The following is a 115,343-nucleotide window of genomic DNA, read 5'->3' as shown; positions in this document are numbered from 1 at the left end:
GACAACGACATGACCCCCTTCATCAACATCTTCAATGAGTTCTATGCCAAAGACACCAGCCGCAAAATCCGTGCGGTATTCAAAGCCAAAGGACAATCCGGAAAAGCCTTAGCACCCATACCCCCTTACGGGTATTTGAAAGACCCCGAGGACAAAACCCGCTGGATCATTGACGAAGAGACCGCGCCCATCGTGCGTGAAGTATTCCGCCTATGTGTTGCTGGATACGGCACCAGTCATATTGCCAACCACCTAAAAGAGCAAAAGGTGCTCACACCCGCCGCCTATTACGCTGAGCAAGGCATCAAACACCCAAGAAAACCCAGCGAGGATCCATACTTTTGGACAGCTGCTACGATTTCTCAAATGCTCGAGCGCCAAGAATACGCAGGACACACCGTTAACTTCAAAACAACCAAGAAATCTTTCAAAAGCAAAAAGCAAACCAAGACCGATCCCAAAGACCGGCTCGTCTTCAAAAACACCCACGAAGCCATTGTGGACGAGGAGACCTTTGCCATCGTACAAAAGCTCAGAAGCGGCAAACGAAGACGCACCCTCAAAGGAGAAATGCCCGTCCTATCCGGCATGCTCTACTGTGCTGACTGCGGGGCAAAACTCTACCAAACTAGAGGCGCAAACATCAAAGAAGAAAACGAATACTTTGTCTGCGGGACGTACCGTAAAAACCGAGGAAAGTGCACCAACCACATCATCAAAAACAAAGAACTAGATGCCATCCTCCTCCAAGAACTTCGCGACATCACCGCCTACGCAAGAAAGCACGAACAAGACTTCGTGAGCCTGCTCGAGAAAAAACACGCTTCGGAGATGACGAAGAACTTACGCAAACACACCAAAGAACTCGAAGAAGCCGAAGAGAGAAACCGTAAGCTTGACCAGATCATGCAACACCTCTACGAAGACAACCTCGATGGCAAAGTCTCCGATGAACGCTACGTCAAACTACAAACCAACTACGACACCGAACAACGCGACCTTGAACAACGCATATCCGAACTGCGTGGCATCTTGCACGAAGCCAAAACCCAAATGGCAAACACCGACGCCTTCTTAACCCAAGTACGCAAGTACACCGACATTCAAGAACTCACGCCGGAAATCATCCGAACCTTCGTCGAAAGAATTGAAGTCGAGCAAGCCGAAAAAATACCCGGCACACGAAAGAAAAACCAGACCATCCACATCTACTGGAACTTCATCGGAAACAGCGAACCCGAGAAAAATTAAAGCAGAGCACGACACCCAATCCCAGTCACGCTCTGCTTTTTCTTTGCCCTAAAAAATAATCCCCAAGGAAGATTATCATTCTGTTTTTAAATGTCACAGCAGATGCCACCGTTGACGATTACAGCGGGAATGGATTGGAGGGCTTGGTTGAAGTCACCTGCCATTTCCACTCAATCCGATCTGAGCGGGCTTTCCTCCCTCTCAACCTAGGGTTGAGATGGCGAGCAAAATCAAAGGCGCACTTATATATAGACCCTTGAAACACATCGCTTTACCCAGAGCGCGCGCATACACAGTCTGACCGCGTATTTTCCTCGTTCAATTCCCCTCATCACCGATCGCGTACCCGATAGCGGACAGTCTGACGGTGTTTTTTCCTCGACCAATTTCCCAGAGCGAGGAGACTACACATGCGCGCACATATTAATCCGAACGACTAACGGCTCATGGCACATCAAGTGTGCATGTTTGACGCATACGGATACCGTAGCGAAAGCATTGATTGCGCTCGTCATACAATATTTTGGGTATGTATTCGGGGATTCACTGCTCAACATCAGAATTACTCCATAAGACCAGCCCCACTTAGAAAAAGCTCAACATCTTCGAGAAATACTCAGCTTGCCGCATTGCCCATAGAAAGATGGCAGCAACTCTTTAACTAGATCGACACTAATAAGTTAGAGCCAGCGCATGCGCAATCGCCTGACCATCATCGGGGGGGGGGAAAAAAAAGAGGGGCGGGCACCAATCGTTCATTTACGGCGTTATGCGGCGCGCGCACTGGTAACTCTGCCCATTTTTTGGCACAGTGAACATGTGAATACCCAAATTTTCTTTGTCGGAGACGAGCTGGTTGCCGGCTATGGCGATGCTCGCGCAATGGGATGGGTGGGCCGGACGATGGCTCGTTCCCTATCTGATCCGCCGCTCCTGGCTATTCCTTTGGCTTTTCCTGGCGAAACGACGGATTCCCTATCACTGCGCTGGGAGCGCGAAGTCCTACCTCGTCTCGATAGAGAATGTGATAACCGGCTGGTCATTGGTTTAGGGTCCCGAGATTTAGGCGCGACGTCCCTAGCACGCTCTCGTCTATACCTGGCAAATATGCTCGATAACGCCCAACGCGAAGGGTTGTCATGTTTCGTCGTTGGCCCACCACCACGCCTCAATATTCCGGCTCGCGCTCAAGAGGATCTCACCCGTGCATACGCAGACGTGTGCGAACGCCGCAAGGTCATCTACGTCGATACATATAACCCGCTTGTTCATCACGAACAATGGCTGACGGATATGGCGACCTCTCCAGATGGTTATTGCCCACGGCAAGCTGGGTACGGCCTCATTACCTGGCTGGTGTTCCACAAGGGCTGGTATCGCTGGCTAGGGATTAATCCACCAGTGACGCAATAACTCGCTAAGACACATGTTGTGGGGGTGGTTTCGCGTTTGCGAAACCGCCCCACAACTTTAAGAAGACTTATATAAACCTAGCTACTGCCGACCGTTCAATAGCGGTTTCAGCTATCCACCAATACGAACGTAAATCGGGTTGCCGTAAACCGGACCTTCTGCCACCCCTACCCCAGGCATACGAGCAGCGATGTGCTGACCGCCTCCAGTGTAGATTCCCACGTGCCCAGGCCAAACCACCAGATCCCCTGGCTGAGCCTCAGCGGCAGATACCTGAACGCCAGCATACGCCTGCGCCTGCGAGGTACGCGGAATTGGATGACCAGCTTGCGCATAAACAAACGAAGTGAATCCAGAGCAGTCGAAACCTGCCGGGGAAGCTCCGCCATAGACATACGGGTATCCGGCATACGCACGGGCAATACCAACAATGCTGCCATCTGCCGGTGCAACTGGTGTTGCTGGCGCGCTGGCAACGCCACCCTGCTGGGCCGGAGCATTAACAGCCGTCGCTGCAGTGGTGTTCGCGTGGGCTTGTGCCGGAGCCGAAGCCTCGTGAGTAACGTCAAGGGAAATCGTCGCCATCTGCCAGGAGGATCCCTCGGCCGCAACAACGTCAGCAGTAGACGGATCGACGTGGTAAACAGGAAGTTGCTTATCTGCTGAATCGGCTTTCTCGGGCGCCGCAAAAGCAGTTGGACCAACCATGCCAAATAGTGCCGAACTTGCAAATGCCGAAATAGTCAGCGCGGTACGAACCTTCGTATCATTCGTTGACGATGCGCAACGTACGTGGCGACCCATATTCCTCCTCATTCAAGCGGAAGCTCTGACATCACAAAATCATAACGGAAAGATAACGATTGTATTACAAAGACCGGCGGCTTGTTGGATAATTCATATCCGCATCCCGCATACCGCACCTTTTGACCACATTCCTAGCTTCTGCCTCGCCGCACACAACTTCTCCCAACATAGCTCCCTCTAAAGCTACAAGCTCCTACCAGCAACAAAACTCAACAGCTAAAACCAACGCCACATTAATTTCACCGCGCCGACGAGGTACAGACGCTCACGCCCCTCCCCTAGAAAATTCAGCAAGGATGGTAAAGACCAACATTTACACATGCTGGGCTATGTGATGACGAAAAGATCAACTCTAAGCAGCGCACTGGTTTGAGTTTTCCGAAAAAGTAGTCATTCTAAGGCGCTGAAAGACTCGCAAGCTCTCGCCTAAACCTACGGCGTTTTACTTCCCAGCACCTCCACCGCTGAGCACTTGCTGATGACTACCATGCCGTTCATCACTCACCCGCACAGTAGGTATTCCACAGCCCCACTCACACATACAACGAACCCCAACACCACACCAAACACAACGGCTTTCCCGTTATTACGCCGGAAAGCCGAAAATAGCAACGAATTTTGCCCGACTTCATAGTTGACCACTACCGACTAAAACCCGACTTTCTCACTCCACAAGAGCAAAACGCATATCGGAGCAATATATTCCGCCCTGCAACCCGAAAACTCGAAAATAACAACACACTTCACCCTATAGCTTCCCACGCATTCCCATTTTGTAGGGCAGTAACGCGTCTCTTTAGTGCCTGTTATACGTGGTTGTGTGATGGCGCCATTCTCTCCAGCTCTATTTTTTCATGCTCTATTCTTAAGCAGCTTCACCGCCGCAACTCCTGAGCACAATTACAGGCTAAAACCGCCACCGCATTACCACATCCACATATCTGCCCTATTGAACAAAAACAACCTCAGCAAAACCCCCTACCTCGAGCGTCCGGCAACAGGCAGAAAACATTTCTACCGAGGCCCTCTGCCCAGTCACACCGTCAGCTCATAAAAACACAAAGAAAAATGGCTGAAGCATTTGCTTCAGCCATTCATCACACGCATTTCTGTTACTTATGCGTTGGGACGCTTGCCGTGATTTGCGCCCTTCTTACGGCGTTCACGACGCTTTCTTCCACGCTTAGACATGTGTCAACTCCTCAATCTCGAAACGCTCCTAGTGTAACGGTCTACCCACCATGCTTTCAATTAGGGATGAGCTTTGTGCGCAGACCCACCACACCATACAGCGCCACTACCTACATATACGTTTCACCTTCACGCCACACTTGCGTCACGGTCAAATCCTCATCAAACACCACAGCATTACAGGGCGCCCCGATCTCCCACTCTAAGGTCAAACCAGGGGTATCTGCGTCAAAACCTAAGGTCATCGCCGGTGTTTGCACACAGGCCCGCACTGCCACATCCATCGGCACGTATCCGCCACTGACCATTCGCTCAATCTCTTGCGCGATTCGAGCAGTACCACCAGCAATAGCTCCGCCACGCGATAACCGAGCCACACCGTCAACAATATCGACGTCCAATCCGCCTAAGGTGTAGCGCCCATCAGGCATACCCGCGCCTTCCATCGCGTCGGTTACAAACACCACGCCCAGCGGATTATCCGTACCAACATATTCAAGAACGTCATGAACCAAATCAGGATGAAGATGAACTGCGTCCGCAACCAATTCGACCACGCAGATCCCCTTCTTTGCCGCAGCAATCAGCTCTCTAACCGGCCCTGGCGCACGATGCCCAATCGGCGGCATAGCATTAAACAAGTGCGTCGCCATCTGCGGTGGGCGCGTAAACCCAATCTCTTGCGCATACGCAGCCGTCGCTTCCAAAACCGCCCGAGTCTGCTCTCCACTCGCGCTGGTATGCCCCCACGAAGGTACAGCACCATAATCCAGCAACATTCGAGCAGCCTCCATTGCCCCTTCAACCTCAGGGGCAATAGTCATCGTCTTGATGTATCCCTCGCCAGCTTCCAGCCAGGAACGCAGCTCCGCCATATCAGGCATCCGCACTGCAGCCGGATTCTGCGCTCCGCACTTATGCGGAGAAATATACGGGCCTTCCAGATGAATACCAGCTAATTTCCCAGCTCGGCACGCACGAACCAAATCCTTAATAGCAGGAATTGGATCAACGAGTGACACCGTCGATGCCAGCATCACCGTCGTTCCCAAGGCGCGATGGGCACCAACTGCGGTATCCACCCCTTCTGGCGACGGATTATCCGGGAAAGACGAGCCGCCACCCCCATGACAGTGCACATCCACAAAACCTGGAGTTACCCATCCTGACACGTTCTCGTCAGGAGGAAAGATCTCGGCAATGCGGCCATCTTCTAGGCGCAGACCAGAACCGACGAGTTCCCCTGCCGCATCGAGGAGCCGACCACGCAATTCACTCATGACAGTACCTCCCAGCGGTTACGGTACAGATCTGCATACTGTAACTTGCTTGCCGCCGCTTCATCGACAAAGACCACAACAGACGGATGCATCTGCAAAATCGATGCCGGGCAGACGGCACTCACGCCACCTTCAACCATCGCAGCAACCGCGTCTGCTTTCGCCGCTCCCGTCGCAATCAACAAAAGATGCTTGGCCTCCATGATCGTCCCCAAGCCCTGAGTGACGCACATCGTCGGCACCTGGGAAATATCATTATCGAAGAAACGCGCATTATCCTTGCGAGTGCGCTCCGTCAGCGCATCAACATGGGTGCGTGATACCAGCGATCCACCTGGCTCATTAAAACCGATATGACCGTTCGCCCCGATACCAAGAATCTGCAGTACGATACCACCGGATTCCCGGATAGCACGGTCATAATCAGCAGCAGCTACCTGCGGATCTTCTGCACGGCCGTCAGGGGTATGTAAGCCTTCTTCGCTCAGTCCCGTCTTATCGTCACCAACCAGTTCGGCGCGCAAAACATTGCGATAGGCTTCCGGATGATCCTGCGGAATCCCAATATATTCATCCAAAGCAAAAGCGTGAGCGCCCGTCAATGAGAACGATCCAGCCGCATGTGCTTGCCGCAAACGCTCATATAACGGCAAAGGCGTTGACCCCGTTGCCACACCGACAACCTGACGATCTGCTGCTTTCATGACATTCATGAAATACTGTGCAGCCGCCGCTCCAACCGCCTGCTCGTCCGCGTAAATTCCGACTTTCATCCCTTAGCACCCTTTCCGTTCCACGATGAACACCATGAACACATCACCCTCGCACCATGATGGGGGACACTTCCCAGCATACATCCGCCCTACTTCCCCTCGCCTGCGCATAACGCATCCGCAAACCAGGAGGTGATAGAGGTCGGATGGGTAATAGCCGTTCCAACAACCACCGCATATGCCCCGGCAGCCATCACTTCCTGCGCCTGTTGCGGGGTATGAACGCGCCCCTCGCAAATCACCGGAATATCAGAAAATTCAGCCACCATCTGACGCAATAAATCCATATCCGGACCAGAGGTTTTCTCACGCTCGCCGGTATATCCAGCCAACGTTGTGGACAAAATATCCGTTCCCGCTTCAGCCGCCATCCGCGCGTCAGCCAAGGATCCGCAATCTGCCATCACAATAGCGCCCTCGCTATGCAAGGCAGCTACCGTCTGGGCATAACTCAACCCATCCGGACGAGGCCGACGAGTTGCGTCAATAGCAACAATATCTGCCCCAGCCATCACGCATGCCCGCGCATGACGCAACGTCGGAGTGATATACACACCCTCATCACCCTCTTTCCACAACCCGATTACCGGCACTTTCACCTGCCCCTTAATAGCTGAAATATCAGCCAACCCCTGGCAACGGATTGCTCGCGCACCACCTCGTTCAGCGGCCAAGGCCATCTGCGCCATCGTTTCCGGATGCCGCAACGGCTCACCAACATAGGCCTGGCACGAAACGATTAACGCCCCGCGCAAGGATTCAATAAGACGACGTGCTGTCGCTGCCTCAGACATCTTCTCTCCTCGTGTAGATCAAAACGTGTAATGCCACCATCGGCTCACTTGCACTATGCGCCACCCTGCTATCTATATGTTCAGATTCATCAAATTTTCCGACGCATATACCGGCGGCTAAAAGCAATCGCCGCACCCAACAATGGCGCGCGCGAGCCACATACCCCATGAACCAGCGCGACCTTCGCTACCGGATCCATCACGCACCCGCCATATCCATCTCGAAGCGCTCGCCACCAGGTATCCCCAGATTTCGTCATGGACCCTGACAACACCACAATCGCCGGATCAACACTATTAACCAAGGAACCAACAGCTTCCCCAAGGGCAAAAGCAGAGCGGGTGAAACAACGTTTTGCTGCCGGATCACCAGCATTCGCCCGATCATACAGCTCTTTCCCGTTCGCGACCACTTCGCCATCCGCGCAAAACTCGGCGTTAAACCAATTCGTTATTCCGTGACCAGAACAAATACCTTCAATATGCCCGTAACGCCCACATGAGCACCGCATGTGACGGGCCTCGTGGTGATGGATATGCCCGACGTGCCCAGCAAGAAAATGCTCACCTAATACGACATCCCCACCAACAACCAGCGCTCCACCAATGCCGGTGCCCACAGCGATCGCCAATACCGAGCGATACCCCCGCCCAGCACCGCACACGGCCTCCCCTAGACCATGCGCATGAACGTCATTAATCACTGCCACCGGCACTGCGGCAGCCTGTGCAACCAGATCCCCTAATGGCGTGCCCGACCAGCCCGGCATAGTGTTCGTTGCTGACAGCACGGCCCCAGTGTTGGGATCAATAACCCCGGCACTAGCGATTGCCACGCCCACAACATCGGGATGGGATTGCAGTTGCTGACGCACCATTTGGAGCACACGCTGCGCAACCGCCTCCCCTCCCTCCTCGGCGTTCGTCGGCATTTCGCTGTAGGTGCCAATATGCAGATCTGGAAGCTGGGTGATAGCAGAACCGATCTTCGTCCCCCCAATATCCATTGTGAGGATCTTGCCCATGCCAGATATAGCCTGCTCAGAGCCCGCCATACCTGACCGCATTCCGAGGGCATCCGCCGATTCTTCAACTCTTTCGCTCATCACCGCACCTTCTCTCAATGTGACAGCGCACCGCAAAAGCAAATACGCCGTTTGGCCCTATGCGATCTGGGATTATTCGGCGAGCAGGCCTACCGAACGCAAAACCTCAGCGACCGCCTCAACGTCATCGCCTGATAGCGCTTGCACCGGCTCCGGCATGGTATTGGTGTCAAAAATACCGAGGAGCATCAGAGCCGTCTTGAACGACCCTACGCCAGCCGCATAGCCCATCTCGCCACTTGCCGAGGTAATACGCATGAGTCGGGTGGCCTCATCTTGCAACTGACGAACCCGCTCCCAATCTCGATTCTCTGCCGCTCGCCATTGCTCGACATAAACACGCGGTTCAACATTAGCCAATCCCGGCACACACCCGTCTGCATGGGATAAATACGCCCCATCGACAACTACCTCATGCCCAGAGAGCAAACACAAATCAAGCTGCTGCTCATCACGCAATAACGCGAGGTTACGGAAAGAAACATCATCGCCCGAAGAATCTTTCACTCCAGCCAGCACCCCATCACGCGCCAGCTCGATAATCAATGCAGGGCTGAGTTTTTTGTGTACGCACACCGGAATATCGTAGGCAAACAACGGCACGTCAATTGCCTGCCGAATGAGCCGGAAATGACGTTTTACTTCCTTTTCCCCGAGAATCGCATAGAACGGAGCCGTTGCCACAATCGCATCCGCTCCTAGCTCGCATGCCACTTTCGCATGCGAAATGACCCTCGGCGTCGTCATATCAATCGCGCCCACCAATACCGGAACGCGCTTATTCACGATCCGCATTGTCGCTTCGATGATCTGGCGTCGGCGCTCGTCAGTGCAGAAAACAACTTCTCCTGACGAACCGAGGATAAACAGCCCATCAACTCCGGCCTCAATCATCCGGTTCAGTGAGCGTTCCAAAGAGGGAATATCCAGTTGTCCATCTGCCGTCAACGGGGTAACAACCGGAGGAATAACACCACGAAAATTCATTATCTTAACCTTGTCCTAAGTTGGGATGAAGTAGCGAAGGCGCAGCGCCTAACAGCGTGCGAGTATAGGGATCTTGCGGATTTTCTAGAATTTGCCGAGCTGGGCCTTCTTCAACCACTCGCCCACCATTCATTACCGCAATCGTGTCGGAGATATACCGGACCGTCTGAATATCGTGCGAAATGAAAACCATCGCCAGCCCCAAATCATTTTTGAGGTCCATGAGCAGATTCAAAATCTGGGCTCGCACCGATACATCCAAAGCAGACGTTGGCTCATCAGCAATGATGGCATCTGGGCTCAGCGAGAGGGCCCGCGCGATGGCCACCCGCTGCCGCTGCCCGCCAGAAAGCTGAGAGGGCAAAGCCCCCAGTGCTGACGAGGGCAGACCTACCATCTGGATAAGTTCAGCCACCCGCCGTTCTCGCTCTGTTTCTGTTCCGATTTTGTGTACTCGCAGGGGGTCCATCAACTGATCGCGTACCGCCATGCGCGCATTTAACGCTGTTGCCGGATCTTGGAACACCACAGAAACAACCCGCCCAATAGCTCGACGATCTGCCGCGGAACGTTTGGTTACTTCTTCCCCTTTGAAATACACATGCCCAGCGGTAGGAGCCTGCAAGCCACACATCACATTCGCTGTAGTGGATTTCCCGCATCCGGATTCTCCAACGATACCGAGAACTTCCCCCGGCTTCACCGTCATGGATACCCCATTGACGGCATGAACGAGATGCGGTTTGAACAGCGATCCGGTTCGCGATTTGAACGTTACATAAACATCGCGCAACTCAATGATCGCATTAGGCGAGGATTGGGTAGCCGAGGTGGCTGACTTTGTCGTCATTGTGCTCATAACTCCTCCTGCGGATCATGGGAAGCCTGCGCGGCAATCGGTAGCGCTTTACCTGGCTGGATTGGCGGTTCGTAGCCGGCCTGCTTCCACGCAGAATCCGGAACGGCGGCGTAATAGTGCTCCTTATCGGCAATGCCCATTCGAATTGGTGGAGTATCTAAACCGACGTCCGGATGCGAAGAACGCGGGGCAAATCTGTCACCAGCGGGGAAATCCTTCGGAGAGGGCACTGTTCCCGGCACCTGATGGAGGCGCCCTGCACCGGCCTCAATAGAGAGCACCGAACCCAGTAATCCGCGCGTATATTCATGGATAGGATTCGATAGCAGTTCGCTCGTCGGAGCTTGCTCGACAACTTGTCCGGCATACATCACGGTGATGCGATGCGCCACCTCAGCGACCAATGCCAAGTCATGAGACACAAATACCATCGCAAAGCCCAGCTTTTCCCGCAGCGAATTCAATAGATCAATGACCTGTTTTTGTACTGTGACGTCCAAAGCGGTCGTTGGCTCGTCGGCAATAATTAGCTTTGGATCACGAGTTAAAGCCATGGCAATGAGCACACGCTGGCGTTGCCCGCCGGAAAGCTCATGCGGATACGAACCGAGCGTTCGCACCGGATCAAGCCCGACTAATTCGAGTAGCTCTTCCGCCGTGCGAGTACCCCCGCGCTTAGTCAATTGCTTCATCTGGGATCGAATAAGCATCGCCGGATTGAGCGACGATAAGGCGTCTTGATACACCATTGCCAACTCATGGCCTAACAGCCCCTGCCGTTCTTTGGCTGTCATCGTCAGCAGATCGCGACCATTATAGAAAATCTGCCCACTGATCTGCGCCTGCGGGTCGATTAACCCCATGATTGTCAAGGCAGTGATGGATTTACCGCATCCCGACTCACCAACAAGCCCCATCGTCTGCCCACTATGCACAGTGAACGAGACGTTATCTACCACATTGACATCGCCGTGACGCGGGAAACGAATCGAGAGGTTGCGTACCTCTAATAGCGGCGTGCCGGTCGCCTGAGCAAGGAAGCGATCATGACGCTGGGATTCCACGCGAGCCAACTCACTGATCCGCTCTTGCAGCGCTTGTGCTTGTTGCGCATAGGCCAACCGCGGATCAAGCAGGAGTTTATCTTGCTCACGGTTTGCCGCCACAGCAGCTACAGGCTGTTCCCCACGGGAGGCAACCACCATCGCGTCCGTGACTCCTTCTGAGAGGATATTCAGGCATAGCACCGTCAGCATAATAAAGATTCCAGGGAAGAAGGCCGTCCACCATTGCCCGAGCAATACTGACATATTGCTTGAAGCGTCAGAGAGCACATTGCCCCAGGTCGGCACCATTGAAGATTGCAAGCCGGAACCGATAAAGGTCAAAGAGGCTTCCAAAATAATCGCGTCAGCGACCAAGACGGTGGCGAAAACTAAAACCGGCGCTGCCGTATTGCGCACCACATGCCGAATGAGAATCCACGGGGCGCGAGCGCCAGAAACGATAACTGCCCGCACATAATCTTCCCCGTACGCACTCATAACATTTGCCCGCACGATTCGCGCTAATTGCGGGATATAGACGAAGGCAATAGCAGCAATAATGACCGCTAAAATCCCGATGACGTTATCAGCAGCGAGCCGACGCGAAAAGACCAGCACCATGACGGCAGCCATCGCGATTCCCGGAACAGCCATAATAACGTCCAGCACACGCATAATGACTTCACCGATACTCTTGCGCGCTACAGCCGCAACCGAACCGATGATCGCCCCAAAAAACAATGCAATTACCGTGGCACATAGCCCAATCATCAGCGAGAATCGCCCGCCGTACAAGATACGAGCAAAAATATCGCGACCGACGTGGTCCGTCCCAAAGATATGTTTCGCACTTGGCGGCGCCCATTTGGTGTCAATCGCATCTGGAGAGATCGAGACAACCATAGGAGCGATAACGGAGATAGCAACCACTGCCACCAGGACAGCTAACGCAATACGCGCTCCTATCGTCATATTTCGCAGACGAGCAAAGCGCACGTTCGGCGCGGTAGCTTTCGTCAGTTTTTCTCTTTTTGACATCATCGCCATCACACCGACCTAATCCGTGGATTGATAAGCAAATACAGCATGTCAACGATGATGTTGACGACGATAAAGGACACCGCAACCACCAAAGCTCCGCCTTGTACCAGGTTCACCCAATTGTTTTGGATACCTTTGATGAGCACCTGCCCCATGCCTTGAATGGCGAAGATAATCTCGATAACGACGGCACCGCCCATAAGATAACCAACGCGAAGACCGAGTACCGTTACCGGAGTAATAAGGGCATTGCGCAGCACATTGCGCCCGATCACGACGCTACGTGGCACGCCTGCGCCAAGGGCCGTCCGAACGTAATCCCGATCGAGCTCTTCAACCATTGAAGTTCGCACCACCCGAGTCATCTGGCCGATAACTGGAATTGCCAGGGAAATAGCAGGTAGTAACATGCGGTTAAACCACCCGACAAAATCCTCAGTGAGGGGCGGTAATTCACCAGAAACTGGTATTCCCGATCCGATAAAGGCCAGCACTAGCAAGCTGGCGAGCCAAAACGATGGCGTGCCGATACAAATAACCGACAGCACGCGGATGAGCTGATCTACCCAGCGATCACGATAAATAGCGGCGATAATGCCGAGCGGGAACGCGATAAGAACTGCAATAAATAGACCAAAGAATGTCAACGATAGGGTCACCGGAAGGGCTTGGCTGACCATATCAGCGACCTTATTTGTTTCACCGACGCCGTAGATTCCAAGATCGCCATGCGTCATTCCACATAAATAGTGCCAATACTGGATAACAAGTGGATCAGTTAACCCGTGTTGTATCCGAAATTCTTGCAGGGCTTGCGGGGTGGCAAATTCCCCGAGGGCGGTATATGCCGGATCAATGGGAGACAATGCCATGACGAAGAACACCAGGATCGTCACCCCAACAATCATGATCGGCAAGGCAATTAATCGCCGTCCGAGCAGCCGCACTAGATTACTCACAGTTCTTCATTCCTCTTCTGCGATCTAGGACGTGTTGATGTTTTGCGGAGTCTCAGCAGGGAATCAGATATATTCCGATCACGTCGCTGGTAGGCGATAGTACGAAACGCCGATACTCTCCGCTTTATACCGAGGCAATAGTGGAGGGGAGGAACTGCTATGCCCCTCCCCTCCGTGCTTACTACTGCTTAGCTTTTGCGCCAAGGACTAAGAGACCAGTTGTTCCTACTCCCTTAACGTTTTCCACTTTGTTGGGGTTGTATCCCGTGATGATTGTGCGATGGAAGAGTGGATAGATCGGGGCTTCCTGAGCGATGAGATCTTGGGCCTGACCCCATAACTGCTTCGCTTCCTCACCTTGAGCCTTAGAGGCTTGCGTCGATAGCTCGCGCAACTGGGCGAATGCCTCAGGAGCACTCTTCTGCCAGGAATCACGCTGCTTAGTCCACACATTATCGCCGTACCACCAGTCGATAATGATGCCCGGATCGTTACCAAAGACGGAGGGATCGCCTGGGGCGAGTGCCACATCATAGGTCGGGTTAGCAATATCAGCGAAGTTGGAGTACAGATCGCCGGAGGCCATGGACTGCACATTCACTTTCAAACCGGCAGCTTCGAGATCTTGACGGATCAGCGGAGCGAGGTTCGCAATCCAGGGGTGATCGGTAGTAATCAGGGTAACCTCTTTCAATCCTGCCTTGCTGAACGCTTGCTTTGCCAGATCGGTATTGAAATCGAACTGGGTGGCCGCTTTCTTATACATTGGGTTGGATTCTGGGAGGAATGAGGTGGCTACCTTTGCATCTCCTTCCATTGCCTGATCGACGAGCTTCTGCCGGTCAATGGCATGGTGGAATGCTTGGCGCACTGCCGGATCATTAAATGGCGCCTTGGAGGTGTTGAACATCAGGAAGGCGTTGTTGTAGCCGCCAACTTCATCGAGTTTCCAGCCGCCTGCTTCCAATTGTTTCTTCGTCGCTGACGGGACTGCTTCCATAACGTCAATCGTTCCGCCTAGAGCTGCCGATAGACGCGCTGAATCGTCTTTGAGGACGTCCCAGTGAATCTTTGAGACGGTTGCCGGTTTGGAACCGTTATAAAACTCGTTCGGGGACGCTTCAATTGCAGTGCTGGTGATGGTGTCAAACTTGTACGGGCCAGTTCCGATCGGCTTGGCTTTCATCTCGTCTTGAGATTTTGCTGCTGGGATGATTTTTACGTCAACCAGCCGAGCTGACAAGTTAGCAAACGGGTACTTCAGTTTGACCGTGACAGTCTTATCGTCTTTGGCAGCCACGGAATCAACGAAAGTGAAGAACTGCTTATAGATCGACGTATCTGCGGTGGTGCGCTTGTAGGACTCTGCTACATCCGCAGAGGTAACTGGCGTACCGTCAGAGAATTTCGCCCCTTCACGTAGCGTAATCTCATACTCCGTATCGGATATTTTCTTTGGCTCACCGGCTGCTAATGCCGGATACACCTCATAGTTGGACATGTCGAATTCGTACAAGCCCTCCATGACCTGCCAGTTAGCTCCGAGTGCCAGAGCTGAGGAGGTTGTTGATGGATCATAGTTGGTTGTCTCGTAGGCAACACCTAGGTTCAGCACTCCGCTGGGAGCACCATTGCCCGACGCCGATCCGCCCGATGATCCGTTAGGCTCAGAACCACCGCCTCCACAGGCGGCGAGAGCAAGCATTGCAGCCGTTGCAACGGCGCTCACTGTTGCCCAACGCTTTGACGAACGCATATATTATTTCCTCTCCTTTGAGTGAAGTATGATGCATTATTGCTTCATACTCGTTAGAATGAATCGTAAGATGTCAGACAACTTCGCGCAAGCGTTTTTGCGCAACCAAATCCCAACGACGGGAGCCCTCCCCAACGGCGGAGCTGAGGTCCCCGTCGAGCCGATCTCTGCCGTAAATCGCTCATCAGCCACAATGAATGCCATCAAGGCATATATCTTGAACCGTGGATTAAAACCCGGCGATCCCCTCCCAACCGAAGCACGGCTCTGCGACGATCTCGGCGTGTCACGATCATCCGTCCGGGAAGCTCTGCGCAAACTCGAAGCCCTCGATATTATTCGCGTCTACCAGGGGCGTGGGTCATTCGTCGGGGAAATGTCACTCGTTCCAATGGTTGAAACCCTGGTCTTGCGCTACGGGCTCACCAGTGCAACCGGCCGAGATTCCCTGCGTAACGTCGTATCCATGCGCAGATATATTGATCTCGGCGCTGCCGATTCTCTCGTCACTGCTATGGCCGGCACCAGCAATCCCCACCTCGACGAACTCGTCGCCACCATGATTGCCAAAGCCGAAGCTGGGCACACCTATCTCGACGAAGATATTGCTTTCCATAATGGGATGAATGCCTACGTCAACAACGAACTCCTCACCCAGCTCACCGGCGCAGTATGGCTCGTTCACCAGGCTTTCATTCCGGAACTCAACAGCCAGCAAAACTCTGACAGCCTCCTGGATACTGCTCGAGCCCACGGCAATATGTTGCGTGCCGCTGAAGCTGGCGATACTGACGGATACCGCCAAGCCATATACGATCATTACCAGCCGCTAGTTGATCTCCTCCAATTGGAGCACTGATCTTTTTCTACCACGAGGTGAAAAATGCCCCTTCATCTTCCGTTAGCAAGTATCCACTCTGGTCGGGGGCCACTGGTCATTGCCTGCCACGGCGTTACCGATACCGCAAGCGCGCTAGGCGACCTCATCTATCGCCTGCACGACCGCTATCACGTCGTTGCGCTCGACACCCTTGGCCACGGTTTATCACGGGAGGCAACGCCGGAGGAATGTCGCGAACCCCTACCGGCCGCGCTGCGCGCCTTAAGCGAATCAGTTGAACTTTTGGTCGCAGAATACGGACCAGCCGTAGGTATTGGCCACTCTATGGGTGGCGGGCTCATCACACGGCTCGCCGCCGATCACCCTCAATGGTTTGTCGGAGTCGTCGGCGAAGATCCGGCGTGGCTCAGCGCTGAACGCGCCCAGCAATATCAAGAGAATCTGCCGGACTCTGTGGCATACCATCAGCAAGTTCGACAAAATCCAGCGCAGACTCTCGCTACCAACTACCAGGAATTTCCCTCCTGGCCCCAACGCGATCGATGTGGCTGGCTAGATGGGAAACTCGCCGTTGATCTAACCTATCTCGCCGCAGGAAATGTTGGTTATCCTGATTGGCAACTCTGGGCCACTAACCTACGTATTCCCACTCTCATTATCACTGGTGACGCACCTGGGGTCGTCATCGGAAGAGCCGGAGTTGAGCAGATTCACGCGCTGAATAATCCGCAGATCGAAACGGTTGTGATTCCTGAAGCGCCACATTGCGTGCGGCGACATAACCCCGAAGAGTTCCATCGAATTCTTGACGAATTCCTGGCCCGCGTTCACCCATAGCGCGCAGGCCGAGATCCACTCCGCCGATAAGGCAAAGGTGGATTACAATGCATAAGCAACCAACGAACGGAGTTCTCATGTTTACTCGACTTGCTCGCCCCCTGCTCGCCGCGCCTTTCGTCGCTTCTGGTGTCGATGCTCTTATCCACCCTGCGCGCCATCGCGAAGCTGCTGAGCGGGGTTTCGAGATGCTGGAACGCTTTGGAGTGCCCGCCCCATCTGCCGGAACCTTGGATCTTGCCACCCGAGCATCTGGCGCGGTTTTCACGATTGCTGGTTTATCCCTCGCCCGCGGGCGCACACCACGCTCTGCCGCATTCCTTCTCGGTTCATTACAGCTTCCCATTGCAATAGCTCGCTATCCTTTCTGGTCCCAGCGAGGCACGCAACGTAGCGAATCCCTGACCGGATTGCTCAGCAGTCTGGGGCTCGTCGGCGGCGCATTAATCGCTGCGCAAGATCGGGGCGGTAAACCCTCTATGACGTATCGCGTCGGCAAATGGGCTGAAAATGCGCGGCAGACCGCACAAGATCGGCTACCTACCCGGTGATTGCAGATGGAATTGGCAGATGACGCTTCCACGATGAGCGCTAGTATTTCTAGCGCTTACGGGCTTGCGCCTGACTTTTCCGAAACCTGGCCTGCTCCGACGTCCGGGCCCGTTAACGCCGACTTTGACGTGCCGGCCTCAAAATCTTTAACAAACCGCTATCTCATTATGGCCGCATTAGGCTCTCGGATCGTCACAATCGCACACCCCCTCGTCGCGCGCGATACTGAACTGATGGCGCACGCCCTCGAAGAACTAGGGGTAGAGATTGAGCGGAGCGATGAGGCGTGGACGATCATCCCCGCTCCCCTGCACGGAGGCACAATTGATTGTGGATTAGCGGGGACGGTTATGCGTTTTATTGCGCCAGTAGCTGCTCTTGCCGCTGGCGCAGTCCAACTTGATGGCGATCCGGCCGCCCGCCGCCGCCCAATGGACGCTATCGTTCGCGCCTTAACTGATCTCGGAGTCCATATCGAAGCCAGCACAGATATCGCTGGTCAAGCCGTACTTCCGTTGACCATACACGGCAGCGGCTCTATTGCTGGCGGGTACGTTGAAATTGATGCGTCCTCCTCCTCGCAATTCATTTCCGCTCTACTGATGACCGGCGCCCTGATGGATAGCGGATTGGAGATCCGACATCGCGGCGCGCGCCTGCCCTCTCAACCGCATATTGCCATGACGATTGACGTCCTGCGACAAGCCGGTATTGAGGTGCAGGAATATGCCGACGAATCCGGGCGCGTGGAGCGCTGGGTGGTCAGCCCGAACGTTCCCGCCTTACCGGACGTCACTGTTGAGGCTGATACCACGAATGCTGGCCCTTTCCTTGCCGCAGCTATGGTTACTGGTGGAACGACGCGAATTCACCACTGGCCCGAACACACCAGGCAGCCCGGGGCAAAATTCATTGACCTCTTTGAACGTATGGGGGCACACACACAGATCCACAACGGGATTCTTGAGATACACGGTCCACAGCAACTTGCTCCCATTGATGTGGATATGAGCGACTTTGGCGAACTCGTCCCGACGCTTGCTGCCGTGGCAGCTTTTGCCGAGGGGACCTCCCGACTGCGCAATATCGGGCAACTGCGCGGTCATGAAACAAACCGTCTCGCCGCCCTCGTTACCGAGCTAGATAAAATCGGTATCAGCGCCACGGAATGTGGCAACGACCTCGTTATTCATGGCGGATACCCAAGCCGAGCAGCAATCTTCGATACCTATGACGATCACCGTATGGCAATGTTTGGCGCTATTTGCGCCCTGCGTTTGCCAGGTTCGCGCGTGCGCAATATCGAAACGACTGCAAAAACCTTCCCCACCTTCGCCCAGATGTGGCGTGAAGGGTTCGGAGTAGATCATGGGTAGACGCGATACCGGAACCGATGATCCTCGTGTTCGGGTTCGCCCTGGCAAAGGCTCGCGCCCACGCACAAAAATCCGCCCAGACTATTCCACTGCCCGTCGCGGGCAAGTGTATCGAGTGGACCGCGGGCGCTATCACATCATCATGAGCGATGACGGAACGCACGTCAGCGCAGTCAAAGCTAAAGAACTTCCGCGCGGCGCTATCGTCGTCGGTGATATCGTCGCCGTTGTTGGCGATCTATCTGGCAAAAAAGATACTCTGGCTCGCATAGTCGATATTGACGAGCGGCGCACTGCCCTGCGACGCACCGCCGAAGAAGGAGAAAGTGCCGGTTCGGAACGGGTTATCGTCGCAAACGCCGACCAGCTCATCATCGTCACAGCACTTGCCCGCCCGCAGCCACGCCCCGGGATGATCGACCGCTGCCTGGTCGCCGCCTACGACGCGCACATGCGCCCTATCCTCATTTTCACTAAGGCAGACTTAGCGGATGCCGATGAATTGATACAGATCTATCAGCCACTCGATATTGATATGTACGTCTCCCGACTTGACGAGACTCAGCCCGCCCATGCAGAATCTGCCGAATCCTCAAGCGCTGCGCTCGCTGATCTGCACGAGATCAAAGCGGCTCTTCGTGGGCATAGTTCTGTGCTAGTTGGCCATTCTGGTGTAGGGAAATCTACTCTCATTAATGCCCTTATTCCTCAAGCCGAGCGGACAACTGGCGAGGTAAATACTGTGACCGGCCGAGGGCGGCACACCTCTACATCGGTTGTGGCTTTCCCGTTTGGTGCTGACGGTCTGGTTATTGACACCCCGGGGGTACGCAGTTTTGGCTTAGCCCACGTCGAACCTCTGGATCTTTTGCGGGCGTTCGAGGATCTTCACGAGCTAGCGGTTCAATGCCCACGCGGCTGTTTACATGAGGATGGTAGCGTTGGCTGTGCGTTCGATACAGCAGCAGATGCTCGCACACGCGCTCGGGTGGCGTCATATCGCCGTCTTGTTGCCTCACGGATAAAGAACGATCCGTCCTGGATCTGGTAAAAGCTGAGCAGAAACGCGATATAGCATTTTCGTTTGCCGCTATAGGATAGGCGCTGTTGAATACTGTTTTCGGCAGATATATGTACGGCGGTAGGTCAGTGGATACCGAGCAGACCGTCACCAGCTCGCCACCCTCGTCTTTGCGTATTTTCGTTTTTCTTCACATATCCGCATATGCGCCGGAGTACCGGCATTTCATGGTTCTCACCTAACATAAACTTCCAAACTACGTTTCACGCCGTGTTTCCCTACCCGCACAACGAAAATACGGACTCAGAACGGCATATTCCGCCTGCCCGCAAAGCTACTCCACGCGCTCCTTTCCTCTTCTTTATCTCTCTTTCTTTATCTCTCTTTCTTTATCTCTCTTTCTTTTTCTCTCCCTCTCTCTTTTTCTCTTTCTTTTCTCCCCCCCCCGGCTTTCCCGCACCGATACAAGGAAAAACCGTGGCCAGAGCAACACATTCTGCCCCTATATCCCCAATCATCATGCGTATCCGTTCTGTATAGAACTGGCATATCTTTATCCACACGTCTATTCGTGCGCTTCTTCAGCTTCCCTCTGCGACTTAAGTACCCCACGTACTAGCCGGTAGCGTATGGTGGGTTCATGGAAGCTATCACTGCACACAGCGCATACTATGACGACCTTGTTTTGGCTTTACAGATTGCCGACGAGGTAGACGCTTTTACCATGCGCCGCTTTATGGCAAGTGATCTTCACGTCGAAACAAAACCGGATCTCAGCCCAGTGACCGACGCTGACCGAGAGGCAGAGAACATCGCCCGCCGCATACTACATCAAGAGCGACCATACGACGCCATTGTAGGCGAAGAGCACGGGCGCACTGGGCACCGCGCACGTACCTGGATTATTGATCCCATTGACGGGACGAAGAACTTCGTTCGCGGCGTGCCCGTGTGGGCGACCCTCATTGCACTATCGGAAAATGAACGAATCGTGCTCGGAGTTGTTTCCGCACCTGCCTTATCACGCCGCTGGTTTGCCGCGGAAAATATGGGCGCCTACTGCGGGGAACGTATCGGGCAAGCCCGTGCCATATCCGTTTCTGGCGTGCAACACATCGCTGATGCCTCCCTGTCATATTCATCTTTGGATGGCTGGGAACCTCGCAACCAGCTACCAGCTTTTATCGAGTTGTGCCGTCAGTGCTGGCGAACTCGCGGATTTGGCGATTTTTGGTCATATATGCTCGTGGCCGAAGGGGTATGCGATATTGCTACAGAGCCAAAGCTCGAACTCCACGACATGGCTGCCCTCGTTCCCATCGTCACAGAAGCGGGCGGGCGTTTCACCTCATTATCCGGTATTGACGGGGCCGGTGGGCCAGGAGCGCTTGCTACCAACGGGATACTCCATGAAGCTGCGCGCGCCATCCTCAATACGCCCACGCAGTCCCCCGAGTGAAAGGCAATCAGCCCAATACTGCCACAGGTACAGTTATATCCTTTGCCAGTTAAGCTCTGGCTCGTTGCGCGCTATACCCGCGTGTACTCCCTCTTTTTCTGCCGGTTTCACTAGCCTCCCCCGTTTCCCCTTCGCCCCGTTTCCTTCACCCCGTTCCGTTCCGTTTTCCGTTCCGTTTTCCGTTCCGCTTCCACCACTCCCGTCCACCCATTTCCGCCTACTTTCTGCCTAGTTTCTGCCGCTCCCAGTTTTCCGCTCGCTTCTCCTCTTCCCTCCCCCCCCCCACCGACTGTCCTCGATTGCCTTCCTCAGGCACCCGCATCCACCTAATATCCCTTCCCTGTTTCTTGATCTTCCGTATTCCACACACCTAGCCAATAGAGTTACCCACACTTATCCCATAGAATTCCACCGCGTTCCCCGCCCAGAGATCATTACACTAGAGATATGCGTTTTCTTCATACGGCCGATTGGCATTTAGGCCGCTGCCTCCATGGCGCCAGCCTCACACCTGCTTTCGAACAGTGGTGTCAACACGTCATTGACGTATCGGCAAGTGAAGATATCGATGCGCTCTTCATCAGTGGTGACGTCTTTGACCAAGGCGTCCCTCCCGTCGTCATGGTCGATCTGCTTGCCGAGACGCTTGAGCAAATTGCCGAACATACGCGGGTCATCATCACCTCCGGCAACCACGATTCCGCCAAACGCCTCGGATTCGGGGCCGGGCTCATGCGCGAAGGGATCTATATTCGCACTGATTCGCGCAACGCGCACATCCCCATCGTGATACCTGGACGGCACGACGAATACGCCCTGATCTACCCCATCCCGTATCTCAATCCAGATATAGAAAACGTCAAACTCGTCAGTACCGACGAAGATCGCCCACCCCTGGAACGCAGCCACACTGCCGTCCTCACTGAGGTATCACACCGTATCACCGCAGACCTGCACCATCGCCGCGCCGCCGACGCCGAAGCCCGTATCATTCTCGCTCATGCTTTTATCTCTGGCGCAGAGCCCAGCGAATCAGAGCGATCCATCAGTATCGGCGGCGCAGAAGCAGTGGCCGCATCCGTCTTTCACTGTGAGGGGCTTATCGACTACGTTGCATTAGGGCATCTACACCGCCCCCAACGCGTCGGCGATCCACAACATGGGCCGCTCATGCGCTATAGCGGATCGCCCATCGCCTTCTCTTTCTCAGAGGAACAGCAGCAAAAGACGTCCATTATTTATGACACTACTGCGGCCGATCCGATTGAATATATCCCGGCTCCGGTCTACCGCCCCTTAGCGACCTTAACCGGCACCCTCGACGAACTATTATCGCCACGTTACTGCGATTACCAGGATCATTTTCTCCGAATCTACATCACCGATCCAGAACGCCCACAACATCTACACGAAAAACTCCTTGCACGTTTTCCACAGCTGCTCACCTATCAGCACTTATGCGAGCGCAGCGAATTAGCGGTCGCCGAAATGACACAAATTCGTAGTGATCCGTTGACCGTCCTCACCCAATTCTTTACGTCAACTGGCGGGCGAGAACTAGATACGGCAGAACAGGAAATCATTGATCGCACCTGGCGCGAAGTCATCAAGGAGGAACAATGCGATTTCGTTCGCTGACGCTCAGTGCCATCGGGCCATTCCCTGGCACTCATACGATTGACTTCGACGTCCTAACCGCCTCGCGAATTTTCCTCTTCGACGGACCTACCGGATCAGGCAAATCCTCAATTATTGACGCGCTAGTCTTTGCCCTATACGGCACAGTAGCTGGCAATGAATCAGATCCCTCACGCATCCGATCAATCTACGCCGATCTAGGAACCGAATCGTATGTCGATCTCATCTTCACCATCGCTTCTGGAACCTATCGAGTGCGTCGCAGCCCCAAATGGATCGCACAAAAGAAACGCGGCGAAGGCACAATCCAACGCAATGAGAAAGCTACCCTATGGCGTCTTGGCAATGCCAATACCCCTGCAGAAAAATGGGACGCCGATAATCCCATTGCCACCAGCGTCAAGAGCGTCAATATCGCAATCAGCGAGGAAATCGGATTAAATCGCCATCAGTTCGTTCAAACCGTCATTCTCCCGCAAGGGCAATTCGCCGAATTTTTACGGCTATCATCAACGGACCGCTCCAAACTCTTGGAAACCCTCTTCGACACCTCGGCATATTCTGCTTTCACTAAACGTCTCGAAGAACAGTCAAAACACGCCCGAGGCGAGATTGAGCGCGCCGCTCACGCAGTGCATAGCGCTATCCATGCCTGGTGTGGAATTGACGGAATGAGCGAGGATTTTCCTGAGATCGCCAGCATCGAGCTCATTGATTCCCAGGACCACCGAGCGAGCGAGGCTATCGAGGAGGCTCATCGTCACATCCAAGAACGCGCGAGCACTGCTCGCCAGGAAGCAAACCGGCAGCGTGCACTGTTAACTGCCGCAACTACCCGCTACCAATCCGCAGTTGAACGCGATGCCGCACTACGCGAGCGAGAACAGTTGCAGGCATCCCACGCTAACTTAACCGCTCACAAGGATCAGATTGCAGAATATGAAACTGCGCTGTCACGCCACGAGCACGCCGCCCTCGCTGATGAACGGTTGCGCGTCTTTAATAGCGCCCATAGCAACCTCACCGCAACATTCGATCAATTTCATAGTGCCTACGACGATCTGCGCCATAGCGCCACAGTTCTCGCAGATCTGCCCCTGCCCTCAGCACTAACACAGCTGGCAAGTGAGATAGCTGGGCAAGATATGGCGGATATTACCGTTACTTCCGCCCCACCAAAGCCCCTTAGAACGCAAACCAAAGAGCTACACGACTTAACCGAGGAATATTCCCAGACGGTTAATGCCCGCCTGGCACAGGTGCAGGAACTATGCCATCGCGAATCAGAAATCGCCAAACTGCACACAGATGTTGCACAACTAAACGAGAAATTATCCGAGTGCCAAAAACAGATTGAGTACGAAGAAGAACGCCTCTCCCAACTGCCAACGAAAATAGCAGATGTACAGAACCGGCTCGACCACGCCCGAGCAACTGCCGCGCAGCTCGACCAGCTCCTCTTACAGGAGAAAGCCGGAAAGGAGCGGCTAGAACTTTTTACCCAATGCGAGAATGCGCAACAAACTACCGCTGAAATGCGCGACGCTCTCGCCGCAGCCTTGGAACAACACAATGAGTATCACGAGCAGGTCACAGAACTAACCCGTAACTGGACTCGCAGCATTGCCTGCGAATTGGCACTTGAGTTACATGAGGGATCGCCCTGCCCGGTTTGCGGTTCAACTGACCACCCTCAGCCAGCCACACCGACTGATCAGAGCGTCACACGCGAGGAAGTACGTCAGGCCCAAGAACGTCTCGAAAACTATCAGCAGGCAGTGACGACAGCGCAGCTACAACATCAAAACGCTCACACCCGCTGGGAAAGCCTAAAAGAACAGCTGGGAGAGGTCAATCAAGATGAACTTCGCTCCCAGCAACAAGCGATTGCCGAACAAATTACCAGTGCCCAACAGGCTAAATCAGAAATAACCGAGCTGAATACCCAGCTCACCGAATATACCGAAGCGCTGGATAAGGCTCGCGAACAGGCACACGCGGCCCGCGAAGAACGATCCACGTGGGAAGCCCGCATTGCCTCCTTACAAGAAGCCATCGCTTCTGGCCAACAACAGATTGACGCAGCTCTCGGCGCCGCTCAATCCCTGGAAGAATATGCCAATCACCTCCAGGCGCTAACCCACGACACCCGCGAGTTACTGCGCTGTGTTTCCGCACTCAGCACTGGCTGCAAGCAGCTCATACCGGCTCAAACTGATGCGCAAATGGCCCTCGCTGACGCAGAGATCACGGTTGAGCAGGTGCGGCGCGCACGGCTCGCTTCAGAAACCGCTCGCGAGTACCAAAATGCCATCCGTCGCCATTATGAAGAACTTGCCGCCGTCACCGCACAACTCACTAGCGAAAGATTGCGCAACCTTGATGACGGCGAAGATCTCGATCTGGAACAGTGCGCCAAAGAGCGCGATACCGCTCAACAGCATGATGAATCTGCCCAGCGTAACGCCGTGCGTTACGAGCAACGCGCCGCGGATTCCCAACGACTCGCCCAAGACGTCACCAACGCAATAGCTCACTGGCAGCAGGCAGAACGCGATGCCGGCCCAATCGTCCGGCTTGCCTCCTTAGCCGCCGCCGAATTGCAAACAGGTAATCGAGTACGACTCAACGTATGGGTACTACTGCGCCGCTTCGAGCAAATCGTCGAACGAGCCAATGAGCACCTTTTGGCTTTCTCCTACGGAAAATACGAACTGCGCCGCAGCGATGAGGTCAGTGGGGAACGCAAGAGCGGTTTAGGGCTGACGATTATCCAACATAACAACAACGGTGAAGAGAGCTACGAACGTCCGGCCCGCTCACTGTCGGGTGGCGAGACGTTCTACACCTCACTCGCATTAGCGCTGGCACTTTCAGAGGTTGTCCAGGCGGAAAACGGCGGGATCCGCATTGAAACTTTACTCATCGACGAGGGATTTGGCACGTTGTCCGACGCATACCTCTCGGCTGTTATGGATACCTTAAGCACCCTGCGCGCGCATGGGCGCACCGTCGGGATCATCTCACACGTTGACGAGTTAAAACAGGCAATTATGGATCGAGTGAGCGTCGAGCCCTTGGCAAGCGGCGGCTCTACCCTGCGCGTCCCCCATATACCGAGCAGCTAACCGCGCACTACTCACGCTACTACCTGGTTTACTCGCGTTACTCAGTTCTCCAATTCTCCAGATACTCCGAGTTCGCGCATCAGGTCCGCACGTTCGCATACGTCATACCACAGTAATTCAATATCTCCACAGGCAAGGAATGCCGCTTCATCGCCGGCAATTGCCTGAGAAATCAGCGCGTGTTGCCCTGGCTCATCTACCAAAATTGACACGACCTGATCCCAGCTCACCGAGGCTGACATTTGAAGCGCCGTCGGCAATTGGGGATCATCACTACAGGGCACATCCGTTTCTGCGATAGCTACCAGCCGACGTCGGCACTGCTCGCGCGGGGCATTGCTCATGAGCCGAAGTGAATCGTCGGCAGCCGCCAACGTCGCAATCATTTCCCAGCCCTCGTCATCTTCATTCGGGATCGCCTGACGCAGCCTCGCAGTCACTCCATGAGCGATACGAGCACTCACGGGGGCAGCTAATTCACTGGCAATAAGCGGGATATATAAACGCATATTTGTAGTTTACTGCCTGAATGACATCACACGAATAATGCGGGGTATTCCCCCTCGCGCCACTTTATCTCATGCCGCATAATACTCTTACATCTGATATTCAGAGTTCATAGCTTTTAGCTTAAATATCTATATTAGATGCGCATGTTTCTTCGCTGAGAATCCTGGTTGCCATGGCGTGCAACCACTCCTCGTCAGCCACCACGCTTCGCCGCCAACAGGCATACCTGCCTTAGGTATCTGTTGGCAACACCGTTCCCGCCGTGACTGCCAGCTTTCTCGGCATATATGGCCATCCACAGATGCCTCACCGCTGTGTTTCAGGTGCCGCAACGCACGTTCATTCTTATTAATCTATTCAAGGAAATATCATGATTGTTCCTCCGTCTCTCGCGCCGAAACAATCCACAGCCGTTGAGCCCAACCCAGCTCTAGAATCACTCGAAGCTGGATCAACTGATGAACTCTCAGGCGATACCTCGTACCAGGCGCCGCGTTACACCGCAAACGATCCGTCGCAAAGCACGCAATCCCCTCCGCCATCTCCTGCCAGTTCCAGCGCGCCGCGTATCCTGCCCAAACGCAGAATTATGCCGCCATTGGAGTCGCTCCCCTATACCCCACGGATACCACCGACTCAGCTTGTGGCCCGACGGTATCCGCCCGATTCTGGCACACTGCGAAAACCAACCCTGCCACCATCCCATAGCCTAGTGACGGATCAAGCACCCTCCGTATCCCACGATGTGCCATCGGGGCGAGGCGCGATACCAACTCAGAAATCGCTGGCTGCCTACACCTTGGCTGCCCACGATTCACTAGCTATTCGCGATTCTCCGGTTACTCGTGATTCATCGGCTAGCAGCGATTCACCGGCTCCCCAAAAATCAACGGATCCCCAGAAATCAGCGGGCAGTAACGATTCGCTGGTCGCCACAAAATCCCTACCTAACCGGAGATCCCTACCTAACCGGAGATTAACAGCCGAGCGGAGATCGACACCCAGGCAGGAATTAGTAGCCAGCCAGGTAGCAGCAGACCAGAGATCGCTAGCCAGCCAAAGATTAATCGCTAAGCAACAATCACTCACGAGTGAGAACTCAGCAGCTAACCAGAGCTCCGCGCAAAACCAGCACAGCTTCGATCGAACGTCTTTCCATTCTCCACCACTAAACAGCCCGATATACGCACCAGATGACGCTGACGGAATCCACTTGCGAACCCGCTCCGCCCGTTATGCGGGCACTAAGCTCACCTCGCCAGCTCATTTCGCCGCGGCTCTCGTCACTCAGGCGATCGAAGTACTTCTTGGGCATCGGCCACCACGTCACCTGCAATCCTGGCTTCATCCAGAGGTCTATGACGCACTCGTGCGACGCGCTGGCCTCGCATTACGCATTGCTGGTCGAGCTGCCCCACGGCAATCACCGCGTATCCGGCGCATCGTCGTATGTGAGCCGCGCCCACGAGTAGCAGAAGTATCACTTGTCGTCTTTGACGGCCTGCGCATACGTGCTGCCGCCGTCCGGCTAGAAATCCGACGTGAACGCTGGCACGTCACCGCGTTGGAGATTATTTAATAATCTGCCGATATGTATCGGTGGGGAGCGCCAGGCATAATACCCGGTGCTCCCCACCGCTATGCGTTATTGAAAGTGGGCGGTAACCGAGCTATGGCAAGCCCGCCCACCTATCGCCCACTACATTGGCTTGATACTCAATCAGCGCTTCTTATTACGCTTCTGAGCGGCACGACGCTGCGCACGATTCATCCCCTGCGCCGGATTCGCCACCGCGGTATCGCTTGCCTCATCACCAGATTCGCTTCTCGCTGCGCTCACGCCAAAGGCAGCACCACCACCGCGGCTTGAGCTAACAGGGCGTTGATCCTGCTGAGTTTCTGCCGAAGAGTAGGCTAATTTGCGCTGGGCTTGCGGCTCTGGACGCTTAATGCCCAGCAATTGTTCTGTGCTCATCTTGCGTGCAGCCGCCACATTATTGGCCATCATCGCAGCTTGATCGTTCTGCGCCTGCTCCATCGCCTCCCGAGCAGCCCGCTCAGAGGGCAGCTCGAAATTCATCAAATGCCGCACCGTTTCTTCTCGGATCGCGTCATTCATCTGCTGGAAGAGCTGGAAACCTTCCTGCTTGTACTCCACTAGCGGATTGCGCTGCGCCATCGCACGCAGACCAATGCCTTCTTTCAGGTAGTCCATCTCATACAGATGTTCCCGCCACTTACGATCCAAAACGTTTAGGAGGATCTGCCGCTCAACGGCACGCATCTGTTCCGCACCAAGCTCTTCTTCCCGCTCCTCGTAAAGCGCTTGAACGTCCTCGCGCAGTTCGCGTTGGATAACATCAGCCGTCAGTGCCCGCTGCCCACCATGCTCATCGGCTAGTTCCTCAGGCGAAAAAGACGGCTTATAGATATTGCGGGCGTCCGTCCACATGGCGTCCAAATCCCAATCCCGCGAATCGCCTTCCGTGTGGCCAGCAACAACATCTTCAATGACGAAATCCATGAAGGATTCGATCTGCTCAGCGACGTCCTCACCATCCAAAATACGACGACGTTCACCGTAAACCACAGTGCGCTGCTCGTTCATAACATCGTCGTACTTCAGCACGTCCTTACGGATCTGCGCATTGCGGGATTCCTTTGCCCCTTGCGAACGTTCGATGTAGTTCGCCAATACCTTCAGATCCAAGGCTTCATCTTCCGGACCATTCTTGAACGGAGCAAGCATCCGGAAATTACCAAAATGAACCAACAGCTCATCATCTAAGGACAAGTAGAACCGCGATTCGCCCGGATCACCTTGACGCCCAGAACGACCGCGTAGCTGATTATCAATTCGGCGTGACTCGTGGCGTTCCGAACCTAATACGTACAGACCACCGAGCTCAACTACTTCGTCATGTTCTGCCTGCACCGCTGCCTTTGCTTCCGCTAAAACCTCAGGCCAGGCTGCCTCATACTCTTCCGGATTCTCTTGCGGATCAAGCCCCCGCTTTTCCATCATCTCCACAGCGATGTATTCCGCATTGCCGCCGAGCATAATATCGGTACCACGACCAGCCATATTGGTCGCCACCGTCACGGCATGTTTCCGCCCTGCCATTGCCACCACGGCTGCTTCGCGCTGATGCTGCTTCGCATTGAGCACAGCATGCGGAACATGAGCTTTCTTCAACAACGCCGATAGCTTCTCAGAGTTTTCCACCGACGCAGTACCTACCAGAACCGGCTGACCGACGCGGAAACGCTCCTGAATATCAGCCACAATAGCGTTCAGCTTTCCCCGCTCGGTGGGGTAAACAATATCCACATGATCTTCGCGGATCATCGGCAAATTCGTCGGAATCGGAACAACACCGATGTTGTACGTCGAGGCAAACTCTTCAGCTTCTGTTTCTGCAGTACCCGTCATACCGGAGAGCTTGTCGTACAAGCGGAAATAGTTTTGCAAAGTAACTGAAGCTAAGGTCTGATTCTCGGCCTTAATTTCCACACCCTCTTTGGCTTCAATCGCCTGGTGCATACCCTCGTTGTACCGACGCCCCGGCAAAACACGCCCGGTGTGCTCATCAACGATCAGCACTTCTCCCTCAGCGACAATATAATCCTTATCGCGATGGAATAATTCCTTGGCTTTGATCGCATTATTCAAGTAGCCGATAAGCGGAGTATTTACTGACTCGTACAGATTATCTATTCCAATAAGATCCTCGATCTTATCAATACCCGGCTCTAAGATACCTACATTGCGCTTCTTCTCATCAACCTCATAGTCAATATCCCGCTTAAGATCATTGACTGCCTGAGAGAACATGGCGTACCACTTATTTGCGTCGCCCTCAGCCGGACCAGAAATAATCAACGGAGTACGCGCCTCGTCAATCAAGATCGAATCAACCTCATCGACGATAGCGTAATAGTGATCGCGCTGTACTAGCCCCTCTGGGGACATCGCCATATTGTCACGCAAATAATCAAAACCAAACTGGTTGGCCGTCCCGTAAGTAATATCGCAGGCATAGGCACGCCGACGCTGCTCCGCACTCAACTCGGTGGTTACACAGCCCGTCGTCATCCCCAAGAAACGATACACGCGCCCCATCAGTTCTGATTGATATGAGGCGAGATAGTCGTTAACCGTTACAACGTGGACGCCTTTGCCTGGAATTGCATTGAGATAGGAAGCTAAGGTGGCTACTAAGGTCTTTCCTTCACCCGTCTTCATTTCCGCAATATTGCCCAGGTGCAGCGCAGCGCCACCCATAATCTGGACGTCGAAGTGGCGTTGCCCGAGGGTGCGCACTGAGGCCTCTCGCACCGTCGCGAAGGCTTCCGGCAATAAATCATCCAAAGACTCGCCCGCAGCATACCGCTCACGGAACTCCTGAGTCTGAGCTTTGAGCTCCTCGTCCGTCATGGCCTGCACGACGCTCTCGAACTCGTTTACCTGCTCGGTAATACCCTTGAGCTTCTTCAAAGTACGACCTTCGCCAGCACGAAGGATCTTGTTGAGTATTTTACGCACAATTACTCCTGTTCACGGCTGCCGCTATTCTACCGCGTCAGATACCTAACGAAGAATTCTCGCGCCACTTCTCTCCCAGAGCACAAGAAACGCCTCCATCGGTTAGCTTACTGCCAGCACCGACGAAGGCGTATCTGCTATTCACACCGCGCTATGCCATTCGATCAACCATTGCATGAGCAAACATCACCAAATAGTCATAGACATGATGCCCGTGAATTGGCGCTAAAAACTCCAGTGCCTCATCAACCCAGGACTGTGCGATCTCTTGCGTCTGGGCAAGAACCGGATGCTCGCGCAACATCTGGACAACCCGCTCCAAGCGGCCGTCTTCCTCCAGGTGCCCTTCGTTGAGCATAGCGAGGATCTGTGCGCCAGCGGCGTCAAGTTTGCCCTCCTGCCGGTATTTCTCCAACAGAAGCGTCGGCATCGTCGGTACGCCCTCTAAGAGATCCGTTCCGGGAGTCTTACCCGTCAGCGCCGGATCAGCCGATAAATCAATGACGTCATCAGCAACTTGGAAGGCAACCCCGATCCGTTCACCGAAACGTGCAAGAGCCTCACCGACCTCATCACTTCCTCCAGAGGCCAAGACGCCATGATGCGCTGCCGCAGCAATCAACGATCCCGTTTTATCGGCTAAAACTTGCAGATGATGCGCGATGTGGTCCTCATTTTCTAAGGGGCCAACCGTTTCATGCAACTGCCCCATGCACAGGCGTTCAAAGGAGGCAGCGTGCATATAGATCGCTTTTTCCCCTAATCCCGCTACGATCTTTGACGCGCGAGAGAACAGCACATCACCAGCCATAATCGCCGACGAATTACCGAAGATATATTGGGCCGACGGCACACCCCGCCGGCGCGGAGCCTGATCCATGACATCATCGTGGTACAGCGAGGCCAGATGAGTCAGCTCAATAACAACGGCGGCGTCTAGGACGGCCGGAGCGTCGGGGTTGGGGCCCAGCTCCGAGGTAAGCAAGGTGAGTAGGGGACGCAATCGCTTCCCGCCCGCATCGGCTAGATGCGCGGTGGTGCTATCGACAACAACGTCATCGACTCTCACCTGTGCGTGCAGGAGATCTTCGACATCGCCAAGACGACACGCAATGCGTTGAGCAAAGGCGTCGTCGCTGGCGAGGAACTCGGTCACGCTCACACGAACGACCCGAGGATAAAGTCGAATACCGGACCAGGGAATACGCCGAGGGCAATCGTGCCGATAACGGCAAGCACAATCGCAACCACTGACATTCCTTCAGACTCAACCACAGCAACCGATTGGGCTTGCGGAGCACGGAAGAACATGAGCTGAATCAACCGGAAGTAGAACACGCCCGTTACCACTGAGGCCAATACCGCCACGATCACTAGCGGTACCATATGCGCGTCCAAACCAGTGACGAACACTTGGAACTTACCAATGAATCCGCCAGTAAACGGGATTCCGGCAAAGGATAGTAAGAAAATCGTCATCGCAGCGGCCAACATCGGGCTGCGCTGGCCTAAGCCTGCCCAGCTAGCGAGTTTAGTGGCCTCACCGAGAATATTGCCGGCAGCGTCGCGCTCTTTCACTAGAGTCACTACCCCGAACGCCCCGACAGTTGCCACTCCATAAGCCAATAGATAGAACAGAACTGCCGCGAGAGCCTTGCCAGGATGCGCCGAGCCCGTCCAGCTAATCGCGTTAATAGCGATCAAGATAAATCCCGCATGGGCAATCGAAGAGTAGGCCAGCATCCGCTTGACATCGGTTTGCGCCAGACCGGCAAATGTTCCGATGACAATCGTGGCAATGATAACGATCCACATGAAAATGCTGATCGTGGAATAAGCATGCCCCACCAACAGCAGGAATACCCGACCCAAAACCACGAAAGCCGCCGTCTTTGTTCCCGCTGCCATGAATCCGGTGATCGGAGTAGGCGCACCTTGATAGACATCCGGCGTCCACGCATGGAATGGCGCTGCACCAACCTTGAAGAGCAGGCCAATTACCAGCATAATGACGCCCATTGTCAACAAGGCCGTTGATAAACCAGCGCGATATTCATAGGTGAAGATGACGGCGAAATCCAAGGAACCAGTCGAACCATAGATGAAGGCCGAGCCCATCAAGAAGATCGCCGACGAGAACGCTCCCAATACAAAGTACTTCAGAGCCGCTTCTTGCGAGAGCAACCGCTTACGACGGGCAGTCGCGCACAGAACATAGAGCGGCAGTGAAATCACTTCTAATGCGATGAATAGCGAGAGCAGATTGAAGCTTGATACAAAAGCCATCATTCCGCCGGTGGCGAATAGCGCTAAGGGGAAAATTTCCGTTTGCTGACGACCAGCTCGGGTCATCTCCCGCTCTGCGGATGACCCCGGGCGGGTTGCCGCGCTGGCGGCAAATGCACCTTCCCGAGTTTGCGTCCGATCGGCAATCACGAGGAATGCCAGTAACGCGCAACCAACAATAATTGATTGTGAGATAAGGGAGATGGCATCTTCAGCGAAAGGATAGACCATGCCTGTTTGAGACTCGTGGAATGCCAGCGGGGTCATCGTATTGCCCGTCTGCATTTCCGTCCAGCGCCACACAATCGCCACTAGCGCGACGGCAAGAGCCAGCAAGGATAGCGTCACCTGCACACCACGACGAACACGATAGGGCAAAAACGCCTCAACGAGCGTTCCCGCAACTGCCGCCCCTAGGACAACCAGTATCGGCAGAATTGCTAGCCATGAGATTTGGACGTTCACTTCGTGCTCCCTTCATCTGCGACCGGCACGAACGTTGCGCTCGTGACCTGGTGAGCAACTGGTGTAACTGCATCGATCACTGGAGCTGGATAGAAACCAAGGAAAAGCATTGCGGCAATCAACAATCCCATGACGGTCTTTTCCCGACCATTGAGATCAGCCACATGCACATCCGGCTTCGGCCCAGTAAAGACTCTCTGATATGGCAACAGGATGTATAGGGCAGCTAAAACGACGCCAATAACAGCGCAGATAGCGGCGGCCGGCAACATCCGATACGTCCCCATCAGAACCATGTATTCCGGAATAAAACCGGATAAACCCGGAAGGGCGATCGTAGCCAAACCAGCAACCAAGAATGTGCCAGCAATCCAGGGAGTAACTCGCTGCCAGCCCCCGAAGTCAGCGATCTTGTGTGAGCCAGATTGGCGGCGACCTAAGAACCCGACAACGAGGAAGAGCGCAGCAGTGCCCACGCCATGAGCCACCATATAGACGATGGCGCCCGTCATAGCAAGGCTAGATCCCGAGAAAATACCGAGAATCATAAAACCGAAATGCGATACCGAGGTATAGGCGATCAAACGCATGAGGTCCTTCGAAGCGATAGCAACGAGCGCGCCCCACAGAATCGAGATAATCGCCAAGGTAATAACAATAGGAGCTACTTCCTTGCAGGCTTGCGGGAATAACGGCAAACAAATAGCAATCATGCCGTAGGTGCCGAGCTTATCGAGTACGCCAACAAGCAATGTCGAGGTACCAGCCGGAGCGTCCTGTGCCGCGTCAGGCAACCAGGTGTGGACCGGCCACATCGGTGCTTTGATCGCAAAGGCAATGAAGAAAGTGGCAAAGACAGCCAACTGTGCCCCACCGGATAGCTGCAAGCCATTGGCCATATTGTCGATCACGAAACCGCGCGATCCGCCTGGACCGCTACGGTACACCGCGATGACGCCGATCAGCATAACCAGCCCACCCAAAAGGGAGTAAATCAGGAACTTCATCGCTGCATGCTGACGATTTTGCCCCGAACCGTAACGCCCAATCATGAAGAAGATTGGCAGAATCATCAGCTCGAACAAGATGTAGAAAACGAATACATCCCGTGCGGCGAAGAGCCCGATCATAATGGCTTCAAGGAATAGGACCCAGGCGAAGTAGCCAGTGCCACGCTGCCCACCCATATCGTCCCAGGAGGCCAGCACAACCACCGGCACAAGGAATACAGCGAGAGCGACCATAACCGCGCCCATGCCGTTAAGCCCCCAGGTGAGTGATACTCCGATCTGCGGGATCCATGTGTAGGACTCTGTGAGCTGAATGGTCGCCGCATCTTTAATGGAGAAATGCTGGACCATAGCGACCACGAACAATACGAGAATAATCCCCGAACATGCCAATGCAATCGGACGAGCAACTCGCGCTAGTGGCTTAACCAGCCATAGCACCAGTGCGCCGAGCAGCGCCAGGAGGATCATCGCTGACAACCACGGGAAGCCAGCCTCAGAAACAGTTTGCAAATGCATCTAGTGTCCTCCTCGTCCTATAGCGCCGTCGCAACGACGACGATGAGTGCGATAACCAGACCGATGGTGATATAGCTGGCGTAGTTGCGCACATATCCGGTTTGCAACTTTCCGATGAGACGCCCCACAGCGGGACCAAGTTTTCCGCAACCTTCTACCACGCCGTCAACCATGGCGCGATCGGCAATCTCCGTACCGGCAGCTAAGGTCATTCCTGGACGCATAAAGATCGTCTCATTAACAAGATCCTGGTACAGATCATTACGTGCTGCACGCGTCAACCCAGAACCAATCGGCGCTGCCTTCGGCATCGGATCTGCCACGTACATCTTCCACGCCACGCCGACCCCAACGGCAACTACGACCAAGGTAATGGCAGTGATAGCTATGACAGGCAATACCGGCTCACCGTGCTCGGCATGACCAATTGCCGGTTCAAGCCAGGTCAAGAATCCGGTGTAATTCAAGATCGCACCCAACGCCAAGGAGCCAACTGCCAAAATAGCCATCGGCACCCACATAAGCGGCGAGGGATCATGCGGATGTTTCGCATTCGAGCCGGATGAGGACCACCGCGGAGCGCCCAAGAAAATTCCAAAAACAAGGCGCGACATGTAAAAGGCCGTCAAGCCGGCGACCAATACCGTCACCACGCCAAAGACCCACGGGCGAGCACCCTGCCCGGTAAAGGCAACCTCAATGATCTTATCCTTGGAATAGAAACCGGATAGGAACGGGACGCCAATAATAGCCACATAGCCTGCGAGGAAAGTCCAGAAGGTGATCTTCATACGCTTGCCTAGCCCGCCGAAACCGCGGATATTGACCTCATCTCCCATCGCGTGCATGACAGCGCCGGCACCCAAGAACATATTGGCTTTGAAGAAACCGTGGGTGACCAGATGGAAGATCGCAAATCCAGCCCCGACCGGCCCTAATCCAGCAGCTAACATCATGTAGCCGATTTGCGACATCGTTGACGCAGCGAGGACTTTCTTCATGTCGTCTTTCGCCGCACCCACAATGGCACCGAACGTCAAAGTAATCAGACCGACGATCCCAACCACGAGCGCCGCATTCGGGGCGGCCAGGTAGATCGCGCCGGAACGAACCATCAAGTAGACACCGGCGGTAACCATCGTCGCCGCATGGATCAAGGCTGACACCGGCGTCGGACCAGCCATTGCGTCTCCCAACCAGGCCTGCAACGGGAACTGTGCAGACTTACCACAGGCAGCCACCAGCAGGAATAGCCCGATGAGGGTTGCCGTAGCAGTTGGCAAAGTGGCAGCCGCGGTAGAGACATCGCTGAAACGAACCGAGCCGACCGAAGCCACCATAGCCATCATGGCAATCAACATTCCTAGATCGCCGACACGGTTCATCACAAAGGCTTTCTTACCGGCAGTGGCATATTCGGGAACGTGATTCCAGAAGGAGATCAGCAGGTAGGAGGCCAGGCCCACACCTTCCCAACCGAAGAACAACACTGCATAAGAGTTGCCAAGAACAAGGAGCAACATGGCAGCGACGAACAGGTTGAGATACGCAAAGAATCGACGGCGAGCCGGATCGTGCTCCATGTACGACACAGAATAGATATGGATTAATGTGCCGACGAAAGTCACCAGCAAAACGAAGGTCATTGATAGTGGATCAGCTCGCGTTCCAAAGTCGACGCTAAATCCGTCAACGACGGGAATCCAGGTAAATAAGGTGGATTCCACAACACGCTGACCCGCGTCAAGCCCAATTAACTGCAACGTCGCCAATAATCCGATAACGAAAGACGCAGCCGAGGCCAGGATTGCCAGCCAGTGCCCCCATTTATCAGCCGTTTTACCGGAAACAAGCAGGAAAGCGCAGCTAAGCAGCGGGATCGCAACAGCAAGCCACACCAGCGACGCTGGACCCGTGCTACTCGCGACCGTATTCGCAGCACTTACTGAGAAAAATGCATCAGTCAAGGATCACACCTGCTTCCGTCAGTTCTTCATCAGATTCGCACCATCTAGCGATGCGGTTCTGCGGGTTCGGAAAATAGAGACGATGATGGCTAGCCCAACGACAACTTCTGCTGCCGCGACGACCATCACGAAAAACGCAAATACCTGACCGTCCAGGTTGCCCCACATGCGGGAGAAAGCCACCAAAACAAGGTTGCAGGAGTTCAGCATGATTTCCACACCAAGAACTGCTACTACGCCATTGCGTCGGGTTAAAACTGTTGCGCCACCGATAACGAAGAGGACGACGCCAAGGATGACATACCACCACAGGTTCATTTACCGTTCCTCCTCATCTGCTTTTGCCGTCAGCTCGGCAGTGACTTCGTGCTCGTCACGTACCTTTTTAGCGGAGGGCAATTCAGAGCCTGCTGGCTGGGATAGCGCTTCGCCGCTTCCAGCGGATCCAGATTCAAGTTCCTCCAACTTGCGCAGCGCGGCATCGTGATCGGGAGCAGCATCGCCGGGCATACCCATAAGTGTGGAGCGCCCAACCGTGCCGTATGTGCTCGGACCGGAGATTCCCGTACCACGCGCAATACGCTCTACCGTTGCCGGCGAGATCTCGCCAACGGTTCGTACCTGCCCACGCACCTGCAGCACGCGGTTGGTCGAACCTCGCACCGGCTCGCCAAAGGCTGTCAGCGCGGGATTCGCTGAAGAGTTCGATTCCGCGTAGACACCTGGATTCGGCTTGTGGCCGATGTGGCGCCCGCTGGTAACGAAATCACGTACTGCCTGATGTGCCCGATCTTCTTGGGTAATCGGATCACGCAAGCGGTCGCGGTGCGTCAAAGTCATCGCTCCAAGAGCCGCAACGATCAAGAGCGTGCCCGTCAATTCCAGAGTTAGCACATTGCTGGAGAAAATCACTTTCGCCACAGCGGCAGGATTCCCTCCCGTATTGGCGCTTTCCAAACCAACTGCCTCCGGATTGGCAACGTTGAGGATAACCGCGATCATAATGGCGGCAATCCCCAAACCACCCAATGCGGCGACCAATCGCTGCCCCTTCAGCGTCTCGTGCCGTGAATCAGCCGAATCAATACCGATCAGCATGAGCACGAACAAGAACATCATCAAAATTGCTCCGGTGTAAACCACCACCTGAGCAACCCCCAGGAACGGCGCCTCCAGCACTGTATAAATAACAGCCAAGCCCACCATGATGAAGATGACGCTCACTACGGTGTACACCGCACGACGGGCGATCAGCAGACCAAATATAGCCAAAGCGATCATCGCGAATGCGGTAACAGCAAAAACGATCGTCTCTCCTAGTGAGAGCGTAATCGGTTGATATGCCGAGTTCATTGCTTCGCCCCCTCAGTTGGTGCGTTCTGGCGAACCGAAGCCAAGGATGGATCATCCGGTCGGTTTTCCCGAACCCAGGCGATCTGCTCTGGCGTCGGGCCGGTCACCGAACCACGGTAATAATCAGAATCGGTCGTGCCCGCTACCATCGGGTGTGGCGGGTTGAGCATTCCTTGCGCCAACGGAACGAGCAAGTCCTGCTTTTCGTAGATCATGCTCTCTCGGGTTGGACCAACAATCTCGTACTCATTGCTCATCGTCAGGGCCCGCGTCGGGCAGGCTTGAATACAGTATGAGCAGAAGATGCACCGCAAATAATTAACTTGGTACACCCGCCCGTATCGCTCACCCGGAGAATACTGTGCTTGTGGCGTATTCGCAGCAGCCTCAACATAGATAGCATCTGCCGGACACGCCCACGCGCACAACTCACAACCAATGCATTTTTCCAACCCATCGGCATATCTATTTAGGCGATGAATCCCGTGATAGCGCGGGCGTGTTGGAACCTTTTTGAAGGGGTACTGCTCAGTTACCGTCGGACGGAAAATAGTGGAAAATGTGACGCCGAATCCAGCAACCGGCGAAAAGAAACGACCAATTGGGCCTTTCTTCGTCGGGCTATATAGGACCTCATCTGGTTGAGCGAATTGCCCAGCAGAGCTATTCGTCATTTCCTCAGACATTCTCAGCCTCCTCAACATTTGAGCTGACTGCTTCTTTACGCGCAGCACGCGGCGACGGTGGCAAATGCTGACCCGGCAACGGCGGCACCGGATAGCCATTTTCAAATCCGTCAAATTCGGTGGATTCGCGCTCTTCAATAATTTCTTGCTGAGTAGGCTTGATCGTGTCATCGCCAAATGCCCAGATCAACAGGATCAGCGAGTAGCCGATCGACAGGATAATCATGACGTTACGGGCGTTGATTGGCGTCACTGCGTTGACCCCGATGACGATCATCGTGATAGCCAACCAGCCTAATCCGGCAGGGATCAGCCCCTTCCAGCCTAAGTGCATGAACTGGTCATAGCGGAAGCGCAACAGCGTACCGCGCACCCACACGAAGATTCCCATGAAGAACCAGGTCTTAGCAACGAATACCAAGATCGGGAACCATCCCTGGTTCGGATCACCATGCCACAGGGAGAACAGTCGCGTGATGATCGGGCCTGAGCGCCATCCGCCAAGGAACAGCGTCGTCGCCAGCATCGACATATTCAGCATGTTGATGTACTCCGACAGGTAGTACCAGGCGAATTTCATCGACGAGTACTCCACGTGCGGGCCAGCCACAATTTCGCCTTCTGCTTCTGGCAAATCGAATGGCAGACGGTTCGTGCCACCAAACATACAGACGAAATAGATTAAGAATGCTGGCATGAGCAAGATAATGTTCCACACATCCGTCTGAGCCGAGACGATTCCTGACGTGGACATCGTCGCCGCTGCGAGGAACACCGTCACTAACGACAACCCTTGCGCGAGTTCATAAGAAATCATTTGCGTTGCAGCACGCACCGAGCCATAGAGCGGCAAGGTGGACTTTGCCGACCAGCCACCAAGAACCAAACCATATTCGCCGAGAGCTGCCGTCGCCAATACGAACAGCATCGCAACCGGCGAATCCGCGAGCTGGATGGGGGTGGAGATACCGAAGATCGAGACGTTCGGTGCCAGCGGAATCACCGCCATCACCACAAAGGCACACAGCGCCGAGATGATCGGAGCAATAAAGTAAATCACTTTATCCGCGCCAGCAAGCCAAAAATCTTCTTTCAGCATGAGCTTGATAGCGTCAGGGAAAGACTGGAGCAAACCGAAAGGACCAACCGTATTAGGACCCAATCGGTTTTGCATCCGAGCCAGCAACCTGCGTTCAAACCACAGCGCGAAGATCACCGAGAAGATCAGGAACATCACGATCGCAACCGCTTTGATTACCCAGATCCACCAGGTGTCCTGAGAGAAATCGACGGCAACACCGTCGAGAGCAAAGATCGCAGGGGTCACTTGGTCACCTCCGAAGGAGCAATGGTTACGACGTCGCCGGCTCGGCAGCCCAACGTGGAGATTGCGCAGCCAACCGCATTTTGCGGCACCCACACCACTGCGTCAGGCATATCGAGGACAACAGCGTCCAAGGTCAGCGAACCGGACGGGCCAGTAATCGTGACAGCATGCCCGATACCTGCATCTGCTGCAGTTCTTTCCGACATGACCGCCACCGGCTTGCGAGCCGTCTTAGCCAGGTTCGATTCACATGCGAGCAAAGTGCCCGCGTCAATCATCTGTTTCCAGGAAGCAAGTACCGCTTGCCCACGAGCCACCGTAGGAGCCGGCGAGGCAGGATCCTGCGGATCTGTTCCCCGCGTGCCATCCCAACGACGCAACTCCGCCATTTCGGTTACCGCCTCAGCAAGGGTGCGCAGCCCAAGATCAACGCCAAGTTCCTCAGCAAGATCATGCAGGACTCGACGATCAGGCAGATTCGTTGAGACAAGCGTTTGCCCGAAGGGGCGCAACCGGCCTTCCCAGTTGACAAAAGTACCGCCCTTTTCCGCCGTCGGTGCAACTGGCAGAAGAACATCGGCGTACTGCGTCGTCTCGGTATCACGGGCTTCAAGCTGAACGACGAACGCGCGCTCTAATGCCTGGGTCGCAATCGGCGGAAGATCTGCCAGTTCTACACCGGCAAGCAGCAGGGCATCAATGTGCCCGGCAGCCGCAGCCTGCAAAATATCCTCAGTGCGCAAGCCCGGCTCTTCCGGCAAGGAATCCACTCCCCACACTGCTGCGGTATCAATGCGTGCCTGGGTGTCAGCAACTAACCGAGCACCGGGAAGCAAATGCCCCACTGCGCCAGCGTCCACAGCACCGCGATCACCAGCTCGCCGTGGGATCCAGGCGATTCGTGCTCCGGTGCGCTGCGCCAAGCGGATAACAGCAGAGAGCGTGCCGGCGGAATCTGCTGCTCGTTCACCGACGAGGATGACGGCCCCGCTATTCGTCATATCAGCAAAGACGTCTGCGAACATTCCTCGTCCGTCAGCAACAATTGCGTCCAGGACTTCAGCTTCCGTACCAGGCGTCGCTGGCACAAAGCGCGCATTCATTTTAACTGTGCCTAAGGTCGGATACGCAGAGATGACAGATACTTTCGTCGTGCCTGCCAAGGCGGCTTTGCGCAGACGCAGGAACACCGAGCCAATTTCATCCTCGGCTTCCAAGCTCACTGTCAAGACATGACCAGCGTGCTCAATATCAGCGTAGGTCACGCCCAAGCCGCTTCCGGCCACGCGCGCAGCCAAGAAAGCATCCTCTTCATCGGTGCCTCGGCGCGTGCGGAAATCAATATCGTTTGTCTTGAGAACGGTACGCGCAAATTTGCCGTATGCGTAGGCATCTTCAATAGTTAGCCGACCGCCAACCAGCACGCCCACTCTCTTTGCAGACTTCAACCCTTTACCTGCTGCTTCAATGGCCTCAAACCATGAGGTCGGCCCCGGATTAGCAGCGATACGCGGATACGTCAGGCGATCAGCCCCCTGCTGCCAATGGAAAGCGAAACGATCCTTATCCGTGATCCAGGATTCGTTGACGTCCATATCCTCTTGAGCGAGTCGGCGCACGAGCGTACCACGGCGGTAATCCACGCGGATCGCTGAACCAGAGGCATCGTGCTCCGTAACGGACGGCACCGAAACGAGATCGAACGGCCGCGCCCGGAAACGGTAAGAGCTAGAGGTAAGCGCACCAACCGGGCAGATCTGAATAACGTTGCCGGAGAAGTAGGACGCAAAAGGCTTACCCGTCACATCCATTTCGGCTGGCTCAACTGGCCCAGCTGCGAAACCTTCCACCCGACCTGCGCATCCGTCAGGCCCAGAATAGTCGTTGTCGATGATCTCCACGTGGCTACCATCTGATTGCGCAAAATCAAGAACCGACGCATCGAAGTTTCCAATTTGCGATCCGTGCAGCCCGTGAACACCACGACCAGGCGTGCCTCCCCCTCGGCCTTGTAGCTGAATGAAAGGATCTCCAGCAATCTGTGTGGAAAAACGCGTACAGCGCTGGCACAGAATACAGCGGTCGCGATCCAACAAAATCTGCGGTGACACCGAGATTGGCTTTGGATAGGTGCGCTTGACATCAATAAAACGAGACTGTGTACGCCCGTCGGTCATCGCCTGGTTCTGTAGTGGGCACTCCCCGCCTTTGTCGCACACTGGGCAGTCCATCGGGTGATTAATCAGGAGGAACTCCATCACCCCATGCTGGGCCTTCTTCGCTACCTCGGAGGTACTCGCCGTATAAACTTCCATGCCTGGCGAAACCGTCACCGCACAAGCTGGCTGCGGCTTCGGCATTTTTTGAACGACGCCATCGCGATTCGGTGAGGCCACTTCCACGAGGCACTGACGGCACGCTGCCGCTGGCTTCAATAGCGGGTGGTCACAAAAGCGCGGGATATGAACGCCGACTTGCTCGGCAGCACGGATAATCAACGTTCCCTGCGGAACGGAGACTTCTTTGCCGTCTACCTTCAGCGTCACCATATTGACAGGTGCTGTTTCTTGCGTTGTCATTGAACACCTACTTCGCTGAAAAGAACCGACTTTTCAATCGGGAATAGCTCGGCGGCTGGCGTGGTATATCCGGCTTCGAACTCCGAGCGGAACAGCTCAATAGCTGAGCGAACTGGCGTAGCTGCCGCATCACCCAGGGCGCAGAAGGAGCGTCCAAGGATATTTCCGGCAATCTCGTATAGCAGTTCGATCTCGCCCTCACGCGCACAGCCTTGCTCGAATCGCTGCATTAATTGGCGCATCCAGAACGTGCCTTCTCGGCATGGCGTACATTTACCGCAGGATTCATGCTGGTAGAAATCCGTCCACCGAGATACCACCCGCACAACTGATACTGTCTCATCGAAGATCTGAATAGCGCGGGTCGCCAACATGGATTTGCCTTCGACGACTTCCTCGTAACCGAGCGGAATATCCAGGTGATCGGGCGTCCACAGCGGAGCAGATGAACCGCCGATAGCGAAGAACTTGAGCTGGTGACCTTCACGGATACCGCCCGCCATCTCTAGCAGTTCCCGCATAGTAATACCGAATGGGGCCTCATACTGCCCCGGGTACTTCACGTGCCCCGAGAGCGAGAAAATGCCGTGCCCACGCGAATTCTTCGTATTCGCACCCATTGCTTGGAACCACTCGACACCGTTGTTAACGATGCCGGGCACAGAGCAGATGGATTCAACATTGTTGACAACAGTCGGTCGCGCATAAAGACCCGCAACTGCCGGGAATGGCGGCTTCAAGCGCGGTTGACCGCGGTAGCCTTCCAAGGAATCGAGCAGTGCTGTTTCTTCACCACAGATGTAGGCGCCTGCTCCAGCGTGAACGGTGATGTCGAGATCGTAATCCCCATTCGGCCCGCGGCCAGTTCCCAGCAGACCTGCTTCCCGAGCTTCGCGAACTGCATTAAGGAGACGACGATATACATGCACAACCTCGCCACGCAGGTAGACGAAGCCGTGATGCCCGCCGATAGCGAGCATACAAATCATCATGCCTTCCAATAGCAGGTGCGGATTCGCCATGAGAACCGGAATATCCTTACAGGTTCCCGGTTCTGATTCATCAGCATTGACGACGAGGTAACGCGGGCCGCCGTCGGGGGCAGGCAAAAAGGACCATTTAAGACCCGTCGGGAAGCCAGCGCCACCGCGCCCACGCAGACCGGAGTCTTTGATGAGATTGGTTAGGGCTCCAGCGTCTTGAGCGAGTTCCCATGCGCGTTCAATAGCGGCATAACCGCCATTGGCACGGTAGGTATCAATCGTCCATGAGCGCTCTTTATCCCAGATGTCACTCAGTACTGGCGAAAGCGTGCCAGGTTCGGAATATGCGGTCACTTTGTTCCCTCCTCACCGACAGGTCGCGGGGATGTCCACCCATTTTGCCGAGCTAATCGCAGGCCACGCAGTGAAGCTTCACCAGCTCCGGGACCTTCATTCACATGCCCGTCTTCAAATCCGGCCAGCACACGAGAAATTTCCTTGAACGTGTGGACCTTTTCTGGACCTCGCGTAGGGTGAATATCTCGCCCGGCTCGAATATCGTCAACAATTGCTTTCGCTGACTGCGGCGTCTGGTTATCGAAGAATTCCCAGTTGACCATAATCACCGGAGCGTAATCACAACCGGCATTACATTCGAGCCGTTCCAGGGTAATCTTGCCATCTTCCGTCGTTTCATCATGACCAACACCGACGTACTGGCTCAGTTCCTCCCAGATAATATCGCCGCCCATCACGGCACATAGCGCGTTAGTGCATACCCCCACGTTGTATTCGCCATTGGGATGACGACGATATTGCGAATAGAACGTTGCTACCGCTGAGACTTGCGCCCGAGTCAAACCGAGAATATCTGCCACCAGGGTAATTCCCCGCGGTGAACAAAAACCATCTTCTGACTGGATCAGATGCAACATCGGCATGATGGCAGAGCGTGAGTTCGGGTAGCGCGCAATAATCTGCTCAGCGTCAGCACGCAAACGCTGTTCGACTTCTGGCGTGTAGTTCGGTGTCATTATCGGTCCACTCCTCCCATCACCGGATCAACAGCGGCAAGCGCAATGATGAGATCCGCCAAGAGGCCACCCTCACTCATCAGCGCCAGAGACTGCAAGTTATTAAAACCAGGATCTCGGAAGTGTGCCCGATATGGGCGCGTACCGCCGTCAGAGACGAGGTGAACGCCAAAGATCCCCTTGGGGTGCTCAACCATGTGGTACACCTGACCCGCCGGAACGCGGAACCCCTCCGTGACCAGCTTGAAGTGATGAATCAGGGATTCCATCGATTCGGTCATGATCTGGCGAACGTGCTCCGGGCTATTTCCCTGCCCATCGGTCGAGATGGATAGCTGCGCCGGCCATGCGATCTTCTTATCCTCGATCATCACTGGCTGCCCAGCCGTCCGATCCAGCTCATCAAGAACCTGGTAGATAATACGCAGAGACTGGTAGCACTCTTCGAACTTGATCTTAATGCGGTTGTACGCATCGCATTTATCCGCAACCGGCACGTCAAATTCGTACTTCTCATAGCCGGAATTCGGTTGAGTCTTACGCAAATCCCACGGCAGACCAGCAGCGCGGATAGACGGACCCGTCATCGACAAGGCCATGAGCGAGGATAATGGCGAAACCGCCACATCGACATGACGCTTCTTGAAGATGGGGTTATCCATCGTCAGGTCTTGCATTTCCGAAATCGTATTGCGTACTCCGGGCAGTAGCTCACGAATATAATCGGTGCCTCCCGCCGGAATATCATCAAGAACACCACCTGGGCGGATGAACTCGTGGTTCATTCGCAGACCTGTAATATCCTCAAGGATACGCAAAATATCTTCGCGCAGTCGGAAGGTTAAGGTCAGCATGGTGGTGGCGCCAAGTTCGTTACCGCCTGAGCCAATACCAACGATATGGGACGAGATACGGGTCAACTCCATGAGGAGCACGCGAATTGCCTGTGCTCGCTGCGGGATGCGATCCTCAATCCCTAACAGTTTCTCTATCGCCTGGCAATAGGCTACTTCCTGGAAAATCGGAGCGACGTAATCCATTCGAGTACAGAACGCAACGCCCTGGGTCCAGGTACGGAACTCCATGTTTTTCTCAATGCCGGTGTGTAAGAAGCCGGTTGCCGCCCGCACTTCATTTACCCGTTCACCGTCAAGTTCTACCTGAACACGCAGCACACCGTGGGTAGAGGGATGGACTGGACCAAGGTTGATAACGATATGCTCCTCGCCCAGTTCTTCGGCGTCCTTAGCAATATCGCCCCAATCGCCACCGACTGCCTCATATACCTTCGCTCCGGCGGTGGATTCATCTGTCGCGCTTGCGGTAGCGCGTGGAATAGTCGTCATTAGTTGTACTCCCTCCGTGCATCCGGCGGTGGCACGATGGCACCCTTGTACTCCACTGGAATACCGCCCAATGGGTAATCCTTGCGCTGGGGGTGCCCCACCCAATCATCAGGCATCGCCGAGCGGGTTAAGCCCGGGTGCCCGTCAAAAATGATGCCCATAAGATCAAATGCTTCACGCTCTGACCAGTCATCGCCTGGATAAACCGAGCACAGCGACGGCATGTGCGGATCATCTTCCGGGCACGTCACTTCCAAGGCGATCACGCGGTTATGGGTAATGGAGAAAAGCGGGAAATACGCATGTAGCTCGCGCCCGTTATCCATGGGATAGTGGACGGCTGACACGCCCAAGCACATCTCAAAACGCAAATCTTGATCGTCGCGCACATACCGAGCAACATCAAGCAGGCGCTCACGCGGCACAAAGATAACCAACTGACCGTTGTCAATTGATACTTTTTCGATAACCTCGTATTCGCGGTACCCATCTGCCTGTGCCAATTCGACGATAATATCGACAACTTCGTCGAACCATCCGCCAAACGGCCGGTGAGCCGGACGTGCCACCACAAAAGTCTCTTTATGGCCGGTGAATCCCGTGGTATCGCCGGTATCCGTCACGCCCCACATCCCCGAGCGTTGCGCGACAACGGAAGCACCGAACGCGCCGTCGGGCACTATCGTCCCGTCAGTTTTTTCACTCACGCCAGCAATCCCTTCTGTTCTTCAAGCGGAACCGCAGCCAATGCCGCCTGCTCGGCGCGGCGAGCGATTTCCTTTCGGTGCTCGCCGATCGGGCGACCTTCCATATGATTCTTACGCAGTTCAAAAATAGCGTTTATCAGCATTTCTGGACGCGGCGGGCAACCTGGCAAGTACACATCAACCGGCACGAGGTGATCGATGCCCTGCAAAATCGCGTAATTATTGAACATGCCGCCAGAAGATGCGCATGCGCCCATGGAGATAACCCATTTGGGCTCCATGAGCTGATCGTAGACATTGCGAACTACCGGGGCCATCTTTTGGCTAACTCGCCCTGAAATAATCATGAGATCGGCGTGACGAGGCGAAGCGCGGAACACTTCCATGCCGATACGAGCGGCGTCGAAACGCACCGCACCGAAGGCCATCATCTCGATAGCGCAACACGCCAAGCCCATCGTTACTGGCCATGGAGAGCGAGCCTGCGACCAGCCAGCCACCGCCTCAATTCCAGTGAGGAGCTTTCCTCCGGCTTTCTCTTCAATTCCCATTTATTTCACTCCCATTCCAATCCGCCACGACGCCACTCATACATGAATGGGACGGTGATAAGGAATACAAAGGTCGCAATCGCAACGACGCCAAACAACCCCAGGCGATTGGCATTAACCGCCCACGGGTACAGGAAAACCACTTCGATATCAAAGATAATGAAGGTCATTGCCGTCAAAAAATACTTCACTGGGAATCGCCCGTCGTGACCAGCACTCGGAGTTGCTTCTAGGCCACATTCATAGTTGGCAACCTTAATGCGGTTGTACCGCTTGGGGCCCAGGATGGCACTCATTAACAGACCAGCGACCGCGACCACGCCAGCGGCAATGATCATCACTAACAAGGGAACATACGAATACATTTAGTCCTCCACATGTCCGTTCTTCATCGAAGGCATTCTCGCGCCAATGCGCAGTTCACCTTCCACCCTACAGCCCGAAAGGCGCGGGCACGTATTCTCTAGCCAGTTCGTCATGCTCGCGGCACCACCTTCGTTAGCGTGGTAATGAACCTATCCATCCAATCACCACCATGACGATCATACGAATCAGAAAGCAATTTCATGACAAGTTTCATGAGCGCGGGACGCGGCAAACCGTATTTAACACATATATGCATAACAGCGGGATTTTCGATAAGTTTCGCAAAAATGCGCCCCAATGTGTAGTATCCGCCTAGTTCATCGCGCATCAGCATGGGATATTGCTCCATAGCCCGATCTTGTTCGCGCACCGACGGACGCGACATCGCCTGCACAATCGAATCAGCAAGCAACCGACCGCTAACAAGCGCGTAGGCAATCCCCTCGCCATTGAACGGGGAAACCATGCCGCCAGCATCACCGACCAGCGCTAACCCATTGGCGTAATGCGGGGTGCGATTAAAGGCCATCGGCAAAGCCGCCCCCTGAATCGGCCCACGCTGATTTTCCGCAGTAAGACCCCATTCTTCCGGCGTATGGGCCAGCCACTGTTGCAAAACGTTTTTATGGTTAATCCCGGAGGCTTTCGCCGTCGCCGACAGCGAACCCAAACCGACATTGACCAGACCATCGCCAACCGCAAACATCCAGGCATATCCCGGTAACTGTTCGGAACGCCCCGGCTCTCCTGCCCACAACTCTAGCTGGGACTCCATCATGTCCGTTTGGGCGAGCGGCGACTCAAAATACGTGCGTACTGCGACGCCCATCGGACGATTCATTTTCTTGGTGCGCCCACATGACGTCGCTAACCGAGCAGCTACACCGCCAGCGTCAACAACAAAACGAGCGCGATATTGGCTACGAGGAACATCCTGACGAGATCCCGCTACGGGCACCTCAGCTAAGGAATTGCGCTCCTGCGCTTCGACCCCAATGACCCGACCAGAACGCTCATCGTAGAGCGGAGCACAAACATGCACACCTTCTCGCAGGTGCGCTCCAGCCGCCACCGCATGCTGAGCAAGCATATGGTCCAGATCGATTCGTCGGCGTGCCGTTCCCCAGGAAGGCATTGAGCACAATTCTGGCCACGGAACTTCAATACAGTGCCCGCCGCCGTAGGCACGCACTCCGTAGTTACGCACCCAGCCATCTTCCTCGCGCAGGGAAATTCCCATGCGAATCAGCTCACCCACAGCGCGCGGAGTCAGACCGTCACCACAGGTTTTATCCCGCGGAAACGTCGCTTTTTCCAAAAGAATGACGTGCAACCCATGCAAGGCTAAATAGTAGGCGGTGGCACTTCCTGCGGGGCCTGCGCCGACGACGATAACGTCAGCATCTTGTGCCATACTCGCCGCCTTTCACGCAAAATTATTCCCCGCTATACCGTGAATAAGTCTACGCACTCCAGGAAACATTAGGAAAATTTTTGCCCGATATTAACAGCACAGTTCAGTTGCCAAAATAGTATCTCGGCAGAAGAAAATAGCTATAGCGCTCAGCCACGCTCCATGCGGTTCTATCCAAAAATCTCAAGCTAGCTCAGCGTTCCACTACCGTCAGGGGCATACTCGCGTCGGCTACCCAAAAGAATACCGCGCTGCCAAATCCGAGGATCACGCCGCTTTCTCAGCTAAGGGTTTACGGGCCCGATGAATAGCAACAATCCCATTTGTCAGGTTGCAATACTCCACATCCTGCCAGCCCACACTGGCAATCATCTGCCCTAGTTCCTGCTGCGCCGGCCAATCCATGATCGATTCAACAAGATAGTGGTACGCCGCCTGATCGGAGGAGACGACTGAAGCAATCCGCGGCATAATCGCCCCCAGATAGAATTCATACAATCCCCGAAAGACGGGGCACGTCGGACGGGAAAATTCAGTAATAACAACCCGCCCACCCGGTTTAGTTACCCGTAACATCTGCGCTAAGGCCACCAACGGATCATGAATATTGCGCAAGCCGTAGGAAATCGTGGTTACGTCAAAGCTATTATCCGCGAAAGGTAGATCCATCGCATCTGCCCGCACAAACTCCATATCGGGATAGCGCCGACGTCCTTCGCGCATCATGCCTTCCGAAAAATCACTCGCTACAACCTGTGCACCACAAGCAGCATACGAGGCTGCTGACGTTCCCGTTCCAGCCGCAATATCCAAAATTCGCATCCCCGGCTGTGGATTAATCGCATCCCGAGTAGCATGACGCCAAACGTAGACCATGCCGCCCGTCAGTGCCGCATTGGTGATGTCATATTTGCTCGATACCTCGTCGAACATCGACGAGACGTCATCCGGATTCTTTGCCAAGGTCGCACGTTTCATACCTGCATTTAACCAGATAGCCGCGTAACATCATTATTCGTGTTGACGATTCCACAACTGCGCGCGCAGACGACACCGCTGCCACATCGCCCGAACATTGCTACTTTCGTTTCGCTTCCTGGCGTGGTCAGCTTCTCAGGTGCGCCCGCACCGGCCCTAATATGCTGTGGGCATGCGGCAAGCATAAGCAGCGATGCTCCCCCTGGCAGCTCAAAGCAGTACCACGATTTCCGCTCCTGGTGGCAACAGCTCTACGACACTGCGGAAATTCGCAATACCTATACCCGTGCCGGCACCGGCCTGATTGCCCTGTGTGCCACTACTTTCCCTGAGCCAGACGAACCCGCAGTCTTTGCCGATCACTATAGCGAGCATATATTTACTGTTAATCGCGGTATCCACAGCGGATCACTCGTCATTCCACAGGTTGTTGTCGGCTACGACGATGACGCTGCGTGGCTGACGTTAATTGGCCCGATCGGGCAGGACGTATTCGATACCCTCGATCCACTCGCGCGTCAGGTGCTCGATCATGCCGTCCGCCCACCAGCGTAATCCGCAGCGATAAGGTAACGCCCTGTTTTTCGAGATTTTTGGGAGGTCGAATACCGCCTGCCCTAATACACATCCCAACAAACATCCCCGTCGTTTTATTGTGTTCATCTTTGCTAGTCATACCGCGCGCGTGTTAACTACCTTTAGCGCCGCAAACAGTACTTTTGGGGAAGATAGCGGTATTCTCCGTTATTAATTTGCCGGATTCTTTCTTCGCTTTTGCCGTCCACACACTGCTGACGGCGTAGAGGCGCACCGCTTACCCTTTGCATGTACCACGCTTCGACCGTGTTACATGCCGACTGGTCGTGTCATATACCGACTTCCCGCATTAGTGGCGATCCTGGATTCCTTGCCAATCCGCGCATGCCTTCACATAGCTTGCAGCTCCCAGCCTGGGCCAATCTTAGATCCCTTGCCATTCTTAGCCCGTACAGTATTCCGTTATTCCCTACCGTTTTCGTCTGCCCTTTTCATGAGCGTATAAAAGCAGAAGCTCCTCTCGCGTTACACGTCACCTGACGTGTTCCAGCTAGAGCTTATGAGCCGTTAACTCACTGATACTGACTTGATGGATTATCGTTTTACGACGTTTTCAGCACAATAATCTCCGCACAATATGACGTGTGTCGAGCCTACTCCTTATGGAATCGACCCGACACACGTCAGTCCGGTGAATTATGTGTTGCCCAAGGTCAGATATGAACGCCAACCTCCGGCGGATAACGGCACAGCTACCACTTCATCGCTGTTTCCTTTATTGGAAACATCCACGACGATGATTTAGGAATCTGCGCGCGTTGCGAGCGTGACATCGACGTTGAGGAGTTCGCCGTTACGCTCGACGAGCAAAGTGAGGATATCCCCGGCTGCAAACTGCCGAGCATAACCCGTCAGAGAAATCGCTGACGAAACATCGTGGCCATTTACCTTCAAAACCACATCACCTGCACGCAGGCCCGCTTTTTCTGCCGGCGTTCCCGCTTCCACCTTCTGGATCTCTGCCCCAGTCCAGGACGTTCCCTGTGCAGTGCCAATTCCGTCTTTAATTTGCACACCGATATAGGCGTGTTGTGCGACCCCGTGTTCAATAAGTTCTTTTGCAATTCGCTGCGCCAAATCAATAGGAATGGCAAAACCTAAACCGATTGATCCGCTTTGTGATTCCCGCGTTTCAGATAGTGACGCAATCGAGGAAGCAATCCCAATCACGCGCCCACTGGAATCAAATACCGGCCCGCCAGAATTACCCGGATTAACCGCAGCGTCAATCTGAATCGCATTCGTGACCACCCGCGTCGCATCCCGCAAATTCTGACCCGTCTTAAAAGTCTGGACTGGACGATCAAGCGCCGAGATAATGCCTGTCGTCATCGTCGTTGACAATCCCAACGGATTACCGATAGCGGCAACCGCTTGACCAACCTTAAGATCTGCAGAGGATCCTAACTGGGCGACGCTCAGATCTTTCGGAGGGGACTTGAGCGCCAGCACCGCTAAATCTGTTGATTCATCTGTGCCAACCACGCTTGCCTCATAGATCCGACCATCGGAAAGTTTGACCGCAATCTTCTGTGCCCCATCAACGACGTGATCGTTGGTGAGTACATGCCCATCGGCGTCAATAATAAAGCCAGATCCTGCTGCCGCTTCAGATCCTGTTTCGACATCAATGGAAACCACCGCACCGCTAACTGCTTCTGAGACGGCATGCCAATCTGGGGTAGAACCAACCGAGCTGACGAGTTGAGTCGTTCCGGTAGCTGTCGGCTGCGGCATGGAAGCTGGGCGGGCCTGCCCCCACCGCCACGACATCACTCCGACCCCAATCATTGCTCCGACTAATGAAGCAACCAGACCGACCGCAATCAGTGCCGCCCAACCAGGACGGCGCTTAGACCGCGAGGCTTTACCGGCCTGTTTTTCTTCCCAACCACTCCACGGCATTTGTTGCTCAGGGCGTTCATTCGAGTACTGGGGCAGCGGCATCGTTGCTGCTGGCGGATAGCTCATCTGCTCATCGTGAGGCGTGTGAATCGGATTCGGATCGGGCATAGTTGATGCGGATCCGGCGAACTGCCCAGGCTGATCGAATTCTCCTGACGCGACCGACGGTTGCGAGATGACCGGCTGTTGCGAAGCGAACGGCTGCTCGGGCGCTCCGTTCTTTTGCTCTGACGTGCTCGCCACCGAGGTATCACATACGGGGGCAGCAGACGCCGACCTCGCCGTATGAGAACCCAGGAACGGCACCTCCTGCGTCGGTAAAGAATCCCAGGAGGAAGATTCCGAGGAGGCAGTAAACGCAGCATTGTGTTGTACGCTCTCGCTACCCTGATTAATCGCCGACGTACCGCCCGCCACCTGCTCTGAGCCCCAGCTAGAAGAATGACCCACTGGGTATTCCGCCGTTACCTGACGAGATGCCGCACTCTGCCTATCCACATGCGATGACGGCGCAGATTCTCCATCAGAAAACAGCGGCGAATGTGAATGTGCTTGCGGCATCGCCGCCACGTCTGGAGCAACAGGCGGCGCAGAAAAATCAGGCTGAGCCACGGCGTCGCCATCTGAACATCCATTCTGCAGTTGGCTTTCATTGCCCTGATCCCAAGATGCCGGATCGGGCGTTACCGCTGCTTGCCCAGGGTGCGTCGGCATAAGCACAGAGGCAGTATCGCCACTGTGGGAGGAGGTGCCCGCCGAATCCGAAACATGTGCCGAAGGTATCTCTGCCGGTTCAGCGCCTTGATGGGCGCCGTGTTCTGCGTCCTGCGTCGGCCCAAACCCAAACTGAGTTTGCCCCATTTGAGCTTGCCCTGTTTGCGGATCTGCGCCTGGCTGATACTCCGCACCATTACCGGCCACTGGCTGCCACTCCTCGTCGTTCATTACCTGTGTCCTTTCTCAGGCCGCTGCGCGCACTCACAAACACTAAGATTTTCCTCCTAGCACAGTGGCGCGGTCATCTTCACCACATTTCGGGACGTATCCCGAGCGGTACTGGCTACAGAAATTAGCGTCACACCATTATCTTCCCATTTCGTGAGCTTCACCTGAATGTTGCCTGAAAATGTTCGTCCCACAGCAAAACCCGTGCCGTCCTGGCACAATGACGCTATGAACGATCATGTCCATCCCCTACCTGAACCAGTATCCGACATCTTCGACCCGCGCAAATGGCGGTCAATTCCTGGTTTTCCCGACGGGGATATTACCTACCACCGCGGAGTAGAACGGCTATATGACGGCGACCGCTGCGTCCACGAGCGCGACCTGCCGTTAGTGCGCATCGCGTTTAACCGCCCGGAAGTGCGCAATGCTTTCCGACCCGAAACAGTTGACGCGCTATATCGAGCTATCGATCATGCGCGATTAAGCGGAGAAATTGGTGCCGTCATCCTCACCGGAAATGGTCCCTCACCGCGCGACGGCGGATGGGCGTTTTGTTCCGGAGGAGATCAGCGAATCCGAGGAAAAGACGGATACTGCTACGACAACGCGAGCGCGCTATCGGCACAATCGGTACATACAGAGGCAGGCGTAGCCGCTCCCCATCCTGAGGCCGAAACATCACCTAATAGATCGTCTGATAGCACTACCCCTCTTGCTGCTTGCCTACCGGAGAATGTATCGGCAGCGCATGCCGCTTTGCGCGCTGGTGCCGGTGGCGCGGGCCGACTCCATATTCTCGAAGTTCAACGGCTCATGCGCACCAGCGGGATGATTTTCATTGCCGCCGTCTCCGGTTGGGCCACAGGTGGCGGTCATTCCCTGAATGTCGTCTGCGATTTGTCCGTCGCTTCGCGGGAGCATGCACGCTTTATGCAGGTTGACGCCAATGTTGGCTCCTTTGATGCGGGCTACGGTTCGGCTCTGCTCGCCCGACAAGTAGGCGATAAACGTGCGCGCGAGATCTTTTTCCTGGCTCGCGAATACTCTGCTGAGCAGGCAGAACGTTGGGGCGTCATCAATGAAGCCGTCGCACACGCCCAGCTCGAAGAGGCGGCCTGTGAATATGCCCGTATTCTGGCCATGAAATCACCACAAGCCCTGCGCATGTTGAAATTCGCCTTCAATCTCGCCGATGACGGGCTAGCTGGTCAGCAGGTATTTGCTGGTGAAGCAACCCGACTGGCCTACATGACCGCCGAAGCTCAAGAGGGGCGGGATGCATTCTTGGAAAAGCGCGCTCCTCATTGGGAGGATTTCCCCTACTATGCCTGAACTTGAGATCATCTCCGGCGGAAGCGGGATAGCTGCATGTACTCGGGTTGAGGCTGCCGTACGTCGGGCGTTAACCCAGTATCTGGCCGGTGCAGAACCGGCCCCGTTGTGCCTGATCGCCCCGAATAACACCCCGGATGCTGTTCGCGAGGAAGTGCGTGCCTTAGGCTATCCACCGCATACGGGAGTCCTTATGCGCACCTCTGGTTCGACCAGTGGAACCGGAAAAATTGTGGCACTGAGTTGGGATTCGTTAATCGCCTCCGCGCACGCCACACATCAGGCGCTAGATGGACCACAGGTATGGGCCTGCGAGCTGCCCTATCATCACATCGCCGGATTCCAAACCATTGTGCGCACCGTGCTTGTAGATCTGAGCGGCGAACTGCAAACCCTTGATAACTCATCCGGCAAAAGCCCGTTATATGCTCGCGCATTGTCTTTGGCTAACCCCGAGGCGGTAGCCAATCAGATAGCGGATTTAACGAAGTTCTATCTCTCCGTTGTTCCCACCCAGCTAGCTCGAATCCTCGCCGATCCGCAGCTATGTGCCATGCTAAGTTCTGCTTGTTTTCTTGTCGGTGGCGCATTTACCCAGGAAACTCTGCTGGAGGCTGCGAAACAGCGCGGGCTGCAGATTCACACCTCGTATGGCATGACGGAGACGTGCGGCGGTTGCGTATATGACGGTCTGCCGATTGGCGATACAGCAATCCATATCGACGAAGCAGACGGACGGGTTCACCTGGCCTCATCTAGCGTCGCATTGGGATATTGTGGTGGGCACGATCCGCATGTGCTGGCGGATAGGAGCCCGCGGGTACATATCACTAATGACGTCGGCGTATTTGACGGCGAGTACCTGCGCATTTTAGGGCGGGCTGACGATGCCATTACCACTGGGGGATTAACCGTCCATCCACAGCTCATCGAATCCGCTATCACCCGCACTGGATGGACGAGCATTGTGGTCGGGGTACCGGACGAAACATGGGGAGAAGCTGTTGTGGCGGTTATTGACGATACTGACCGCCCGGCCCAGTCCTGCGATATTACCGTCATTCGCTCCTGGGTTAAATCGGAGTTGGGTATCGGCTGGTCACCACGCTATGTGCTCACATTGCACAGTCTTGCCACGCATTGGCCGATGACGGATTCCGGTAAAATCAATCGGCGTCACGTGCAGCAGCTCGCACAGGAGTATCTCGCCGCTCATATCTAACAATCGAGAAAGCATTTTTAGCGCCCGCTAGAACGATAAATGCTTTGCGTCTCTCTGACGGGTGCGAGCACGGCTGCGTAGGCAAAGAAAGGAACACTATGGCAACCTTGACCGACTGGTGCGAAGGTGCCCGTATTCGGACACTGCCCGCTTCTGTTGCGCCGGTTATTTTAGGCACGGGCGCAGCCGGTAGCATCGGTGGTTTTCATGCAGGCAGAGCTATCCTCGCAGCCCTCGTCGCAATCTTCTTTCAAATCGGGGTCAACTTTGCCAATGATTATTCTGACGGGATTCGCGGGACAGATGAATTTCGCTCTGGCCCACCCCGTCTAACCGGCGGCGGGAAAGTACCGCCCCGCACCGTAAAGCTACTCGCTTTTGCCCATTTTGCTGCTGCCTGTATATGTGGCCTGCTCTTGGTGATGTGGTCCGGGCACTATTGGCTACTTGCCCTTGGGGCGGGAGCTGTTGCTGCTGCCTGGTTCTACACTGGAGGCACACATCCGTATGGCTATATTGGTTTAGGAGAACTCTTCGTGATGGTGTTCTTCGGCTATGTCGCCACCGTCGGAACAACCTACACGCAAAGCTCTCATGCGCCGTGGACTGCATGGGTCGGGGCAACCGGAGTGGGGTTAATTGCCTGTGCCCTGCTTATGATTAACAATATTCGCGATATTCCCACCGATATTCAGGCTGGAAAACGAACTTTAGCTGTTCGCCTCGGGGATCAGTGGGCGCGCTATAGCTGGTGCGGTCTCATGCTTGTGGCGCTGATCTGTGGCTGCGGTATTGCTGTGCGCTATCCAGTGGGATGGGTAGTCATAATCGTTATGGCGTGGAGCGGGGTACTTGCTCGGCGCTATGTATTAGCTGGCGCCCGTGGGCGTGATCTCATCGTCGTGCTGCGCGATACCGGGCTCATCGAATTAGGCTATGCCCTCACCCTGGCTGTTGCGCTCCTAGTGTAGCTGTATGAGACTTAACTTAAGAAAAACACAGTTGTCAATTAGGCTAGAGACGTGGGACGAATACTACCGATTATTTTTCTGATAGCGCTGGTTATCTATGCCGTTATGGATTGCGTGCGCACACCAGTAATGCCGGCCCGTATCTCTAAACTTGCCTGGCTTCTTCTGATTATTCTCGTCCCCGGGATAGGTGCGCTGATCTGGCTGTACTTTAAGTACCAAAATGTGTTCAACTCGGGTTATCGCTCTGTCGGATTTGGGCGGCCTGCTGCTCCGAGTGGTCCTGTCGCTCCAGATGACGATCCGGAGTTTCTTGCCCGTCTTGAAGCCCGCAATCGCCGTAAGGCATACGAGCAGCGGCTACGCGAGGAAGAATCGGAGAACACCGACGAGTCACCTGCTTCTCCCCCAGATTCCTCTGCGCCTAGACCGCCGCGGCGTACCGACGAGGATGACGATTCTCCAGGGTTATATCGCAGGTAGAGCTCATTGATCCGTACGAGGAATCCTTAGATACCCTCTAAAGTTGACTGCGACTCGGTGTGGCGGCGGGTCAGTATGTGCCGCTAGCGGGCAGCCGTAGCCAGCATTCCCGATATGCAACTACTGTCGAGTGGCACAAAAACCACTATTGTGCAGGTAGTTCTGTTGAACGGGAAACCAGTGTTGAATGGGTAGCAACTGCTAACCAGGTAACCGTCGTTGGCGGGAACGTATTGGGGTAGATTGCCGTATGGGCGCTAACCAGCCGCTATCTCCTTTCGCGGGCACGCAACTAGCACCGAGTTTTGATACGTCGTTCTACTATTTACGCTATTGCGTTCTGAGCAGCTATATGAGCCTGCTAGCCGTACTACTTGCCGGAGGGTATCGGCAGATACTCGGTGGCACTCACGGAGTAAATCACCTTATTTGGCTTGTAGCTCAGGTTTGCCTGACGTGCTCTCGCGACACCTATTAGCACTGCCGGTTACGAGGCAGATATGTGACAACCCTTTTATTTACTGGCCGCTAGCTCTTCATTTCAGGTTCCTTATTTTCGATCCTCGTTCGCCTTTCTTCGTATTTCTGCCCGCAAATCTTTAGATATCCAATCGTTTTCATCTCATATACACTTGACCAATACATTCATTTATGCTTATATATTTATATGAGCATGAATCGTTGGGAACAAGCCGCGGAGATTTTCTCCGTGCTCGGCAATGCACACCGCTTAGCCATCCTCGAAACACTCGCTCACTCCCCTGCGCGAGTCGGCGATCTGGTAGATCAACTAGCCTTGAGCCAGCCCGCCGTTTCGCAACACCTACGCGTCTTACGAGCTGCACAATTAGTTGATTTTGAGCGGCACGGGCGCGAAATAATCTACCGACTACGCGATCAACACGTCGCACATATCGTCGGCGATGCTCTCAAGCACGTTGCCGAAGAGCCGCACGCCCACTCAGCTAACACCGACGATTAACCGCACCCTCCACATAATCAATGTCTAACCACAAGGAGTAATCATGACCGATAAGCATACTGTCGCAGAAGATCACGGCGACCATCATCACGCTAAGGATTGCGGCCATCCCGCAATTGAACGCGCCGATCACGTCGATTATTTACACGATGGTCATCTACACCACGAACATGGCGACCACTACGACGAGCACACCACCTCAGAGCACCGCGAAAGCGAAGATCACGGCGGTCACACCCACGCACCACAGTGCGGGCATGAAGCCGTGGAACACGATGGGCACATTGACTACCTCCACGATGGTCATCTGCACCACGAACACGGCGACCACTACGACGAGCACTGAGAGTAAACCGCAGTAGGTATATACGCAGAAAACATACATGTGGCTGGGGTGGGATCGGATTGACCCGATCCCACCCCAGCCACATGACTATCGAAAGACTATCTCTCCAATGCGTCAGCTAGCCGAGGCAAGACCACTACACTTCTCCTGCTCTCAGATCACAAAACCTCTACGTAGCTCTTCCGAGTAGCCCTACACCAATACCAGCACGCCAACACCATCGCCCGCTTCAGGCGTGTGCCGCTGCCTGCGAGGTTCCCGGAACCATATCTGCCGCCTGCGTCAGCAGTTCCCCTACGGGCTCCCAATAATCCAAAGCCAACAGTTGCTTATCTGCGAAGGTCAACGACGTAACCGACGCCAAAGAGCACTCTCGTTTACGCGGGTCGTGAGCAAAAGGCTTACGCTCAATAAAACGTCGCATAGTCCAAATCGGTAACTGATGCGAGACTAACACCGCTTCACCACCGCGAGCCTGTTCAAGCGCTTCGGCAATCGCCGCAGACATCCGCGCCACAACCTCAACGTACGGTTCCCCCCATGATGGAGTCAGCGGATTGAGATACCACGACCAATATCGCGGATGAGCCAACACCCAGCGGTTTTTATTGACGGGAACTCCCTCGAATTTATTATCCGCCTCAATCAGGCGCACATCTTGCCCGACGGGGAGCCCAAACGCCTGGGCCGTTGGCGTTGCCGTTTCCACTGCGCGCTCTAGCGGCGAGGCGAGGACTAAACGAATATCATGCGAGGCAAAGGCCTGCCCTAAACCGTCAGCCATACGCCGCCCAAGCTCGGACAGATGGTAGCCAGGGCGCCGCCCATAAAGCACCGCCTCCGGGTTATGGACCTCTCCATGCCGGACGAGATGTATTGTCGTTATCTCCATGAACTACTTTTCTTCTTTTTCAATCAGCTTGCCGAAGATCTCTCCCAACGTTGCAAACTCCTCGCTAGTGAGATGATCGAGGAGATGCTGACGAACAGATTCCACATGCCCCGGAGCAGCGCGCACTAACGTACGGTACCCCTCCTGAGTGAGCTGACATACGATTCCCCGACGATCCTCGCTACACGGATGCCTGCGCACTAAGCCCCGATCTTCCATACGCTTGATCGCGTGCGTTAACCGCGAGCGCGAATGGACTAAATCTCGTGCCAAGCAGGACATCCGCAATTGAAAATCAGGAGATTCCGATAGACGCACAAGTACTTCGTATTCGTTGATCGACAAATCAGACTGATTTAGGAGATCCTGGTTCACGCCTTCAAGCACGAGAGCGTATCCGCGGAGAAACCGCCGCCACGATAGCTGCTCTTCGTCGCTGAGCCAATTAACCACTTTCTCTCATCCTTCCCCTCTGAGATACTCTCCAGTATAAGACGTCTGACAAAAAACGCGAGAGGCTGTGTTCCCCTGCGCTACGGTGTTTCCCGGTGTTACCGCGCTTTTCCGACAACTTTTGCGACACATATAGGGAGAAATGTCCCCAGTCAGGGGACGGCAGACGTGACACGCGCACCTCAAGCGATCGAGAATTTGAGAACGCAACAAGCCATAGCTACGCACGCCTTTGCGATAGCTTACTCGTCAGTCTCCATTCAAAGATTCTTCGTCAAATTATCCACACATCTCAGTAATCTCATCTCACCACTTATCGTAGATTCACCCACAGAATATGCAGCTCTCCACGTCGGTGGACATCTCACAACGAGACGCATACCGCCACAGCTCTACGCAGCCTCCATTACCGGCCTGAAGTCTGCCTCACTCTATGAACACACAAACCCATAGCCGCATTAACGCGCAGTAAAACAATGAACCGGCTTCCCAAAGGAAACCGGTTCTTACACGCCTACCGCAATTACTTCTTATTGCGGCGCTGGTGACGCGTCTTACGAAGCAGCTTACGATGCTTCTTCTTCGACATACGCTTGCGGCGCTTCTTGATTACCGAACCCATAAGGTGGCCTCCGATGCTTGTGATGTTCGTCGTGTTATCACGCGATTGAACGAGAAAGATCCTACCGCACCTAAGCAGTGAATCAACAAGCCAATTGGTGAAACGTTAGGAATACTACGCTTCTGCGATCCCCAACTGGATATCCATATCGGCCTGCGCGAGAAGCTGTTCTACAGCCGATCGTGGAACGCGATAGGAATTACTAATACGCACTGCTGGCAGCTCGCCCGAATGGACCATCCGGTAAACCGTCATGCGCGAAACGCGCGTTAATTCAGCAACCTCAGCGACAGTGAAAAATCGCGGTGCTGATGGGGGAAGCTGCGCCATGCTCGTCCTCGTTTCCCGTATGGGGTATCCATGCTGCTATGCAACACGGCGTGTGCGTGATATCGAATCACACCTTACCCGATTTCCTCACAAACAACATCAGAAACAAGAGAATTTTTGACGAATACCCCTCGTTGTTTCAGTCACTATCGCGCTAGCCACATACCCATTTGGCGATAAACAGCGCCGCATCGCAGCGTGCTAAGCCCGTACACACTGGGTATTACTTGTCGTTCAGCCCGCAAACAGGCATTACTCACTTCGGCTAAGAACGTCCAATATGCCACAACGCTAACTCTCTTCTTCGTTTTGGGCTACGCTTGTCAGTGCTTTGTCTCATCTATGAGTCACAGTACGACGTGAATATTTTACTGCCACGCCGCACGTCTGAGGCACCTGAGGAGGTGAATGATGACCAGTGAACTGCCCGTCGCCCCTACCGGATCGCGAATACGCGACAAGATCGACCACTTTGCTCGTAACTATCCGGCCCGATTGGCGCTGATCGTCTTTGCCCTCATCATTTTGATCATCAGCTCACTACTCTGCCTACCCATCGCCACCACCGACGCTCCCCCAGCACATATCGTTGAGGCACTATTCACGGCAACATCCGCCGTATGCGTGACGGGGCACAGCATCGTTGACACCGCAACATACTGGTCACCATTCGGGCAGACAGCCATTGCCGTCGGTATCCAAATCGGCGGGCTCGGCGTGATGACCCTGGCCTCCCTGATCGGACTCGCCATATCTCGCCATATCGGGCTGACACAACGCATCTTGGCAGCGAATGAAACCGGATCACGCCTCGGAGAAGTCGGCGGTCTGCTCAAAGTCGTCATTATTACCTCTATGAGCGCAGAAACCCTGATCGCGCTCGCCCTCCTTCCATCTTTTATGGACCGCGAAGGATCCTTCCTCAAAGGGCTATTCCACGCCGTTTTCACCTCTATCTCCTCGTTCAACAATGCCGGATTCATTATCGAACCCAACTTAGGATTCGCAGTAGGTAACTGGGCTATCTGCGTGCCTATCATGATGGGCACAATTTGCGGCGGCTTGGGTTTCCCCGTCATGCTCAACATCGCCCAAAATCCTCGTTCGCCGCGCCGTTGGACGATCCATACCAAACTCACCGTCACCACCTACGCCCTGGTGTGGATCACTGCCGTAGTGATGATTGGCGCTCAAGAATGGAACGGAGCATTCCGCGACCTCACCCTCAACCAACACATCCTGGCAACGCTCTTCCACGCCACAACCGTCCGTTCAACCGGAATCAGTAGCGTCGATATTGCCTCGATGTCCCAAGGGACTTGGCTGACGATGGACGCACTCATGTTCATCGGCTCAGGTTCCGCATCGACGGGTGGGGGTATCAAAGTCTCAACCTTTGCTGTGCTCGTCCTAGCAATTTTGGCCGAAGCCCGCGGCGATCGAGATACTGAAGTCTTTGGCAAGCGCCTTCCCCCAGATGTCATTCGGCTCGCTATTTCTGCGGCATTCCTCGGCGCTTTCGTTGTTGGCGTCGCCTCACTGGCGATTTTGCAGATCTCTGGCGAACCACTCGGCCAAGTCCTATTCGACACCGTCTCTGCGTTCGCAACGTGCGGATTATCCACAGGGCTAGCGCAAAACCTGCCCACTGCTGGCAAACTTGTTCTCATCGTCGTGATGTACCTTGGTCGAGTCGGTACGATGACTTTTGCCGGTGCGCTCGCATTGCGTTCGCGCCGACGCGTCATCCGCCTTCCGGAAGATCGCCCCATCATCGGCTAAGCACGCCCGCTTTAATCAGGAGGAGTTATGGCTGACAGCCTCACTAATGCCGCTCTCGTTATCGGCTTAGGACGATTCGGCTCAGCGATCACCGTGACCTTAGACCGTCTCGGTAAAGACGTTCTCGCGGTGGAAGCGAACGCAGATCGTGCCCAACAGTGGTCACATCGTTTTCGGGTTGTGGAAGCCGACGCTCGCAGTGCCGAAGCCCTCCACCAACTCGGCGCAGAAGATTTCGATGTGGCCGTCGTCGGAGTAGGAAACCTCGAAGCCTCCGTGCTCATTACTGCAAACCTCGTCGATCTAGGAATCCGTGATATTTGGGCAAAAGCCACCTCTCGCGAACATGGCACTATCCTCAAGCGCATCGGGGCTACCCACGTCATCTATCCCGAATATGACGCCGGGCAACGAGTGGCGCATATGCTCTCTGGGCGGATGCTTGACTACATCGAAATGGAAGATCAATTCACGATCGTCAAGATGATTCCCCCGCGCGATCTTATCGGCTTCACTATCGCCCAATCCCGAGTACGCGAGCGCTTCGGCGTGACGATTATTGGGGTGAAATCCCCTGGTCAGCCCTTTGAATACGCCAACTCTGAGACGAAGATCGGTCAGGGAGATACTCTGATCGTCTCCGGTGACTCCGCGCTCCTGGAGGAATTCGCGAACCGAAACGTCCGAAAGTAGCTCAATGGCAAAAACAGCGAAAGCGAGCTACCTGTGCAGCGATTGTGGGTGGACCACGACAAAATGGGTTGGTCGCTGCTCGCAGTGCCACGCTTGGGGCACGATTGACGAAATATCTACCCCTGCAGATACCCGATTGACACCCCTGGCTCCCCGCAGTCCGGCCCAACCGATTACTGACGTCTCCAGCCAAGCCTCCGTTAAGACTCCCACTGGTGTTGATGAGCTAGATCGCGTTCTCGGCGGTGGGATCGTCCCGGGTGTCGTCATTTTGCTTGCCGGTGAGCCAGGCGTTGGAAAATCAACGCTGGTATTAGACGTTGCCGCTCGCGCTGCCGCACAGGCTCATCGCGCCGGATTACCTCCCGTGCTCTACGTCAGCGGCGAAGAATCCGCCTCACAGGTACGCTCCCGAGCTGAACGAATCAATGCCCTGCACGAACATCTGCTGTTGACCTCCGAAGCTGATCTGGCAAAAATTCTCGGGCATATCACCCAGTCGCGCCCATCACTGTTAATCGTTGATTCCGTCCAAACAATTCTCGATCCGCATACTGACGGGGCTAGCGGCGGTGTCGCTCAAGTCCGAGCAGTAACCTCAGCACTGGTCAACACCGCAAAAACCCTTGATCTGCCGATTATTCTCATCGGTCACGTCACCAAAGATGGATCTATCGCCGGGCCTCGGGTACTAGAACATCTCGTCGATGTCGTATGCCATTTCGAAGGCGAACGCCATTCCCGATTGCGCCTTGTTCGGGCAGTAAAAAATCGGTATGGGGCAACCGACGAAGTTGGCTGTTTCGAACTTGTCGATTCCGGAATCCACGGGCTACCAGACCCCTCCGGATTATTTCTATCGGAGCGAAACTTGAGCGTTCCGGGCACATGCGTGACGATTACCCTCGAAGGGCGCCGCCCTATGCCCGTGGAGGTGCAAGCCCTGTGCGTGAGCGCTGCCGGGCCACCGCGTCGCACCACCACAGGCGTCGATAGCCCGCGTGTGGCGATGATGTTAGCCGTCTTGCAATCTCGCCTCGGAATCGCTGTTGAACGTCAGGATATTTTCGTCTCCACAATCGGTGGCGCACGCGCCAGCGAACCCGCTACCGATCTGGCTATCGCCCTCGCTTTGGCGTCATCTGCCGCTGATCTTCCCCTCGCCCCTGGAGTCATCGCATTAGGGGAGGTATCACTGACGGGAGAGCTTCGCCCCATCACCGGCTTATCGCGACGTATCGGGGAGGCAGCCCGCCTGGGATTTACCACCGCTATCGTCCCTGCTCACTGCGAGATTGACGAGCACGCTGCCGGCATACGGGTGATACCGGCCCGCGATGTAGCACAGGCCGTGCGCGCTGTACTCCCCGTGGATAACTAAGGGTATAGCGGTAAGAAAAAAGGTATCGCTATCTCTTTTGGAGGCAGAGATAGCCCAAAATACGCCAATATGAGATGGCACCGTCATTTCTCGTGCCTTGAAAAACAGAGCGGGCTTGAGAAGAACTGAGCAGGTAAGCGTACAACCCGCTATCAACTACCTGCTATCAGGTAACCAAACATCCTGTGCCAATTCGCTGCTCAGATTTTTCTATCTGGATTACGTGGAATCTTTAGTTCTAAAATTTATCCAGACGGCTGAGCGTTCGGATCGCTGACCGGCGGCACAGTTGCCGGTTGACCATTTCCTGATTGTTCACCTGCCGGCTGCCCATTTTCTGGCGAAGTAGGTGTTGACTGCCCATCGGTGGACGGCGCATGTGCCGGCTGGTTAGCCTCATTTTGCTGGCTATTAGGCTGACTTCCCTCCGACTGACCATTTCCCGCCTGGTTGCCGTTTTGCCCGCTGGCTGCTTCTGGTGCGGTCTGACCGTTAGAAACCCCGTTAGCTCCAGTTGCCGTCAGCTCAAAAATATCTGGCTGGGATAACACCGACTCACCCGATAAAGCTACCGTGGCCACATACATACCCGGTTGTGCCATTGCTGTACCGGCACAGCCAGCGCCCGATGCGCGCCCATCCCAGGTTAAAGTCTGCGTCGTAGCCAGTTGCGTATCGAGAAGTAAGGTCTTATCCGCAAGCGCGGCTGAACATTGAACACTGTCATAAACTAATTGACCACCCGAAGTGATCTGCAGAGAAAGGTGGCTAGCATTGAAGTAACACGGCTGCATCCCATTATTTGCCAAGGTCACTGCGAACTGGACTGGATGGCCCGCACCTGTTGTTGAACGGTCTACCGATACGTTCAGGGAGTGCGGAGTACACACAATAGCTTCGTATTTTGCAACCTCACTAATCGGCTGAGTGTGGCGGTCAATCTTATGCATGGCATAAAACATGACGAGCAAGAGGCTAATAATAGCTACCGCAGCCGACAAAATAACTTTGCGGAACCGACGCCACCAGGTAAACCGAGGGCGTGCGGGGGCTGCTGCCTTTGCCGAGTACCGCCGCGGGTGCCGAGTACCGCCACCTGGCATCCCACGCCCCGCCCCAGAACGACGGACTGGGTGCGGCACTGTTGAGCGCCCTGAGCGCCCGTTCTCAACCATTCGCGCGGAGGCCGTGCGCGAAGGGCGCGGATTTCCGTCTCGGCGTACCGCGGCGGATCTTCCGCCAGAGCTGCCGTGCGGCTGCGCGGCATCATTCTTGCGGCGCGTCTTACGGCGCGGCGCGCTCTCCTGCATAACAATCGGTTCAATGCGCGCCCGCTTGGAGCGGTTGCTTTTCGCAGCACCACGCGGCGAGGACACCGATTGCGCACCGGATTGTGCCTGACGGCGGGATTGGCTGCCTGCCTCCTCACGCCGCGACTGCCCACGTGATGACGCGCTACGACGCACCGGAACGCCGGACGAATCTCCTGCGCGCTGCTCTGGGTTCAGCCCACGATTTTTCTTTTGCCGTTGACCACTTGCGCGCGAAGCAGATCCCAACATGGGCGATGGTGCGGATGCTTCTCCCGCGTCACCAAGCCGACGGGCACGCACTCGCCGCGCCCGAGCATCCGTCTCACGAGCTGAGCGCGGAGGTTGAGATCTGTCTTTCACGCCTTTAACCGTATCGAGATTTTCCTCAAAACAGGACAACCCACGCCGCAACCTGAGTTTTCTCGCGGCGATCTTTCCCATCACAAATAGGCAGAGCACAATTTTGTGTGGCATAGTGGCGGCTGTGCCTCCACATCCCAATCAGGTCTATCCGCTATTGAAACAGTGGTATCGCGATAACGCCCGCGATCTTCCGTGGCGTCATACTCGCGACCCGTGGGCGATTTTGGTTTGTGAAGTCATGAGCCAGCAAACACCAGTACGCAGGGTTGAGCCGACCTGGCGCGTATGGTTAGAACGCTGGCCGCAACCCGCCGATCTTGCCCAGGCTTCACCGGCAGATATTTTACGGGTGTGGGATCGAATGGGCTATCCACGTCGGGCATTACAACTCCATGCCTGCGCTATCCGTATTTGCCAGGAGCACGACGGGAGAGTCCCCTCAGAAGAAGCCGCGCTATTAGCGCTTCCGGGCATTGGGCCTTATACCGCCGCAGCTATTCGCGCCTTTGCTTTCCACGAACACTCCATCGTCGTTGATACCAATATCCGGCGAGTTCTCGCCCGCTGGCACGGCATGGCCTCCCCGACGCGCACAGGGCGCATCGAAACCGAATATGCCAGCCGGTACGTCCCTGCTGAGGATACCTATCCATCCCCTGCTGAAGATATGACCCAAAGGCACTCCAGGGCTGCTTACCAGGTTTACCCTGCGGGCACTTATCAGGCGAGCACCGATATTGCGTGCCATATTCACCCCGATAGCGCGTGCCGCACAACTACCGGCACTCACAACCAGCTCCCCGCCAATGAGAGCCAGCAGGCGATCTCCGACGGCATCCGTCACGCGATCACCGACGACGACCACCCAGCACCCAGTGCCAACACACCTTCACAGACCGCCAATACTAACAGCGAAACAATCAGCACTGATACCGAGTGCGGGATCACCGCCTGGGAATGGAATGCCGCGATTATGGAATTTGGGGCACTGATATGTACCGCTCGCAACCCGCTATGCGATCATTGCCCAGTGCGTTCCACCTGCGATTGGGCGCGCTCGGGATTTCCTGACGCCCCACACGATAGCCCTCAACGTTCTGCCGCATGGGAAGGCACAAACCGGCAAGCACGCGGGGCAATCATGGCGTATCTACGCGAACATAGCGGCACGTACCAACAGCTCCTCGACCACTGCAATATTGAGGAATCGCGTATCGAACGGGCATTAGCTCAGCTCCTCGCTGATGGGTTAGCCGCCCAAAGTGGGGAGATCTATCACCTCCCCGGCCTCACCGTATAATGAGGGCATGGTCGCTCCCGTAAAACTTGCTCATTTTGGCTTGATATTAACGATCTGTGCCGCACTAACCGCTGTAATCGGTAGCTTTATGACGATCAGCCAGCCCTATGTACCCCTGCAGATTCTGATCGCCTCCGTATTAACTGCTATCTCACTGATCGTCCTGGTGAGCGCCGGAACACTGATAGTTTTATCTCGACGTAACGACGTGCAACGCACCTGGTCAACCGCAATCTCAGTATTGCGCTGGTGGGCTCCGGTAGGCATTACGCTGTGCGTGGCCGGAGGGATTATCGGCGCTGTCGCGATACGTTTGGACGTGACGGTCCTCGTCATTGGGCTTCTTGCCGCGCAAAATATCATCGTCACGCAGCTCCTGGGCCGCGAGCTATTACGCGACATGCCGCGTCTGCGATAGCCGTATGCCTATCGCTGCCATTAATGGGCGGGCATGTGTTCCCTGTTCGGATACCGACGTTAGAGGCACCCAGCTAGCCCTACATATATCCGATGCCGCATTGAAAGGGAGATAATATTTCGTTTCTCCGCTATTTACTGCTCTCCCCGTCTCTCACCGCCTAGATCGTAGATATTGCTTCACATATCCGCTGATTTTCTACAGCTCCTTTTGACGCCGGTATTGAGTTCGCTACCAGCCATTTGCTTCTGCTAGCGGCACTATGCGTCGCACTCTCTATTAGCGCAATAACCAAAACAGGCACAGCACACTACCCCTGAGAGGAATCTTCTGGCGAATACTGCATGCCGACGTGCCATCATACTGCCGGCGCCATCACAGTGCCGGATCAGGCACATCCAGTTCTTTTAACATCCGATAATTCCCTAAGGTATTGGGCTTAACTCGAGCCAGCTCCAAAAATTCTGCAGTTCCATCGTCATGCGAGCGCAGCATCTCCTGATAGACGTCTACCCCCACTGGAGTTCCAGAAATCTGATGGAATCCGGCACGCTCGAAGAAATCCACCTCGAATGTTAAACAGAAGAGCCGACGCACACCTAGCTCCCTGGCCCGCTGCTCTAAATGACGCACCAGCGCCCGCCCAATACCTTTCCCTAAGTATTGCGGGCGGATTGCCAAGGTACGGATTTCCGCAATATCTTCCCAAAAAACATGCACTGCTCCGCAACCAATAATCTCCCCGTCACACTCTGCAACCGAGAACTCCTGGACGTCCTCAAAATAGTCGATAAGTTCTTTCGCGATGAGGATTCGTCGGCTCGCATACGGTCGCACAAGATCTGCAATCGCCCGCACATCGCGAGCTGTTGCCTGCCGAATAATCATGGTTTTCCCTTCTGCGCGCCGGTATCCCTTCCCGCATATCCGCCCGTATGCGTTCTAGCTGCTACATCGGCACGCATTCCCACATATCCGCCACCAGCATGTGCTCGAGCTTCCGCGTCGGCACGTGCCCCAATAGGGATGGCGGTATGCACTCCACTATGTACGCCACCGTGTACGCCACATACCAGTTCATATATCCGCTGCGCCAGATCCTCATCAAGCACTAGATCCGTCATAACCCCACTACGTAAGGCCGCAAGCGTCGCCTCTGCTTTCTCCACCCCACAGACCACACCAATACGGCGCGCAATAGCTTGTAACTCATTCGGGCGTGGGCCAGAAGCCCGATCATTCATCTCAAGATCATCCCAGGTGCCGTCACGACGCAACAGCACAGTACACACATCGCCGACCACCCCATTCGCTTTCAACTGGGCAATCTCCTCATCCGATAAATACCCGCCGGAATACAGCAATGACGGGTGCTCTAACGTCAGTGCGCCAATCCCAAAAACAGCAATATCTGCGTTAAGCGCCACTGCTCGAACCGCTTGAATAGAGCGTTCCCGCCACAGTGCCCGTCGGGTATGCGCATCATCAAAAAAGGCTGGCACAGAAAAATGAAGTACCGTTGAACCGAATGCACGCCCGAAAGCCTCCATCAGCGATCCGGCAAAGGGCACACTCGCCGTTGAGGCATTGGCTGCCCCGTTGAGTTGCACCACCACAGATCCGCGAACTGGGCGGGCATTGAGATGGTCTATCACCGCCGCCATCGTATTGCCCCAGGTCACTGCGATAACCGTATGCGGCTCCATGAGATGTGAAATCATTTTTCCGGTTTCTCGCGCCACCGCAGTCAACCGCCGCGCATAGGAGGCCTGCACCGGAACGGGAACAATATGAGCACGCACGCCAAAATTCTGCGCGAGCCAGCGGGGCAAAACCCCTAGCTGGTCGTGAGGCTGCTGGACCACAATATGTACCATGCCTTCGCTACGCGCCTGGGCAATCAACCGAGACACTGTTGAGCGCGATACCCGTAGCCGCCGAGCAATAGTCTCCATCGTTTCCCCGTGGACGAAGTGCATGACCGCCGCTTCGTAAGCCGCTGCCGACCTATCCTCGCCCATACGTGCCTCCCGTTCGCGTAGATAGCGGGTGCGTTCCGGTTCTGGGCAGGATATTGCCCAAAATCCTCATGCTCCCCGCTCGTCATCCGCCTACCGCCACCCAACAGCGATAGTTATCTTTGAACCTAGTCTCAGTGTATCGGGCTAAATCCCAAAAATGCCCTCACTCTGCCACACCGCGCCACTTTTATACGACTCTGAACAGCGGAAATACTATGGCGAGCTGTTGTTTGTGCGGTCTGCCCATCGCGACACTCCGCGGGCGTTGACAGCGTCTTTTCGCTAGACTTGCACCATGTCAACGCCCCTTTCTGACGACGGATTATTTGACCTTCCCGACTCCGCACGAGAGCCGAACGCCAAGGTTCTCCTCGTCACCGGCGCTTCCGGATGCGGGAAAACGCGATTCACCTCGCGCACTGGCCTCCCTGTCGTTTCTCTTGATGATTTCTATTACGACGGTGATCGCCCTAATATGCCGCAGCGTCACGGAATCATTGATTGGGATTCCCCGGAAACCTGGGATCGGCAAGGAGCGGTGAACAAACTCGTTGAACTGTGCACAGTGGGCGAAGCCGTGCTGCCGGTTTACGATATTCCCTCTAACTCTCGCGTCGGCGAACGGGTCGTTTCAATGGATGGGCGCCGGATTCTCCTAGCAGAAGGTATTTTCGCCGCAGAAATTATTGACGATCTGCGTGCCGAAGGTATCCTTGCCGACGCGCTGTGTATTCGCCGCCCGCGCTTACAGACCTTCTGGTTTCGTCTGATGCGCGATCTGGATGAGGCACGCAAACCGTTCTTTAATTTGGTCCGACGGGGTATCTCGCACTATCTGAACGAACCCAAGATGTATGCCGAACTTGAATCCAAAGGGGCGCGCTCGGTTTCCTATACAGAGGCGCACGAGACGCTCACTCAAATGCTGGCAGCTCTGCGGTGGAAGTCCTCCGCTCAGCCCACACCAGGCAAAGACTGAGCAGATCTTCCACCTGTTCTATAACAACCGATTCGATATATTTGCGCGACCCACACAGATTTACGACGTCACAAGGAACGCGATAACAATAAGGATCACAGCGCACGCTAGGGCACATCCCAACGCTATGCTTCGCTGCCGAGTAGTAAATCCCCGAGAGCTAAATAGCCCCATGCGCCCGCTGACGATCATATACGCCATAAATATCGACAACAGCAGCCAACTAAAAACGAGATACCAGTTGGCGGAAATCGTGTCGAAGAATCCCGCACCTTGGCTAACCCCGATGAGCCCTTCAATGATCGCGTAAAGAAGGGTAAAAACAAGGGTTAATCCCACGACACGACCGATCTTTTTAGGCGTGTTCACCCGCTCGTAGTTCTGAGTCATTTCCTCCTCCTTCTGCGATTATCTACAGACTGAATGGGTGGAGATTAGAGTAGCTAGCAGTGCTATATCCACAGATCCCAGCTCGCGTTATCGCTATTCTCCATTTTCACACACGTAATACGTATGTGACGGCTATCATATTCCACGGCGATCCGTCGCGTAAAGGTTATATAGAAAATAGCCTCACATTCCGAAGAATATGAGGCTATCTCCCGTCAGGAATACTGACGTACTACAACGGGATCGCTACCTCCCAGGCACACTACGCACGCGGCTTGACGAAGGGGAAGAGAATCGTCTCGCGAATCCCCAGACCCGTCAGGGCCATGAGCATTCGATCAATTCCCATACCCATGCCACCTGAGGGCGGGAAGCCTTGCTCCATCGCCTCTAAGAATTCCTCATCAAGCTGCATAGCTTCGGGATCGCCTGCTGCTGCTTCAAGGGACTGCTGAGTCAAACGTTCACGCTGAATAACCGGATCAGCTAGCTCAGTGTATGCCGTTCCCGTCTCAATACCGCGCACATACAGATCCCACTTCTCCGTCAGGCCCGGCTTACTGCGATGATTACGAGTCAACGGCGAGGTATCCTCTGGGAAGTCACGAACAAAGGTGGGCGCCCACAACTTTGAACCGACGAGTTCTTCCCAAATATCTTCAGCGATCTTGCCAGCGACGGCATATTCCTTCACAGCAATATCATGCGCATTCGCAATCTGTACCAGCCGCTCACGTGGGGTAGAAACCGTCACTTCCTCCCCCACTGCCTCCGATAAAGAGGTGTACAAATCGAGCTGCGCCCACTGACCACCCACATCATATTCAGTACCATCAGCGAGCGTGACCGTCGTAGAACCGAAAATATCCCGAGCAGCATTCTGAATAAGATCCTGGGTCAGCTCGGCCATCGTATCGTAGGTGGCATAAGCCTGATACGCCTCCATCGCAGTGAACTCCGGGGAGTGCGAGGAATCCGCACCCTCATTGCGGAAGATCTTGCCGATCTCATACACCCGCTCCAAACCGCCAACTACTGCCCGCTTCAGGTGCAACTCCGTGGCGATACGCAGGTACAAATCCTGATCGTAGGCATTGATATGCGTCTCAAAGGGACGCGCCGCCGCCCCGCCATGCAAAGTCTGCAGGATCGGCGTCTCAACCTCTAAATACCCGCGCGCATCAAAGGTATGCCGAATCGACTTCATCATCTCGCTGCGCACCCGCACGATCTCGCGAGCACGAGAGCGCGTGATGAGATCGAGATGGCGCAACCGCACCCGCGTCTCCTCATTGAGTGCCATTTGTGTGCCATCTTCTGCGGTGTACGTCTTAGGCAGGGGACGAATTGCCTTTGCCGCCAGCTCCCACGAGGTCGCAAACAGGGATAGCTCCCCCCGCTTCGAAGCTCCAACATATCCCGTCACGTAGAGATGATCGCCTAAATCAATATCGACTTTAAGATTATCCAGGGATTCTTGACCGACGTTTGCCAGCGAGAAAATCACCTGCATCCGCTCACCCGAACCAGACTGAATCGAAACGAAAGCAATCTTCCCCGAGGGACGGAACAGCATCACTCGCCCAGCTACAGAGAACTGAGTATCCGTCAGTTCCTCCCCTGGGCGAACAACCACTCGCGGATCATCCCCCGTCTGGCTATCTTCTGCCACCACATGATACTGGGCCCGAATTTCCTCAATCGTCGCCGTAATATCCAACTGCGGCGGATACGGATCACGGCCACTTGCTAAAAGACGGGCGCGCTTTTCCTTACGGACGGCAAGCTGGTCGGACGTGTCGTCATATTCAGTGTGTGCCATGGTTAAATCTGGTCCTTAATGTAGGTGGGAATAATATCCGCGATACTGTTCAATACGTAATTGGGTTGGTCTTTACGCTTCCGCTCCCGCGCTTTATCGCGCATTTCCTCGCTGGTAACAACCAGCGCACTCGGGATACCAAAACGTTTTGCCATCCGAATATCTGCACCGAGGGAATCCGTGACCAACAGCGAATGTTCGGGTTTAGCTGGCAGATCTTCAAAGATCAGATCTAGTAGATCGGTTGCCGGCGATCCAAGATTCTTCGTCACTCGCGAGCGCGTGGCAATTTCAATAGCCGTCACCAAAGGCAGCACGCCGGGAGCTGACGTCCCATCAGCATTTCGGCACAGTCGGCGCAATGAAGACGTCACCACGTCTGCCCCATTTTCCGTCACCGCAATGAACGCATCATTGAGTTTCGCATACGAAAACTCGCGATCCATAGCCACAAACACCACATTGGCCTGACGTGGATCTGCCGTGATAGCAATACCAGCTTCCTGCATCTCGTGCTGTAAGGCTTCATCCCCAATGAGGTAGACCTGAGCCCCGGGATAGGAGCGGGCAAAATACGCAGAGGCTAATTTTCCTGGCGTGACGATCTGGCTCGGCTCAATCTCAATACCTTCACGCGCCATCGCCGCAATAAATTTCTGCGAGGATACCGAGGACGTCACCGATAAGAAACGCACGGGGCGGCGTAGCATGTGCAATGCCTCAATCACTGTTTTGATATGAGACATCTGCTGGCTTTGCGCAAATAGCGATGCGTCGATATTGAGCAAATATGCCCCAAAGACTCGCTGTGGCGCACCTTCGACCATCACGTCGAGATCCGCAATCTTCTGTGAAATTTCCTCGGCAAGGGCGCTATCTCCAGCCGGACCAGAGACTTGTTCCGTCTCCTCCACGCCGGCGGGGTTGACGTGCGAAAAAGCGGTATCTCGCCGATCTTTTCGATCTTTCATATCCCCCAACAGGACTTTCGGGTGGACCTTGAGAACGCGCGGCAACTGAAAACGAGGCATGTCACTCCTGTTCAGAATCAACGGGCAAAGCGGATGAATGTAAGTTGTACGGGTTATTCGCTGGCACTCGACCTGGATCGCTCCCGCAATCACAGATCTGATTGTGCTCATCAACAAAGACGACGTGGGGGCGGAAGTGGCGCGCCTGCTCGTCATCCATTATCCCGTAGCACATGATAATGACGAGATCGCCTGGGGATACTAGCCGAGCAGCAGCTCCGTTAATCATTATCTGCCCACTGCCCGCTGCGCCTGCGATAGTGTAGGTGGTCAACCGATTACCGTTGGTCACATTTACAACATCCACCTGCTCACCAGGCAGAATATCTGCAGCACTGAGAAGCTGTTCGTCTACTGTGATCGAGCCGACGTAGTTGACGTCAGCGCCAGTGACAGTTGCTCGATGAATTTTACCCGTCACCATGGTTCGCATGCGGCTCACAGATCAACCTCCATATTGTCGATCAAACGTGTTTCGCCAACCCAAGCCGCCGCAACCAGCAGCGTCGGTTCGGTGGATTCCGGATCGCGCTGAGCAAAGGTTTGCGGATCAACAGCATGGACGTAATCGACCCGCACCCCTGGCGCGTGTGCCAAATACTTGCGCGCTGCCGTTCGAGCCGCACCGGCCGTGCCCTCACGCTGCCCAGCAACAACACCGGCCCGTAAGGCCGCCGAGATCGCCAACGCCTGTTCGCGTTGCGCCGCAGAAAGATAGGTATTGCGCGAAGAAAGGGCTAAGCCGTCATCATCACGAGCAATCGGCACGGCTCGAATCTCCACCGGCATATTGAGATCGTCAACCATAGTGCGGATCAGCGCTAGTTGCTGAGCGTCTTTTTGCCCGAAAAACGCGACGTCTGGAGCTGTTAGCTGGAATACCTTGTGAACAATCTGGAGCACGCCCGCAAAATGCCCAGGGCGAGTTGCCCCTTCCAATACCGTTGCCATCGGGCCAGGATCAATACGAACGAGTGGCGGATGTGGGTACATCTGCTCGTCCGTGGGCATAAAGACGATATCTACGTTTTCCGCTTCACATACTGCCAGATCTGCTTCCCGAGGGCGTGGGTAGGCAGAAAAATCCTCATGCGGCCCAAATTGCAGGGGGTTGACGTAGATCGAAACTATCAACACCTCGGCAGCCTGGCGGGCCTGACGCATAAGCGAGGCATGACCCTCATGCAGAGCGCCCATCGTCATCACCAAAGCGCGCGTGCCATGATGGCTTGCTAAAGCCTGAGTAAGTTCTCCTCGGGTTGTACAAATCTCCACAACGGTAGTCTATCGTTCCGCCCGCATACGCCAGAAGCCACAAGTCATGGCGTTTAACTCATTCTCCGTCAGCATATCCACAGCATGAGATGTGGGATCCGTATCCTGAGCCGGCTTATCCTCAGCCACTCCTTTTCCCGCCTTGGTAGACGCATTGAAGTTCCGCCAGCATTATCGGCGCGTTCCGTCAGCATTATTAGAGAAAATCTCCGTGTTGTATCTGCGCGATTCCGCTGCCGTAAACCTATGTGCCGTCATTACAAATGGCGTCGTCGAACCCCACATTAGAGCACTCAGTTAGCTGGGCGCATCGGCTGAATCACCGAATGAATCTCCCGCTACTTCCTTTACCTATTCATCATCGGATAGATCGGCTGAATCACAATCCGAGGTGACGGGTGAATCACTCGTCCACCGAGAAAGATCCTGCCCCATCGCGTATGGCCCTGTTCGCAGCGCCGTCTCCAAGGCATCATGCGCAAGAGCATAGGCCAGCGCGGCGGGATCTAGCACATCACATTCCGCAAGCTGACGCACCGCCTGACCGACGCACACCTCAATCTCATCGCACATCCGCCCCAAAGCACGCCCATAGGCCGGACGAGACTGCTCAGGGATAATCACCGCTTCTGCGCCCATCTCGGCAGCCAGCGCAAGACCAATTGGCTGAATTGCAGGAGATGCAGTTACCGCAAAGAAACATCCAGATAATCGGGCGACATCTAGTGAGGTCCCGCTGAAACGCATTGCCGGATGGAGCGCTAACGTCATTACCCCACATTGCGCTGCCGGCTCAAGGACGTTCACCCCGAACAGTGGGCTCGTATGAACCAGGATTTGCCCTGCCCGCCACGCCCCCATCTGCGCTAAACCCGCAACGGTCGGAGCGATTTCCGCGTCATCAATTGCCAAAAGAACAAGATCAGCCTGCGCCACAATATCGAGAATCTCGCAAGCCGGCACTCCGGGCAGCATGGCATCTAACCGATCTACCGCCTCAGGGCTCGGAGCATAGGCACCAATAATAGTGTGCCCGACCGCGCGCAGCGCGCTGGCCATCGCTGTTCCCACTCGACCCGCAGCAATAAGCCCAATCCGCATTCGTCCCGTCTGTGCTTTCACACGGGCATCCTATCGTGCAACGATGCTCTCCTCACTCTCGCCGCATTTTACGTGTTCGACCAGCCATATTTTGCTCTTTCACCTGCTTGCATTATGTGATTGACTGAAGAAATGAAGAAATTCATCAACTGCCCCAACGATGTGGTCAGTGAAACACTCGCCGGTATGCGCGTTGCACATCCGCATGATCTCCGTATTGATCTGGATACGCGAGTTATTTATCGGCGCCATCCCAAAACCCGTGGCGTAGCCCTGATTTCTGGCGGCGGTTTTGGCCACGAACCACTTCATGGCGGTTTTGTTGGCCGCGGAATGCTCGATGCTGCCTGCTGCGGAGAAGTCTTTACCTCCCCCGTCCCCCAGAACATACTTCACGCAGTTGAACAGGTACATACCGCAGACGGCCTTATCTTCCTGGTGAAGAACTACACCGGCGATGTGATGAATTTCGAGATGGCTGCAGAATGCGCTGCCGATATGGGGATCGCCGTGGAAACTGTCATTATCGCCGATGATGTCGCCGTCCAAGATTCGCTCTACACCGCTGGGCGACGCGGCATAGGCGGCAGTGTATTCGTGGAAAAAATTGCCGGTGCGGCAGCCGAGCGTGGGGATACGCTAGCGGAAGTTGCCGCGCTAGCTCGATACACCGCCGATCACACCCGCAGTTTCGGGCTGGCATTGAACGCATGTACCGTCCCCACTACTGCCGCCACCTCTTTTGATCTGGGCCCAGAAGAAATAGAACTCGGCATTGGCATTCACGGCGAACCCGGGCGGTGCCGCGCTGCCTTCACTAGCGCCCGAGAACTCGCCCCGCAGATCGTCGAGCCGATTATCTCGGATGCTGATTTTTCTGGCGGGCCGGTTATTGCCTTATTAAGCGGGATGGGGGCTACCCCAATCTCTGAACTGTACTTGATGTACGGTGAAATCCATCGAGTTCTCACTGATGAATACGGTATCGACGTGGCGCGTCACCTCGTCGGTAACTATGTGACTAGTCTGGATATGGAAGGATGTGCGTTGTCGTTACTGCGCGCACATAACGACATCATCGACTTATGGGACGCCCCTGTGGCAACGACGGCACTGCGCTGGGAGGCATAAATGACTCACACCCAAAGGTTTATCGCCTGGATGGAACGATTCGCCGATTTAGTGGACGAACATGCTGGAGAGCTAACCGAGCTTGACCGGCTAATCGGCGACGGCGATCATGGGGTGAACATGGTTCGCGGGATGACTGCCGTGCGGGCGCTATCTACCGAGGAATTCGCCGACCCCACCGAGTACCTGAAGAAAGTCGGCCTGACGTTAGTAGCCCACGTAGGCGGTGCCGCCGGACCACTATACGGAACATTCTTTATGAAAATGGCCGCAGCACTCCCCCATAAAGATCTCGACGCCCCTGGCTTTATTGCCGCCCTAGAAAACGCCGTGATGGGTGTGCAAACCCGCGGAAAAGCAAACCGTGGAGATAAAACCATGCTTGACGCACTACTGCCCGCCGCAGAAGCCGCCCATGCTCATCCCGAATCCCTGTCGGCTGCTATTAGCGCCGCGCACACTGCCGCATGTCGAGGTGCGCAAGCCACAATCCAGATGATCGCCCACAAAGGACGCGCCTCCTACCTTGGCCCGCGCTCATGCGGAGTACAAGATCCCGGTTCGGCTTCCAGCGTCCTACTATTGCACGCCGCGGAGGTACTTGGTGAGTAACGTCGGCATTGTTGTCGTATCTCATTCAGCCCCGCTAGCCCAAGCCGCTAAAGATCTCGCACTGGAAATGAGCCCGAATGCGCATATCACCCTAGCTGGCGGAGTCGATAGCGCATTCGGCACAAATGCACAGCGTATTGCCGAAGCGATTGAAGAAGCCGATACTGGAGCAGGTGTCGTCGTCCTGCTCGATTTAGGTTCGGCCGTTATGTCCACCGAGATGGCTCTGGAATTTATTGATCCCGCCCTCGCCGAACGGACCCTTATCGTGCCAGCGCCTCTCGTTGAAGGGCTCATGGTTGGTGCCGTCAGTGCCGCTATGGGATCTCCTCGCGAGGAGGTTGCCCGCGAAGCCATGCGGGCACTAGAGGTCAAACGAGCCGAACTCCCCGCCCCAGAAGATATTGATACCGGCACCCCTTTCGCGACGGAACTGCGCGAAATCTTCGACCCACTCGTCACTGCCTCAACCTCGCCCACCACTTTGGCACATCCCTCGTTACCCGAATATCAGGACGCGGGCGATACCGAATGGATTTCCCGACGTTTTACCGTCACCGATCCAGCCGGACTTCACGCACGCCCAGCCGCCGCCTTAGCTGCCGGCGTCAGTGCCTTAAAAGCAAAGGTTCGGATAAGCCACGAAGCAGCCTCCCGCGGTCCATCCGATGCCCGATCTATCACCGCAATCATCGCACTCGGCGTGCAAAAAGGCGACGAGATTCTCGTTCAAGCGAGCGGGCCGCAAGCTCGGGACGCACTTGACATTGTTGAACAGCTAGCACGTCGGGGATGGGCAACCGACGGAGAAAATCCACTGCCAACCTCACCGCTGCCCGCACACCAGCGCACCCCTGGTTCCGGGCTGGAAATCGTCGTCGGCCCAGCATTAGTGTGGCGCCCGCAGCGCAGCACTGATCCGAACGCCGCAGAAGTAAGTTTCACCCAAGCGAGCGCTATCGTGCGCCACTACCTGGAATCACTTGGGCATGATCCAATCTTGGCCCTGCAAATTGGCCTGCTCGAAGATATTACTTTTACCCGACGTATCGAAGAGCAAATCCATATTGGTATCCCCACAGAGATCGCTATTCGACGCGGAACAGCGCAAACTGTGGCGCTCTACCGCGATCTGCCCACCGATTATCTGCGGGAACGAGCCGATGACGTTCGCGCACTCGGGGAGCTGCTCATCAACGCGGTTCGCGGTATTCCGCTTGGTGGGCTATCTGAAGCTATCGCGCAGTGCACGACTCCGCCTGTCGTGGTCCTTGACGTATTAACGCCCGCCCTCGCCTCCGAGATTGAAGCCGGGCGCGTTGCCGGTATTCTCACGGCTTTAGGCAGCCCTACTGGGCACGGCGCGCTGATCGCCGCCGCCCGCGGAATCCCGATTCTCACCGGAAACGCTCAAGCTCGGCACGTGCGTTCGGGGCAAGAGATTGCTCTCGAACCTACCTCTGGTTCGGTCACCATAGATCCTTCGCGCGCTGAACTTCACGAGTTACTAAAAGCCTATAAAGCCCAGCAAGCTCTGCATGATGAAGCCCGGCAACACGCACATGAACCTGTTATCTATCAAGGAGATCGGGTTATCGTCGCAGCAAATATTGGCATTGAATCGGACGCCCACGTCGCCCACGACAATGGAGCAGACGGATGCGGATTAGTGCGCACCGAAATACTTTTTGCACACCTAACATCGCTACCCAGTATTGCCGAGCAATGCGCCGCTTTCGAGAGTATCGCTTCACAGGTGGGATCTTCACAGCCAATTAATATCCGGATCTGGGATGTCGGCGCCGATAAACCTTTGCCGTATTTTGCGCAAGATCCCGAGGATAATCCTTTCCTCGGCGAACGCGGTATTCGTCTGTTACGCCGTTATCCGCAGGCACTACGCGAGCAATTTCGGGCGATTATCCGCGCCCGACGCCATGCTCCCGTCAATGTCATCATCCCGATGGTTACCACAGTTAGTGAGCTAGCGTGGGCACGCGAGTTATTTACTCAGGCCTTGGCTGACGAGGGGGTCAATCCGGCGGATTCCCACCTTATTCCCGAGTTCGGTATGATGATAGAAACTCCCGCTGTTGCCTTACAGATCGCGCAATATGCACCTGCCGTTGATTTCATGTCAATTGGAACGAATGATCTGATCCAATATATTGCGGCCGCTGACCGAGCAAATAGCGCAGTCGCCGAGATAGCCCACGATTGTGTGGATCTGGTATTAGATCTCATCCATCAGATAACGACGCGCGTTTCTTGCCCGGTGGGAGTATGCGGAGATTTAGCGTCAAATGCTCAATACATTCCTCAACTTCTCGCATCTGGGGTGCGTGTGTTATCCGTCCGTCCTGGGCTGGTCCCACATATTAAAAACGCTGTGCGCCACGCAGGCGAACATCTCGTATCATCACCACCAAAACCGGAGGATTAAATGGATACTCCCTCGTCTGACTTTCTCCCGGAAGATCCGAACGCAATGATCCTATGCTCGTCTGCAGATGGCGCGATATTGCAATCATTCCCGCGTGGTGCGCTTATTACACGTTGGCAACCAGCCGGTCACCCGCATCCACTGCTGTGGTGTTATCGCCCTGACGATCCTGCGGGGGCTTCCCCAGGTGAAGATGATTCTGCGCACCCAAGCGGGCGGGTTTCTGATTCACCCACCAGCTCACCCGCCATCTGCACCCTAAATCCCACGGTTACCCCCGTATCCCCACCGGCGAATGACGCTTGTTATCCTGAACGCGGCGGGATACCAATTTGTTTTCCGTGGATTGGCGCCGGACGCGGTAACCATTACAGCCCTCATCACGGGCTGGTCCGTAATGCCCCGTGGCGGCTGGGCACTGAGCCGGATTCTGAGGGCATGCACATCGGTTACCGTATTACTGCCGATGACGTGGTAGGTAGCGAGGAAAGTGGGCAATGGTCAGCTCAGCTCCACGCCCAATGCACCTCCGATACCCTGTCTCTGGCTTTCACCGTCCATAATATTGGCTCGCAACCCATGAGCTACGAGGCCACCCTGCATACGTACCTGGCAGTCAGCGATGTTCGGCATATTACCTTGCATGGATGCGATAACACAGATTATCTGGACGCGACGACGACACCATATACCCCGCGCACTCACCACGGACCGCTACACATCACTGACCATACCGATTCTGTCTTTCATTCATCCGACCCTATCGACCTTATCGACCCGCAGTGGGAACGCCGCCTGCATATCACGAAAGAAGGCTCCGCAGATACGATCGTATGGAATCCGGGGCCAGAGCTCGGGGCACAGACGCGCGGAGTTGGGCCGCAACAATGGCGTCATTTCATCTGTGTGGAAGCGGCGAATTTCCGCGAGAATGCCATCTGGCTTGCTCCCGATGAGAGCCACACTCTCCGTCAGCATATTCAGCTTATTTCTCTTGCTGAGTCCTGACGGTTATCTCCGAGCATACGAGCGGGCGTTAAGAGCATAGCTGTCTGCTTCTTTTTCATGGTAAAGACGAGGAAAGCTACCACTATACTGCGGATATTCCAGAAGAATCTGGCGTACCCGAACGATTAGCGTCTGGCAATTTGACGAACAATTTAATCCGGGTCGGGAACTCTGGCACATTTTACGACACATGACTAGCACTCTGTAATGCGCCGTGATTCGTTTGATTGCTGGAAAAGATGGATCTGAGCTTTGATTACCCACTCTGGGTAGATTCTGAGTTTGCCCCGATCTCGGCTTACTTCTTCATATATCAGTACCTCGGCGATAAACCCTCCGATGAAAAAGAGGAAGCACAATTCGTGGAGATTGCCCGCTGCAGAAAAGTTCAATAGCTGACGTAGGCAATGGATAAAATACCGGAGCAATCAGGACGTCTCATTGCGTGAAAGCCAAAGACGGCTGGCGGCACTCATAGCAGATATTGAGGTATCGGGGTTGCCCAGAATTCCTTGCTGGAGGGTTTCTGGGAATGTATAGATGATCCGGTCTTTTCGCAAAGCCATTACCGAATATCGCTATTTGATAGCATTAAACAACGCCGGAGGGAGCAGAACAATGGGGTTATTTGATATGTTTCGGCATGAGGCTAAAGCCGTGCCTGAATCCCCTAAATATGAGGTAACGACGCTCAACGAAACGCAGCAAAGCACCGTTATACATTCCTTGAAAACTGCTACTGAGGATTTCGGGATCACCTCGCTTGCTGAACTAGATGAGTATTTCTATCAGGTGCGAGACCAATGGCTGGCTAGCCCAGAATCACAGCGGGCTGATCCATTTGCCTTGATTATGATGATTGGGATCAGAGCGGGCTATACCCTTAGCCAAAACGCGAACTTATGCTGGCGTTGGTATAAGGATGCTCACGGCGAGGAGATCGCGCTCTATCACCCACAACATCCGGGCTGCCTGCGTGAGGTCATCTTATTTCCAATCAATGCGATGAAAAAGCGCTGGTATGGGCAAACTGAAGGCTGCCCATCTGAATGGGTGAATCATTCGATGAACGCACTGTATGCCCGAGTTTGGGATGATCCGCAAGGTAAAAAGGACGATGAGGAGATTCTGGCAGTTTTAGCGCAACGAGTTGATGTGACCAAGCCCAGGGATCAGATTCATTTCCTGTATTTCACTCATCAAGACTCGGCAACTAAGGCTTTAGAAGTTGCTGGCAAATCGAGTTGGTTGCCCTATGGTCAGCAGCCGCACCACATCGGGGCAGATCAAGAAGGTTTCAATTGGCACGTTGCAGTGCATCGTGAAGATACAGCGGTAAATTCGGAGACGGTGGCGCAAAATAGAATGTTTTTCAGCAAACTCGCGTGCGATTACCACGGTATCTACGACGGCTGGGAGGCGTGCGCCACTGATTAGCGTCGATATAGAAATCTTTTATCGCGCATAATGCCTCCAACTGCGGCGCTTTGGATCATGCCATTGGGCAGCAGTAGCTGCACGTAACCCGTCGGCACATCAGGTTACGTAAATTTTTAAGCCCGCAATCTGCTGTGGGTTATACCTTGGTTTTGAGTGACGATCCTAAGTTCAAGCAGATATTATTTTTTGGGGAGGAGGGTGGCAAAACCCAGAACCTCAAATTACCAGTGAGGCACGTCTTTTACGGAGATCTTCATGCTGTGGTCTAGGAAAAAGAAGAATGACGGCGCACAAAAGCCTGGCAAATCGAGTGATTCTCAATATATCGCGACTAATGCTCACTCCTCAGGTAGTGAAGAAGCCACCTTGCACTTTGATAACCTCAACTTCAAGCTGGCCGTCATTGAAGTATTGATGTATGACCTAGGGCTACTCCAGCCGAGCTTTAATATCTTTGACTTTGCCAATGCCCACCCCGAAGAAGAGATAGATACGGAGAGCACGCAGATCATTCAACCTGCCCTTGAGTTCTTCAAAGCCCTCACAATCCCCGCTTCATTCGCGCCGTATGTGGAAACGATCTATATGGATGGCGGTAATGAGACGTACATGAACATCGTTCCACAATGGGACGGCGAGGATGACTCTTTTGATCTCAACGCCGTCACTTTAGAAGAGCTGAAACAGTTTCCACATCTGACTCAAGCAACCATTATGAGCAGCAACTACCAGAGTGTGAAAGCAGTTTTCACTGCTGCGGGTATTGAGGTAGAGCAACTCTAATGGCATATTTAGGCTGTTTTATGTATCGCCAGCTATGCCATTTTGTAGCTCATATCAATCACGCAGCACCTTATCGGGAAACCGCTTGATTTTGCCCCAGCCCTACACGACTGATCCATTCCTTGATTGTTTCGCTGACTCCGCGTTCGCGAGCTGCCGCCGTCAAACGATTCTCTACCCAGATCATCTCTTGCACCTGCTGGACCGGGAAATTCTTGGCCCGACACTCAACCACTCCAGGGACGAGATCGCATGACAAAGACGCCAAACCTAGCTTCGCTTGAATTGGCCCTTGGGAAATCCGCAGAGATTGCGTGTGATCTTGCCAGAGAACCGAGATGGTTTTCGTGAATCGTCCCCGACGGAAGATAGCAACATTGGGTGTCAGGCAAATACCGTTATGCTGCCAGATCCACGGATCCACCCACCGAGCACTCGGCGGCGCACCCAAGAAATACTTTCCGGTGCGTTTACCGTTCAATGCTTCGTTCATTAACGCCTGATCGTTATCCATTCCAGTGCTAGGCAACAGCGTCCACAACACTCGCAAGGCCTCAGCGCGCGAACCAACAGCCAGGATCGTTGATGTATTGAGCTTAATATCTGCGTCATCTGTTCCGGCAACCGTGACCGTTATCGTCCACCAGTCAAACTTGCGCCACAGCCAACGCTGCCGAAGCTGAACCGCATGAATTCGCTGAGGCGGCAGAGAGACGGTGCGCAAGGTGAACATACCGGATCGAATCCGTATCCCGTTTTCTGATAGATATATCTTCTGCCCGTAATCATAGGAAATCATGCGCACTATCGCATAGAACACCGGAATAATCACGGTGAAGATAATAAAAATAACCGCCGGTTCTTTTGACAAAAACCAGGTTAATACAACGGAAAATATCGCCAGTGCGACAGCGACAATCCGGTGAACCTGGAGGATATGCGATACCACTAAACGCCAGGTAACTGCCTCGTAGATGAGAATATCGTTTTCAATATCGTCAGGATCGAAAATCGGGATCGCTCCTACAGGCCCGGTTGCGTAACCACCGCTACCACCTGCTGATCCCGTCATATCAACCGGAGCACCTGGCACAGGCTGTGGTGCCATATATGCAGGCTGCGCATGTGGGGCATACTCATGCGGCTGGGCCTCACTACTAGCCCTTATCCCTTCACCAGCCTGTTGGGCTACGTCATATTCATTGACGTTGTACGGGCGTCCAGCGCGAACATTAGTTAGACCGCGGAGGATTTCGCGGCGCAGCTGGGCGCAGTCAGACATCCGCAATAGCCCAATTTCAGTAGCGTCCTGCCGCCCACCAGATTCAATGCGCACGGATCCAAAACCAAAAATTCGACCAAAGATCTTTTGCTGGATCTCCACGCTTTGCACCCGATCCCAGCGCATGTGACCGTGATATTTAATGAAAATACCGCGTTTGACATGGATACCAGATGTGTGGATAGCGTATGCCATCTTTTTCCAGGAGATAATCCCGTAAAGGGAAACCAGCAGTGAGATCCCCAGCAAGATAGCCAGGAAAATAGCAATATGGACGAAGCTGATCTCATGAATGATCTCACTCAAGGAAAGACCATCATCGCGCAAGGCATCCACCATTATGTTGTATGCCACCACTACCAGCGCAACCCATAAGGTCCCGATCCGAGAAAATGGAGTCACCTTATGCAGTGAATGCCACTGCATATCGGGGTATATCGGAGAAGCGTTCTGCGTCATGCTCACAGACCTTCCATGTGCGCCTGACCCAGGTGGGTCAGCTTCACCCGTAGCCGTTCTGCCTCAGCTACCGTGACACCGTAAATTTTTGCTTCGGTAGTCGTCGCCGCCGTTAACAAATGCACGTTAGCCAATCCAAATATTTTCAATAACGGGCCAGTATGCACATCGACTTTTTGCATTCGCCCGTATGGCACCACCGATACCCGATGGAACATTACCCCAGAACGAATCAACAATTCTGCGTCTAATTCGGCATAGCCAAAAATATGCGCCCGTCGCACGTCGATATAGGTATCCCATACCCCAGCCACCACAAGGATGAGCACGCCCACCCATAACAGCCATCCCAGGGTCATATTCGGAGCCATTAACCCCGCACTAATCGCAGCAATAATGCTTAGGACGCCATAGCTCAATAAACCACGAACTAAACACACGGTGGCATAACTGCGAGGAAGCGAGGTAAAAGAAACGTTTTGTGCTAACGGAGTTCTCATAGCTCAAGTCTAAAATAGTTACTGGCTGGGTCATAGGGCTTTTACCCCCCCCCTAGTTGGATTCGACACAGCTTGACCCCTAGGGTTGTTGCACTACTTCTGGTTTTACGCACTGTTATGGGCAAATGGTGGAGTCTAAGGCTAATAGCAAATAGATAATATTGCTCCCTAAACCCTTCTCGCACGCTCTGTTACGCTTGCCAACACAGGATTTTCTCTGCGCAGCTACCTAGGGGCAGCTATCGCATCAGTAGCTATAATCCCGACGATATACCAGCCAGATAATAGTGGCAGAGGTGAACCGCCACTTGTTACGCAGGAATACACAGCAAATTCGTTCTATCCCGTGACGAGAACTCTCAGCGCCCAAAACGGGACAGGCCATGTGCCGCTGAAGCCATCACGCCATGCCTCCGGCTCAGAGGCCGCCCCATCCAGGGGAGCGACTATCTCACCTCCCCTGGCGACGATAGCCCGGCAGAATCGTCAGATATACACCAACGCTCAGCCACTACCCCAGCTACCGCCATCACAAATGCCCCGATACCAGCAATCACAGCATGCCGCGCATTTACCCGAAGAAAGGACGTCGGCCCAGATAAGAAGTATCCGACGGCAACCCCCAGCGAACCGCCAGTGAGAATACTTCCCACTCGGGATACCGCCTGCGTCAAAATCCAAATACGGGCTGCATGGAGCGGATTAATGTTCCGTTTCCCGGCAACATAGCCACGAACCAACCACGCCTGCCACAAGGTCACAACAGCGATACACAACGGTATGCCAACTGCATAGACGGGAATGGCATACACCGTGCTCCCTCGGCTAACAAACAGATGGACGAGCACCGCCACGCTCACCGCACTCACTACTCCCACAGCAATGAGCATGAGGATAGAGGTAGGCGCGAGCTGCTTACGCATCTGAATCCATCCAGCGCGCAAGCGGCTGATCGCTCACTGCCTCCAACAAATCCGCCACCCGCACTCCATCCAGATGTGCGTCAGGGTCAACATCCAGCCACGGCTGCAGTACAAAACGCCGCTGGCTAGCTCGCGGATGGGGCAAAGTGAGCTCCGCTGTGGAAATCCGCAGCTCTCCCATCGAGATCATATCCAGATCAAGAGTTCTCGGCTGCCACTTTCCCGTGCGAACACGACCATGCTCCGCCTCTATCTCCAATAGCGCATGCAGCACTTCCGCTGGAGATAGTTCAGTACGCAACAGCACAATCGCATTGAGATAATCCGGCTGCGGATCCTGCCCTGGCGCCAATACCGGCGCACTGCGATAGATTGGCGAATAGGCTAAGACATCGCCAATCTCCCCTAGCTCGGTCACCGCAGTATCTAATTCCCAGGCGCTCTGCCCCAGATTAGAGCCTAAAGAAATCACTGCGATTCGCCCGCCACGTTCCCACATGGGATTCGTTCGAGAAATCGTCACAAAAACATCGGAGAATTCATGCGGGATAGGAGCCTGCGGCTTGTGAACACTCACGCGCACACTGCGAACCGGAAATTCAAATACGCGCGCCGCAATGCGCTCAGCAATCGTCTCAATAAGATCGCAATGTTCCCCGCTAATGACCTCCACACATGCCTGCGCAATATCCGCATACGATATGGTGTCAGCCAGGTCATCCGTATGACCCGCCCGTCGGGTATCTACGCGCATCTCTAAATCAACAACGAATTCTTGCTCGTGCTGATGTTCCTCCGGAAAAACCCCGTGGCGCCCCGTAGCCCGCAACCCCCGCAAGGTTATGACGTCTTGTGCCCCGAAATCGAAAGACGACAAATTCATTGGCTTTCCTTCCAGCTTTGCAGAGCTGTCACCGTCGCCGCCACGTTATGCACTCGCACTGCCCATACCCCACGCTGAGCACAGACAATCGACAACACCGCAGTTGCCACATCGCGTTCGTCACCGACGGTTACATCGGCAAGGAAACGTTTGCGCGACTGCCCAATAAGCACGCGATGCCCCTGACCGACGAAATCTGCCACTTTGCGCATAACCTCCCAGGTCTGTGCGCTGTCTTTGGCAAAACCCAAGCCTGGATCGAGGATAATTCGTTCGGGGGCAATTCCTGATTCCACCGCATAATCGCGCTGACGTGCCAGCTCGCTGCGAACCTCAGCAACAACGTCACCATAATGAGCATATTGCGCCATCGTGCGAGAGTCAGAGCGGGTGTGCTGCAAGATGTAATCACATTCGCTATCTGCCACCACATCAAACATGCGCTCATCTCCCAGCCCGCCGGTAACGTCATTAATGATCGCCGCTCCGGCCTGGATCGCCGCATACGCCGTCTGGGAATGATACGTATCTACAGAAACCTGGCAGTGCCCCGCCAATGCCTGCACAACTGGACCAATGCGCCGCCACTCTTCCACCGGATCAACCGGCTGCGCCCCAGGGCGGGTGGATTCACCGCCAATATCGATCACATGCGCACCTGCGGCTAGTAGCTCTTGGGCATGAGCGATAGCTGCGTCAACGCTGGCGAATTTCCCGCCGTCAGAAAATGAATCCGGCGTGACGTTCACAATGCCCATAATCTTCATCGCGGGCCTCCTGCTGGCATAATGAGCTGCATTGCTTGTGCTCGCGCAGCCGGATCATTCAAAACTCCACGTACTGCTGAGGTCAATGTGCTCGCTCCTGGTTTGCGCACACCACGCATTGACATGCATAAATGCTCCGCACATACCACCACTATCACGCCCGCCGCGTCGAGTTCCTCAGATAAGGCATCGGCAATCTGCCCCGTCAGCCGCTCTTGCACCTGTGGACGACGCGCATATCCCTCAACCAACCGCGCCAACTTCGACAGACCCACCACACGCCCATCCGCCCCAGGAATATAGCCCACATGGGCATATCCGTGGAATGGCAACAGATGGTGTTCACACATGGAATACAGCGCAATATCTCGCACGAGTACCAACTCTTGATGCCCGACGTCGAACGTGCGGCGCATGTGCTGGCGGGGATCATCCTGCAATCCCGCAAAGATCTCCGCATAGGAACGGGCGATCCGCTCCGGCGTCTCTCGCAAGCCCTCACGCTGCGGATCTTCACCAATAGCGCGCAACAAATCGCGAATAGCTTGGGCAACGCCCGCCGCATCGTAGGTCATTGTTGTTCCTGCGGGAAAGGCACCGGCGGATCAGTGGAAACTGGGCGGTTGGGCGAACTCAACCACAGTTCCCGTGAAGGAGCTTTCACAATATCGGAAAAGATCTCGCGCAACCGATCTTCCAACACGGTTTCGTGTTCCAGTAGTTCGGAGGTCAATCGGTCAAGTACATGGCGGTTATCCATCATGATTTGCCAGGCCTCTTGTGCGGCGACATCCATTAATTGACGGACTTCCTCATCGACGGTGCAGGCCAAAGAATCAGAGTGGTCCCGCGCACCGCCGCCGCCCATTCCACTCATCGGATCGGCCTCATCAGGAGTCAGTCGAACCGGACCAACTCGATCTGACATGCCGTACTCGGTAACCATCTTGCGGGCGATATTCGTTGCCTTTTGAATATCGTTAGCTGCGCCAGTCGATGGATCATGGAATACGATCTCCTCAGCGGTTCGCCCACCCATCGCGTAGACGAGCTGGTCAAGCAACTGATTGCGGGAGGTAGAGTAGCGATCTTCCGTCGGCATAACCATCGTGTATCCCAAAGCGCGACCGCGCGGCAAAATCGTCACCTTAGTTACCGGATCAGTGTGGTTGAGAGCTGCGGCAGCTACGGCATGCCCGGCCTCATGATAGGCCGTCATTTGCTTCTCTTTCGCGTTCATGACGCGGGTGCGCCGCTGTGGGCCAGCAATGAGTCGATCGATCGCCTCATCGACATCAGTTTCCCCAATCGCCGGATGCCCCCGACGAGCTGCCAATAAAGCAGCCTCATTGAGCAGATTCGCCAGATCCGCACCGGAGAATCCCGGGGTACGACGTGCGATACTCGACAGCGATACTTCCTCCGCCAACGGTTTGCCGTCAGCGTGAACCTGCAAAATGCGTTCCCGCCCCGTCAGATCTGGCGCATCCACACCAATCTGACGGTCAAAACGCCCAGGGCGCAACAGTGCCGAATCGAGAACATCTGGACGGTTCGTTGCCGCAATAACGATCACATTTGAGTGTTCATCAAAGCCGTCCATCTCGACGAGCAACTGGTTAAGCGTCTGTTCCCGCTCGTCATTTCCGCCGCCGATACCGATACCGCGATTGCGCCCAACCGCGTCAATCTCATCGACGAAGATAATCGCCGGAGCAACCTTCTTCGCTTTCGCAAACAAATCACGCACCCGCGAGGCACCCACACCGACGAACATCTCAACGAACTCTGAGGCCGAGATATGGAAGAACGGCACACCGGCTTCCCCAGCAACCGCGCGGGCAAGCAAGGTCTTGCCTGTTCCCGGCGGGCCATACAGCAAAACGCCCTTGGGAATCTTGGCGCCCATCGCGTAAAACTTCTTCGGGTTCTCGATGAACTCTTTAATTTCTCGCAGCTCTTCAACGGCTTCATCAGCACCCGCAACATCGTCAAACGTGACGTGAGATACCGCCGATTCAAACCCATTGCGCTTAATTTTGCCGAATTGACTCATGGAGTCTTGAATTCGCGGAAGTAACCACAAGAAAGCTGCCACGATCAAAATAATCGGAAGCAGCAGCGACATGACGGACCACACGATGGATTCCTGCGGAACGATCGAGTTATAGCCGTCTTTCGTCTTTGCCTGCGATACTAACTTAGCGACGTAATCCGCCTGAGAATCGAGGTACTGGAACTGGACCTGATCGGTCGGATCTAGTTCGTCACCCTCTAGCGAGGTCGGCCGATAATCCTTTTCCAACCAGATTCGCACAATCTGCGAGCCATCGGTAACTTCAATATGCTCAATGGCTTGCTTTTGCAAAATAGTAAAACCCTCAGAGGTCTTTACGTCGGTAAAACCCTCCGGACGCAAAAACAGGAATACCCCTACTGCCACCGCAACAGCAAGCGCCAGAAGATACCCGATTTTCACGCGCAGCTTTTTCGGTGGCGTCGAATCGGAATCGCCCCCACCGAGTTTTCGCTCTGATTGTGCGTCACGGCGCGTGACACCCCACAGCTCCGAATCCTTTTGATCTGGACGCTGTTGCGTATCCGGCTTCATTCGATCACCTTGATTCTTGCGGTGATTCCGCCGCCCTTTCCGGTTAAATTCCTCCAGGATGCGCCGTTTCTGGTCACTCATTGAGAATTAGCCTCCATATACATGCGGGGCGAGGGTCGCTACGAAAGGCAAATGCCGATAATCTTCCGCATAATCCAGACCGTATCCCACAACAAATTCATTCGGAATATCAAAGCCGACGTAATCAACCTTGACATCGACCTTAGCCGCATCCGGCTTGCGCAACAGGGTTGCAATGCGCACCGACTTTGGCCCCCGACTCTCCAAGTTCTGCTTCAACCAATCCAAGGTCAAGCCGGAATCAATAATATCTTCGACGATCAAGACGTTAAGACCAGCGATCTCGGTATCCAGATCCTTCAAAATCCGCACCACACCTGAGGATTTAGTGGACGCACCGTAAGACGATACTGCCATCCAATCCATGTGCAGCGGAATCGAAATCTCCCGCGATAAATCAGCCATAACCATCGCCGCACCGCGCAGCACACCAACGAGCAACAGCGGCTCGCCCCGGTAGTCATCACTGATCTGTTGTCCCATCTCAACGAGACGGGCTTTGATTTGCTCTTCCTCAAGGACTACTCGGACGAGATCGTCAGCGCAATCTTCATATTTCATGGTTCCTCCGCGGATGGTGTCCAAAATATAGCTGGTTATTCTCCCGCCAGGCATAGCTACCTGGAAGATCGATGCGGAGCTTGTTGTCATGCCCCATGATGACTTTATCAAGTGCATCCACGTGCCAAAAAATAAGCTCTCTGGCTCGCACCCCGCCGCGCACGGCGGCCTGCCGTAATACCCGAGTGCGCAACGCCCTGTGGTACCCCGCCAAGCGGTGACAATCCACAACGATTCCTTCATCGCTTTCCGTGACGCATTGCTCCCCCGCATGCCAAGCGGCTTCCGTCAACGCGTCATCATCGTCGCGCATCATGCGAGCAGAGCGCGTCAGGGCAGAAATAACGCCTGGCCCAAGAACCTCATCTAATACCGGCATAAGTTGATGACGAATCGCATTACGCCGCAGCGGGGAGCCATCCGCACAGCGCCACGGCCCATCCAACTCATTCGAGGGATCATCTATCCAAGGCATATCCAGCTCGCGGCACACAGTTCGCAAACTCTCCCGCTCAATATCCAAGAACGGACGCACTGCCAACACATCGGGATGCCCGGGTAGCGGGCCAATTCGGCGCATTCCTGCCATTGATCGTGGCCCTGATCCCTGAGATAACCCCAGAAGTACGCTCTCTGCCTGATCGTTTGCGGTGTGCCCTAAAAATACTGGTAACGGCTGGGAGTGTTCCAGCATGGCTGCTCCAGCACGCGCGATCTGCGCTAGCCGCCGGTAGCGGGCGTGCCGAGCGTTTCCCTCTGGCCCGTCTGCCCCGCTGATCTCCACTTGCGCTAGCACAGATGAGCCTAATTTCCGGTATAGAAACTGATCCACTGCACGCGCTTCGCGATCTGAACCTGGGCGAATCCCGTGGTCAATCACCACCCCAATGACCTCGCGTTGATCTGCCAGTGCCCACTGTGCCACTGCCGCTAAAGCCATAGAATCCGAGCCACCTGAGACGGCAACGATCACAGCCGGAGCGTGTGCCAGTGCCACATCGTCTAGCGTGGCCCGCATGGCGTGGCGGGCCGCAGTTACCGCAGGATGAGGGAAAGACATCAGCTCATACGCTCTATCCACAAAGCCGGATCTGCTAGCTCGGCAGCCGTCGGCATGTGATCGGCACTGTTCCACAACATATTGAAGGTATCCATGCCAGCTTTTTGGATAACCCCCGCCACAAAACGCTCCCCGGAAATGTACTGCTGCGTTTTATTTTCAAAACCTAAGAGGCGCATCACCCGAGAGAGCATCGGAGTGCGAGCAGAGCGGCGCGCCGACATCGCACGAATAATCCGATCGCGGCTGGGCAATTGCCGATGGGGCACTCGATTCATCACATATTCTGCATGCCCCTCTAAGACCGACATAGCCGTCATGGCCTGCTCAATTATCTGCTCATCATGCGCAGATTCAATGATCTGTTGAGTGTAGTGTGCAATCATTGGCGCCAGCCAGGGCGCAACCGCGAACTGGTAGGCGTGCGTCATTTCATGGACGGCTGCCCAGAGGCACACATCTGATTGATTGAGCTGAAACGCCCGCTGAAACCGCTCAATATTGGGAGCGAGGAAGATTAATCGCCCAGCGTCGGTATAGGGATCGTACTGCCCAAGTAACCGCGGGGCCATGACCGCGAAAGCTATCGCTAGTTCGGTATTCGATATACGCGCTGTGGTCAACATATTGGCCACAGATTCGCTAGCTAGTTTGGCCCAGTTAGCGCGATCAAGGATAAACACCGGAATGTTGTGTACCGACGGAACCTGCCCGAGCTGGGTTATCTCGCCCACAATATCCACAGCAGCTCCCGCCTGCCGGCGAATATCGTTAACTACTGCGCGAGCCTGAGAGCTTGGGATCCGCGCTCCTGCTGGAACCGCAGCCCGTACAACGCGGGCAATACGTGTCGGATTGAGGGCCATGAATCTAGCGTAGTTCACGAAGCCGGACAGGCGGCAATACCGTCCAAGAACTCATCTTGCAAAACTCGCGTATCTGGAGCGGTTCCTTCCTGCAGATTATCAATCAAAATAACGAATCCCAGGGGTGCGTCACTCGCGTTGCGCAAATATCCGGAGAGCGAAATCGCCTGAATCAGGGTGCCGGTTTTGGCCCGCAGTATTCCACGTAATGCCGAATTATCAAACCGATTCCAGAGCGTGCCGTCTAAAGCAGCTACCGGCAAACCTGCAGGAATAGCCGCTAGCGGGCAGGAATCACATTCCCAGGTCTGACGCAAAACATCGGCAATTGCCGTAGCTGTTACCCGATTCGATATAGATAGACCAGAGGCATCGGAGAGCTCCACATTCGCCATATTGATTCCAATGCCCGTGAGAATCGTGCGAACAGCGGCTGCGCCACCAGCAAAGGTCGCAGGTTCTCCTACGTGATGGGCGAGGAGATGACCCAATACCTCGGCAATCGAATTATCCGATTCGACTAACATCACATCAACTAAATCGCGAATCGGAGCGGATTGCACGTGCGCTAATTCCCGAGCCGACGGCGGGGTGATCGCACGTTGTGGCTCATCGAGAGGTATGCCCTGTGCGGCCAATAAGTCACGGAAGGTCTGTGCGGCTGTCACATCCGGATTCGGCATAAAACCCGTCTGCCCGCTTCCACGATCAATAGCGATCGGGCGCAGCTCCATAATGTATTCTCGGTCCGTTCCGATAACGTCGGGATGATACGTCGGTTCAGCAAATAGAGAAGAATCAACCGCTATATGGCTCACCGCTATCTTGCTGGATCGTAACTGCGTGGCTGTCTCACGTGCCAAGGTAGCTAATCCAGCTCGACCGCGGATTGCCGTTTCCGCATTTTCTCCCGCACCGAGCAGCACATCCCCGCCACCGCGCAGATACAGCGTATTGCCATCGACGAGGGTGGTTGTGGAAAGCCTCGTCTGTGGCCCAAGCGCCGTCAGTGCCGCTGCCGCTGTTAAAAGTTTCATATTGGAAGCTGGAATAGCTGCCCGCTGCGGATCGCGTTGCCCGATCACCTCACCCGTATCGGGATCAAAGATGATAACTGAGGTTGTTCCGGTATTGCGGGGATCCGTAGCGAGTTTCGTGATCTGCTGATTGACGCACGCACTGTTGGGCAGATGGCCAGTAATAGGTGTTATCTCGGGAGCGGCGCCAATATATCTGGAGGTAGGCGGAGGCAGCGGAGCATCCTTTTCCGGAGCGGTGGTCAGAAAACCTGGCACAAGATCCCACGCATCGGCGAAGATATATCCTCCGGCGAGCAATACCAGGATGACAGTTACGATTTTCTTCCACACGTTCTCATCATATCCGGCTAATGCCTGATCCGATCAGTGCGTACCAGAAAAATTGCTCCGTCTTTCCGCTGCCAATCCGATAATTTCTGTTCTGCGGGGTGCTCAGCGCACATGCGGGGCTAAACGTCGATACAATGAGGGCAGATTGATCTGCGCGTGAGGAGATATAGATGGAATTCGACGTCACAATCGAGATTCCCAAGGGTAATCGCAATAAGTACGAAGTAGACCACAAAACGGGTCGTATCCGCTTGGATCGTATGCTTTTTACCTCGACGCGTTATCCCGATGATTATGGTTTCATTGACGGGACTCTCGGCGAGGACGGCGATCCGCTTGACGCTCTCGTCTTGCTTGACGAGCCGACTTTCCCTGGCTGCGTCATTCGTTGCCGTGCTTTGGGAATGTTCCGCATGAAGGATGAAGCTGGCGGTGACGATAAGGTCGTATGCGTTCCGGTGGGCGATCAGCGCGCCTCGTGGCGTACCGAGCTGGAAGATATTTCTGAGTTTCACCGTCTCGAAATCCAGCATTTCTTCGAGGTGTATAAGGATCTTGAACCCGGTAAGTCTGTTGAAGGCGCCTACTGGGCTGGCCGCGAGGAAGCCGAGAAAGAAATTAGTAAGTCTTTCCAGCGGGCACACGAATCGGGATACTACGAAGAAAATCCACACGGACTTGCGTAGCACTAATAACGGCTACACATGAACGTGAGATGAGGGGCGCGGATGATCTCGTGCCCCTCTTGTTTTGCCGAGTTACTCTTGTTTTGCCGAATCACTCTTGTTTTCTACCGCATTTTCCATTTTCCGTCGTTTCTGCCGCCTGCCCATTCTGTTTACTACATTCATTTACTACATTGATCGCGACGGATCCGCCGTGCTCTGCCCTATGTATATCGGCCGAAACTCCTTGGAAACGCCTCCGCACCACCTCTAGGTGGCAATGATTCTTAGGATCCCGCTCCTCAAGCGGCACCGATGCTTAGGCTCTTTCTGCGCCGATTTCTGGAATAACACCGATCACCCATCTTCTCCAAGTAACGCCGTTTCTCTTTTTCCCTCCCACCAGGCAGCTTCGGAAAACTGCACATTTGCCGGCCGTATCGTCTTGTTTCATCTAGATAAACCAATATGGTGGCCTCACCCCAAACCGGAGCAAGACCACCATATCGGTATATAATGTACTGACTTTAACCTTCAATTCGTAGGTAAATGGGCGATCCCCACACTGCGCGTTCTTGAGTGCCCATTGAGGGATTCCAGGCAGCTACATGCATACCATTGCCGGTATAGAGCCCGACGTGCCCAGGCCACCACAACACATCGCCTGGTCGCGCCTCCGCCGGGGATACCTGACGATAATCTCCCCAATACGTCCAGACGCTTTGGCCGGTAGCCCGCGGCGTAGTGATACCGAAGTGCTGATATACGAACCACACGAAACCTACGCAGTCCCAGCCGTTCGGGCTCACGCCGCCCCACACATAGGGCGAGCCAATGAATTGACGAGCATACGAAATAATGGCGTTTCCATTGGGGTTAGCAGGGGCCGGAGCAACCGGATTGGGGCTCGGAGCAGGGGCTGGGGCTGGAGCTGCAGGAATATTCTGGTTCGCTGCCTCGCGTGCCGCTTCCTCAGCACGGGCCTGCGCCGCGGCTTCAGCCTGCGCCCGCTCTGCGGCTTCCCGCTGTGCCTGTTCGCGAGCTGCCTGATTTGCTGCTTCTTGGGCGCGACGTTCTGCTTCCGCACGCTCCGTGGCGATCCGTTGAGCTTCCGCACGCTCATCTGCAATCCGCTTCTGATTCTCTAGATCAGCGACCTGTGCCGTGTATGACTGAACTTGAGCAGCCAACTGTTGCGCGTATTGGGAGGATTCTGCCGCCGCACGGTCTTTGACGTTCTTCGTTGGGCCGGAGGCATTTGCTGCAACACCAGCTAGCCGATTGGCATCCTCCAAGGCGACGTTATACGCCGCAGTGGCTGCCGCAAGATCAGCTTTCGCTTTTGCTAGGGCGCTATCCACATCTCCCACGACCCGCTGCTGGTTCGCCAAATTTGCTTGTGCGAGGACGAGCGCCGCCGCAGAATCGGCTTTGGCTTTACGAGTCGTCTCCAAATCAGCTAAGCGCTGACGTTCAAGCTCAACCGTCGTTCCGCGTTGGGTAGCAAGTTCTGCTGCAATCTCCTCACGGCGTTTGTTTGCCGCCGCGATCTGTGCCTGTTGTTCGTCCACAGCTTTCTGGGCAGCATCTGCTGCACTTTGCACTGCCGCTGCCGCCTTAGCTTGCGCTTGTGCGGCCGCATCGGCTTCGTTATGCATGACACGAGCAACTTCTTCCAGGGCTTTGAACCGCTGGACTTTGGAATCGACCTGGGTGGCCACCGTTCCATAGGCTTTCGAACGCTTATTGGCTTCTTCGACAGAATCTGCACCGAAGAGATAGTAGGACTGGGTGATCTCACCCGCAGACTGTTGATACATCACCTGGGAGACAGAGCCAAGCTGACGGCGTACCACTTGCAGGTCGGCGTCAGCTTTATTCGCCTTCTCCTGGGCGACAATCGCGGAGTTGATCGAGACTTCCATTGCGGCTTGCGCATTCAGTGCCGCTTTTTGCGCATCGGCTGCTTTTGCGGCTAATTCGTTGGATTTTGTGGCAAGCTGCGTCACTTCAAGTTCCAGACCGGCAAGCGTATGCGACGTTGCTTCTTGCTGCTGGTACGCGGAGTTAATGTCATCATCGGAAACTGGGGCTGCATACGCCGGCGCAAATGCAGTAGCACTCAATGCGGCGACGCTTAACACCGTCAGTGACTTACGAATCCAAGTCACAGATACCTCCCAGGGATTGGCGTGTCGCCTTGACAGACGACTTTCTTCCTCTACAGACCGTATAACAGATTGTTACAAAAAGAAACACCTGAAACAAAATTCACAGCATTTTCTTTGGAACCAACCGAAACAATCTTCACATCTGTAACATCATTCACGCGCCGCATAGATGATTCTGCCGCAATATCCCGACAAATCCTCTAGTTTCATCCAGGTATCACCACACAGCACACCGTTGACTGCGTTTATGCATAGGAGAACACACAACAAGGAAGCTGACTTAACTGCGCACAGATTCCTTCCCCGCCCGAACACGCCTTCCACTGTTCACCCGCAAACGCACCAGCACCCTATGCCCTACCCCGCTACACCTTCCCAATCCCGCATTTCGCCGTCACACCCCGAAAACCCTGCCCTTGTTCACACCCGCCACCTTTCGCGGCTATCTCACTCTCCCACCTACTCACTTCCCGCTCATTCACTTTCCCAGCTCATCGCACCCAGCGCACCCTCCCGCCCACAACGTCCACCACCTGATCCCCCTTTACTTTTTCCGCACACACTCTCTATGCTCATACGCATGACGCGATACGGGGAACGAATGCTGTGCGGGCGCGCATCCGCCTAACGATGCCGCCCGTGCCAACCACATCGCATCAAATACGAACAACCTGAGAGAACAGCATGACTTCCCCACATACTCCATACCCACATCCGCCCTACCTCGTCGGCTATCCGCCACTCACTCCAGTTACTGACGCCGCACCCGTTGCCGATTACGACGTCGGCTATCGACCTGCGGATTCCACTGCCCCAATACCAGCAACAGGCGCATGGCGCACGGGCGATCCCCCTGGCGAGCGGCAGTTTCAATCCCTCGGTGATCTCCCGTTAGAGCGCGGCGGGGTCCTGCCACAGATCCAACTCGCCTACGAAACCTGGGGGACGCTTGCCCCCGACGGATCCAATGCAATCCTGCTCTGCCACGCCCTCACCGGCGATTCCCATGCCACATCTCGTAACGGTAGTAGCGGCTGGTGGGCGGATATCGTCGGCCCAGGAAAAGCCCTCGATACTAACCGCTGGTTCGTGGTATGCCCCAACGTATTAGGCGGTTGCCAGGGATCAACCGGGCCCTCCTCTGCCGCGCCAGACGGAAAACCCTGGGGATCACGATTTCCTGAGTTAACTATTCGTGATATGTGTGCGGCAGAAGCACGCCTTGCCGACGCATTAGGCATTACACAGTGGGCGCTCGTTGCCGGCGCCTCTTTCGGTGGAAATCGCGTCATGGAATGGGCCGCGTCATATCCAAATCGCCTTCGCGCTATCGCGGTTCTCGTCTCTGCCGCTGCCACCAGCGCAGAACAGATCGCCTACGGGCACAGCCAGATTGCCGCAATCCAACTTGACCCGCACTTCCATTCAGGTAACTACTACACCGCTCCTGACGGATATGGACCCCACCGCGGATTAGGGCTTGCTCGCGAACTCGCCCATATCACCTACCGTTGCGATACCGAATTGGAGCACCGCTTCGGTCGGATCCCCCAAGGGAACGAAGATCCGCTCAATGGCGGGCGCTACAGCGTCGTATCATATTTGGAACATCACGGGGATAAACTTGCCCGACGTTTCGACGCCAATTCTTATATCGCTATCACCCAAGCCTGGATAACACACGATATTGGGCGGGGACGTGGGGGCACTCGCGCCGTCTTAAACTCATTGGCTATGCCGGCATTAGTTGTCGCTGTAGATACAGATCGGCTCTTTTATCCGCGAGACGTCGCCGCTCTCGCACGTTCCCTTTCCGGCCCAACGACTTTTGCCACAGTCAGATCTCAATACGGGCACGACGGATTCCTGATCGAAAACGACCAAGTGGGGAATATTTTGCGTGAGTTTCTGGATAACCAGATCGCCGACTCCGCTCAGCTCGAACAATCTGCCGAGGATAGCGAAAAATAGAACATATCACCTGAGGCATTGGCTATAGCAATGTGACATGCCCAAAGGAACGAAACAATAAGCCAAACTAGCCGATATAGGCAAGGCGCGCCCTGCTCGCCGGCGTACTACAACGCGATCCATAACGCACCGGAGGAGCCACCACGCACCAGCAGCCATGCCGTAGTGCCAGTTATGCCGACGGCCAATGCCATTCACATCGGCAGTGCGATCTGCTACACAATACATTCCAGCAGAACGCGGGTTACGCCTCTCCTAAGCATCGACCATCTGGCAGATGCCACAACCGCCACCCATCTGCAGTCTCACACCCCGAGGCTTGCCGCGCAGCCTGGGTAGGATCAGCGAAAATCCCCACCCCAGCAATCTCAATCAGACCATCAGCACGCAGGGTGGCATTGAGTCGAGAACGTTTACGCCGAGAACGCCACGAAATATTGACTGCTCCCATCTCTCGAGCAATCCGAACCAATCGAGGATCAGCAGATACAGGGGTGTTAGCACCGCGTTGACCAGCGGGCGGCGGCATCGCGCCTATTGTTTTAGCTGCTGACGGGGAACTATCGGCACCACGCGCTTCAGGAGTGCTGGCAGAGGTTGCCGCATTGTGCGAAACCGAAGCCACATCCGCTTGCACCCCACGATCCGATACACCCAGCGGAATCGGGGAGACACCTGTATGCGACTCAGTTCTGGAAGCCCCCTGTTTCATTGCGCGAGCATCGTTTTGCTGCCCTGAGCGGTGATACAGATCGGGACGCCACCTATCGGAACGCAAAGCCGCATCCGCAACCGCTTGACTCGACGCATCGGAGGAAGAGCGTTCCGAATAAATCAGCGCTTCATCATGTGCTGGCGGCGCACTCATATCCCATAGCCGCTGCTCTACTCGGCGCGCTTCCGCCGCGAGCCGATCGTACAGCGTCGGCCCAATATCACGCGCAGGTATCTCTTCCCCAGAGAGAATATCCGCTCCCGAGCGCGAAATAACCTGGGAATCCTCGGACTCTTCCCGACTGTTATTGGGCTGTACCGGATGATACGCAGTTCGAGGATGAGCCCATCCGGTAATATTCCAAGCCTGAGATTCCGCTGCCTCCTGGTGGCTCTGTGCTCTCGGAGTTTCCACCGAGACGCGATCATGCCGCGAAGCTAAAGGCGTAGCGCTTCTGTGTGCAACGCGTTCATCTTGTGCGGTGCCCTCATTAACGCTACGCGATACCGACGAAGTAGCACCCGATTCTGACTCCGGCTGCGTCTCATATCGCCGAGCTGAGTCACGTCCTGAAACATTACCCGCCGGCTGAGCGTATATGTGCGCCTGCTCCTCCAGCAGCCTTTCACGGCTTGGAGCTGGTGGCGTGGAGCCAGACCTCACGCTTTCTGGGGTGACATCCGCAGTGACAGTGGCCGCCGCCTTTGCTGACTCCGGTACCGCTGGCGGATCATCAGTAGCACTAATCGGGGCGTGCGCTGCCACCTGATGCGAATACCCAGAACTTTGCGAATCAACAGTATCTGCTTGGCGAGCTACGCTGCGACGGCGGCGCATACCGAAACGACGTTCTTTCATCGTCGCCTCCTCAGACTCAGCAGATTCAATGACGTGACGATGGCTCGGAGCAGCCAACATTCCCCGAGTATCAAAATTCTCAGAGATCTCGACGAGTAAACCGTTGATTCCGTCATGGATAACGATGCGCCAGGCGTCAACTCCGACTCCACGCAGGGCAATTAATGGCCGATGAACACTTGGCTCAGCCTCCACAGCAAAAACAATTAACCGTGGACCTCGACGCGTTTGCGGTGGCGCACTATCAATGAACGTAGCGTAATCGGTAGAAAAGCTCTCCTCGCCGGCCGGATACATGCGAGCCAACGCTCCGCGAGTTAATTCGGCATGACGCCCTGCTCGGGCTAACGCACTGACGAAAGAATCCGCCGTCAAGATCCGCATGACTTCGACAGTGACCACATTTCCCGTCGGATCAATCGCGATAAGAGACTGGGAGGCATCGTTTTCCCACGTCACAGGGAATAAGGGACGCTCTAAAAAGTCAAGCGCTTGGGCACGAACCGCGCGCAACACATCGTCGCTCACTTCATGTGTAGCAGCAACCGGAGCAGCAACCAGCCGCCCGTTCTTCAATGCGAAGACCCCCACGTTCTCTCCCTTCCGTCTCCTAGGTTACCTGACATCTTATAAGGGCGTCCTCAGCTCTACGGCGCTCTTTTCATCCCGCAGTTGTATCTGTGGGTGCTATGGCGCATAACGAGCCAGATCAGCGGGTGTCGCCCACCGCAAATATCCGTTGTACGCCAATAGCGTGACAACTATTTCCCCTGCTCCCAGGCGAGTCACAGATACACGCCAGAAATCAGGAAATGCGAATAGCCAAAAATGTACGTACCTCAGGTGCGCACATCTCGTTTTATTGTGCGCACCTGAGGTACGTGAGTGCTCTACCTAGCCATTCCGGTATCTACTAGGGCACATATACCCTAAAGGGATACCAGCCGATAGCTAGTTATCGCTTCGCAGTTGACGCCTTAGAGCTTCGTTTCAAACTTACGCTCGTAGGTTGTCTCGTTTTCAATCGCAGCACGACCAGCTTCCAAGCGAGCAACCGGAACGCGGAACGGCGAACAGGAAACGTAGTTCAAGCCAATCTTTTCAAAGAAATGGATCGACGCCGGATCGCCACCGTGCTCTCCACATACGCCCATCTTCAGATCAGGCTTCGTGTAGCGACCACGCTGTACGCCCATATCCACCAACGCACCAACGCCACCAACGTCAATTGACTCAAAGGGGGAGATACCAAAGACGCCGTAATCGAAGTACTCGTTGAAGAACGTCCCTTCCACATCGTCACGCGAGAATCCCCAGGTCGTCTGGGTCAAATCATTCGTGCCGAAGGAGAAGAAGTCAGACTCCGCAGCAATCGTATCGGCCGAGATAGCCGCACGCGGAAGCTCGATCATATTGCCAATGGGCAGATCCAAGCTGATACCAGATTCCTCGGAAACCTCCTTGATGACGTCCAAGGCCAAATCGCGAACGATCTGCATTTCACGCACGCCACCGATAAGCGGAACCATAATCTCCGGACGCGGATCCTTGCCTTCCTTCTTCAGCAATACGCAGGCTTCCGCAATCGCTCGAACCTGCAGCTTAATCAAGCCTGGGATCTTCAAACCGAGGCGCACGCCACGCAGACCCAACATCGGGTTCTGCTCGTGATGCGACAACACAGCGGCAAGAATCTCCCGCTCGGACTCGCTGATCTCCTCGCCAGCAGCTTCCTTACGAGCCAATTCCACGGACAGCTTCGTCAGATCCGGCAAGAACTCGTGCAACGGCGGATCAATCAGTCGAACGGTAACTGGCAAACCATCCATTGCGCCAAAGATGCCGACGAAATCATCCCGCTGCAGCGGCAGTAGCGCGTCAAGTGCCTGAGCCTGAGCAGCCTCATCCTTGGCCAAAATCATCGCTTCGATGAGCTTGCGGCGATCGCCCAAGAACATGTGCTCGGTGCGGCACAAGCCAATGCCTTCCGCATCGAATTTACGTGCCAGCTCGGCATCCTCTGGATTATCCGCATTTGCCCGCACCCGCATCCGACGCTTCTCATCTGCGTGCTTCATGATGTTGTTAACCGCGTTGACCAGCTCGCGAGCATCATCGGAGTCAGCGGCAGCTAAGCCTGCCTCCAGCCCCTCAGCGAGGAAAGTCGTCACCGGCGAATCCGTCACCGGAACATCACCTTCAAAGATTTCGCCCGTCGTACCATCAATAGCGATCACATCACCGACGGCATATTCCTTGCCGGTGGACTTGACTTTCATCGTGCCGGCAACATCGTCAATCACTAAATCGTCAGCACCGACTACGCAGCAACGCCCCATACCGCGAGCAACCACAGCAGCGTGGGAGGTCTTGCCGCCGCGAGCGGTAAGAATACCCTCAGCTACCACCATGCCCTGCAGATCATCCGGATTGGTTTCGCGACGAACCAGGATCACCTTGCGACCTTCACGGGTACGCGCCACAGCCGTCTCGTTATCCATCACGATCTCACCGACCGCAGCGCCCGGCGACGCCGGCATACCGCGGGAAACTTTCACCTTATCGGCCTTAGGATCGAACTGCGGGAACAGCAGCGAGGTTAGCTGATCGCCCGTCACGCGAGTGACTGCCTCGTCATGGGTAATCAAGCGCTCATTGACTAGCTGGTCGGCGATACGGAATGCAGCCGCTGCAGTACGCTTACCCACACGGGTCTGCAACATCCACAACTTGCCGCGTTCAACCGTGAATTCAATATCGCACAGATCGCGGTAATGGGTTTCCAAACGATCCATAATGCCCGTCAGTTCGTCATACGACTTCTTATCGAGTTCTTCTAGCGCTGACAGCGGCAAAGTATTACGGATACCGGCGACAACGTCCTCACCTTGGGCGTTCTCCAGGTAATCACCGTACACGCCAGAACGGCCGGTGGAGGGATCGCGGGTGAAGCACACGCCCGTACCAGAACCAGCACCCATATTGCCAAAGACCATCGTCTGTACGTTGACTCCCGTGCCCAAATCATTCGGGATGTGCTCACGACGACGGTAGATGCGCGCGCGGTCAGTGTTCCAGGAGTTGAACACGGCTTCAACAGCCATATCGAGCTGCTGGCGCGGATCCTGCGGGAAGTCCTGACCCGTCTCTTCCTTGACGACCTTCTTGAATTCGTCAACGAGGTACTTCAGATCCTCCGTCGTCATATCCAGATCTCCGGAGTATCCCTTCTCTTCCTGGAGCTTGTGGAGCTTATCGGAGAACAGATCACCTTCAATATCCATGACCGTCTTGCCGAACATTTGAATCAGACGACGGTACGAATCCCAGGCGAAGCGCTCATCACCGGACTGCTCGCCCAAGCCCAGAACGGACTTGTCATTCAGACCGATGTTCAAAACAGTCTCCATCATGCCTGGCATGGAGAACTTAGCGCCGGAACGCACAGACATCAACAGCGGATCCTTCGCATCGCCTAGACGCTTGCCCATCTTGGCTTCCACACCGCGGATTGCAGCCGTCACCTGAACGCCAAGCTCATCGGGGCTAGCACCCTCATTGAGATAGACTCGGCAGGCTTCTGTGGTGATAGTGAATCCGGGAGGAACTGGCAGCCCGAGATTCGTCATCTCTGCCAGGTTCGCGCCCTTGCCACCGAGGAGGTCCTTTTGGTCCTTATTTCCCTCGGTGAAGTCATATACGTACTTCGTCATCTTCCCTCCGTTGGGATCGTTGATAGGAATAGTCTTTCCAGCATCTTTTCCATGCTAGGACTGTCTCCTAACCTACCACATTAGGCACTTAGACCCAGCACGCCATCACGGCAAAATAGACCCGAAATGTCACTAAAAAATACCTCTGGTGCGAACAGGGGTTTCTGTTCGCACCAGAGGTAGTACATCATCGCCCAGCACCAGCCCTTAACGGAAAGGGTTGGTGCCCGATGTTGATGATTAATTGAGGACTTCGTCAGCCAGTTGCAGATTCTTCAGATAGCCCTCGGCGCTCCACGCAGATCGACCGATAAACAAGCCACCTACCCCGTCAATCTGCAATAGCCACTGGTTATTCGCATGATTTACCGAACCGCCATACAGGATCGCCGCAACGCGCTGACCATAACGCGCGTCGAGAGCAGCAAAGGCGGCTGCTAAATCCTCTGGTTCTGGCTCGCGGCCATGCTCACCAATCGCCCAAATTGGCTCGTAAGCCAACAGAATCTGGGAGGTATCAGCAACCCCGTCTAGAGCCGCATCGATCTGCGCAGTGATGAACTCAATCGACCCTCCGCCCTGGAACACCTCCAGCGGCTCTCCAAAGCACACCAGCGGTCGCAGACCGTGCGCCAATGCAGCTTTGACTTTCAGATTCACCGTCTTATCGGTTTCCCCGAAGAATTCGCGCCGCTCTGAATGGCCCATTTCGATGAGCTGAGCACCGGCATCCTTGGCTTGGAGCATGGAGACTTCACCCGTCCAGGCGCCAGCGTCCTCCCAATGGGCGTTCTGCGCTCCTAACTGGATCGCACTATCTTCGCCAAGGATCTCGTGCACGGCGTTAATTGCGGTAAACGACGGGATGATGAAAGGCTGAATGTTCGGCAAATCTAACTGGGCATCGCGCAATGCCTGCGCATATTGGCGAGCGAAAGCCAATGTGCCGTTCATCTTCCACGACGTACCCACCCAGTACATGCTTAATCCTCCTCGTAGGAGCACATGACCTGAACTTTTTCAGCCGAGGCGGAGGACTCATCGAATTCGTAGTTGAAGAACTCCTTGGCCAGGCGACGTGCTAGTTCTTTGCCGATCACCCGTTCGCCCAGGCACAGCACTTGAGCGTTATTGGACAGCACAAGACGCTCTACTGAGAAAGAATCATGTGCCACTGACGCGCGAATACCTTTGACCTTATTCGCAGCCATGGCCACGCCCATGCCAGTACCACAGACGAATACGCCACGATCGGCTTTGCCTTCAGCAATCAACCGTGCACCGCGCACCGATACGTGCGGGTATGCCTCTGGATCGGTGGCGTCTACGCCCACGTCAATCACTTCATCAATGCGTGGATCTGCCTCCAGATCTGCTTTGATCGCTGCGCGGTATCCTGATCCAGCATTGTCGCTGGCGACGACTACTCGAAATCCCATTATTCTTTTCCTTTCTATCGCCCGCAGGCGACTACATTCTTCTGCGCGAGGGAGTGGCTCGCGATAGGCGGCGACGTGCTTGCTAGCGCGTAATCTGCTGATTTATTCCGCAATAAGATCCGGTACTGCTGACATCAACAAGGCAAAGGAGATTGCCCCGGGATCTGGAGTGCCGATTGATGCTTCTCCATGAGTGCGGGCCCGACCTTTACGAGCCAAAATCTCAGCGGTCGCCTCAGCCGCATCGGTGGCTTCTTGGGCTGCGGCACGCCAAATATCAGCCAAGGACGCGCTCGAATTAGCACGTTCTTCTAGCCCTTGAGCGAACGGAATAACTGCGTCAATCATGGTCTTATCCCCGATCTGCGCTCCACCCATCTCCTGAATAGCGCGCGCGCCAGCAACCACCGCAGCAATAATCTCTTCTCGGCTCGGAGTCTCTTGATCGCTCAGCCCAACAGCAATCCGGCCTAATGCGCCGCCCCACAGAGCTCCGGAGGTGCCGCCCGCCCCTTCTGACCATGCTGCTCCGGCTCGCGCGAGCAGAGTGCGCGCACCGGCGCTAGCCGCCACACATTCGCGAGCTGCTTTGGCCGCTGCCGTCGTTCCTAAGGTCATACCCTGACCGTGGTCACCATCGCCAGCAATCGCATCGATCTTGCCTAACATCGGCTCAGCCTCGCGGGCACTGCGTTCAAAGACATCGAGGATTTCGGCAATCTTCTCCGCAAAAGCTGCGGAATCTGCTGATCCTGCGGGAATTTCTTCGTCTTCTTCAGCGCGAACGACTCGCTTTTGTTGGCTGTGCTCAACGACCCCACGGCGCAAGGCCGGAGTATCGCAACCGGCAAGCCACAATTCTTCTAGCTCCTCATCAAGGAAGCACAGCGTCAAGGAGACTCCAGCCATATCCAAACTGGTCACTTGTTCATCCACAATTGGACCAACCGGCGTCAGACCGCGTTCTTCCAGGAGCTGTGCCACCGTGCCGTACAGGACGAAGAGCTCCTCGTACTTCGTCGCGCCCAAACCGTTAACCAAAACGCCAACGCGCCCGGCGTAGTTCTCGTCGCGCGCCGGCTCTTCGGCCAATATCTTATCGACTAACATGGTGGCAATATCTCGAGCAGAGGCCATCTCATGGCTGGAAATCCCCTGCTCGCCATGAATACCTAGACCTAAGCCAAAGGTTCCCGATTCCACCGTGAACAGTGGTTCACTCGCACCCGGCAAGGTACATCCGGTGAATGCCACGCCCAAGGTTCGCGTCCGGGCATTTGCTTTTCGGGCGAGTGCTTCTACCTCGTCAAGGGATTTTCCAGCCGCCGCCGCCGCGCCGGCCACCTTCACAACGAAGAGATCACCGGCAATACCTCGACGATCGTCGTGCTTATCTGGAGTATTCGAGGCAATATCGTCGGAGATTGGGACGATACGAACGTCCATTCCCTCCGCGCGAAGCTGCTGGGCGCCATTGCCAAAGTGCAGAACATCGCCAGCGTAGTTGCCGAATAACAGCAGCGTTCCCCCACCATTATCGGCTGCCCGCACCACGGAGGTTACTTGCGAGGCCGACGGGGAGGCAAAGATATTTCCACATACGGAACCGTGGGCAATACCGCTGCCCACCCAGCCAGCGAAGGCCGGATAATGGCCCGAGCCTCCGCCAACTACGACGGATACTTCGCCGTGTGGGCTTGCGCTAGCTCGCACCACTCCGCCGTGGACCGGCTGAACATACTCGGGAAATGCAGCCACAAAGCCTCGCAGGCTATCGGCCGCAAATTCTTCAGGATTATTCACTAAATACGTCATCGTTGCTCCATTGCAGCTCATGATTCAGAATGGCGGCAGCTCACTCTATAGAAGATCCTATAACATATAGGGCTCGCGTTCTAGGCTCTTTGGGTAGTTCGCCGGAGCTGATCTGCAACGCTCCGGGTGGCGAATAGATCTTCCCCATTCGCCACCCGACACACGTTTAGAGACGCCTTTTACTACCCATTCACCAAAGATTAAGCACGCGGCGATCAAACTGTGCTTGCGGCTCTTCATTAGCCACTTCACTCACGCACTCGCCCATTGCCGTGCTGCCGCATGGCCACACGAGAAACATTGCAGCACAGCAACACGCCTCGCTCTTCGGTGACGAGTAATCGTTACTATCGTTCGATCTTGTCAATCTCCAACATCTTGGCCAAAACCACATCAAGATCGTCGTCATTAAAGACTTCGCGCCAATTCTCTTTAATGATTCGCTCGCGGCCATACTCCATAGCCAACAAGCAAGCATCAGAGAACGGATTAGAGCCACGCAGCGCGTTCGTCAAAGCAATGTAGACGTGCCCAAAGAACATCGCCTCCACCGATTCCGGCTTCATATCCGTCACTTCAACGGTGTAATCCATGACGTCCTTGAGGAACTGACCGATCATGCACCCAATCGTCTCGTTCAGCGTCGGCTCCAGGACAGCCAAGTCATGAACTGACTCCCAATGCACCTTGATGACCGGCGCAAACATATTGGCGACGACTTCCTCGCCTACTGGCTTCCACTTCTCCGACTCGGTATGCATTGCGGCAAGCACATGCTGCGGAGCGGCAATACCACCGAAGGTATCCGCATACTCTTCGTCCGTCTTGCGCTCTAAGAACACTGACGGGTGCGCCGGATGGCAGACGATGTACGTCAAATCCTCACGAATGAAGAGCTGATTGGCATAAGCGGCTGCCGGATCAAGCGTCAGCACAACCGAATCTGGCTTTTGCAGGGGAACGATCTGCTCAGTGATCGTCTTTAGCGCGCGATCTGGCACGGCGTAGACAACCACATCAGCATCCTTGACCGCTTCTTCCGTGGGGGTGATGGGACGACCGGCTTCCTCCGAACGCTTTGCCGCCGCTTCGGATGCCTCACAGAAATAGACCGTGTATTCCGGATGACGAGCCAGATTTGGCGAGACGCGCATGCCCATCTTACCGCCGGCGCCGATGACTGCGATTGTGAGCTGGGTGGTCATGTTAATTACTCCTTATATGTGTATGGGTAAAATTGGAAAGGGTGCACACCGTAGCGTGCGGCACAGAGAAAACAGCGCGGGGAACATCTTCGTTACCGCCGCATCCACCTTCCCTGTGGAAAGTTATGACGAGCAGTTTGACTCCTCGTAGTTCTTCGCATGTTTCTTAATGACGTCAACCGCATGAGCCGTCCACTCACGTTCGCGCGCAATCGTGGTATCGGGATCTCCTTGCCATACGAGCCAGTGTTCAACGATCTGGCTCATCTGACGCTCAATAGGTCGCACTGCAGCTAATTCAGCCGCATAGTCAAGCAATCCTTCGCCCATCTTTGCTCCGGCATAGGTGAATCCCACCCATCCGGCCTGCCGCGAAAAAGCGAAGTCTTTGACGTGCAAATTGAGAGTGTATGGGGCACAGCGCTCAATCACATCTTTAGGATGCTCTAAGGCTGCTACACAATTCGCCGGATCTAAAGCGATTCCCACACGCGGATGGTCAATGCGCCGAATAATATCGACGAGTTGCTCCGTCGGTAGTTGTTCGTAGGTTTCAAACGCTAGATCGACTTTTAGCTCTTCAAGCCGTGGAAGAATGGAGCGAACGTGCTCAACAACTTCATCGGCGGTAGGCATCCCTGACCCGACTTGGATCATTGACCGCAATACCCGCGCGTCAAGCTGAGCAGCCATATCGAGATAGGTGTTGAGGTGATCGCGGTGTGCGCCTCGAGTACCCAACTCCAGCTCTACCCCATGAGCAGCACTGTAGTCCCGCAGCTCTTCCAAATGTTCTGCAGTGTAGGTTTCGATGACGGGATAGTCACAGATTTGAAAGACGTTGCAGCCGAGTTCTGCCGTTCGGTCAATCATCCCGGGCAAGGTGATCGGGTTTGGGACACGATCAGAACATTCCCAGAACAAAGCATAGGTTCCAATTCCAATACGCATTGACACCTCCATTGGTGATCGTTGTGCGTCGTTCTCGTCCAGTATGGCGCGATCAGAATAATTGGTCAACCAATATTAGCAGATATGACTCACATCACATTAAGGCTGCGTTTTCATCGATTCTAGATCGCATTTATCCTAGTAATACTAGGGAAAACAGCGGGGCGCCTTAGAACAGGACAACTTCTCCCTCAGCTATTTTACCGCCCCTCCACCTTATCCAATATCCTATTTTTTCACAAACTCTTCAATTTCGGTTGACCAACTTAAGTAATCAGGTCATACTGGTACACAAGTCGTAGGACTTCCGGCCACGTCACGGGCGACACAGCCGGCACGTAGAGCGCAATGGAGCGCTCGAAACAAGAATGTGAGACAACATTGAGCACGACATATCTCATAGCTGTAGCCATCATTGCGATCGCCTCACTGCTATTACTCGTCATGAAATTTAAATGGCCGGCTTTCGTTGCCTTGATTGCCGTGTCCATCGCAACCGGCCTCGCAGCCGGTATCCCCACCGAAGAAGTTATTGGCACTGCCGTTGCCGGCATGGGCGGCACCCTCGGCTCCGTTGCCATTCTCGTCGGACTTGGTGCCATGCTAGGCGGCGCTATCGAAAAATCAGGTGGCGCTGAGGTTATCACCGAAGCCTTCTCGCGAAAGTTTGGTCGCGAGCGCATCGGTGTCGCCCTCCTCGTCGCCTCAGCATTCGTCGCTATCCCCATCTTCTTCGACGTCGGCTTCATTATTTTGGTGCCGATCATCTTCTCCTTCGCTAAAGCAGCCGGATACCACTCCCCTGCTATCATCGGCATGCCGGTAGCCGTCCTTATGGTGTTTATCCATAACTGCGTTCCGCCACACCCTGGCATCGTCGGAACAACCGCCCTCCTACACGGCAGCCTGGGAATGGTGACCATCGTGGGATTAATCCTCAGCATTCCGGTTGGCTTCGCCGTTCACTTCCTGTTTAAGCGGATCAATAAGCAGGAATTCGCCATGACCCCCGAGGTTGAGCTGCGCTATCAAGAAACCCTTGAGGCCGATCCCGAACACCCACGGGCAACCCTCACCCTTGAGGATGGAACCGTCGTTCGCCGCCCCAGCGCAGGGCTGGTCATCTTCTCTATTTTGCTACCTATCGCGATGATTACCTGCGGCACGATTGGCGCGCTTATCTTCGACAAAGGCAGCATCGGCTACAAGACCACGCAATTCCTGGGCTCATCGCAATTCGCCTTGCTGTTCTCCACTATTTTGGCGTTCTATCTGCTCGGCGTAGCACGCGGATTCTCCACCGCAACGATCTCCAAACTCATGGATGATGCTGTTGGGCCGGCTGCTATCGTCATCTTGGTAACTGGAGCTGGCGGCGTCTTTGCCAAAGTTCTCACTGAATCAGGGGTTGGCAAGGCAGTATCAGACCTCCTACTATCAACTGGCCTACCGATTTTCTTCCTCGCCTTCTTGATTGCGACCGTATTTAAGGTTGCTCAGGGTTCAGGGACGGTGGCCTCCCTGGCGGCGGCTGGCTTAGTCCAAGATGCCGTTCTTCAAGGCGGATACTCTCAGATCCAGGTTGCCCTCATCCTGGCAGCCATCGGTATGGGATCAGTTGCGCTATCTCATATCAACGATTCTGGCTTCTGGATTGCAACGAAGTTCATGGGACTATCCGTTCGCGACGGATTGCGCACCTGGTCGGTGGGCGCCACCGTCGGTGGATGGCTCGGCATGATCATCATCTCGATCCTCTGGCTGATCGCCTAACGTCATCCACGAGCATAACCGCTGCTCTGCCCAGCGTATTCCAACGCGCAGAGCAGCGGTTATGTATCTAACCCAAAAGCCGTAGTGGTATTCACATCACATAATCCCCCCGATTCGCCCGGAGCGCGTTATGTTAAATGGCATGGCAGAAAACGGCTACATTCGCAGGCTGACTCGAGAAAAGGGCATTGCTGCCCCGTTGAATCTGACGGTGAACTCTTCCTCAGAGGCAGCAGAAACCGCGCAGCTCATTTTGGTGCGCATCACCTCCGGGGAGTATCTGCCTGGGGATCGCCTCCCTGCCGAGCGAACCATTGCCGAGGAGCTACATACCAGCCGCACTAACGTGCGCGAAGCCTTGAGCGTATTAGAGATTCTTGGCCTCGTCGAGATTATGCCAGGCTCTGGCGCCTACGTTCGATCCGGTGGCGCCGACTTGTTCTCCGATTCTCTCCAATGGACGCTACTCCTCAGCAGCGCCGACTATCCGAACCTGCTGCGTATTCGCTCCGTTCTAGAAATTCTCGCCGTCCAACAGGCAGCCGAGCACCTCGCACAGGATCCTCGCCCTTTGCGCTCTTTGCGTCGGCTACGCGACAGCCTGGAATCGCAAGAGGAACACCTGAGCAACGAGGATATGACGAACTTCGTCACCGCCGACGCCGCATTCCATATTGAAATCGGGACGCTATCGCAGAACCCAACACTCAACAATTTACTTTCCACCCTGCGTCGGCTACTGCAAATCTGGATTCAAAATCAGGTTGATTCCGTTGCCGCCATGCAAGTGGCATACGACGAACATTTGCGGGTCTACCGCGCATTAAGTTCTTCTGATCCACTCAGTGCAGTACAGGTTATGCGCGAACATATGAACTCGGCAAATGAACGTCTCCTTGCCGCAAACGCCAGCAAAGATTAGCCGCGGCGGATACTGGGAACTGATACTGGGATACTAATACTGGCTTGCTCTCCTCTGCTCCTGGCGGCCATAGCGCTACACCGCAAGACCATCCGCGAGCAATGCAGCTTCAATTATTCAATTACGCACGCAAACACACCAGCACCCAAGCAGCATACGGGCGGTTTATCTACTTCAGATTTCCGCCGATCACCACGAAACCGAATTGCCACCTCAAAGCAGCTAACCACCCCCGCACAGCACCCTATAAGCAAAGTGTTAAGTTCTCACCCTTCCTATTCCAACTGACCTACCTACGAAAAGTGCTTTTACCCCTCGGCACTTTCCCGAATAACATCCACAGAAAACGACTCTGATCGGCAGTTATATAGAGCAACGATCATTAGCAGATCAGGTATGACGTGCAATACTGCCAGGAATGTTTGCTCACACAGTGCGTGTTAACTCTATAGACTTAACACGCAGCACATAGCGCTGCACACAGATAAGTCGCATAATGTCAATATCTTCAATTTGGTTATCCGGTGGGAGGATACATGCTAGAACGCAAAGCCCTACGCGACGGCGTCTCCTCTGCAATTTTAGATCTCCTCGTCTCAGGTCACTTCGGTCCAGGTGACTCGCTGAGTATTGAGGGTCTCGCAAAACGCTTCGGCGTCTCTCCCACTCCA

The 115,343-nt window shown here is 54.8% G+C and carries 100 protein-coding genes (2 of these 100 cut by a window edge); 35 read left to right on the top strand and 65 right to left on the bottom strand.

Translation table 11 applies throughout. The annotated features are described in order from the left end of the window. Together ACLHIJ_RS05910 and ACLHIJ_RS05905 are read left to right on the top strand one after the other, a co-directional pair. Nucleotides 1–1,251, top strand: partial view of a recombinase family protein gene (locus ACLHIJ_RS05910; RefSeq protein ID WP_411298667.1) — the 3' portion only. It extends 393 nt beyond the left edge of the window; the window shows 1,251 of its 1,644 coding nt (coding positions 394–1,644); its start codon lies beyond the left edge, outside the window; the stop codon is at nt 1,249–1,251. Nucleotides 1,252–2,070: 819 nt separating this feature from the next. Further along, nucleotides 2,071–2,664, top strand: coding sequence for a GDSL-type esterase/lipase family protein (locus tag ACLHIJ_RS05905; protein ID WP_411298666.1), 594 nt, complete (start codon nt 2,071–2,073; stop codon nt 2,662–2,664). Between the two features lie 111 nt (nt 2,665–2,775). Here ACLHIJ_RS05905 and ACLHIJ_RS05900 read toward each other — a convergent pair whose 3' ends face one another. From ACLHIJ_RS05900 to ACLHIJ_RS05850, 11 genes are all read right to left on the bottom strand, one after another. Further along, entirely contained in the window at nt 2,776–3,468 is a 693-nt protein-coding gene (locus ACLHIJ_RS05900; RefSeq protein ID WP_411298665.1) for a C40 family peptidase, read from the bottom strand. 1,119 nt (nt 3,469–4,587) lie between these two features. Next, nucleotides 4,588–4,662, bottom strand: coding sequence for a 50S ribosomal protein bL37 (locus tag ACLHIJ_RS05895; RefSeq protein WP_411296583.1), 75 nt, complete (start codon nt 4,660–4,662; stop codon nt 4,588–4,590). A 110-nt stretch (nt 4,663–4,772) separates the two neighbouring features. Then, on the bottom strand, nt 4,773–5,942 hold the full coding sequence (locus ACLHIJ_RS05890; RefSeq protein ID WP_411298664.1) for an N-acetylglucosamine-6-phosphate deacetylase: 1,170 nt from the start codon (nt 5,940–5,942) through the stop codon (nt 4,773–4,775). Continuing rightward, the gene (locus ACLHIJ_RS05885) at nt 5,939–6,715 is read right to left on the bottom strand and encodes a glucosamine-6-phosphate deaminase (protein WP_411296436.1); all 777 of its coding nucleotides are present in this window, start codon (nt 6,713–6,715) and stop codon (nt 5,939–5,941) included. The genes ACLHIJ_RS05890 and ACLHIJ_RS05885 overlap by 4 nt, the downstream gene beginning before the upstream one ends. A gap of 89 nt (nt 6,716–6,804) precedes the next feature. Beyond that, the gene (locus tag ACLHIJ_RS05880) at nt 6,805–7,509 is read right to left on the bottom strand and encodes an N-acetylmannosamine-6-phosphate 2-epimerase (RefSeq protein WP_411296437.1); all 705 of its coding nucleotides are present in this window, start codon (nt 7,507–7,509) and stop codon (nt 6,805–6,807) included. A gap of 89 nt (nt 7,510–7,598) precedes the next feature. Then, nucleotides 7,599–8,615: an ROK family protein gene (locus ACLHIJ_RS05875; protein ID WP_411298663.1), complete on the bottom strand. Its 1,017-nt coding sequence runs from the start codon at nt 8,613–8,615 to the stop codon at nt 7,599–7,601. Between the two features lie 72 nt (nt 8,616–8,687). Continuing rightward, nucleotides 8,688–9,602, bottom strand: a complete 915-nt coding sequence (locus ACLHIJ_RS05870; protein ID WP_411298662.1) for a dihydrodipicolinate synthase family protein — start codon at nt 9,600–9,602, stop codon at nt 8,688–8,690. A gap of 4 nt (nt 9,603–9,606) precedes the next feature. Continuing rightward, nucleotides 9,607–10,452, bottom strand: coding sequence for an ABC transporter ATP-binding protein (locus tag ACLHIJ_RS05865; RefSeq protein WP_411298660.1), 846 nt, complete (start codon nt 10,450–10,452; stop codon nt 9,607–9,609). Nucleotides 10,453–10,457: 5 nt separating this feature from the next. Beyond that, a complete protein-coding gene (locus tag ACLHIJ_RS05860; RefSeq protein WP_411298681.1) occupies nt 10,458–12,545 on the bottom strand; it encodes a dipeptide/oligopeptide/nickel ABC transporter permease/ATP-binding protein in 2,088 nt (695 codons plus the stop codon). An 8-nt stretch (nt 12,546–12,553) separates the two neighbouring features. Beyond that, complete coding sequence (locus ACLHIJ_RS05855) at nt 12,554–13,507, bottom strand: ABC transporter permease (protein ID WP_411296441.1); 954 nt, start codon at nt 13,505–13,507, stop codon at nt 12,554–12,556. A gap of 181 nt (nt 13,508–13,688) precedes the next feature. After that, nucleotides 13,689–15,263: an ABC transporter substrate-binding protein gene (locus ACLHIJ_RS05850; protein WP_411298659.1), complete on the bottom strand. Its 1,575-nt coding sequence runs from the start codon at nt 15,261–15,263 to the stop codon at nt 13,689–13,691. Between the two features lie 58 nt (nt 15,264–15,321). On the opposite strand from ACLHIJ_RS05850, the gene ACLHIJ_RS05845 reads away from it, so the two are divergent. The 8 genes from ACLHIJ_RS05845 (at nt 15,322) to ACLHIJ_RS05810 (ending at nt 26,115) form a co-directional block, all read left to right on the top strand. Continuing rightward, nucleotides 15,322–16,122 (top strand): FadR/GntR family transcriptional regulator, encoded by an 801-nt coding sequence (locus ACLHIJ_RS05845; RefSeq protein ID WP_411298657.1) that lies wholly within the window; start codon nt 15,322–15,324, stop codon nt 16,120–16,122. Nucleotides 16,123–16,146: 24 nt separating this feature from the next. After that, nucleotides 16,147–16,941 carry an alpha/beta fold hydrolase gene (locus tag ACLHIJ_RS05840; RefSeq protein ID WP_411298656.1) on the top strand — a complete coding sequence of 265 codons (795 nt, stop codon included), beginning with the start codon at nt 16,147–16,149 and terminating at the stop codon, nt 16,939–16,941. A gap of 47 nt (nt 16,942–16,988) precedes the next feature. Beyond that, complete coding sequence (locus ACLHIJ_RS05835; RefSeq protein ID WP_411296445.1) at nt 16,989–17,492, top strand: DoxX family protein; 504 nt, start codon at nt 16,989–16,991, stop codon at nt 17,490–17,492. 33 nt (nt 17,493–17,525) lie between these two features. Further along, nucleotides 17,526–18,869 (top strand): 3-phosphoshikimate 1-carboxyvinyltransferase, encoded by a 1,344-nt coding sequence (gene aroA / locus ACLHIJ_RS05830; RefSeq protein WP_411296446.1) that lies wholly within the window; start codon nt 17,526–17,528, stop codon nt 18,867–18,869. Continuing rightward, a complete protein-coding gene (gene rsgA / locus ACLHIJ_RS05825) occupies nt 18,862–19,920 on the top strand; it encodes a ribosome small subunit-dependent GTPase A (RefSeq protein ID WP_411298655.1) in 1,059 nt (352 codons plus the stop codon). Before aroA ends, rsgA begins: the two co-directional genes overlap by 8 nt. Nucleotides 19,921–20,530: 610 nt before the next feature. Next, nucleotides 20,531–21,349 carry an inositol monophosphatase family protein gene (locus ACLHIJ_RS05820; RefSeq protein ID WP_411298654.1) on the top strand — a complete coding sequence of 273 codons (819 nt, stop codon included), beginning with the start codon at nt 20,531–20,533 and terminating at the stop codon, nt 21,347–21,349. 447 nt (nt 21,350–21,796) lie between these two features. Beyond that, complete coding sequence (locus ACLHIJ_RS05815) at nt 21,797–22,987, top strand: exonuclease SbcCD subunit D (RefSeq protein WP_411298653.1); 1,191 nt, start codon at nt 21,797–21,799, stop codon at nt 22,985–22,987. Continuing rightward, entirely contained in the window at nt 22,969–26,115 is a 3,147-nt protein-coding gene (locus ACLHIJ_RS05810) for an AAA family ATPase (protein WP_411298652.1), read from the top strand. The genes ACLHIJ_RS05815 and ACLHIJ_RS05810 overlap by 19 nt, the downstream gene beginning before the upstream one ends. A 41-nt stretch (nt 26,116–26,156) precedes the next feature. Here the strand turns inward: ACLHIJ_RS05810 and ACLHIJ_RS05805 are convergent, their stop codons facing one another. The 3 genes from ACLHIJ_RS05805 to ACLHIJ_RS05795 form a co-directional block, all read right to left on the bottom strand. Next, entirely contained in the window at nt 26,157–26,624 is a 468-nt protein-coding gene (locus tag ACLHIJ_RS05805; protein ID WP_411298651.1) for a DUF6912 family protein, read from the bottom strand. Nucleotides 26,625–27,212: 588 nt separating this feature from the next. Next, nucleotides 27,213–27,353: a hypothetical protein gene (locus ACLHIJ_RS05800; RefSeq protein ID WP_411298650.1), complete on the bottom strand. Its 141-nt coding sequence runs from the start codon at nt 27,351–27,353 to the stop codon at nt 27,213–27,215. 64 nt (nt 27,354–27,417) lie between these two features. Beyond that, nucleotides 27,418–27,561, bottom strand: coding sequence for a hypothetical protein (locus ACLHIJ_RS05795; protein ID WP_411298649.1), 144 nt, complete (start codon nt 27,559–27,561; stop codon nt 27,418–27,420). A gap of 277 nt (nt 27,562–27,838) precedes the next feature. Here ACLHIJ_RS05795 and ACLHIJ_RS05790 point away from each other — a divergent pair, with 277 nt between their 5' ends. Next, nucleotides 27,839–28,204, top strand: coding sequence for an Rv3235 family protein (locus ACLHIJ_RS05790; RefSeq protein WP_411298648.1), 366 nt, complete (start codon nt 27,839–27,841; stop codon nt 28,202–28,204). A gap of 141 nt (nt 28,205–28,345) precedes the next feature. On the opposite strand, the gene secA is transcribed toward ACLHIJ_RS05790, so the two are convergent. From secA to ACLHIJ_RS05700, 18 genes are all read right to left on the bottom strand, one after another. Next, complete coding sequence (gene secA, locus ACLHIJ_RS05785; RefSeq protein ID WP_411296454.1) at nt 28,346–31,171, bottom strand: preprotein translocase subunit SecA; 2,826 nt, start codon at nt 31,169–31,171, stop codon at nt 28,346–28,348. A gap of 151 nt (nt 31,172–31,322) precedes the next feature. Then, nucleotides 31,323–32,333, bottom strand: a complete 1,011-nt coding sequence (locus ACLHIJ_RS05780; protein WP_411298647.1) for a polyprenyl synthetase family protein — start codon at nt 32,331–32,333, stop codon at nt 31,323–31,325. Next, a complete protein-coding gene (gene nuoN / locus ACLHIJ_RS05775) occupies nt 32,330–33,922 on the bottom strand; it encodes an NADH-quinone oxidoreductase subunit NuoN (protein WP_411296456.1) in 1,593 nt (530 codons plus the stop codon). Before nuoN ends, ACLHIJ_RS05780 begins: the two co-directional genes overlap by 4 nt. After that, on the bottom strand, nt 33,919–35,451 hold the full coding sequence (locus tag ACLHIJ_RS05770) for an NADH-quinone oxidoreductase subunit M (RefSeq protein WP_411296457.1): 1,533 nt from the start codon (nt 35,449–35,451) through the stop codon (nt 33,919–33,921). The genes nuoN and ACLHIJ_RS05770 overlap by 4 nt, the downstream gene beginning before the upstream one ends. 17 nt (nt 35,452–35,468) lie before the next feature. Continuing rightward, nucleotides 35,469–37,418 (bottom strand): NADH-quinone oxidoreductase subunit L, encoded by a 1,950-nt coding sequence (gene nuoL / locus ACLHIJ_RS05765; RefSeq protein ID WP_411298646.1) that lies wholly within the window; start codon nt 37,416–37,418, stop codon nt 35,469–35,471. Nucleotides 37,419–37,436: 18 nt separating this feature from the next. Beyond that, nucleotides 37,437–37,736 (bottom strand): NADH-quinone oxidoreductase subunit NuoK, encoded by a 300-nt coding sequence (gene nuoK / locus ACLHIJ_RS05760; RefSeq protein WP_411296459.1) that lies wholly within the window; start codon nt 37,734–37,736, stop codon nt 37,437–37,439. Further along, nucleotides 37,737–38,771, bottom strand: coding sequence for an NADH-quinone oxidoreductase subunit J (locus tag ACLHIJ_RS05755; RefSeq protein WP_411296460.1), 1,035 nt, complete (start codon nt 38,769–38,771; stop codon nt 37,737–37,739). After that, nucleotides 38,768–39,457: an NADH-quinone oxidoreductase subunit NuoI gene (gene nuoI / locus ACLHIJ_RS05750; RefSeq protein WP_411296461.1), complete on the bottom strand. Its 690-nt coding sequence runs from the start codon at nt 39,455–39,457 to the stop codon at nt 38,768–38,770. The genes ACLHIJ_RS05755 and nuoI overlap by 4 nt, the downstream gene beginning before the upstream one ends. Further along, nucleotides 39,450–40,784 carry an NADH-quinone oxidoreductase subunit NuoH gene (nuoH, locus tag ACLHIJ_RS05745; RefSeq protein ID WP_411296462.1) on the bottom strand — a complete coding sequence of 445 codons (1,335 nt, stop codon included), beginning with the start codon at nt 40,782–40,784 and terminating at the stop codon, nt 39,450–39,452. Before nuoH ends, nuoI begins: the two co-directional genes overlap by 8 nt. Next, nucleotides 40,781–43,363 carry an NADH-quinone oxidoreductase subunit G gene (locus tag ACLHIJ_RS05740; protein WP_411296463.1) on the bottom strand — a complete coding sequence of 861 codons (2,583 nt, stop codon included), beginning with the start codon at nt 43,361–43,363 and terminating at the stop codon, nt 40,781–40,783. Before ACLHIJ_RS05740 ends, nuoH begins: the two co-directional genes overlap by 4 nt. After that, a complete protein-coding gene (nuoF, locus tag ACLHIJ_RS05735) occupies nt 43,360–44,700 on the bottom strand; it encodes an NADH-quinone oxidoreductase subunit NuoF (RefSeq protein WP_411296464.1) in 1,341 nt (446 codons plus the stop codon). Before nuoF ends, ACLHIJ_RS05740 begins: the two co-directional genes overlap by 4 nt. Continuing rightward, nucleotides 44,697–45,380, bottom strand: a complete 684-nt coding sequence (gene nuoE, locus ACLHIJ_RS05730; protein ID WP_411296465.1) for an NADH-quinone oxidoreductase subunit NuoE — start codon at nt 45,378–45,380, stop codon at nt 44,697–44,699. Before nuoE ends, nuoF begins: the two co-directional genes overlap by 4 nt. After that, nucleotides 45,380–46,726, bottom strand: coding sequence for an NADH-quinone oxidoreductase subunit D (locus tag ACLHIJ_RS05725; RefSeq protein ID WP_411296466.1), 1,347 nt, complete (start codon nt 46,724–46,726; stop codon nt 45,380–45,382). Before ACLHIJ_RS05725 ends, nuoE begins: the two co-directional genes overlap by 1 nt. After that, a complete protein-coding gene (locus ACLHIJ_RS05720) occupies nt 46,726–47,433 on the bottom strand; it encodes an NADH-quinone oxidoreductase subunit C (RefSeq protein WP_411296467.1) in 708 nt (235 codons plus the stop codon). Before ACLHIJ_RS05720 ends, ACLHIJ_RS05725 begins: the two co-directional genes overlap by 1 nt. After that, nucleotides 47,430–47,984, bottom strand: a complete 555-nt coding sequence (locus ACLHIJ_RS05715; RefSeq protein ID WP_411296468.1) for an NADH-quinone oxidoreductase subunit B — start codon at nt 47,982–47,984, stop codon at nt 47,430–47,432. Before ACLHIJ_RS05715 ends, ACLHIJ_RS05720 begins: the two co-directional genes overlap by 4 nt. A gap of 5 nt (nt 47,985–47,989) precedes the next feature. Further along, the gene (locus tag ACLHIJ_RS05710; protein WP_411296469.1) at nt 47,990–48,349 is read right to left on the bottom strand and encodes an NADH-quinone oxidoreductase subunit A; all 360 of its coding nucleotides are present in this window, start codon (nt 48,347–48,349) and stop codon (nt 47,990–47,992) included. A 110-nt stretch (nt 48,350–48,459) separates the two neighbouring features. Next, nucleotides 48,460–49,764 carry a geranylgeranyl reductase family protein gene (locus ACLHIJ_RS05705; protein ID WP_411296470.1) on the bottom strand — a complete coding sequence of 435 codons (1,305 nt, stop codon included), beginning with the start codon at nt 49,762–49,764 and terminating at the stop codon, nt 48,460–48,462. A 267-nt stretch (nt 49,765–50,031) separates the two neighbouring features. After that, nucleotides 50,032–50,742 carry a class I SAM-dependent methyltransferase gene (locus ACLHIJ_RS05700; protein ID WP_411296471.1) on the bottom strand — a complete coding sequence of 237 codons (711 nt, stop codon included), beginning with the start codon at nt 50,740–50,742 and terminating at the stop codon, nt 50,032–50,034. Nucleotides 50,743–50,781: 39 nt separating this feature from the next. Here ACLHIJ_RS05700 and ACLHIJ_RS05695 point away from each other — a divergent pair, with 39 nt between their 5' ends. Then, complete coding sequence (locus tag ACLHIJ_RS05695) at nt 50,782–51,297, top strand: hypothetical protein (RefSeq protein WP_411296472.1); 516 nt, start codon at nt 50,782–50,784, stop codon at nt 51,295–51,297. Nucleotides 51,298–52,080: 783 nt separating this feature from the next. On the opposite strand, the gene ACLHIJ_RS05690 is transcribed toward ACLHIJ_RS05695, so the two are convergent. Further along, a complete protein-coding gene (locus ACLHIJ_RS05690) occupies nt 52,081–54,189 on the bottom strand; it encodes a trypsin-like peptidase domain-containing protein (RefSeq protein ID WP_411298645.1) in 2,109 nt (702 codons plus the stop codon). Nucleotides 54,190–54,417: 228 nt separating this feature from the next. Here ACLHIJ_RS05690 and ACLHIJ_RS05685 point away from each other — a divergent pair, with 228 nt between their 5' ends. From ACLHIJ_RS05685 to ACLHIJ_RS05660, 6 genes are all read left to right on the top strand, one after another. Continuing rightward, complete coding sequence (locus ACLHIJ_RS05685) at nt 54,418–55,524, top strand: 1,4-dihydroxy-2-naphthoyl-CoA synthase (RefSeq protein WP_411298644.1); 1,107 nt, start codon at nt 54,418–54,420, stop codon at nt 55,522–55,524. Then, a complete protein-coding gene (locus tag ACLHIJ_RS05680) occupies nt 55,517–56,746 on the top strand; it encodes an AMP-binding protein (protein ID WP_411296476.1) in 1,230 nt (409 codons plus the stop codon). The genes ACLHIJ_RS05685 and ACLHIJ_RS05680 overlap by 8 nt, the downstream gene beginning before the upstream one ends. 98 nt (nt 56,747–56,844) lie before the next feature. Beyond that, nucleotides 56,845–57,717 carry a 1,4-dihydroxy-2-naphthoate polyprenyltransferase gene (locus tag ACLHIJ_RS05675; protein ID WP_411298643.1) on the top strand — a complete coding sequence of 291 codons (873 nt, stop codon included), beginning with the start codon at nt 56,845–56,847 and terminating at the stop codon, nt 57,715–57,717. 51 nt (nt 57,718–57,768) lie between these two features. Further along, a complete protein-coding gene (locus ACLHIJ_RS05670) occupies nt 57,769–58,200 on the top strand; it encodes a PLD nuclease N-terminal domain-containing protein (RefSeq protein ID WP_411298641.1) in 432 nt (143 codons plus the stop codon). 667 nt (nt 58,201–58,867) lie between these two features. Beyond that, nucleotides 58,868–59,182 carry an ArsR/SmtB family transcription factor gene (locus ACLHIJ_RS05665; RefSeq protein WP_411298640.1) on the top strand — a complete coding sequence of 105 codons (315 nt, stop codon included), beginning with the start codon at nt 58,868–58,870 and terminating at the stop codon, nt 59,180–59,182. 43 nt (nt 59,183–59,225) lie between these two features. Next, nucleotides 59,226–59,528: a hypothetical protein gene (locus ACLHIJ_RS05660; protein WP_411296480.1), complete on the top strand. Its 303-nt coding sequence runs from the start codon at nt 59,226–59,228 to the stop codon at nt 59,526–59,528. Nucleotides 59,529–59,757: 229 nt separating this feature from the next. Here the strand turns inward: ACLHIJ_RS05660 and ACLHIJ_RS05655 are convergent, their stop codons facing one another. The 4 genes from ACLHIJ_RS05655 to ACLHIJ_RS05640 form a co-directional block, all read right to left on the bottom strand. Beyond that, entirely contained in the window at nt 59,758–60,420 is a 663-nt protein-coding gene (locus ACLHIJ_RS05655; protein ID WP_411296481.1) for a histidine phosphatase family protein, read from the bottom strand. 3 nt (nt 60,421–60,423) lie between these two features. Beyond that, nucleotides 60,424–60,873, bottom strand: coding sequence for a MarR family winged helix-turn-helix transcriptional regulator (locus tag ACLHIJ_RS05650; protein ID WP_411296482.1), 450 nt, complete (start codon nt 60,871–60,873; stop codon nt 60,424–60,426). 523 nt (nt 60,874–61,396) lie between these two features. After that, a complete protein-coding gene (locus ACLHIJ_RS05645; RefSeq protein ID WP_005504750.1) occupies nt 61,397–61,495 on the bottom strand; it encodes a 30S ribosomal protein bS22 in 99 nt (32 codons plus the stop codon). A gap of 114 nt (nt 61,496–61,609) precedes the next feature. Next, nucleotides 61,610–61,825 carry a helix-turn-helix domain-containing protein gene (locus ACLHIJ_RS05640; protein ID WP_411296483.1) on the bottom strand — a complete coding sequence of 72 codons (216 nt, stop codon included), beginning with the start codon at nt 61,823–61,825 and terminating at the stop codon, nt 61,610–61,612. A gap of 408 nt (nt 61,826–62,233) precedes the next feature. Here ACLHIJ_RS05640 and ACLHIJ_RS05635 point away from each other — a divergent pair, with 408 nt between their 5' ends. From ACLHIJ_RS05635 to radA, 3 genes are read left to right on the top strand one after another with little or no spacing between them, the layout of a single operon-like run. Further along, nucleotides 62,234–63,607, top strand: a complete 1,374-nt coding sequence (locus tag ACLHIJ_RS05635) for a TrkH family potassium uptake protein (protein ID WP_411296484.1) — start codon at nt 62,234–62,236, stop codon at nt 63,605–63,607. A 27-nt stretch (nt 63,608–63,634) separates the two neighbouring features. Further along, nucleotides 63,635–64,300, top strand: a complete 666-nt coding sequence (locus ACLHIJ_RS05630; RefSeq protein WP_411296485.1) for a potassium channel family protein — start codon at nt 63,635–63,637, stop codon at nt 64,298–64,300. Nucleotides 64,301–64,304: 4 nt separating this feature from the next. Beyond that, nucleotides 64,305–65,681: a DNA repair protein RadA gene (gene radA, locus ACLHIJ_RS05625; protein ID WP_411296486.1), complete on the top strand. Its 1,377-nt coding sequence runs from the start codon at nt 64,305–64,307 to the stop codon at nt 65,679–65,681. A 245-nt stretch (nt 65,682–65,926) separates the two neighbouring features. On the opposite strand, the gene ACLHIJ_RS05620 is transcribed toward radA, so the two are convergent. Then, nucleotides 65,927–67,468 (bottom strand): hypothetical protein, encoded by a 1,542-nt coding sequence (locus ACLHIJ_RS05620; protein WP_411298639.1) that lies wholly within the window; start codon nt 67,466–67,468, stop codon nt 65,927–65,929. Between the two features lie 10 nt (nt 67,469–67,478). On the opposite strand from ACLHIJ_RS05620, the gene ACLHIJ_RS05615 reads away from it, so the two are divergent. Further along, nucleotides 67,479–68,657 carry a hypothetical protein gene (locus tag ACLHIJ_RS05615; RefSeq protein WP_411298638.1) on the top strand — a complete coding sequence of 393 codons (1,179 nt, stop codon included), beginning with the start codon at nt 67,479–67,481 and terminating at the stop codon, nt 68,655–68,657. Nucleotides 68,658–68,664: 7 nt separating this feature from the next. Beyond that, entirely contained in the window at nt 68,665–69,075 is a 411-nt protein-coding gene (locus ACLHIJ_RS05610; protein ID WP_411298637.1) for a hypothetical protein, read from the top strand. Between the two features lie 375 nt (nt 69,076–69,450). Here ACLHIJ_RS05610 and ACLHIJ_RS05605 read toward each other — a convergent pair whose 3' ends face one another. Then, on the bottom strand, nt 69,451–69,963 hold the full coding sequence (locus tag ACLHIJ_RS05605) for an amino-acid N-acetyltransferase (RefSeq protein WP_411296490.1): 513 nt from the start codon (nt 69,961–69,963) through the stop codon (nt 69,451–69,453). Next, a complete protein-coding gene (locus ACLHIJ_RS05600; protein WP_411298636.1) occupies nt 69,960–71,096 on the bottom strand; it encodes a sugar-binding transcriptional regulator in 1,137 nt (378 codons plus the stop codon). Before ACLHIJ_RS05600 ends, ACLHIJ_RS05605 begins: the two co-directional genes overlap by 4 nt. A 295-nt stretch (nt 71,097–71,391) precedes the next feature. Between ACLHIJ_RS05600 and ACLHIJ_RS05595 the strand changes: the two genes are divergently transcribed. After that, a complete protein-coding gene (locus tag ACLHIJ_RS05595) occupies nt 71,392–72,075 on the top strand; it encodes a uridine kinase (RefSeq protein WP_411296492.1) in 684 nt (227 codons plus the stop codon). A 60-nt stretch (nt 72,076–72,135) separates the two neighbouring features. Here ACLHIJ_RS05595 and ACLHIJ_RS05590 read toward each other — a convergent pair whose 3' ends face one another. From ACLHIJ_RS05590 to ACLHIJ_RS05565, 6 genes are all read right to left on the bottom strand, one after another. Continuing rightward, nucleotides 72,136–72,465 (bottom strand): hypothetical protein, encoded by a 330-nt coding sequence (locus tag ACLHIJ_RS05590; RefSeq protein ID WP_411298635.1) that lies wholly within the window; start codon nt 72,463–72,465, stop codon nt 72,136–72,138. Nucleotides 72,466–72,727: 262 nt separating this feature from the next. Next, the gene (gene lysS / locus ACLHIJ_RS05585; protein WP_411298634.1) at nt 72,728–74,287 is read right to left on the bottom strand and encodes a lysine--tRNA ligase; all 1,560 of its coding nucleotides are present in this window, start codon (nt 74,285–74,287) and stop codon (nt 72,728–72,730) included. A 2-nt stretch (nt 74,288–74,289) separates the two neighbouring features. Beyond that, nucleotides 74,290–75,318 (bottom strand): HAD hydrolase-like protein, encoded by a 1,029-nt coding sequence (locus ACLHIJ_RS05580; RefSeq protein ID WP_411296495.1) that lies wholly within the window; start codon nt 75,316–75,318, stop codon nt 74,290–74,292. Nucleotide 75,319: 1 nt separating this feature from the next. Next, on the bottom strand, nt 75,320–75,751 hold the full coding sequence (gene panD / locus ACLHIJ_RS05575) for an aspartate 1-decarboxylase (RefSeq protein ID WP_411298680.1): 432 nt from the start codon (nt 75,749–75,751) through the stop codon (nt 75,320–75,322). 5 nt (nt 75,752–75,756) lie between these two features. Beyond that, a complete protein-coding gene (gene panC, locus ACLHIJ_RS05570) occupies nt 75,757–76,593 on the bottom strand; it encodes a pantoate--beta-alanine ligase (protein WP_411298633.1) in 837 nt (278 codons plus the stop codon). 351 nt (nt 76,594–76,944) lie between these two features. After that, nucleotides 76,945–77,715: a Rossmann-like and DUF2520 domain-containing protein gene (locus ACLHIJ_RS05565; protein ID WP_411298632.1), complete on the bottom strand. Its 771-nt coding sequence runs from the start codon at nt 77,713–77,715 to the stop codon at nt 76,945–76,947. Between the two features lie 111 nt (nt 77,716–77,826). Between ACLHIJ_RS05565 and dhaK the strand changes: the two genes are divergently transcribed. The 6 genes from dhaK to ACLHIJ_RS05535 all read left to right on the top strand — a co-directional run bounded on the left by dhaK (nt 77,827) and on the right by ACLHIJ_RS05535 (nt 85,111). After that, nucleotides 77,827–78,825 (top strand): dihydroxyacetone kinase subunit DhaK, encoded by a 999-nt coding sequence (gene dhaK, locus ACLHIJ_RS05560; protein ID WP_411296499.1) that lies wholly within the window; start codon nt 77,827–77,829, stop codon nt 78,823–78,825. Further along, on the top strand, nt 78,826–79,437 hold the full coding sequence (dhaL, locus tag ACLHIJ_RS05555; protein WP_411298631.1) for a dihydroxyacetone kinase subunit DhaL: 612 nt from the start codon (nt 78,826–78,828) through the stop codon (nt 79,435–79,437). After that, on the top strand, nt 79,430–81,880 hold the full coding sequence (dhaM, locus tag ACLHIJ_RS05550; protein ID WP_411298630.1) for a dihydroxyacetone kinase phosphoryl donor subunit DhaM: 2,451 nt from the start codon (nt 79,430–79,432) through the stop codon (nt 81,878–81,880). The genes dhaL and dhaM overlap by 8 nt, the downstream gene beginning before the upstream one ends. Then, nucleotides 81,881–82,888 (top strand): hypothetical protein, encoded by a 1,008-nt coding sequence (locus ACLHIJ_RS05545; protein ID WP_411298628.1) that lies wholly within the window; start codon nt 81,881–81,883, stop codon nt 82,886–82,888. Nucleotides 82,889–83,506: 618 nt separating this feature from the next. Next, the gene (locus ACLHIJ_RS05540) at nt 83,507–84,325 is read left to right on the top strand and encodes a ribonuclease E inhibitor RraB (protein WP_411298626.1); all 819 of its coding nucleotides are present in this window, start codon (nt 83,507–83,509) and stop codon (nt 84,323–84,325) included. Between the two features lie 258 nt (nt 84,326–84,583). Further along, a complete protein-coding gene (locus tag ACLHIJ_RS05535) occupies nt 84,584–85,111 on the top strand; it encodes a DUF6892 domain-containing protein (RefSeq protein WP_411298624.1) in 528 nt (175 codons plus the stop codon). Between the two features lie 70 nt (nt 85,112–85,181). Here the strand turns inward: ACLHIJ_RS05535 and ACLHIJ_RS05530 are convergent, their stop codons facing one another. The 11 genes from ACLHIJ_RS05530 to dacB form a co-directional block, all read right to left on the bottom strand. Continuing rightward, the gene (locus tag ACLHIJ_RS05530; protein WP_411296505.1) at nt 85,182–86,852 is read right to left on the bottom strand and encodes a PH domain-containing protein; all 1,671 of its coding nucleotides are present in this window, start codon (nt 86,850–86,852) and stop codon (nt 85,182–85,184) included. A 2-nt stretch (nt 86,853–86,854) separates the two neighbouring features. Continuing rightward, nucleotides 86,855–87,352 (bottom strand): PH domain-containing protein, encoded by a 498-nt coding sequence (locus ACLHIJ_RS05525; protein ID WP_411296506.1) that lies wholly within the window; start codon nt 87,350–87,352, stop codon nt 86,855–86,857. Nucleotides 87,353–87,798: 446 nt separating this feature from the next. Continuing rightward, on the bottom strand, nt 87,799–88,275 hold the full coding sequence (locus tag ACLHIJ_RS05520) for a DUF3180 domain-containing protein (RefSeq protein ID WP_411298623.1): 477 nt from the start codon (nt 88,273–88,275) through the stop codon (nt 87,799–87,801). After that, a complete protein-coding gene (gene folB / locus ACLHIJ_RS05515) occupies nt 88,268–89,158 on the bottom strand; it encodes a dihydroneopterin aldolase (protein ID WP_411296508.1) in 891 nt (296 codons plus the stop codon). Before folB ends, ACLHIJ_RS05520 begins: the two co-directional genes overlap by 8 nt. Then, a complete protein-coding gene (gene folP / locus ACLHIJ_RS05510) occupies nt 89,155–89,925 on the bottom strand; it encodes a dihydropteroate synthase (RefSeq protein ID WP_411296509.1) in 771 nt (256 codons plus the stop codon). Before folP ends, folB begins: the two co-directional genes overlap by 4 nt. Continuing rightward, nucleotides 89,922–90,500, bottom strand: coding sequence for a GTP cyclohydrolase I FolE (gene folE / locus ACLHIJ_RS05505; RefSeq protein WP_411296510.1), 579 nt, complete (start codon nt 90,498–90,500; stop codon nt 89,922–89,924). Before folE ends, folP begins: the two co-directional genes overlap by 4 nt. Beyond that, the gene (gene ftsH / locus ACLHIJ_RS05500; RefSeq protein WP_411296511.1) at nt 90,497–92,617 is read right to left on the bottom strand and encodes an ATP-dependent zinc metalloprotease FtsH; all 2,121 of its coding nucleotides are present in this window, start codon (nt 92,615–92,617) and stop codon (nt 90,497–90,499) included. Before ftsH ends, folE begins: the two co-directional genes overlap by 4 nt. A gap of 6 nt (nt 92,618–92,623) precedes the next feature. Continuing rightward, the gene (hpt, locus tag ACLHIJ_RS05495) at nt 92,624–93,178 is read right to left on the bottom strand and encodes a hypoxanthine phosphoribosyltransferase (RefSeq protein WP_411296512.1); all 555 of its coding nucleotides are present in this window, start codon (nt 93,176–93,178) and stop codon (nt 92,624–92,626) included. Next, nucleotides 93,168–94,238, bottom strand: a complete 1,071-nt coding sequence (gene tilS / locus ACLHIJ_RS05490) for a tRNA lysidine(34) synthetase TilS (protein ID WP_411296513.1) — start codon at nt 94,236–94,238, stop codon at nt 93,168–93,170. The genes hpt and tilS overlap by 11 nt, the downstream gene beginning before the upstream one ends. Further along, nucleotides 94,238–95,104 (bottom strand): zinc-dependent metalloprotease, encoded by an 867-nt coding sequence (locus ACLHIJ_RS05485; protein ID WP_411298622.1) that lies wholly within the window; start codon nt 95,102–95,104, stop codon nt 94,238–94,240. Before ACLHIJ_RS05485 ends, tilS begins: the two co-directional genes overlap by 1 nt. Before the next feature lie 14 nt (nt 95,105–95,118). Then, nucleotides 95,119–96,474: a D-alanyl-D-alanine carboxypeptidase/D-alanyl-D-alanine-endopeptidase gene (gene dacB, locus ACLHIJ_RS05480; protein WP_411298621.1), complete on the bottom strand. Its 1,356-nt coding sequence runs from the start codon at nt 96,472–96,474 to the stop codon at nt 95,119–95,121. Nucleotides 96,475–96,644: 170 nt separating this feature from the next. On the opposite strand from dacB, the gene ACLHIJ_RS05475 reads away from it, so the two are divergent. Next, nucleotides 96,645–97,160, top strand: coding sequence for an inorganic diphosphatase (locus ACLHIJ_RS05475; protein ID WP_411296516.1), 516 nt, complete (start codon nt 96,645–96,647; stop codon nt 97,158–97,160). A 506-nt stretch (nt 97,161–97,666) separates the two neighbouring features. Here the strand turns inward: ACLHIJ_RS05475 and ACLHIJ_RS05470 are convergent. Further along, nucleotides 97,667–99,310: an NlpC/P60 family protein gene (locus ACLHIJ_RS05470; RefSeq protein WP_411298619.1), complete on the bottom strand. Its 1,644-nt coding sequence runs from the start codon at nt 99,308–99,310 to the stop codon at nt 97,667–97,669. Between the two features lie 684 nt (nt 99,311–99,994). On the opposite strand from ACLHIJ_RS05470, the gene ACLHIJ_RS05465 reads away from it, so the two are divergent. Then, nucleotides 99,995–101,281: a homoserine O-acetyltransferase gene (locus tag ACLHIJ_RS05465; protein WP_411296518.1), complete on the top strand. Its 1,287-nt coding sequence runs from the start codon at nt 99,995–99,997 to the stop codon at nt 101,279–101,281. 244 nt (nt 101,282–101,525) lie between these two features. On the opposite strand, the gene ACLHIJ_RS05460 is transcribed toward ACLHIJ_RS05465, so the two are convergent. The 7 genes from ACLHIJ_RS05460 to ACLHIJ_RS05430 form a co-directional block, all read right to left on the bottom strand. After that, entirely contained in the window at nt 101,526–103,445 is a 1,920-nt protein-coding gene (locus ACLHIJ_RS05460) for a hypothetical protein (RefSeq protein ID WP_411298617.1), read from the bottom strand. Nucleotides 103,446–103,831: 386 nt separating this feature from the next. Then, nucleotides 103,832–106,567, bottom strand: a complete 2,736-nt coding sequence (gene ppdK / locus ACLHIJ_RS05455) for a pyruvate, phosphate dikinase (protein ID WP_411298615.1) — start codon at nt 106,565–106,567, stop codon at nt 103,832–103,834. Nucleotides 106,568–106,807: 240 nt separating this feature from the next. After that, nucleotides 106,808–107,548 carry a triose-phosphate isomerase gene (locus ACLHIJ_RS05450; RefSeq protein WP_411296521.1) on the bottom strand — a complete coding sequence of 247 codons (741 nt, stop codon included), beginning with the start codon at nt 107,546–107,548 and terminating at the stop codon, nt 106,808–106,810. A gap of 2 nt (nt 107,549–107,550) precedes the next feature. Beyond that, entirely contained in the window at nt 107,551–108,006 is a 456-nt protein-coding gene (locus ACLHIJ_RS05445) for a ribose-5-phosphate isomerase (protein WP_411298613.1), read from the bottom strand. 102 nt (nt 108,007–108,108) lie between these two features. Then, nucleotides 108,109–109,821, bottom strand: a complete 1,713-nt coding sequence (locus ACLHIJ_RS05440; protein ID WP_411298612.1) for a dihydroxyacetone kinase family protein — start codon at nt 109,819–109,821, stop codon at nt 108,109–108,111. A gap of 347 nt (nt 109,822–110,168) precedes the next feature. Continuing rightward, the gene (locus ACLHIJ_RS05435) at nt 110,169–111,026 is read right to left on the bottom strand and encodes a phosphogluconate dehydrogenase C-terminal domain-containing protein (protein ID WP_411296524.1); all 858 of its coding nucleotides are present in this window, start codon (nt 111,024–111,026) and stop codon (nt 110,169–110,171) included. A gap of 123 nt (nt 111,027–111,149) precedes the next feature. Further along, nucleotides 111,150–111,977, bottom strand: a complete 828-nt coding sequence (locus tag ACLHIJ_RS05430) for a sugar phosphate isomerase/epimerase family protein (RefSeq protein WP_411298611.1) — start codon at nt 111,975–111,977, stop codon at nt 111,150–111,152. A gap of 348 nt (nt 111,978–112,325) precedes the next feature. Here ACLHIJ_RS05430 and ACLHIJ_RS05425 point away from each other — a divergent pair, with 348 nt between their 5' ends. The 3 genes from ACLHIJ_RS05425 to ACLHIJ_RS05415 all read left to right on the top strand — a co-directional run. After that, nucleotides 112,326–113,750: a gluconate:H+ symporter gene (locus tag ACLHIJ_RS05425; RefSeq protein ID WP_411298610.1), complete on the top strand. Its 1,425-nt coding sequence runs from the start codon at nt 112,326–112,328 to the stop codon at nt 113,748–113,750. A 142-nt stretch (nt 113,751–113,892) separates the two neighbouring features. Beyond that, complete coding sequence (locus tag ACLHIJ_RS05420) at nt 113,893–114,672, top strand: FadR/GntR family transcriptional regulator (protein WP_411298609.1); 780 nt, start codon at nt 113,893–113,895, stop codon at nt 114,670–114,672. Nucleotides 114,673–115,208: 536 nt separating this feature from the next. Then, nucleotides 115,209–115,343 carry the start of a GntR family transcriptional regulator gene (locus ACLHIJ_RS05415; protein ID WP_411296528.1) on the top strand. It continues 567 nt past the right edge of the window, so 135 of the gene's 702 nt are visible here — the first part of the coding sequence; its start codon is at nt 115,209–115,211; its stop codon lies off the right edge, out of view.

Origin of the sequence: Trueperella sp. LYQ141, assembly GCF_046599555.1 — a bacterium.
Classification (GTDB): Bacteria; Actinomycetota; Actinomycetes; order Actinomycetales; family Actinomycetaceae; genus Trueperella.
This window is presented reverse-complemented; position numbering and strand designations above follow the sequence as displayed.

What these genes read in the sequence shown, in the direction of transcription:
- ACLHIJ_RS05540 (WP_411298626.1), top strand. Translation starts at nt 83,507, where the DNA reads ATGGGGTTATTTGATATGTTTCGGCATGAGGCTAAAGCCGTGCCTGAA.
- rsgA (WP_411298655.1), top strand. Translation starts at nt 18,862, where the DNA reads ATGGGTAGACGCGATACCGGAACCGATGATCCTCGTGTTCGGGTTCGC.
- tilS (WP_411296513.1), bottom strand. Translation starts at nt 94,238, where the DNA reads ATGTCTTTCCCTCATCCTGCGGTAACTGCGGCCCGCCACGCCATGCGG.
- ACLHIJ_RS05630 (WP_411296485.1), top strand. Translation starts at nt 63,635, where the DNA reads ATGGCTGACAGCCTCACTAATGCCGCTCTCGTTATCGGCTTAGGACGA.
- ACLHIJ_RS05885 (WP_411296436.1), bottom strand. Translation starts at nt 6,715, where the DNA reads ATGAAAGTCGGAATTTACGCGGACGAGCAGGCGGTTGGAGCGGCGGCT.
- ACLHIJ_RS05835 (WP_411296445.1), top strand. Translation starts at nt 16,989, where the DNA reads ATGCATAAGCAACCAACGAACGGAGTTCTCATGTTTACTCGACTTGCT.
- ACLHIJ_RS05690 (WP_411298645.1), bottom strand. Translation starts at nt 54,189, where the DNA reads ATGAACGACGAGGAGTGGCAGCCAGTGGCCGGTAATGGTGCGGAGTAT.
- ACLHIJ_RS05610 (WP_411298637.1), top strand. Translation starts at nt 68,665, where the DNA reads ATGGTCGCTCCCGTAAAACTTGCTCATTTTGGCTTGATATTAACGATC.
- ACLHIJ_RS05700 (WP_411296471.1), bottom strand. Translation starts at nt 50,742, where the DNA reads ATGAAACGTGCGACCTTGGCAAAGAATCCGGATGACGTCTCGTCGATG.
- ACLHIJ_RS05445 (WP_411298613.1), bottom strand. Translation starts at nt 108,006, where the DNA reads ATGGGATTTCGAGTAGTCGTCGCCAGCGACAATGCTGGATCAGGATAC.
- ACLHIJ_RS05620 (WP_411298639.1), bottom strand. Translation starts at nt 67,468, where the DNA reads ATGCCACACAAAATTGTGCTCTGCCTATTTGTGATGGGAAAGATCGCC.
- ACLHIJ_RS05660 (WP_411296480.1), top strand. Translation starts at nt 59,226, where the DNA reads ATGACCGATAAGCATACTGTCGCAGAAGATCACGGCGACCATCATCAC.
- ACLHIJ_RS05605 (WP_411296490.1), bottom strand. Translation starts at nt 69,963, where the DNA reads ATGATTATTCGGCAGGCAACAGCTCGCGATGTGCGGGCGATTGCAGAT.
- ACLHIJ_RS05810 (WP_411298652.1), top strand. Translation starts at nt 22,969, where the DNA reads ATGCGATTTCGTTCGCTGACGCTCAGTGCCATCGGGCCATTCCCTGGC.
- hpt (WP_411296512.1), bottom strand. Translation starts at nt 93,178, where the DNA reads ATGAAATATGAAGATTGCGCTGACGATCTCGTCCGAGTAGTCCTTGAG.
- ACLHIJ_RS05725 (WP_411296466.1), bottom strand. Translation starts at nt 46,726, where the DNA reads ATGACGACTATTCCACGCGCTACCGCAAGCGCGACAGATGAATCCACC.
- ACLHIJ_RS05770 (WP_411296457.1), bottom strand. Translation starts at nt 35,451, where the DNA reads ATGCATTTGCAAACTGTTTCTGAGGCTGGCTTCCCGTGGTTGTCAGCG.
- ACLHIJ_RS05840 (WP_411298656.1), top strand. Translation starts at nt 16,147, where the DNA reads ATGCCCCTTCATCTTCCGTTAGCAAGTATCCACTCTGGTCGGGGGCCA.
- ACLHIJ_RS05590 (WP_411298635.1), bottom strand. Translation starts at nt 72,465, where the DNA reads ATGACTCAGAACTACGAGCGGGTGAACACGCCTAAAAAGATCGGTCGT.
- ACLHIJ_RS05675 (WP_411298643.1), top strand. Translation starts at nt 56,845, where the DNA reads ATGGCAACCTTGACCGACTGGTGCGAAGGTGCCCGTATTCGGACACTG.
- ACLHIJ_RS05520 (WP_411298623.1), bottom strand. Translation starts at nt 88,275, where the DNA reads ATGCGTAAGCAGCTCGCGCCTACCTCTATCCTCATGCTCATTGCTGTG.
- ACLHIJ_RS05850 (WP_411298659.1), bottom strand. Translation starts at nt 15,263, where the DNA reads ATGCGTTCGTCAAAGCGTTGGGCAACAGTGAGCGCCGTTGCAACGGCT.
- ACLHIJ_RS05485 (WP_411298622.1), bottom strand. Translation starts at nt 95,104, where the DNA reads ATGGCCCTCAATCCGACACGTATTGCCCGCGTTGTACGGGCTGCGGTT.
- ACLHIJ_RS05475 (WP_411296516.1), top strand. Translation starts at nt 96,645, where the DNA reads ATGGAATTCGACGTCACAATCGAGATTCCCAAGGGTAATCGCAATAAG.
- ACLHIJ_RS05425 (WP_411298610.1), top strand. Translation starts at nt 112,326, where the DNA reads ATGGAGCGCTCGAAACAAGAATGTGAGACAACATTGAGCACGACATAT.
- lysS (WP_411298634.1), bottom strand. Translation starts at nt 74,287, where the DNA reads ATGGCACACACTGAATATGACGACACGTCCGACCAGCTTGCCGTCCGT.
- ACLHIJ_RS05525 (WP_411296506.1), bottom strand. Translation starts at nt 87,352, where the DNA reads ATGAGAACTCCGTTAGCACAAAACGTTTCTTTTACCTCGCTTCCTCGC.
- folB (WP_411296508.1), bottom strand. Translation starts at nt 89,158, where the DNA reads ATGAATTTGTCGTCTTTCGATTTCGGGGCACAAGACGTCATAACCTTG.
- aroA (WP_411296446.1), top strand. Translation starts at nt 17,526, where the DNA reads ATGAGCGCTAGTATTTCTAGCGCTTACGGGCTTGCGCCTGACTTTTCC.
- folP (WP_411296509.1), bottom strand. Translation starts at nt 89,925, where the DNA reads ATGAAGATTATGGGCATTGTGAACGTCACGCCGGATTCATTTTCTGAC.
- dhaK (WP_411296499.1), top strand. Translation starts at nt 77,827, where the DNA reads ATGAAGAAATTCATCAACTGCCCCAACGATGTGGTCAGTGAAACACTC.
- ACLHIJ_RS05465 (WP_411296518.1), top strand. Translation starts at nt 99,995, where the DNA reads ATGACTTCCCCACATACTCCATACCCACATCCGCCCTACCTCGTCGGC.
- dhaL (WP_411298631.1), top strand. Translation starts at nt 78,826, where the DNA reads ATGACTCACACCCAAAGGTTTATCGCCTGGATGGAACGATTCGCCGAT.
- ACLHIJ_RS05805 (WP_411298651.1), bottom strand. Translation starts at nt 26,624, where the DNA reads ATGCGTTTATATATCCCGCTTATTGCCAGTGAATTAGCTGCCCCCGTG.
- radA (WP_411296486.1), top strand. Translation starts at nt 64,305, where the DNA reads ATGGCAAAAACAGCGAAAGCGAGCTACCTGTGCAGCGATTGTGGGTGG.
- panD (WP_411298680.1), bottom strand. Translation starts at nt 75,751, where the DNA reads ATGCGAACCATGGTGACGGGTAAAATTCATCGAGCAACTGTCACTGGC.
- ACLHIJ_RS05815 (WP_411298653.1), top strand. Translation starts at nt 21,797, where the DNA reads ATGCGTTTTCTTCATACGGCCGATTGGCATTTAGGCCGCTGCCTCCAT.
- ACLHIJ_RS05900 (WP_411298665.1), bottom strand. Translation starts at nt 3,468, where the DNA reads ATGGGTCGCCACGTACGTTGCGCATCGTCAACGAATGATACGAAGGTT.
- ACLHIJ_RS05655 (WP_411296481.1), bottom strand. Translation starts at nt 60,420, where the DNA reads ATGGAGATAACGACAATACATCTCGTCCGGCATGGAGAGGTCCATAAC.
- nuoI (WP_411296461.1), bottom strand. Translation starts at nt 39,457, where the DNA reads ATGTCTGAGGAAATGACGAATAGCTCTGCTGGGCAATTCGCTCAACCA.
- ACLHIJ_RS05430 (WP_411298611.1), bottom strand. Translation starts at nt 111,977, where the DNA reads ATGCGTATTGGAATTGGAACCTATGCTTTGTTCTGGGAATGTTCTGAT.
- ACLHIJ_RS05860 (WP_411298681.1), bottom strand. Translation starts at nt 12,545, where the DNA reads ATGTCAAAAAGAGAAAAACTGACGAAAGCTACCGCGCCGAACGTGCGC.
- ACLHIJ_RS05640 (WP_411296483.1), bottom strand. Translation starts at nt 61,825, where the DNA reads ATGGCGCAGCTTCCCCCATCAGCACCGCGATTTTTCACTGTCGCTGAG.
- ACLHIJ_RS05685 (WP_411298644.1), top strand. Translation starts at nt 54,418, where the DNA reads ATGAACGATCATGTCCATCCCCTACCTGAACCAGTATCCGACATCTTC.
- ACLHIJ_RS05450 (WP_411296521.1), bottom strand. Translation starts at nt 107,548, where the DNA reads ATGTACTGGGTGGGTACGTCGTGGAAGATGAACGGCACATTGGCTTTC.
- ACLHIJ_RS05880 (WP_411296437.1), bottom strand. Translation starts at nt 7,509, where the DNA reads ATGTCTGAGGCAGCGACAGCACGTCGTCTTATTGAATCCTTGCGCGGG.
- ACLHIJ_RS05890 (WP_411298664.1), bottom strand. Translation starts at nt 5,942, where the DNA reads ATGAGTGAATTGCGTGGTCGGCTCCTCGATGCGGCAGGGGAACTCGTC.
- ACLHIJ_RS05595 (WP_411296492.1), top strand. Translation starts at nt 71,392, where the DNA reads ATGTCAACGCCCCTTTCTGACGACGGATTATTTGACCTTCCCGACTCC.
- ACLHIJ_RS05820 (WP_411298654.1), top strand. Translation starts at nt 20,531, where the DNA reads ATGGAAGCTATCACTGCACACAGCGCATACTATGACGACCTTGTTTTG.
- nuoE (WP_411296465.1), bottom strand. Translation starts at nt 45,380, where the DNA reads ATGACACCGAACTACACGCCAGAAGTCGAACAGCGTTTGCGTGCTGAC.
- nuoK (WP_411296459.1), bottom strand. Translation starts at nt 37,736, where the DNA reads ATGAACCTGTGGTGGTATGTCATCCTTGGCGTCGTCCTCTTCGTTATC.
- folE (WP_411296510.1), bottom strand. Translation starts at nt 90,500, where the DNA reads ATGACCTACGATGCGGCGGGCGTTGCCCAAGCTATTCGCGATTTGTTG.
- ACLHIJ_RS05545 (WP_411298628.1), top strand. Translation starts at nt 81,881, where the DNA reads ATGGATACTCCCTCGTCTGACTTTCTCCCGGAAGATCCGAACGCAATG.
- ACLHIJ_RS05875 (WP_411298663.1), bottom strand. Translation starts at nt 8,615, where the DNA reads ATGAGCGAAAGAGTTGAAGAATCGGCGGATGCCCTCGGAATGCGGTCA.
- ACLHIJ_RS05715 (WP_411296468.1), bottom strand. Translation starts at nt 47,984, where the DNA reads ATGGGAATTGAAGAGAAAGCCGGAGGAAAGCTCCTCACTGGAATTGAG.
- ACLHIJ_RS05420 (WP_411298609.1), top strand. Translation starts at nt 113,893, where the DNA reads ATGGCAGAAAACGGCTACATTCGCAGGCTGACTCGAGAAAAGGGCATT.
- ACLHIJ_RS05635 (WP_411296484.1), top strand. Translation starts at nt 62,234, where the DNA reads ATGATGACCAGTGAACTGCCCGTCGCCCCTACCGGATCGCGAATACGC.
- ACLHIJ_RS05705 (WP_411296470.1), bottom strand. Translation starts at nt 49,764, where the DNA reads ATGGCACAAGATGCTGACGTTATCGTCGTCGGCGCAGGCCCCGCAGGA.
- ACLHIJ_RS05845 (WP_411298657.1), top strand. Translation starts at nt 15,322, where the DNA reads ATGAATCGTAAGATGTCAGACAACTTCGCGCAAGCGTTTTTGCGCAAC.
- ACLHIJ_RS05440 (WP_411298612.1), bottom strand. Translation starts at nt 109,821, where the DNA reads ATGACGTATTTAGTGAATAATCCTGAAGAATTTGCGGCCGATAGCCTG.
- ACLHIJ_RS05580 (WP_411296495.1), bottom strand. Translation starts at nt 75,318, where the DNA reads ATGCCTCGTTTTCAGTTGCCGCGCGTTCTCAAGGTCCACCCGAAAGTC.
- ACLHIJ_RS05865 (WP_411298660.1), bottom strand. Translation starts at nt 10,452, where the DNA reads ATGACGACAAAGTCAGCCACCTCGGCTACCCAATCCTCGCCTAATGCG.
- ACLHIJ_RS05530 (WP_411296505.1), bottom strand. Translation starts at nt 86,852, where the DNA reads ATGACGCAGAACGCTTCTCCGATATACCCCGATATGCAGTGGCATTCA.
- ACLHIJ_RS05645 (WP_005504750.1), bottom strand. Translation starts at nt 61,495, where the DNA reads ATGGGTTCGGTAATCAAGAAGCGCCGCAAGCGTATGTCGAAGAAGAAG.
- ACLHIJ_RS05710 (WP_411296469.1), bottom strand. Translation starts at nt 48,349, where the DNA reads ATGTATTCGTATGTTCCCTTGTTAGTGATGATCATTGCCGCTGGCGTG.
- ACLHIJ_RS05600 (WP_411298636.1), bottom strand. Translation starts at nt 71,096, where the DNA reads ATGGGCGAGGATAGGTCGGCAGCGGCTTACGAAGCGGCGGTCATGCAC.
- ACLHIJ_RS05755 (WP_411296460.1), bottom strand. Translation starts at nt 38,771, where the DNA reads ATGAACTCGGCATATCAACCGATTACGCTCTCACTAGGAGAGACGATC.
- ACLHIJ_RS05870 (WP_411298662.1), bottom strand. Translation starts at nt 9,602, where the DNA reads ATGAATTTTCGTGGTGTTATTCCTCCGGTTGTTACCCCGTTGACGGCA.
- ACLHIJ_RS05435 (WP_411296524.1), bottom strand. Translation starts at nt 111,026, where the DNA reads ATGACCACCCAGCTCACAATCGCAGTCATCGGCGCCGGCGGTAAGATG.
- ACLHIJ_RS05535 (WP_411298624.1), top strand. Translation starts at nt 84,584, where the DNA reads ATGCTGTGGTCTAGGAAAAAGAAGAATGACGGCGCACAAAAGCCTGGC.
- ACLHIJ_RS05665 (WP_411298640.1), top strand. Translation starts at nt 58,868, where the DNA reads ATGAGCATGAATCGTTGGGAACAAGCCGCGGAGATTTTCTCCGTGCTC.
- ACLHIJ_RS05740 (WP_411296463.1), bottom strand. Translation starts at nt 43,363, where the DNA reads ATGACAACGCAAGAAACAGCACCTGTCAATATGGTGACGCTGAAGGTA.
- ppdK (WP_411298615.1), bottom strand. Translation starts at nt 106,567, where the DNA reads ATGACGAAGTACGTATATGACTTCACCGAGGGAAATAAGGACCAAAAG.
- ACLHIJ_RS05680 (WP_411296476.1), top strand. Translation starts at nt 55,517, where the DNA reads ATGCCTGAACTTGAGATCATCTCCGGCGGAAGCGGGATAGCTGCATGT.
- ftsH (WP_411296511.1), bottom strand. Translation starts at nt 92,617, where the DNA reads ATGAGTGACCAGAAACGGCGCATCCTGGAGGAATTTAACCGGAAAGGG.